Source organism: Rosistilla oblonga, assembly GCF_007751715.1.
Taxonomy (GTDB): Bacteria; Planctomycetota; Planctomycetia; order Pirellulales; family Pirellulaceae; genus Rosistilla; species Rosistilla oblonga.
In genome coordinates, this window is record NZ_CP036292.1 from 6747564 (window position 1) to 6862906 (window position 115343).

The following is a 115343-nucleotide window of genomic DNA, read 5'->3' on the forward strand; positions in this document are numbered from 1 at the left end:
TCAGCGAACTGTCCAGCGGATTCATCAGCGCGATCGACAGCGTCGTCAAGGTTGGTGATCCGATGAAGGTCTTGGTCATCGACATCGACGAGCACGACCGCGTCAAGCTGAGCCGTCGTCAAGCGATCGACGAACTGGGCATCGAAGACGAAATGGCTTCGGCAGTCGAAGAAGGCGGAGAAGACCGTGGCGGCAGCCGCGACGGTGGCGACGACGATCGCCCTCGCTCGCGTGGACGTCGCAGCGGCGGCGGTGGTGGCGGCGGACGCGGACGCGGCCCACGTCGCGACTAAGCTCTCCTCAAGCTTTCAATCCTGAAAGCTGAAGAGCCTAACAGCCAAAGAACCTAAAATTTGCAAACCGTCGCCTGGATTCAGGCGACGGTTTTTTCGTTGGATTCACCAACCGCATCGCACACCAACACGAAACACCGACTCCAACAGCACTCGGCACGGAACCAGGGGACCGGTCATCGCGACGGTCAAAAAGCCCCAAACCAACAACAACCTTCACTCTCGCGACAACAGCAACAACTCTGGTCGCAGACGAAACTCAACCATTGCGGACCCTCATCGCTGCGGTTTGTGCCGACACAAAACAACGCCAGCGACCAGCCTGCATTGCCAACCGAAACGTCCCATCTTCAACCAACCGTCGCCAACGGGCTCGCTCTGCAGACGGCCGCGAGCGCGACAGCTGTAGCCCCACCGAAATCGCCCCCTTATGATAGAGACATTCACGGCGACGCTTCGAGCCGAACCGTCGCATGCAAAAGACAAAAACCCTTCCTCTACTGAAACCACATCACTACACCCGAAAGGTATCAACCGATGGCAATCGTGCTGCATGAAGATTTCGACACCGGGCTACTGGAAGTTAAAGTCAGCGACAAACTGAGCAAAGAAGACTACGAGCATTTCGAACCGGCGGTCGAACGCCTGATCGAATCGTGCGGCAAAATCAAAATCCTGCTCGAGATGCACGACTTCCACGGCTGGGAGATGGGAGCCGTCTGGGAAGACATCAAGTTTGCGACCAAACACTGCCGCGACATCGAAAAGATCGCGATGGTCGGCGAAACCAAATGGGAAAAATGGATGTCGGCGATCTGCAAGCCGTTTACCATGTCGACGATCAAATATTTTGACGCCGGCCAGGACCAAGAAGCCCGCCAATGGCTGGCATAAGCGGCGCCAGCAACGCGAACTGAAAGCGATGCCGTCGTTCAACCTATCGATGACTGAAGCGACAACCAGCATCGATCGACGGCAAATAGAGAAAACCGCCAAGCAAAACTAGCTTGGCGGGGGAGGTTGGACCAAGCACAAACAGAGCCCTGCAGCGGCAGACTTCGCCCGCTAGGCAGGTGCACATACAACCAAACATCACTCACACAACCGACCCGAAACCAATCAGACCAAGCTGCGAGCCGCTAAACCGCCACGCACAGTGCTTCGACAACCCGAAAGCACACTTCAGCTATCCGGCAATTCGTCATAGGCGACACTAAAAACCTCCGGTGCGTAGTACGTCTTTGGCGACACTCCACTCAGCTCTTTAAGGATCCCAGCGTCTGCCAACCTTTCCATGTCCGATTTTGCTGTTGGATAGGAAATGCCCAGCAACTCCGGCACATCTGACACCCGGATAAAAGGAGACCTGAAAATTTCCTCCATGATTGTGTACAACCGAACATTCCCGCCGACCTTATTGAGCCGGCCGTTGAAGTCCTCACGGATCGCCAACAGTCGCTCACATCGCGTAATCGTAGCTTTCGCTTGAGCTACTGTCGCATGCAAGCAAAACTCAACCCAAGCCGACCACTTAGCCTGAGTACTGACCTGGAAAAGCCTGTCAATGTACTCGTCGCGATGCTGCTCAAAGAACTCGCTTAGATAGAGCCAAGGCTTCGTCATCGCACACTTCTGCTGCATCATGATCGCAAGCAGCAGGCGGCCAATTCGCCCATTCCCATCGTTAAAAGGGTGAATTGTTTCAAACTGATAATGCATCAGGAAGCAGTTCACCAAGGGATCGTAGCGAGAATCTTCTACATGAAAGTAGCTTTCCATTTCGTACAAGCACCCCATAACGCTCTCGGGTGGCGGTGGAACAAACCTCCTGGAGCCTCCTATGGCAACTTGACAGTTTCGAAAATTCCCTGGATTCTTGTCGCGACCACGCACACCACCAAGCAAGATTCGATGCATATCTCTCAGTAGACGCAGGCACAGCGGGCGACTGTCGTTCACTCCCAAATGCAGGGCACGGCGATAATTAAAAACTTCCCGGTGATCGTTCCTAGGATCCCGGTCAGACGTCGGCACCCGTGGCTCCAATTCAAACAACAGCAACTCCTGAGGCGTCGCGTACGTTCCCTCAAGCCGCGACGAGCGAATCGCCTCCCGATCTTCAAGCGGTCGCAAGAGAATGCCAGGGTTAGGGAGAACCCTGCCGATCCCCTCCAATATGCCAATCTGGCTCTTCGCTTCGGCAAGAAGCGGCCAAAGCCGCCCCGGAAACTCCCACCCCGGCGGGAGCGAGTCGGGCACAAATGCGATTTCGTTGCCTGCAATCGAAACGATCGCTCCGGGACTGACTTCCGAAAACAGCGATTTCTTCACGATTCACCAAGCTCAAATGGCCTCGATTAAAAAAAACACCCCTAAATTTTAATCGAGGCGAGGCGTATTAAAAAGCCAGCGGCAGCACGAACAAGCCCCTCCCTTGCCATCGCCGCAGTCGCGATGCTCCCAGACTGCCGCCCTCGATCGAAAGCAGGACGCGACTCCGAATGCGACCACCCCCTTCCGCTGTCTGCCTGGCGGCAAGCACCTCAGCTGACCACCGCGTCCGAACTACCGCCCCGCAACTGACAACCGAACAACTTCGGGCAAGCGACCGCAATCCTGCTCTGCTGACAGCAAGAGGCTCCAAAATCAAGCACGACAGGGCCAAAAGCGGCCAACCACAGCCCCCTCTCTCGGCTACAATGCCACACCCCCGCGGAAATACGAACAGGGAAAAGCGAGACACCCTAAATCGCGGCTGACTTGCACCATCGAAACAGCTCAGGCGAAATCGGCATGAAGTTGAGATTCAGGCGAAGCATCAAACCCCCCTTCGGTCGGTTCACGGTGACGAATCGCAACATCACCCAATCGTTCAGAACCCCCATCGGAACTTTCAGCAATCCACTATTCAGTAGTTCACGATCACGGAAAGGAACAGCAAACGGCGGATCGAGCCTGGGATGCCTCGGGGGCTTGGCAGTCTGCCTGTTTGCTGCGTGCTGTGGTTTCTGGGGACTCCTGGAGTTCATTTCGCCGGCGGCAACAAGCCGGACCAACAACGCTCCAGCCACAAGCATCGAAGTGGTTGATTCAGATGCGGCGAAGGAGGCAACCAGCACAGCACGGAACCTAACGCCAGCACCTGCCGAGTCGCCCGACGCAACTGATGCGTTGCAAACTCCTACCGCAACCAGCGCTCAAGAATCACCACCAAGCACCATCGCATCAACAGTTCCCGATAAGCCAAAACAGTCACGCCTACCACGACCTCGATTGCGAACCTGGACCACGAAGGGCGGCAGCAACACTGTCAACGCAACGCTTACAAACTTCAACGAAACTCATGTACAACTGCTGCGTGCGGACAACGGGACCCGCGTCGCAGTCCCGATAAACCTGCTGTGTCTAGCAGACCAGCAATACGTTGATGCCATCTCCGCTCCACCTCACAGTGAAAATGCCATCTTACATGTCGGGACCGTGCACAGGGTGAAGGACGGCGATACTGTAGATTTCCACTCAGTCAATGGAGAGCAATTTACTCTCAGACTAGAAGGAGTCGACGCTCCGGAATCGACCCAGCAATTCGGCCCTGAAGCAACTCGCTGGCTGACAAACCATGTTGACGGAAAGCTTTTGCGAGCCGAAGTCACAGGCCAAGACAGGTACGGCCGGGCGTTAGGAAACCTGTACATAAGCAAGGACTGGGTGAACGAATCTCTCGTCAGCGCCGGATACGCATGGCACTACGTCGAATACAACAAAGACATCAGGCTTGCCAACGCACAAAACGCTGCCAGGGGGCTTGCGAAAGGCCTGTGGCGGGACGCCAAGCGAGTCACCCCCTGGGACTACCGCAACGGGCAACGAATAGCGACCGCACTCCCAGCCAATGTTCCAAGCACGCGAGAAAATGAAGTAACAGTTTTCGTTACTGACACCGGAACAAAGTACCACCGCGCAGGCTGTCGCCACCTTCGCAAAAGCAAATACGCAATGCCATTGAGTCGCGCTCGATCTGCTTATGAACCATGTCGCGTCTGCCACTAAAAAGGCCAACCACAACGACAATCACCGCCAGGCCCCCCCTTGGCATGACGCCAGAACGCGGCCAGCGCTTTGTTGACGGCGGTTTCGTCTACCGTTAATGACTCGGGCTGGCGATCGCGACTGGGATACTCACCGACCAGCCGATCGCATTCGCGGCGGCTGACAGCGGTTCCATGGGGCCCCACACAATGATCGCGGCCACGGACGTTGACGATGGCTTGCCCGCTCGATTTATGCTTACGGTATTTGGGCAGCGATTTAGACAGTCGAGGCGTGTGCTTCGTCTCCTGATTCTCCCAAAACGGTATGTACCGTCTTGGGTCCTTAGGAAAACGTCGCACGGACAGAAGGTCCGGTATCGTTTTGAGTAACGATTCGACTGGTTTTTATGAAGTGGTCGGGGGCGGGATCGAACCGCCGACACATGGATTTTCAATCCATTGCTCTACCAACTGAGCTACCCGACCTTGTCGCAAAGGTGAGAAGGGATTTTGATTCCAACTGCACATTGTGTCAATCGGTCCCCCGGGGGCAAATGTTCTCGAAAGTCGAAGAAATAGACAGTTTTTCCGACAGGATGGTTTGGTGGGGCAAATTTATTGCTTCGCGGTGGGATGGATGTTCGCGTTGATTGATGCCATGTTTTATACTGCAACCTAGGAGATTCCCCGTTCTGTGGCTCACAAGATTCCGCAGCCGGCGAAATTCCAGACGTTTTCCAACTTATGAATGGGCCGATCGGCCCGTCGGCTCTATTTTTTTGCCCATAAACGGATCGGCCCCCGATTCTGGTCGGCTCGCGGCCCACCACCCCATGACTCTCGCGATCGATCGCCGTCGTCGCCTGTTCCGTCACCCAAATATCCCCAGTCATCATCCATGTCGGTCGCAGACCCTTCGTCTCATTCCAAGGAACACCCGCAGCGGTCGCTGAGGATTTCGCAGTTCGACCAGGTCAGTTCGATGCTGATGGCGCTGCTGGTCTTCGTCGGCTTCTTCGTCTTCTTCATGTTCATGATCTGGTTGCTGGATCGGTTGAACTTTAGGACCGGCGAAGTGGTTGTGGCGATCGTCGAAGAGGCGGCTGGCCGCGGCGAAAACGCCGAGGGATTCGAACGCGATTTCGAACCACCCGGAGAGGAAGAGGTCTCCGAGCTGACCGAACCCACGCTGACCGACACCCTGCAAGCGGTCACCGATGCTGTCAGTTCGGTCGCGGCGTCACTCGATTCGATGAACACCGACGCATCGGCTTCGACGACCGGATCGGGGCAGGGAGACAGTCGCCCGCCGGGTCCCGAGGGGGAGGGAGAAGACATTATCCCGCGATTTGAGCGGTGGAACCTGAAGTTCCAAGCGAAATCGATGGTGGCGTATGCCGAACAACTCGACTTCTACCAGATCGAACTCGGCGCGATCGGCGGCTCGACCGAGGGCGTCGACTACGCCTCGAACCTCGCCAAATCGCCTAAGAAGAAGCACAACCCCGACACCTCGACTGAAAAACGGCTCTACTTTCGCTTCACGCAAGCCGGCCCGCTGGAACGCTGGGACAAGTCGCTGCTAGGCAAAGCGGGAGTTGGCGTGGGAGCGGGGCGGCACGTGCTGAAGTTCATCCCGCCGAACCTCGAGAACATCCTGGCCCACACGGAATTGGAATACGCCAAGGAGAAGGGCTACCAGAGCGTGACGCAGATCGCCAAAACGATCTTCGAATCGCAACCCGGTGGCGATGGGCATCACTTTGTCGTGATCGAACAACGCTACCGGAAACCGAAGTGACGCACCTGCAACCGCTACCTGGCCGGCTATAATTTAAGGAATCGAATTCCCACGCCCCCACGTCGGCTTGCCACGAGTTCGTGGGTGAATATGCTCGTATGAATACGGGTTTCCCCGAGACCTCCAGCCTCCACTACTCTTCAACCTTGGAACGTCTCCATCGATTCGACGCAGCGGCATCGTTCGCTTGTTTGAATCAAAATCCCGTCGAATTTAGCAAACGCTCCAAAGAAATTTTCCTCGATTCGAGACCACGCCTCTATGTCTGCGATGCTGCTGGCCAAAGCCGACGTTTACACAATGATCGCCAACTCCATTTACTTCGCCTTGGCGGCCGTCGCCTTGTGGGGTATCTACTGCGTGGTGATCGTATGGACACGCGTGGCGGCAAAGCGTTTTAAGTCCGAAGACATACAAAACGATTACCTCGACGACATGGCGGAGCCGCTGGAAGCGGGCGACTTTGAAGCCGTGCTGGAGCTTGTCGAAGGGGACGCTCGAGCGATCCCGCAGATGGTCGAACTGGCCGTCGAAAATCGCGAACTCGGTTACCAAAAAGTCAAAGCGTTGGTGATCGAACGCTTCCAACGCGACGTGATCGCCGACCTCGAACACCGGCTCAGCTGGATCTCGACGGTGATCAAAAGCGCGCCGATGATCGGGCTGTTCGGAACGGTATTCGGCATGATGGGAGCGTTTAAAACGCTGGCGACCGCCGAATCGGTCGACCCCACGATGCTCGCCGCCGACATTAACGTCGCGCTGCGAACGACGGCTTGCGGGCTGGCGATCGCCGTTCCGTTGATCATCGCGACGGCCAGCGTGAACATCCGGATCAGCAAGATGGAAGATCTGGTCGGGGCGGGGCTGAATCGCTTTTTCGAAGCGTTCCGATCCGGGCTCTCGCGACCTCGCTAATCGCCTTCGGCTAGCAAACCTTTTCCATCCCGTCCCCGTTCGAGTAACCGACCATGTCCACAGCGGCCCCGATCGACGAAATCGACGACGACCCGCCGATCATGACCTCCACGCGGTCCGATGATGACGAGATGGACATCACGCCGATGATCGACATCACCTTCCTGCTGCTGATCTTCTTCGTCGTCTGTTCCAAGATGGATCCATCGCAGACAACCAACCTGCCGCTGGCCGATAATGGGCTCGCAGTTTCGGCAAAAGATTCGGCAGTGGTTAAAATGAAACGGGGAACCGGCGAGACGGCTGAATTGCAATCCAACGATGGCGTCACCTTCTCCAACGATCCCGAAGCACAACTCGAAGCGATCACCCGCTACATCACCCGCGAACGCGAATCGGGCAAGGCGAAGATCATGCTGATGTGCGAGAAGGATGTCCGGAGCGGCGAGGTGACGCGCGTGCAGAAAATGCTCGGCGACGCTTTCCCCGAAGTGGAACAAACGTATATCGCGGTCAAAGAGGAATAGGGATCTGATTTGATGAGCATGACCTGCCCGCGGTGCGGTGCCCAAACGCAAGGCGTCCGTTGCGAAAGCTGTGGTGCCGATCTGCCCACCGCCGACGCGATCCCCGTCGCTTCAGAGCCCTCGGCGGCTGAACCGATCGAAATCGAAGCGACCGACGACGGCAGCGATGCCGCGGAGGCCGAGACCGTCGAAGCCGCCGCCGCCGAACCGGCGGCGACAGAAGCTCACGCCTCGGTCGAGACCACCGCGACCGCTCACCATCACGGACACGCGATGGCCGAAGCTGTCAACGCGACAAACTTTGGCATCGAAGAAGAGGTTGCTCCCGACGATCTGCAGATGAAGGGCAAGATCCGCGACGATTCGGAACTGGATATGACGCCGATGGTCGACGTGACCTTCCTGCTGCTGATCTTCTTCATGGTCACCGCGTCGTTCAGTCTGCAAAAGTCGATCACGATGCCGCGAGAACAGAGCGAAGCGCCTAGCACCAACCAACAGGACGAACCCGAAGAGGAGATCGATCTGGTGACCGTCCAGATCGACGAATTTAATTCGTTCACCGTGTTGGCTGCCGACTGGGAGCGCGAGGTTCCCGGTAAACAAAATTTGATCCGGGCGTTGAAAGAAGCAAAACCCGAATCCGAAGCTCGATTGAAGATCGAGGTTCACGAAGACGCCGTGATCGAAGCGGTCGTCGATGCGATGGACGCTGGAGCGGAAGTCGGTTTTTCCGAGATCCAGAAATCTGAGGTAAAAGGATAGTTGATGTCACAGTCTGTGCTCGCACGCGAATTGATCGCCCTGATTGAACGCCGTGGTCTGTTGGACCAAGAGATCGTCGATGCTCTAAACCAACAGATGGAAGAGGGTGGCGCGCGGGTGACTCCCGAAGCGGTTGCAAAACTGCTGGTCGATAACGGACACCTGACCCGATACCAAGCGACCAAATTGATCGGCGAATTGCGATCCGAACAATATCAAGAGGAAACCGAAGCCGTCGAGGCGGTGGAAGTTGCCGAAGAGCCCGAATTGCTGCTCGACGATGAAACCGATGCGGCGATGGCGATCGAAGCCATCGAGGTCGAACCGGTCGAAGTCGAACCGATCCAGGCGGACATTGTCGACGCTCAGATCGTCGACGCCGAAACGGTGGAAGCCGAACCGATCTCGGGGGACGAAGCGACCGACAAACCGAAGCGTTCGGCCAGCGGCACCCGCCGCACGGCAAAACGCAAGTCGACCGAGCCTGAAAAAAGCGTCTGGGATTCGTTCAAAATCTACGGCGTCGCCGGCGCGATCCTGGCCTGCTTGCCGCTGGGTTGGTTCTTCTGGAACTACATCAACAAGGGCAACGCTGCCGAATACATGGAGCGAGCCAACGGGCTGTACGCTCAGGAAAATTACACCGGCGCGAAACAGACCTACCAGGATTTCCTCGACAACTTTGGCGAAGAGACCGAAGACTCTTCGAAAGCTCGCGTCCGGATCGCGATGTCGCAGCTGTACCAAACGCTGCAGAACACGACCGATCCCGAAAAGTTCCTAACAACAGCGACTACCCTGCTGCCAACGGTCATCAATGAAGAAGCGCTCGGCGAAAACCGAGCCGACTTGGCGGGGCTGTTGGTCGAGGTGGCGGAGAAGTTTGTCAAGCAAGCCGACAAGACAGTCGACGCCAACGAAAAAGAAAAGATCATCGGCCAGTTGGATCAACAGATGGAATTGATCGCCGAGCCGAGCTACGTTTCCAGCGAACTGCGCGAGAGCTTGGGCAAGCGTTTAGCGATCATCCAAGAGGATCGGCTGCGAGTCACCCGCGACATCAGCCGCGACCGCAAACTGGCTGATACCGTCGCCGCGATGAAGAAGGCGTTGGAGGCGAAGGACACCAAGACGGCTTACGCGGCGCGGAAACAGATCATCCGCGAATACCCACGTCTGCACGACGAATCGCAGATGACCGCGTTGATCGCCGAAGCCAGCAAGCTGCAACAGGAACTTGTCAAAACTGGCGTCGCCGAACTGAAGGTATCGACCGACGAACTGGAGACCAAGATCCGTAAATCGATCGTGCTGGCAAACCAGTCGGGACGGTCACTCAACGAACTGGGCGATCTCGTCTACTTCGTCCGCGTCGGCGGATCGGTACAAGCCCTCAAAGCCTCCAACGGCTCGCTGCTGTGGCGGCGTTTTGTCGGTTACCGCGACGAACATCCACCGACCGCTCTGGGCGAAACACCCGAGGACGGCGTGCTGCTGTCGGACGGTTCGCAATTGGAGGTCCAGCGATTGTCGGGAGCCGATGGCAAGCTGCAATGGCGAGCCGCGATCGGCGAGACCTTCACCCGTCCAATCGTCGCCGACGAAACGATCAACTTCAGCACGCATTCGGGCAAAGTCGTCTCGTTGGACGCCGAAACAGGCAAGACGCAGTGGGTCTCCCAGATCCCACAAGCCCTGGAAGTCAGCCCCGGAACCGAAAGCAGAAAGGGTCTGTCGGTCTCTTACGTTCCCGGCGATCACAGCAACCTGTATGTGTTGGATCACCGCAACGGCAACTGCATCGAATCTTATTACGTAGGGCACCAAGAGAAATCGATCCGGGTTCCGCCGACGTACCTGTTAAACCATGTGTTTGTCTTCGAAAACCGGTCGAGCGATTATTGCTTGATGCACGTGTTGCAAACTGACAAGCGAGGCCATGAACTCAAACAAGCCCAAACCAGTTTCCGCTTAACCGGCAACGTCTTGGTCGCGCCGCAGATCGAAGGCCGACGCTTGATCGTCGTCACCAACCTCGGCCAGATCTCGGTATTCGAAGTCGAACCAACCGCAGAGACGAACAAGGTCAGCAAGGTTGCCGAACAGGTTCCTTCGTACAGCGAACCGACGCTCACGCAGATGACGATCGATCGATCGCAGATGTGGGTCACCGGCAGCCAGATCATGCGTTTCGATCTGCAGATCAACACGGGCCGCGTGATTCCGGGCGAAGTGAAATATGCCGGCGATGTCTTCTCGGCTCAACCGAAACTGATCGGCAACGCACTGATTCACGCTCGCGTTGTCAGCGGCACCAAAGGGATCCGCGTGACCGCGGTTGAGCCCAAGACGATGGAGGTCTTCTGGCAAACCGACCTCGGTGTCCCCACGGCGTTTGTTGCTAAAAACGGATCGACGCTGCACGCCGCGACTTCGCAGGGAGCACTCTACGAGATCGACTCCGCCTCGATCGCTTCGGGAGCGACCAAGAAGCCGGTGGAGAATCCGGGCGGCCAGGGACACGGGATCCAATTTGTTTCGCCGATTTCGTTTGGCGAGAACACCAAGATCATGGTTAACCAAACCAAGCCCGACCAGATCGCTGTCTACGATCCGTCGCGCGAGAAACAAAAGCTGCGGCTGGTCAAACTGGCGCTCCCCGACGGCCGTCCCACCGCCGATCCACTGGTCGTCGGCAGAGGACTGTTGATGCCGCAGGACAGCGGCCGGATTGCGATGATGGACTGGCAGAGCGGTCGGATGCTTTCCAACCCGTTCCAACCATCGCTGAAGCCCGACGAAAAGGTGACCTGGACGACGATGGCCGCGCTGCCAAGCGATCCCGAACAGGTGATCTTTGGCGACAACCGCAAGAAGCTGTATCGCGTGCGAGCTGGCGACCAGATCCGCCAACTTTCCGACAACGATGTCGAACGGCCACTGTTGGGCCCGCTGACCATTGTCGGCGACCAGGTGCTGGCGATCGCATCGGGCCCATCGGCCGACATGCTGCTGACCTTTGATTCCAACAGTCTCAAAGCCGGCACCGAATTGCTGCTGGAAGGACGTGTCACTTGGGGCCCAAAAACGATCGATTCGGTCGCTTTGGTCGCCACCGATAACCAGAAACTAACAGCCTTCGATTCGACGGGCAAAGCTGTTTGGCAGGTCGATCTGCCCGCGGGCAAACCGGTTGGAGATCCGTTGCCGGCCGATGGGTCGCTGCTGCTTGCCGGCGAACAAGGCTGGGTCCTGCGGATCGATCCGAGCAACGGCCAACTGCAGGGAAAAACCGATATCGGGCAACCGCTTTCGGGCACGCCGCTTGTGTTTGGCAGCGTTATCGTCGTCCCGGGAGCCGAGGGAATCGTGTTCGCTATCGATCCTCCGGCCAACGTAAACTGAGCTGACCGTCGTGGCCAATCGGGCCGTGCAACGCTTCGCTAAAATCATGGACTTGAAATTTAATACGATGCCAATCCCAAGCCTGATAGACTCACGAAACCGCTTCGCCTCGGCGTGGGTTTTGTGTCTGTGCGTCGCGATGTGGTTTGGCAGCAGTCCCGTCGCGAAGGCTCAAAACGATGCGCAAGGTCCCGTTCCAACCGGAATGGAACTGTTGGATGTCGAACCGTTTGATATCGTTCGGTTCACCGAGAAAGCTGGCGGCGGCGCCGTCCGTACGATCCCCTTCAACTTCCCCAACCGCAAGTTGCCGATCAACCCCAAGGGGAAATTGATCATGAACCTTGTTGGGCTGGAGGGGACCAAATACGAAGCCGATTGGAAGGACATCGAAACGATCGAGCTTTGGGAAAAGCGGCTGCAAGCCGAAGTCCAAAAGATGATCGGCGAAAAACGCTTCGACGATGCCTATCCGCTGCTGGCGATCCTGTTGCGCGATTACCCGCAGATCGAAGGACTCGACCAACTGCGCACCGACTACATGTATCGCAACGCCGCCGATTCGCTCAAACGCGGCGAATATAAGCACACCCTGGCGATGCTCGAATCGCTCCGCCAACACAACCCGACGTTTAACACCGCGATCGTGCTGCGGGTGATCGGAGCGGTGACCGACAAACTGATCCAAGAACTTGTCGATGGCGGACAACTGGAATACGCCCAGAAGCTGCACGCGCGACTCGAGAGCGATTACCCCGACGGCGAGATCTCCTCGATTCCCAAGTGGGCCGACGTCTTCTTGAAGATGGCGACCGAAAAGCGTGAAGCCGCTCTGGCGGCTCGCAAGAAAGGCGACATGCGAGCGGCGCGAGCGTTGTCGCGGGAAAGCTATGCGATCTGGCCGCGGATCGAAGGGGGCAAGGAGTTGATCGCGCAGATCGACGCGGAATACCCGTTGGTGAACGTCGGCGTTTTGCAAACCGCAACCGTCTTCGACCCGACGCGGATCGACAACTGGTCGGCTCGCCGCGCGGGACGCTTGCTGTACCGAACGCTCTTCGAAATCAGCGGCGCTGGCCCCGAGGGAGGCGAATACGATTTCCTGTTTGGCGATCTCGAGATCAGCGACGACCGCAAGGAACTGTATTTCGACATCGACCTGAACGAACTGCCGCCGTCGTTGGCAACCGCCAATTCGTTTAACGTCTCCGAACTGTTGATGAATCGCGCTCGCCCCGACCACCCCGACTATTCGGCTCCCTGGGCGGCGTTGTTAGACCGCATCGAAATCCCCACGCTGACCAAGATCACCGCATATCTGAACCGTCCCCATGTCGTCCCGCACGCCTTGCTGCAGCGGAAGATCGAAGGGGGCGTCTTCGAAGGCAAACCGGGAGCCCCGACCGGTTCGTACCGCTTCGACCTTCAAAAAGATGGAATCACTCGCTACATCTACACCGGCACGGACTTGAAGGAACACCAACCGCGTGAGGTTGTCGAAATCGAACTCGCCGATTCGGGCGATGCCGTCTCCGGCCTGCTTCGTGGCGAACTCGATGTCGTCGACCAACTGTTCCCCGCCGACGCGGATCGGCTGCGACAGGATCCCCGCGTCAGCGTGAACAATTACCCGCTGCCATCGGTCCACATGTTGGTTCCCTGTTCCGATCACCACTTCCTAGCCGACCGCACCTTCCGCCGAGCGCTGCTGTATGGCATCGATCGCGAGACGATTCTCAGCGGGGAACTGCTGGCCAACAAATCGGTGCAGGGCTGCCAAGTTCTCTCGGGACCGTTCCCCGCCGGGATCGAACTAAACGACCCGTTGGCCTACGCCTACGACGAGACGATTTTGCCGCGTCCCTACGAACCGCGATTGGGCACGCTGTTGATCACGATGGCCCAACAGCAGGCTGCGGCGCTGGCAAAACGGAACAAAGAGGAGCCGCCGGAACTGAAGCCGATCCGAATCGGATATCCCGCCACCGACATCGCCAACGTCGCCTGCGAAGCGATCAAAACGCAGTTGTCACTGCTGAGCGGATTGGAAGTCGAAACGATCAAACTGCCACCAGGGCAAACCTGGCCCGAACCGGGCCAATGCGACCTCGTCTACGTGATGGCAAGCGTCTGGGAACCGGTCGCCGATGCCCGCCGCATCGTCGGCCCCGATGGGCTGGCCAAATCCGACAGCCAGTTGGTCGGGATGGGGTTGCGGATGTTGGAAATGTCGAAAAACTGGAAGGATGTCCGCGACGGCCTCCGCGAACTGCATCGCATCTCGCACCACGAACTCCCCGTCCTGCCGCTGTGGCAGCTCGTCGATTCGTATGCGTTTCGCAAAGACATCCGCGGCGTCGGCCGCAGCAACGTCACGCTGTATCAATCGCTGGATAATTGGCGACTCTCCTCGAGCACAAAATAACGCATGCGATCTTTCGTCAACGGTATCGTCCGAATCTCCTGCCTGCCTTGGCTGGCCCTGCTCGCCTGTGCAGCTCGCGGGGACAATCCGCTTCCCTGGGATTTCAAGCCCTACAATGTGGTCGTCTGGATCGTCGCCGACGACCGGACCGCGATCGACATCCCCGACTTGATTCACAGCCTCGACGAATCGTTTTATAAGTCGCCCGGTGCCGCCTGGAGCCCGGTGGTCGAAGAACCGCCAGCCGAGATCCGTTCGATCCTCTATCGCAACTACGAAACGCTGGAATACGACGATATCGCAGCCCGCGATTACGTCCTGGCGATGAAGCGGAACCACCTGTTTTCGTCGTCGGTCCGCTCGATCGCAACCGCCGCCGACAAGCTGGAATCGATCCCCGGCGATCCCGTCGCGATCGAGACGATGAGCCGAGCGTCTGCCGAAATCCCCAAAGCCAACTGGAACCGGTTCCTCGATTCGTTAACGTTCAAAACGCCCGAGCGTCTAGTGATCGCCGGGGCCGCGCAAGACGGATCCGATGTCGAAATCTATTTCGATCAAACCTTCATCGCTCGCTTGAAAAACGCTTTGGATGAAGGGGCCCCACGGCTCCGCAGCGCCGTCGAAAAGTACAAGGAATCGCTGCCAACCGCCTCGCCTACCGAAGCCCAACGGATCAACAAGATCATCGCCGAGAGCGAGGCTTGGGCGGCGATCAGCGACACGACGACGCTCACCGAAGACCAGCAACTGATCCTCAAGCTCAGCGAGACGCAAGAGCTGACAATCCCAACCGATATCATCCTGCAACCGATTCGCGCAGCGCTGGAACAACGGCAACCATGGGCTGAATTTGTTCAGCAATGGAAGATCGATGAAGACGACAACCTGCACATGCGGCTGCCCGGCACGCAGACGTTCCTGCCGTTGCCCAACCGCGTTTTCAAGGACTTCTACCTGAAGACAGCTCGGCCCGATGGGATCAAAACGCCCGACGGGGCCGTTGGCATCGACAAGCAGGACGAATTCATCAACCAACAGGTTCTGATCGACCAACTGCGCGAGATGATCGTCGAAGGAAACGGTTGGACCAAGTTTGGGACGCGTCTTTCCGCTCAACCCGAAGGCGTGCTGTATCTCGAATCGCAGTGGTCGGTCGGCGAGGAGGAAGAGGTCTACGAGGCGGCTCGCAAGGCCAAGAAGAAGATGGTCAACGACGACCTGATGGACGCGATGATCCTACCCCGCGGGATCGCGTTGAATTTGCAGCCGCAAGCAAAAATCATCGACCCGAAAATCCCCGGCGCCGTCGCGCCAAAGATCGAGAACCCCGACAAAGTCTTTATCGTTCGGATCGAAACCGCCGCATCCCCGATGTCGATCTCGGTCCGCGAACTCGATTGCCCGATGCGGTTCATGGGCCCGATCGTCACCGCGTCGGCGATCGACCAACGCACGCTGGCCGATGCGGTCGCTCGGGCGACGCTGAAGTCGTTCGCGCCGATCGTTCGACTCGATAACGTCGGCAAAAAGAACGCTTCGGGCCGCGTCCGCGCTGGCGGCCTGCTGATGATCGAAAACGCCGAAGGCGAACTGGTGCTAGACGAGTCGTCGCCCGCGGCGATCAAGCCGGGCGATCTGCTGCAACCGATGATTCGCCGAATCGATCGCTTCGGCAACCCGTCGCTGCTGGAGATCGTCGACTTCGCATATCTCAAGGCGGCCGAACTCGATAAGGCCAAGATCGAACTCGATGCCTACGCTGGCCGCGTCGGCACACTGCAGGGTCGATCCGATCGCAGGACGATGCGAACCGCGATGAAGATCCGTCCGTTTTTGGACGAAACCATCGTCCGCTTGCACGCTCAAGGTGAGCCGGACGTGCCGCTGATCGGATACGACATCTTCAGCAAAGAACTCGATTCACGCGAGATGGAGCTTGTCGGACGGACCGACTGGGACGGCCGGATCTGGATCAAAAAGACCGACCAACCGCTGATGCTGCTGTACGTCAAGAACGGCCGTTCAGTGCTGGCGAAACTGCCCGTGGTGCCCGGACAATCGGAGATGGAAGTTGCGGACATCCGCGGCGACGACACGCGTCTGCGAGCCGAGGCCTACCTGAAGGGTGTCGAGAATCAGATCGTCGACCTCGTCGCGATCCGGACCCTGTTGGCCGCACGAATCCGCATCAAGCTGGAGAAAGGGGACCTGGAATCGGCGCGGGAACTATTCCGAGCTCTCAAGGAACAACCAAGCTATACGCTGATCGCCGACGACATGGACTTTCAATCGACGGTCATCCAAACCGAGAGCAAGTCGCAGAACGCGGCGATCCGCCGGATGTTTGGCCGCACCCGCGAACTGCTGAAAGAACACATCTCCGACGCCCTGATCAACTCGCTGCAACGCGATCTGATCGCCGTCGAAAAGGGCGAACCGATGCCGAGTAAAGCAAACGCCGAAGCGGAAACCAATTAGCTCTCCGCGCCGCCGGCGACAACTTCTCGCGTCGCCGGATCAACCAGCGTCGCCGACCACCGCTTGCAGCCCACCGTCGATCAATTCGTAGCGTTGCTGCATCAGGTCGGCCAGGGCCATGCTGTGGGTCACGACGATCAACATCGCGTTTTCCTGCTTCTGCAGATCGACCAACAACCGCCCCACGGTCTCGGCGGTGTTGCGATCCAAGTTCCCCGTCGGTTCATCGGCTAGCACCAGCGTCGGTTCGCAGACCAGCGCCCGAGCAACCGCAACGCGTTCGCGCTCGCCGCCGGATAGCTCGCTCGGCAGATGCTCCAACCGTCCGCTTAGCCCCACGCGATCCAAGAGATCTTGGGCTCGCTGGACCCTCGCCGCCGACGGCTTGCCGTGAGCCAGCGACGGGACCAGCACGTTTTCGATCACCGACAACTGCGGCAGCAGATGATGCTCTTGAAAAATGAAGCCGATCCGTTGGCTGCGAAACAGCGCGATCGCTTCTTCATCCAACGCGTAGGGGTCGACATCGTCCAGCTTCACGCTGCCCGAAGTCGGCCGATCGAGCGAACCGAGGATGTGCAGCAGCGTACTTTTGCCCGAGCCGCTGGGACCGATGATCGCCGCGTTTTGCCCCGCTTCCAATTGCAGCGAAACATCCCGCAACACGACCAAGGGATCGGTCCGCGTTTCATATTGCTTACTGACCTGTTCGACAACCAACTTGCTCATGGATGACTTCTCGCGTCGCGTAGGGATTGCGTTTCGCTAGCGGCTGATTCGCGTCGCCCCAGCTCTGGCCGGCTGGCAAAATCGCAAACAGCCGATCAAGTCATCCTACCGAGAATCTGGGCCATTGCTAGACAGCTTGCTCGCCCGACCCGCTCGCTGCCGTGCAACGCCGACCGTTCGCAGCGAACCGCCGCATCACCGCGGGACGCTCAAACAACTGAAGTGATCCATCGACAGCGTCGCCAGAATCGCTTCGATCTGACTTTGCATGCTTGGATCCTGCTGCATCGCGGCCTTAAAATGCTCGGCCGCCAGCCGCGTCTTTTGATGCTCGCGATAACACTGGGCCAACAGAAAGTGATGCTCGCCAGTCGGTGCGATTTCGACAAGCTGCTGATACGCCTGCTCTTCCAGCAATCGCATCTGCAGTCGCCGGGCGGCAAATCCAACGCCTTTGTATCCGCTGATCAGTCCCGACCGCTTAGCCTGGCCATCGGGCTGCGACATCCAGAACTCCAGCGAACGCCGGTAAGCCGCCATGCTCTCTTCGGGCCGCTCCATCCGCTGGAAACAGAGCCCCTGATAATCGAGCGCCACCGGATGGAAGTTGGCTCCGCGGGTCAACGGCTCGATCCGCCGCAGCGCTTCGTCGTGGCGTTCCAATTGGACCAGCGTCGTGATCTGCTGGGCAATCTCGCCAAGCGACGTCGGCTCCGTCGCGGTTGCCAGTTGATCGATCAATTGAGTTCGCCGCTGTTGCAACTGCGGCAGCAGAGTGACAAGCGGAGTCCCGTCGATCGTTTGCGTTGGTGCCAGCTGACTCAATTGATCCGCTTGCCGCGCGGCCAACGCAATCCGCTGGTTCTGCAGCGATTCGGTCAACGCTTTCTGTAAGTCGGCGGCGACCGCGTGCGCGTAAACTGCGGGAACCAAGATCCACAGCCCCGCAAAGATCGTCCGGCGCGGCCACGCCGATAGGACGCGTTCGATATCTCCGTCGGGCGATAGTGGCTGCTCGCGGTCGCGACGGCCGCCAGCAAGATGAGCGACCAGATTCGCAAAACCAACCGAACCGCTGGCCACACACAAACCGATCGCTCCTCGAATCGCAACGAGACTCCACTCGCTGATCTCACCGCTGGGCAGGGTACTGGCGGCCCAAACCATCAGTGCGACGACGATCCCCCAGCCGCAGAACATCGCCGCGGCGCTGATCCCCAGCGAAGCAGAACGCCCGCGGCGCAGTAGTTCCAGCGCCAACGGAAGACTCAAAAACAGAGTGCACACCAAGACGTCGATTCGAGCAAAAACGAGGATCGCATCGCCGGCTGGCGTCCGCCATTGCAACAGCAGACCGACCGACGAGGCGACCGCGAGCAACGCGACCGCGTGGGGGAGTAACATTCTTGCGACAGGTTGAACCGGCGACATCATGCAGCCTCCACCGCCAGGTCCGCGCGGGATCGTTTGGGTGACTTCCAGATCAACCCGTCGAAACAATAGTGCCAAAAGGCAACGATCATGTTGACCAACAACCAGACCTCAAAGTAACCGCGTGACAACAGGTAATTGCCCACGCCGATCAGCACTACAAACGCGACCAAGAACAGCATCCACATCCCGGCCAGATAGGCGAACACGCCAGGCTGGGCATCGCCAGCACTCGCGGGTTTGCCGCGTGATTGCTGCACACTCCAAGTGACGATCGCCAGGTATTCCAGCGAATGGAATATCGCCGACGCCAAGGCGAGGCGGAGAACCAATTGACTGTCTTGCAGATGGCTGGCGTACAACATCGCGGTGAACAGCCCCATCATGCTGGCCAGATAGGCAAAGCTGGCGATGCCTGAAGCGGCTAGCGAACGCATCTGGAACAACTGTCGCAGCACGAAGTAGAGCGGGATGCCGGCGACGATCAGATCCAGCGGCGCGAAGGCATCCGATCCGGGAAAGGGTCCCTCGGTCCATCCCCAACCGGCCACACGAGCGATCACATACAACACGAATCCACGAAACAACGCCTTCTCGCCCCACGACGCTCCGTTATCGCGATGCTGCGGTTGTCGACGCTGATAGATGCGATAGATGCCGTGATGTTGAGACGAAAAGTGCCAGGCGTTCCAGATGTAATCGATCACGCCCAGACACAACAGCGTGCCGGTTCCGAATCGCAGACACAAGCAACCGGCAACGATCGCTAGCGCCAGGCCAATAAAGAGCCCTCGCCGGTCGGCGGTCTTCTTTTTGTCTAGCCCCACGAGAACCAACGTGATCCATCGATGCGGCGTGGTGATAAAGTAGATCTGCCAAAACGTGAGGCTCTGATGCGTCGTCGCGCCGCCGAAACCATCGATAAACAGGATCAACGGCCAGCAGATGTTGGCGATGAACAGCAGATCGATGAGCGGCGAGAACAGGAAACCGCTGGCCTGATCCCGCGCCGCGGGAACTGCTGCGACTCGCGATCGCACTGACATCGGGGAAAGTTCGGCGCTCAAGGCTTCACCTGCGGCGTGGAGTGTTTTGGTGCGAGAGCCTCGTGAATTCGGATCTCGTGATCATGGAACGCGATCCCCGCCGTCCATTCGGTGGCCGGCATATGACAATCGATGCAATCGCCTTGAGGACTGGCGGTGCACAATGAATCATGTCCCGATTGATGGCACTGTTGGCATTGCTGGATGTAGACGGTGCGGTCGTGCGAGACGGTGTCGTGAGGATCGTGACAGGTCGAACAGGTTAGCTTGTCGGGCGATTCGAGATAACAGCGACTGCGTTTTAAACCATACGGCTGAAAGCGAACCAGTTCGTGCGGCTGTGCCGTCGGCGAGACCGAACTCTCGTCGCGATGACACTGGGCACAGGCATCGATATAAGCTTCGGCAGATGCATACTGGACCAACGGTTTGGATTCTTCACCGCGTCCCTGATGCGCGAGCAGTGCGTGCTGCTTCCGCGGCCCGTGGCAGCGTTCGCAACCGACATTGGCGACATACAGATCGTTTTGGATCGGCAGCTGAGCCGGCGGGCCGACGGTCGTGTGACAACCAAGGCAGCTGCGAACATCACCGGCGTCCATCGGCCGACCGTAACACTGCAGCGATTTGGCTTCGTATTGATCGAACTTTTCATGTTCGGGTGTCAGCCCGATCCCGTCTCGATTGGCAAGGAACGACCAGCGCATCTCGACGCCGCGCTGAGCGTGTTGGTCGACGAAGATCGGCGTCTGCGCGTGCGTGCCCGAACCGAGCAGCCAGGTGACCGGCAGCGCTGGCAGCCCGGGATCGTCGACGTCGCGAACCATAAAGCGATTGCTGTGCGAAGTGAACTCAAACGTTTGCGGTCGCCGCGAGTCGGGGTAGGGCTGGCCTGCCAGCAGTTCGGATGCGAAGTCCGAATCGAGCATAGCGACTGCGGTCCGTGAGTGCCCCGAGCGCCGCTGCGCCGCTGCTTGCTTGGGATGACAACTGGCACACGCCGCATCGCCGGCGAAATGCTGGTCGATCATTCGCTTCCAGGCGGCCGCTTGCGGAGATTCCGGCGATGAACCGGGTGTCGACGCGGCCGCCGACGCGTCGGCGGACTCAACGGACGGAAGCGGTCTGATCGCATCGGCAACCAAAATGGCGACGACGCCAAACGCCAACAAGATTCCGATCGCCGCAGCGGCCGGAATCTTGGTCGTCGGACGAATTCGCGGCGAGGCGTTTTCACCCGCCGCTGCAACCATCCGCTTCTTTGGACTAACTTTTTCGCGTTTCAACGACTAGCCCAACGGTGCGTCTTTGATCTTCCAAGTGTCGCCATTTCGCTGCAATGTCCAGACCTGTTCGGTCTCGGTTGCATCGGAAGGCTTTTTGCTGCCACCATCTTTTCCGGTTGTGCTGTAGACACCGCCGAAAATTTTGACTGGCACGGTTGCGCTGTCACCGTCAACTGTCGCATCGCCGACAACTTGGAAGCCACGCGCTCCGTAGTCTTTGCGATTTTCGGGAGCAGCCCCGGCGACAAATGCTTTGGCAAAGCTTGCTTCATCGCCCGCGGCGTCGCCCAAGCCTTCGACTTGAGCATTCAGGTTTTGAGCATCGGTCACTTGGACCGGATCGGTTGAACCACAGCCGATCAGGACGGGAGCGACCAACAGAGCAACGATAAACAATTGGCTAACGTTTTTCATGGACCTAAAAGTGTTTAAGGGAGTTTGAGTTTTTTGGGGGGAGGATTCATTGGGCGACAACACACAACAGCGACGCGGGCGATCGTTGCCTCGCGACCGAGGTCGGCTGCTGGAATTCCAACAGCTCGCCCCGTGTGTCGTCATCGTTTCGTTGCGGATTATTCCGCGACGACTTCGCCGTTTTGGGCGGTATTCAACGGACGCCAGACGGCGACGTTGTCGATCGTTTCGGAGAAGAATCGGACCGAACCATCGGCCATCGCCGTGTTGACGCCTCCGGGATGGAAGCTTCTCGCGGCGGCATAGACGTTTTCGGTGTCGCGTTCTTCGATACATGCCAACAGCGGAAAGCGGTCGTCGGGAATCGCTTCATCGCACGCGGCGATCACGTCCCGTTCGCGCGAGTTGGGATTCAGGAAGGCACTAAAAATCGTGGCTCCCATCGCTGGCGACATCCAAACGCCGCGGATGTCGGTGCTGGAGGTTCCCGTCAGCCCGTCGCTGCCGATGATCTCGCTCAACGCCACGGTGTTGCTCAAGCCATCGATCAAGTCCTGGCTGCCCATTCCCTTGGAGTGCTGGTAGCGATCGGCTTTGGAAACAACGGGAGTGTTAAACTTTTCCTGTGTCGTGTAATAGGTTCCAAATGCACCGCGAGTGGCACTGCTCTCCCAAGAGAGCATGTTGCCCGATCCCCAACTGGCGGCATAGTTGCTCCCTTTGGCCAGAGCTTCGAGGCCGTAGCCGCCGTCGCTGAATTGCTTGGAGAGCGTCACAGCCGATGGGCATCGCGAAAACGCAGGCAACTGTTCACGTCCAAAATGGTTTGGATCCATCGATTCGCAGTGGTCGCATGGATTCTGAGTTCCGGTCGGCCGGGCGGCTTCACATTCTTCCACCAGCTCCCATAGACCGGGTTGTTCGACGTATGGCAGCAGCATCGCCAACCAGTGCCAGCCCATCTCGTTTTGGCCGTGTTGCCATCCGCCTGTTTTATAGCGATTGGCCGATTCGTCGTAGTTGACCCAACCTGGCGGCAGCGTGCCGTAGGTATCCATGTGGTTGTGCAACGCCAACCCCAGTTGCTTCATGTTGTTCTGGCACTGCATCCGCCGAGCCGCTTCGCGAGCCGCTTGGACGGCGGGCAGCAACAGCCCGACGAGGATGCCGATGATCGCGATCACGACCAGCAGTTCCACCAAGGTAAAACCAAGACGCTTGTGACTTCTGGAAGCCGAAGCTTTCTGTTGAAATCGATCCACAGTAAAGATGCTCCTGTTATGAGTTCGGATGAAAGGAAGTCGGCGCCCTAAGAAGGGTGGACAGCGCAGAAAAACGCAACAAACGTTGCGAGTGACTTCTTTCGACAGGAGCAGGCTAGAGGAAGATTGTGATGCTTACGTTGCGTTTATATTAAGAACGGGTTAACCGAAAACAGAGAGAGGCCAACAACCACGCAACGGAAGAATCGAGCGCATTCGCATCGACTTACACAAAGCTACCGGACGTTAACGCCGGTTGCACCGCAAGAAATTTCAAATAATTTTCCCGAGAGTCGACGCTGTCAGTCGCCAAAACCACCCCTTCGGAACGCACCAGCGCCCCCAAGGTTGCTTCTGTTGGAGAGTTTCCGGGAGCCTACGGACTAGGGACGCGCGGTGACGGTCAACGTCGTCTGATACTGCTTCCCCTCGCGCAGTAGCACCACAGCCACCTCTTGGCCGATAGGGGTCAGACCAACCTGATTGACTAGGTGATCATCGTCTTCGATTTCGACGCCGTTAAACATCTGGATCAGGTCGTCGCGTTGCAAGTGAGCTTCCGAGGCGGGGGAATTGGGCGTAACCTTCTTCACCAAAGCACCTCGCGGACGCCGAACGCCCAACCGACTGGCTGTCTCGGGGCCGAAGTCGGGATCCAGCGAAACCCCTAGATACGATCGCTGCAATTTGCCAACGGCGGCAAGCTGGCGAGCCACCAGCATGACCATGTTGATCGGGATCGCAAACCCGATCCCCTCGCTGCCGCCGCTGCTGCTGGCGATCGCTGTATTGAGCCCGATCACTTCGCCACGCAGATTCAACAGCGGGCCGCCGCTGTTTCCTGGGTTGATCGCCGCATCGGTTTGGAAAAAGTCCTGCAGCTCGATCCGCTCTTCCCCCAAAGTCAGGTCGCGACGCCCCTTGGCACTGATGATGCCAAAGGTGACCGAGTGGCTGAGGCCGAAGGGGCTGCCGATCGCCAGCACAAAGTCGCCGATATCGACAAGGTCGCTGTCGCCCAGTTGAGCGGCTTGCAGGTCTTCGCCGCGAATCTCCATGATCGCCACGTCGGTGCTCGGATCGCTGACGATCTTCAATGGATGCAGTTCGCGAGCATCGCTCAATCGAATCGTGACCTGCGACTCCTTCGCGCCAAAGACGACGTGCCGATTGGTGACGACATAATGGCGACCGTCGATGACCACGATCGCCCCCGAACCCGCCTCGTCGAACTCTTCGCTGCGGCCTCGCTTGGTTTCCGTCTTGCGAGCCTCGAGATGGACAACGCAGGGTTTTGCGTCGCGAGCCACATGTTTTACGACGCGGCTCATGCTCTGCAGGACCGCAATTTCAGCGGGGATATCGATCTCGGGGCGATCGTTCACCAAGCTGGCTGGCTTCAATTGCGCGAATGTCGACGACGTCAGGCCGCACGCGATTGCCAGGGCCATGATCGATCTCGAAAAGTTCATCATTCTGTTAGTCCCGAAACGCGGATACGCCGTTGGCCGAAAAAAGATCGCCTGCTGCACTGAACATCGGTATTGTGAGTGGGCCGACTTAGCCGCCGTCGGTTCAACGTGGCTGACACCTACCATCGACACAACACAAAAAAAGCGAAGCGTTTTCCGGACTGGAAACGCTTCGCTATCAATGATAATTCATGCCGCACAGGCAACTAAGCTAGCCGACGCCCCACCGGAGGCGATCACCTAAGCCACGCGAGCGTTTGACCTAGGAATCGCCGACGACCACAGCGCGTTAGACGCTATCGACTTCCGATCGGTCCCACGACCAACCACCACCAACGTCTGTTCCTTCGCTCTTCCGCTTACATTCGATGCATTCGGTGGCGTAGGGGACAATCTGCAACCGGGCGACGGGGATGACTTTGCCACAACCGTCGCAACTGCCATACGAACCGTCTCGCATCCGCAGCAGGGCATCATCGATCTGGCCCAGTTCGCGGCTCTCGACCTCAGCCAATTGACTGCTCAGTTCGTCGCGGGCTGTGTCAGAGGCGGCGTCGAGAACGTCGCCATGGCTTTGCTCCCGCAATTCGTTGAGTGAACTCAGGTCGCCCGCCAGAACTCGACGCAATGCATCCCGCCGTCGAACGAGCAATTGTCGCAACTTCAAGATAGCTTGTGTACGTGCCATATCTCTAACAGCCTCAATTCATTGATGGTTAATCTTGGATTGCCCACAGCCGTCTCGATTCCCAATGTCGATGACCGCAGTGCTGCTGCAGCTTTTGTCAGGCCTGCCCGACGGATCAGACAGCATTCGGCGGGCTTAGGTTCCTATATAAGGTCCGGTGAATTTCCCGCAGGCAATCTAAACTATAGTGCGCATTCCGAATTTGAAGCGGCGAGGAAACGAAATTCCTCGTTGTTCACGCCGCCTGGCAATTCGCAAGTCGTTCACTGGATGACACTTGCGATCGCGATCGGGCGACCATGAAGGTTCCCGATCGAGCGGTTTTTGCATAGGACAGTTTGAATTCCTTGCTATCACCTTCCCCACCATAGCGGTATCTAGCACCAGAACTCCCGATCGGTCCCCCAATCCCCTCGATTGTGGAAATGCTAGCTCGACTAATCGGAGTTTTTAGACCAAATGGAGCTTGAGAAATCCAAGGAAAGTCGGATCGATCTGGTTTGGAGGAATGTGCGAGCGTTATCGTTCCGATAGAAGAGATGACGGGATAATCCCCCATTGAAGGAATCAATCGGAAGGCAACGACGTGTCCGCACCAGCTAACACCCAAAAGCCAACACAAAATCAAGGCCCCGAGGGTCCTCGTACCGAGGACTATCTGGAGTTCCAGGTCGACCGCGTCGGACACCCCCGCCGTCGGCTGCGTCTGAGCGGTCAAAGCTATACGTTCGGCTCCGGGGAAGGGTGCTCGGTCCGCTTGGAGGACCCATCGCTGCGGAAAACCCACGCGATCTTGATCCGCCAACAGGACCGCTTGCTGATCCGCGGCTACGGGATCGCGATCCTTGTCAACGGGATCCGCGTCACCGAAGCCTGGCTCGAAGAACGCGATAACGTCCAACTGGGCGACTATACCCTGACCCTTCTCCAGGGGGTTCCAAAGTCGAACAACCCGTCGGCCCCGTCGCCGCAACCGACGACCGCGCCCGCGGAGAAGCTGCATTCGCCCTTTGCCGAAACCGCTCGCCACTTCATCAGCCCACAGCGCGAAGCGGCTGAATCCCGACCATTGTCGCGGAGCCACCGCAAGGACGATTCGACCGGATCGAGCCGCCTGTCGTTTGCCGACGGGATGCGAATGGTCTCCAAGCCCTCGGTCCAATTCGACGTCGAAGACTACTTCAGCCGCTCGACGCCGCTCGCCTCGCCGCGGCCTCAACCCGCCGCGGAACCGCGCGGGATCGATCCTCGCGAAGCCGCTCGGCTGCAGAAACTCGAGGAGATGCAACGGCAGTCGGCTCGGAATGCTGAAGCCGCAATCGCATCGAGCGCAGCCTCGACGCACGCCGTCGAAACCCTAGCCGACAAACTCGATTCGCTGTTCGAACAACTGGCCGACAATTCGGAGCGGCAGCGTTCCGATGCGCTGCAACAACAGCTCGAATCGGCCAACGAAAAACACGCCAAGCAATTGGAAGCGTTTGTTCAATTGACCGATCGCGTGAGCGTTTTGGAAACCGCGGTCGACCGAGCTAACCGCGAGGCTCGCCAACACCGCGAGAAACACGAACAAGCGCTGCAGCGAATCCATCAGCTGGAAGCGCAGTTGAGCGAAACGATCACCGCGCACAGCGAGCGGCAGGCCAGCTGGGAACAAGAAACCGAGGGTCTACGAAAGGCGATCGACGACCTGAACCGCCAGCTGTCGATCGCTCAAGAAGAACTCGCCCAACAACAGAAGACGGCGCTCTCATGGCGTAAGCAGTTGGACGATGCTCACACCAAGGCCGACAAAACCTCCGCTGAACATGCCGCCGCGATCGCAGCGCAGATCCAGCGACAAGAGGAACTGGCCGCCGAACACGCCCGCGCCGTCGACGAACTGTCGAAGCAACACGCACTGCAAAACGAAGCGTTGATCGCCGAACATCAACAGACGGTCGACGACCTCCGCAGCGAACAGGAACAACTGAAAGCGAACCTCGCCGAGGAGCTGGCTGAACGCGAAGCGGCGATGGCACGCGAACAGGCAGAACACCAACAGACGCTGGCGTTCCACGCTGAACAAAACGAAGCGGCTGCGGCGAAGATCGCCAACCTCGAAAACGAACTCGCCGATTCGGTAGCCAATCACAAGAACCATCAACTGGTTTGGGAAGCCGAAGCGAAAGAGCTCAACGCGGCGATCGAACAGATCAGCTGTCAGTTGGCGATCGCAGAAAACAAGTTCAACGACCAACGCGAACGCGCCGAACAACTGCAGGGAGAACTCGCCAGCGTCGAATCGGCTCAAGCTGATTCCGATGCCGACGCGACTCAGCGGACCGCCGAATTGCACCAAGAGCTGCAGGATGCGCAAGATCGCTTGGCAGCGTTGCGAGTCGAGCAGGCGGCGCGACAGAGTTCTTGGCAGCTGGAACGCGAGGAACTCGAATACAAGATCTCACACCAAGCTGCGGAACTTTCGCAGTTCACGGCGCTCCGTCCGGCGGTCAATCCGCAGGAAGAAGCAACCGTTGCCAATCGCTTGGCGGCGCGGCTGCAAGCCGAGGTCAATCGGCTGCACCAAGACCAGCCCAGCGAAGGCGTCGATCAAACGCAACAGCTGGCTCAATCGACGGAAACACAGCCCGAAACCGATCCCGCTCCGTTTGCGGCGACCGATGCCAGCGACGATCTCCAATCGGACGCCTCGGCAGCGGAAAACCTGCACGACGAACAACCAAGCTCCGACGCACCAGCGTTCCAGATCGGCGAAACCGACGTCGAGCCCGAGGGGCAGTTCGACGCAGGCGATGCCGATGAAGAGCCCAGCGCTCCGGCGGTCTTGTGGAGCAACGACGACCTCACGCCCGAGGATACTTACGACGACGCGTTCCCAATCCCGTCGCCCCAAGCGTTCACCGACACCACGACAAACACCGACACGCAACCGAGCGTCGACTGGGCAGACGACGCTCAATCGATGGCGCAAAGCGATGCCCAGTCGGAAGCCTGGAACGACGACTCCGACGAACCGGACATCTCCAGCACCTGCGTCATGCCACCGTCGCAGCAGCCCGGCGGCGAGGCGAGCCTTCCGCCCGCGAACGACGGAGCATTCGGACTCGTACCACCGGCGTCCGAATCGACCGACGACGTGTACAGCAATGAATACCGCGAAACCGACGGTTCGGATGCCGACGAAACGGTTTCCGAAAACTCGTTCGGCAGCTACGACGAAGCGGGTTGGGACGACGGAGCCAACGGCTTGGTCATCGATTCGTCAAGCGAAGACGAAGTCTCACCGTGGGGCGAGAACGACGACGAAGCGCTCAGCGGATTAGCGGCGGAGATGATCGGAGAGTTCAATCGCGACGATCCGCAAGCTGGGTCGTTCGCCGACCTTTCGGAATCGAGCACCTACGATCCGACATCGATGGATTTGGATGAATCGATGTCGATGGGCTTCTCATTCCCGATCGACGCGAAACACGCCGATGCGGAGGACTCCGACCAAGCAGAGCAGAGCGATCCGATCGCCCAAGCGTTCCCGAGCATCGCGGCCCCCAGCGACCTCGACGCCTCGGACGACCAGGACGACGAAGCCGCGTACACCCAGGTTATGCCCGAGGGTGGATTCGGCAGCATGGTGCCGCCAGAAGAACCCGCTAGCGACGACTACGACCACACGTCACAGTCGCACGACGAACCGGTCGATTCTCACCAGGTCGCCAGCGAACCGGAAGCGGAATACCACAATCCGCAAGAAGAGTCGCAGGAGGAGGAATCCTATTACGGCGCGTACGCCGACGAGGATTCGGACGACGGCGCTTCGGCGATCGTTTCCCCTGTGCCACAAGAACTGCCGCGCCGCGATGTCCCGCAGCACGAACCGGCACCAAGCGAAAGCGCACTCGTTTCGCCCGCCAGCGATCACCATGGCGACGACGCCGACGAGGATTCGATCGAAGCTTACATGAACCGCCTGCTGAAGCGGATGCATGGCGGAGCCGATGAACCCGAACCCGAAGCACCGCCGCAGCCACAACCCGCCGCGAGCCAACCGACTCAAGCCGTCGCCGCTACGCCTATCGAAGCGACGATGGTCGAAGAGGCTCCACAGGACGTGATGCACGAATCGGAATACGTACCTCGCAGTTCGGCTCCCGAACATTCGGGCAACCTGTCGGCGATGCGAGAACTGGCCAACAGTTCGGCGCGACAAGCGATCGCCAAAAGTGTTCGCAATCGGCAACGCAGCCAAGCGATGCTGAAGCTGTTCCTGTCGGGGGCGTTCATCATGGGCAGCGGCACATTCGCCGTCCTCGCTCAGCGTCAATTGATGCCCTACAGCTTGGCAGCCGGCGCGTGTGTGCTGCTGGCAGTCTACTGGGGACTCAGCGGCCTCAAACTGCTGAAGGGAAGCGGTCCAACTTCTGACCGAGAGCCTTCCCCTGTGCAGAGGCAGGCCGCACCGGCGGTTGTCGATGAACAACCGACCACTAGCGTCGACCAGTAACGCCGCCTGTTAATCCAGCGGCTATCTAACGAATCCCCGATGCGGCGGTCGCCGAACCGCTGCCGGTGGTCGGGATTGTTAATATCCCGTGTTATCTGCCTGTTTTTATCGTCCGTTCTCAAGAAGAACCGTTGACGAATCGGGATTCTGTCGATTAGGTTGCATCAAAGGAATTCAAGCTACGGCAACCTTAAATTAGAGCAGCTAATACTACAGCCCAGCTAATAACACGAGATAAACCTCCGTACATGCAGATCCGAGCACTCCGAGTTTTTTGCGACATCGCCAGCCAACGCAGTTTTTCGCGTGCGGCTGCGGCGCATGGCATGACTCAGAGTGCGGCCAGCCAGATCGTCCATCATCTGGAACAGGATCTGTCGGTCCAGTTGATCGATCGCTCCAAGCGTCCGCTGGTCTTAACCGCCGCCGGACAGCTCTATTTCGAGGGGCTGCAGCGGGTTTTGTTCGATCTCCACACGCTCGACCAGGAAGTTCGTTCGTTTGGCAAACGACTGGCTGGTCAGGTCGCGGTCGCTTCGATCTATTCGGTCGGGCTCAGCTATATGCCCTCGGCCAAGTCGGAATTCGCTGAACGGCACCCCGACGTCGACCTTCATATCGAATTTGTGATCCCCGAACGGGTCCACGAATCGGTGATGGAAGGGACCGCCGACCTGGGACTGATCTCGTATCCCAAGAGCACGCGGACGCTGAACTGCGTCACCTGGCAGCGCGAGCCGATGAAGTTGATCAGCGCTCCGGACCATCCTTTCGCCAATCGCCGCGAGGTCCGCCTGGCGGAACTCGACGGCCAATTGATGATGGGTTTCGATCCATCTTTGAAGGTCCAGCGCGAGATCGCCGCCTATCTAACACGAAACGGTATCCGGCCCAAATTTGATACCGGCTTCGATAATATCGATTCTTTAATCCGGGCCATTCAATTGAACAGCGGGATCGGGATTCTGCCCGAGCCCGCGATCCGACGCGAGGTCGCCAACGATTCACTCCGTGTGATTCAGTGCCCCGACCTCGAAATCACTCGCCCACTTGGCATCATCTGGCGTCGCGGAGCCCGACTCGGGCCGGCAGCGTTGGAATTTGGTGCTCTTCTGTTGGGTCGTCCTCTAAAACCGGACGAATCGAGTGCTGAACTTCGCCGCCGTGCCGACGCTGAATCGAAACAACCGGCCTCCTCGGCCGCGTCCTAGGCCAGCGCGGGAACCTCTCGGCTCCCGCTACCGCCTCTGCACGAAGGATCGCTGCAGATCGTTGCTCCACGGACGGCGGCACCGAACGTAACCGTTACACGTAAATATGAAAGTTAGCCCTATGAATACCGACTTCCACTTTCCGCCAAAGCAGGGACTCTACGACCCCGCACATGAGAAAGACAGTTGCGGTGTTGGCTTTGTGGCGCACATCAAAGGCCAACCCAGCCACCAGATCGTATTGGACGCCGACACGATCCTGAAGAACATGGATCACCGCGGCGCCTGCGGTTGCGAAACCAATACCGGCGACGGATCGGGAATCATGATGGGCTTGCCCCACCGCTTCCTGGCTCGCGTGGCCAAAGCTGAATTTGGCGCAACGCTTCCCGAACCGGGTCGCTTCGCCGCCGGTTTGGTCTTCCTGCCGCAAGACGACGCCGAACGAGCGCACTGCAAGCAGGAGATCGAAAAGCTGATCACCGAAGCGGGACAGACCCTCGTCGGTTGGCGCAACGTTCCTCAAAACACCGATGCCGCCGACGTTGGCCCCACCGCCCGCAAGAGCGAACCGAACATCGAACAGCTGTTTGTCGCTGCGGCCGACGGTATCGAAGGCGACGCGTTCGAACGCAAACTGTACAGCATCCGCAAGCGTGCCAGCCATCAACTGCGTGGCAGCCAGACATTGGCGCAAGCGAAGATGTTCTATATCTGCTCGCTCTCGACCAAGGTCATCATCTACAAGGGCATGCTGACACCGGCACAGTTGCTGCCGTATTATCCCGACCTCACCGATCCCGACTTTGAAACCCATCTGGCGATGGTTCACAGCCGGTTCTCGACAAACACCTTCCCTAGCTGGGATCGCGCCCAACCGCTGCGATTCATGAGCCACAACGGTGAGATCAACACGGTCCGCGGTAACAAGAACTGGATGGCGGCTCGCGAGGGAACCGCTCGCAGCGAAGCCTTCGGCGACGAACTGCAAAGTCTGTTCCCCGTCGTCGAACCCGAGTGCAGCGATTCGGGCACGTTCGACAACGTGTTAGAGTTCCTGTTGATGAACGGCCGCACGCTGCAAGAAGCTGTCATGATGATGGTTCCCGAAGCGTGGCAGAAGCACGACACGATGCCCGAAGAGAAGCGTGCCTTCTACGAATACTTCAGCGGCATGATGGAACCGTGGGACGGCCCCGCGTCGATCGCCTTCACCGACGGTCATTACATCGGTGCGGTTCTCGACCGCAACGGTCTGCGTCCTAGCCGCTATTACATCACGACCGATGATCGCGTGATCATGGCCAGTGAAGTCGGCGTTTTGCCAGTCGATCCGGCGATCGTCAAAGAGAAGGGACGCCTGCAACCTGGCAAGATGTTCCTTGTCGATTTCGAAGACGGCCGCGTGATCGCCGACGAGGAATTGAAGACCGAGTTCGCCAAGCGAGCTCCGTACGGCAAGTGGCTCAAAAACCAACGCATCCAGTTGTCGGACCTGCACCCCGAAGAAGAACCACACGGTTTCGACGCCGACACCTTGCTGCAGCGGATGCAAGCGTTTGGTTACACCATCGAAACGATGCAGTTCATGCTGCGTCCGCTGGTCACCGAACTCCGCGATCCCGTCGGATCGATGGGGAACGATTCCGCCTTGGCCTGTCTGAGCGACAAGCCGCGGATGATCTATGACTACTTCAAGCAGTTGTTTGCTCAGGTGACCAACCCCGCGATCGATTCGATCCGCGAAGAGATCATCATGTCGCTGGAGTGTTACATCGGCCCCGAGCAGAACCTGCTCGAAGCGACCGAAGAGCACTGCCATCGCCTGCTGATTCCGCACCCGATCCTGACCAATGAAGAATTGGCGGCTCTGAAGCACCTGGACCATCGCGGCTGGAAATCGCAAACGATCGACATCACCTTCGATCGCTCCGAGGGAACCGATGGCCTCCGCAACGCACTGCTGCGAATCGCTGCCGAAGCCGAAGCGGCTGTCGACGCCGGCTTCTCGATCGTCGTTCTTACCGACCGCGCGGTCAGCCACGACCGCGTTCCTGTCAGTTCGCTGTTGGCCGCCGGTGCGGTTCACCAACACTTGGTCCGCAAGGCCAAGCGAACCCAGATCGGCGTCGTCGTCGAATCGGGCGAAGCTCGCGAAGTCCATCACCACTGCCTGCTGATCGGCTACGGTGCCGACGCGATCAACCCTTACCTGGCCTTCGAATCGCTGTGGCAATCGCGTCGCGACGGCTTGCTCAGCAACAAGCTGGACGACGACGACAAGATCGTTGCTGCCTACCGCAAGGGCGTCGCCAAGGGAATGCTGAAGGTGATGGCCAAGATGGGCATCAGCACGCTGCAAAGTTACAAGGGTGCTCAGATCTTCGAAGCGATCGGCCTGAATCACGAGGTCATCGACCTCTGCTTCACCAACACGGCCAGCCGCATCGAAGGCGTCGATTTCAAACTGGTCGCCGAAGAGACGCTGCGTCGTCACCACCTGGGATACCCCGACGTCAAATCGGCTCAGCTGCCACAGCTGCCCAACGTCGGTGAATTCCACTGGCGTGCCGAAGGCGAAAAGCACGCTTGGGCTCCCGAATCGATCGCGTCGCTGCAAGCTGCCGCTCGGACCGGCAACAAGGACGCGTATTGGAAGTTCGCCAACTTCATCAACCACGACAACAAGACTCGCTGGACGCTGCGTGGCCTGCTCGACTTCAACGAGGGCGGTGCAGGTCCCGAGGTGCCGTTGGATGAAGTTCAGCCCGCGTCAGAGATCGTCAAGCGATTCTGCACCGGGGCGATGAGCTTTGGTTCGATCAGCGCCGAATCGCACGAGACGCTTGCCGTGGCGATGAATCGCTTGGGCGGTAAGAGCAACACCGGCGAAGGTGGCGAAGATCCGCTGCGGTTCCTGCCACTGGCCAACGGCGACAGCAAGCGTTCGGCGATCAAGCAGGTCGCCAGCGGACGCTTTGGCGTGACGATCGAATATCTTGCCAACGCGGATGAGATTCAGATCAAGATCAGCCAAGGTGCCAAGCCGGGCGAAGGTGGCGAACTGCCGGGTAAGAAGGTCGACCAGAACATCGCCCGGATTCGTTACAGCACGCCGGGTGTTGGTTTGATCAGCCCGCCGCCGCACCACGATATCTATTCGATCGAGGATCTGTCGCAACTGATCCACGACCTGAAGAACAGCAATCCCGCGGCGCGGATCAGCGTCAAGCTGGTCAGCGAAGTTGGTGTTGGCGTGGTCGCTTCGGGCGTGGCGAAAGCACACGCCGATCACATCCTGATCTCGGGCGATTCGGGCGGTACCGGTGCCTCGCCGCTGACCAGCATCAAGCATGCCGGTCTGCCATGGGAATTGGGCATTGCCGAAACCCATCAGGTTCTGGTTCTGAACAACCTCCGCAGCCGCGTGGTTCTGCAAACCGATGGTGGTCTGAAGACCGGCCGCGATGTCGTCATCGCCGCGTTGTTGGGAGCTGAAGAGTTCGGCTTCTCGACCGCGCCGCTGATCGCGTTGGGCTGCATCATGATGCGTAAATGTCACTTGAACACCTGCCCAGTCGGCATCGCGACGCAAGATCCCGATCTGCGAAAGAAGTTCGCTGGCAAGCCGGAACATGTGGTCAATTACCTGTTCATGGTCGCCGAGGACGCACGTCAATTGATGGCCAAACTCGGCTTCCGATCGATCGACGAAATGGTCGGCCGCAGCGACGTGTTGAAGACCGACGATGCGATCCGCCACTGGAAGTCCGACGGATTGGACCTGACTCCGATCCTACACCCAGCGACCAAGATGCACGCCGACGTCGAAACGCGTTGCACCATCGCTCAGGATCACGGACTCGAGCACGCCTTGGACAATACCGTCATCTTGCCTCAGGCGATGAAGACGCTGGAGACCAAGGAACCTGTCGTGATCGAATCGCCGATCGTGAACATCAACCGAACCGTCGGCACGATCCTCAGCCACGAGGTCGCCAAGCGGTACGGCCAAACGGGTCTTCCCGAAGACACGATCCACATCAAGTTGACCGGTTCGGCCGGACAGAGCTTGGGAGCGTGGCTGGCCAAGGGAATCACGATCGAACTCGATGGCGACGCCAACGATTTCGTCGGCAAGGGCCTCTCGGGCGGTCGGATCGTGATCTACCCACCGAAGGTCAGTTCGTTCACCGCCGAAGACAACATCCTGGTCGGCAACGTCTGCCTGTATGGTGCCACGATGGGCGAAGCCTTCTTCCGCGGTCGGGCTGCCGAACGCTTCTCGGTTCGCAACAGTGGTGCCAACACCGTCATCGAAGGTGTCGGCGATCACGGCTGTGAATACATGACCGGCGGTCGCGTGGTGATCCTCGGTGCCACCGGACGCAACTTTGCTGCCGGCATGTCGGGCGGTATCGCCTACATCTGGGACAAGGCGGGCGACTTCAGCCTGAACTGCAACCTGGGAACGGTAGAACTCGAGAAGATCGAAACCGAAGCGGAACAGGACGAGGTCAAGGAATTGATCGAGAAGCATGTTCGCTACACGGGCAGCACGGTCGGGCAGGAAGCCCTGGACGATTGGGACACCTTCGTGAAGCAGTGTGTCAAAGTTATGCCAACCGATTACAAGCGTGTCTTGCAAGAACTGGCCGAAGCAAACCAGACGGTCAACGTCTAGTCACAGCCAAGCAACACGTGGACGCAGCCTGGGCAGGCGATCTGCCCAGGCACGCACAACGGGGCCGACGACGCCTCACACAATTCGCCTTTTAAAATTGAGAGTATCACGATGGGTAAGCCAACTGGATTCAAAGAGTTTGACCGCAAAAAAGTGCCTTGGCGACTGCCAGTTGTCCGCATCAACGACTACCAGGAAATCTACACCGAACCCAAAGAAGAACTGCTCCGCGAGCAGGGTGCCCGGTGTATGGATTGCGGCGTGCCGTTCTGCCAATCGTCCAGCGGTTGCCCGATCGACAACCTGATCCCCGAGTGGAACGACCTGGTCTACAACGGTCGCTGGGAAGACGCGATCCAGCGTCTGCACAAGACGAACAACTTCCCTGAGTTCACCGGTCGGGTCTGCCCCGCGCCGTGCGAAGGGTCGTGCGTTTTGGGCATCACCAATCCGCCCGTGACCATCAAGAACATCGAGAACGCGATCGTCGACCGCGCTTGGCAGGAGGGCTGGATTAAGCCCGAACCGCCAAATGCGCGGACCGGCAAAAAGGTAGCGATTATCGGTTCGGGACCCGCCGGCCTCGCCGCCGCGGATCAATTGAACCGTGCCGGCCACCTGGTCACCGTCTTCGAACGCGCCAGCCGCATCGGCGGGTTGCTGATGTACGGCATTCCTAACATGAAGCTGGACAAGAACCAAGTCGCTCGCCGCGTCGAGAAGATGACCACCGAAGGCGTCACCTTCAAGACCAACGTCAACGTCGGCGTCGATATCGACCCGAAGGACCTGCAGAAAGATTTTGATGCAGTCCTGTTGTCGACCGGTGCGACCAAGCCGCGAGATCTGCCGATCCCCGGCCGCGACCTCAACGGTGTCCACTTCGCGATGGACTACCTGACCGGGAACACCAAGAAGGTTCTCGACAAAACCGACACGGCCGAGTTCATCAACTCCGAAGGGAAAGATGTGATCGTGATCGGTGGTGGCGATACCGGCACCGACTGTATCGGCACCTCGATCCGCCACGGCTGCAAGAGCATGGTCAACTTTGAGCTGCTGCCTCAGCCGCCCGAAGAACGTGCTGACGATAATCCTTGGCCCGAATGGCCGCGCGTCTTCCGCACCGATTACGGTCACGAAGAAGCGGCAGCTAAGTTCGGCAAGGACCCGCGGACGTATTGCATCCTGTCGAAGGAGTTCATCGACGACGGCCAGGGCAATCTGTCGGGCATTCGCACCGTGGGTGTCGAATGGACCAAGAAGCCCGATGGTGGCTGGGCGATGAGCGAGATCGAAGGCTCCGAAAAGGTTTGGCCCGCACAGCGCGTCTACCTGGCGATGGGCTTCCTGGGTCCAGAGCAGTACTTGGTCGAATCGATGGGCTTCGAAACCGATGCCCGATCGAACTACAAGGCCGAGCATGGCAAGTTCACGACCAGCATCGAAGGCGTCTTCGCTGCCGGTGACTGCCGTCGCGGACAGAGTCTTGTCGTCTGGGCGATCAACGAAGGCCGCGGAGCCGCTCGTGCGATCGACATCTACCTGCAAGGCAGCAGCGTTCTGCCAGCACCAGGCACGACGATGGGAACCGAACTGTCGGCGACTTAATCCGACAGGTTCCTCGGCAGTAAAGAATGGTCGCGGCGGCACAGGGCCTGCCGCGACCGACCGATCCACTTGTTGCAAGGATCTCGCCTTGCAACAAGTTTTCGATCGGTGGCCGCCCAGTGCGGACTAGTCTTTCTTAGGTCGCAGATTCTGCGGCATCTCGACTTCGATTTCAACAAGCTTGTTGATCTCGCCATCGGCTTGCTTGTGCAATTCGAACGCGTCGTAAAGCTCTCCGATCGCGGTGCGTGCTTCGAAACGAAGCTGATCGCCATCGATGTGGATCACTTGATACAGTTGCGTATCCTCGGCCAAACGCTTCATGAACGGCCAACGCGTATTGTCGTACATCTTCGGCCCGCTGACCGATACGACGTAGACAGTCCCGTGCTCGGGATCGACGTTTTGCACGCCGGTGGGAACGTTAACCGTGCCGACGCTGATCTCCTTGTCGCCCTCTTTCGCCGCCGCCTTGTCATCGACTCCAAAGGTCGAGAACTCCTTTTCTGAAACCTCGACTCCCGGAACGCTGAAGCCGGTCCGGCCGTAAGTGTGGTCGTGACCTTGCAGCACGAGGTCGACTTTGTATTTGTCCAGGATCGGTTTCCAAGCCGCTCGCAGCGAACGGTTGTCGCGTCCCTTACCGGTCGAAAAGATCGGGTGATGGAAGGTGCAAACGACCCACTCAGACTTGTTGTTGGCCAAAACGTCTTCGAGCCAAACCGCTTGTTCCTTTTGCATTTCGTTGCTATTCAGAGCGATCACGCGAAGGTTCTGATAGACGAGTGTGAAACAGCTTTCCTCGAGCCCCTTGGGACCGTTTTGAGGAAAGGTGAACGAAGGACGCCAATGCGATGTCAGCTGGCGACTTTTCCCATCGGCCGATTTGGATTGCTCGTGATTGCCGGGGACTGCGATGTTGGGAGTCATCGCGTTCAGCCACGCTCCGGCGCCAAACCACTCGCCCCACTCGGCGTCCGCTGTGGCGCGATTCACGAGATCGCCGGCGTGCAGCAGGAACGCCGCCTTGGGAGCGTCGCGATAGGCTTCGCGGATCACTCGCGACCACATCGAACGCAGATTGTTTTGCGCGTCGCCAAAATAGATGAACGAAAAGGGTTCGTGCTTGCTCGTTGGAGTGGAGAAGTGGAACCACTCGCTCCAGTTCACGCCGTCGCCAACGCGATAGGCGTAACGAGTGCCTGGGGTCAGGTCGCGAAAGCTGACGCTGTGAAAGTGAGCTGTATTCAGATCGGTCTTCAGCGCTTCGGAGACCGCTGCGATCTGCTCCGCTTTCGCCGGAAAACCGGGCCCCGCTTCGGCGACGGCGATTTCCGCCAGCCCGATGTTGACCGCGGTCGACGTTCGCCAAGTGACAGCTTGGGAGGTGTGTGGATCGCCATCCCAGGTCAAGACGATCCGATCGGGCATCGCCGTCGGTTCGTACATCTCGTCGGGCTTTACCGCGATCGGAGCGTGCGAATGACCGTGCTCTCCCTCGTGTGCGATCCCCAAGGTTTGCAGCGATAGGCTCGCGACGGTCCAAATCATTAACTTACGACAATTCATTCAGAAAGCGCCTTTTGTGTGTTCCATTGCAAAAACTTCGGTCGGCTGACATTATGCCTACCGGAGTCTCGTTCGCTGATGAAGAAACGATGAAGTTCCGATTTTAGCAAAGCGTTCGCGCAGAGCTTCCCCTGGGAACGCTTTGGGTGTGTCGTCGACTTGGGCGACATCGACCAGGAGTGGCAGATTCCTGACGGACTTGCCCCTGGCGTTAGATAATTGGATTTACGAGATGGCCTCGCCCAAGAAGTCGACTTCCACCATAAGAGGCGGAATCGTTTTCCAGAAAACCGCCGGGCATCCGCTGTCGATCTTGCTGGCGTTCGCAGTCGTTGACTTTAGATTTGACGACGTTTCTGACCCTCGCGGCAAGCCGGTTTGGGATCGCTCAGTTGCACCGGGCGGTTGAAAACGGAGGAATCGAGGTTGCAACCGGATGACGATTCACACGCCGCTGCCAGTGAATTGATCCCCGTCTTCAGACGCCAACTTTTTCTGCTTCCGATTTCGGCGACTTCGCGGCGTTGGGAATCGAGCCGACCTGCGCCGCCGCTGGCGATTGCTTTTCCCGCCGTTTGTGTTCCCGTTCGGCTCGCATCATGATCCGCGCGACGCCAAGTCCCAGCGGGGCCAGTAGTGTTCCTGCCGTCATCACGCCCGACATCAGCGCGCCGTTGACTCCTGGGATTCCGACATCACTGCCGGTCAGATACAGATTCTTGACCGATGTCTTCACAGGCCAGCGGTCGCGATACAGTCGATGTTGGTTGCAAACGCTGCCGTAGATCGTGCCGTGCCAATGGTCGGTGAAGGTCTTGACGGTGAGCGGTGTGGAGAGTTCTTGGTAGTCGATCAGGTCGCGAAAGCCGGGGAAAAACAGCTCCACATGATCCAGTAACGCCTCGGCCGTCGCGGCTTTCTTCTGTTCGTAGTCCTCGCCGCGACGCTTCCATTTTGTGTTGTCCCACCGCGCCCAGTGTCGGTCCTCGCTGAAGCTGATGATCTGCGCGGTGTGAGGTTCTTGGCCGGGATTGCGTAGCGAACCGAAGCCGAAGTAACATCCATCGACCTGCTCTGGATTGTTGGGATCGGCTTCCAAGTTGTGGTCGGTCCGCGCATACAACCAATAGTTGCCCGCGTCGAAGCCATGCTTCCGCGGATCCTCTTTCAGTCCCAAGTACAAGACGTTGACCGAAGGACCAGGCGTCATTCGCGCGATGCGTTTTCGTTCGCGGATGCCATGCCCTTGGGGGCACAGTTTCCCAAACGTGATCACGCCGCCGGCGTTGGAGATCACGATCGGTGCTCGGTAGGTCACTTCCTTCTCTTTATGGATCGCCACAACACCTGTCGCTTTCCCCTTTTCGATCACGATGTTGTTCACCGACCGATTGATCAAACAGGCTCCGCCGTGGGCTTCGATCACCTTTTTCGTATGCTCGGCCAGCACCGTTCCACCACCGGCGGGAAAGTAGCCGCCGTTGAGGAAGTCGCCGCTGACGATCCCATGAAAGGCGAAGCTACTGTCCGACGGCGGCGTCCCAAAATCGGGCCACTGGGCAGCGATCACCGCGCGGAGAAACGGATCCTTGAACTGCTTGGCCAGATATTCTCCCGTGTTCATCGTCGCCATCCGGCGCCGAAACATCGTCAACAGCGACGCCATCCAATCGGGCAGCGTCTTGCCGACATACCAACGGACCATCCAGTCGCGCATCTTTTGAATGTCGCGGAAGTATTGTTCCAACGCATCTTGTTCGTCGGGGAAACGTTTCACGAGCGCCGCGAGGATGTCGGGTTGGTTGTCGGGCAGATCAAACGTCTCTTCAGCAAAGACAAAGTGTTCGAAGGGATCGCCCAGCGAGTTCCATTGAATCCCGCCGCCGGTGACAAAGTCCATCACCTGGCGGGTCTGCGATCCATATTGCATCTCGCCGACGTAGTGGACTCCGGTATCCCATTCGTGATGTTTGCGGCGGAAACAATGCGTGAAGCCACCCAGCTTCGAGTGGCGTTCCAACACCAGCACGCGTTTGCCAGCCATCTGTGCCAACAGGCTGGCGGTCGCCAGTCCGCCCAACCCCGAACCGATGATGATGGCATCGTATCGATCTGTCTGTGCGTTTTTCATCGGGTTTCATCGACCTCGGAAGATAAGTTGTAGGGGCGCGAGATTGCCGGTGAGGCATCGCGCCGGATCGTATCGCCGCGTGGGCGACGCTGTTTTTGCCAGACCATCGTTTTGCCACGCCGCAGGCCAACGATTTCGCCACGGTTGGCCAGATGGTTCATGTAGCCAACCGCTTCGGGAAACAGCAGCGTTCGTTCTGCAAGGCTCAACGTCCGTCGATAGATCGCCGGCAAACAATCGATCGCCGTCCGAGGACGCTGCAGATGTTCCAGCACCCGGGACGCGACCGCCTCTTGGCTGGCGATCATCTGCCGAGATCGAATCGCGATTCCTGTGAACGGAGTATGGTGGCCGGGCAGACAGATCGATCGGTTGTCGATCTGTTCCCCGATCCGGCCGTAGGTCTCTCGCCAGGCGGCAATTGGATCCAGGTCGGGTTGGTCCGCCGAAACGTTCAGGTTCGTCGACATGCGAGGCAAGATCTGATCTCCGGTGATCACCAACCCATCGTTGGCACAGAGCGTCAGATGGTCGACCGCGTGCCCGTTGCCAACGATTGCTGTCCAGAGCCGCTTTCCAATCTGCAGTGTTTCCCCGTCGGCGATGACGCTGGTTGCTTCGGGCAGCACGGCCACCGCATCGGCGTACCGTCGCTTGGGACGACGGATGAAGGCAGCCAATTCCAAATCCTTCATGCCAGCGAGGACTGCAAAATCGATCTCTTTGGGCGTCCGCGACAGCGTCTTGTCGTGCAGCATGCGATGCGCCACGGCGAGGGTGCCTCGCGTCGCCACGATCTCGGCTCCGCGCTCGGCGAACCAGCCCGCCAGTCCGATGTGATCGGGATGGTGGTGTGTCACCACAACGCGGCGGACCGTGCCGTAGCTTGATTCCAAAACGCGAAGTGCGTCGGTCAAAGCCTGCAGCGTTTGCGGCGTATTGGTGCCGGTGTCGACCAACACGATGCCATCGCGATCTTGCAATGCATAGACATTGACATGCCCCGGTCCAGCAGCAACGGGCAGACGGATCCACCAGACGCCTTCGGCGACTTGCCGCGCGGTTCCCGCTTCGGGAGCGAGACCGTCGATCGCGCGAACTGCTTCCACCGTCGTGGGCGCAGCGTCGGCATGGTGCTGCGATTTGGCAGCTTCTTCGGATGTCGGCAGACGTTGGGTTCTTTGCATTGGGAAATCAAAATCAGGCGGATTGTCCGGCGACCGAAACGATCACTTTGCCACTGCGGCCCGGTTCTTCGGCGCGAGCCAGCGCGGCGGCGATCTCATCCATCGCGAAGGACGAATCGACTTCGAATTGCAGCGTCTTCCCCGCGATCATCTCGCTGATCGCGTCATAGAGTGCCGTTCGCTGTGGCAAGGTCATGCGATTCAAACGCTTGGAAAGCCAGAAGCCCTCCAGACGGATGCCGCGAAAGATCAACTGGTCGCCGCCGACGCAACACTCCTCGCCCGACAACATTCCATAATTGACGACAGTTCCTCCCTCGCTGAGACACGCGGCCAAGCGACTGGTGCTTGCACCGGCCACGGCATCGAGCCCCAGTCGCAAGGGTTGGTTCTTGATCGCTTCGCGGACGCGTTGTTCCAACTGGGGCCCGTCGACAACCGCGACATCGCCACCGAAACGTTTGACGTGGTCGATCGATTCGGGGCGTCGCACGACATTGATCGTCCGCAGACCTTGGACCCGTGCGATCTGCATGATGCAGCGACCGACGCTCGATAGCGGCGCGTTCTGAATCAACCAATCCTTGGACTTCAATTGACCATCGTGTTCCAACAACAGCAGCGCCGTCGCCGGATTCACTTTCATCAACGCAAACTGATGCAGATCCCCGTCGGCAGGCAATTTGTGCACCGCCGTGGCGGGGACCTTCCGCTGTTGAGCCCAGTTGTTGTTGGCGGTCACCATCACGCGGTCGCCGACTTGCAAATCTTTGACAGCTTCGCCGCACCGCGCCACGCGTCCGACAGCTTCCATCCCGATCGCGGCGGGCAATTTGGGGAGCGATCCGTAGCGGCCGGCCAACGTCGCCAGATCGGCAGGGTTGATCGGGAACGCTTCGATGTCGACAACCACCTCCCACGCCGACGGTTCGCCCACTGCAGCGACGGTCACGCATTTGGCGACTTGGCTTGGCGGGCCAAACTTTTCAAATCGAATCTGTTTCATGCCGGACACTAGAACACCCCCTTCGACTTCGGTGCGACTCGCAAATTGTCGACGATGCACTGGATCGTGTAATCGAGTTGTTCGTGCGTGTGAAACGTGTTGATGAAAAATCGCAGGCGTGATTTGTCGCGAGGGACGATCGGATGCAGCATCGGGTAGGCGCAGATCCCTTGTCCAAACAACGCCATCGAAAGCCATAACGCCAGTTCAGAATCGCGACACATCAACGGAACCACCGCCGAATCGTGGCTGTTGTAAGTGTCTAGCCCCGCTGCTTTGGCCCGCTGGATAAAGTGACGGGCGTTGTCGACAAGCCGCCGCGCCCGCTCGGGTTCGGCCCGCATGATCCGCAGCGATTCCAGCCCCGCCGCGGTGTTGGCGGGGGTCGGCGCGGCGCCGTATAACAACACGCCAGGAGCGAAATATTTGAGCATCGCGATCAGCGGATTGGGACCTGCGATGTAGCCTCCGCACGTTCCAAACGATTTACTCAGCGAACCAAAGTAGATGTCGACGTCGTGCGGATCGAAGTCGAAGTAATCGGTGACGCCCAAACCGTTGGGGCCGATGATTCCAAAGGAATGCGCTTCGTCGACCATCAACAACGCCTTGTACCTTCGCTTGATATCGATCAACCGAGGCAGGTCGGGGATGTCGCCATCCATGCTGTAGACCCCTTCGACCAGGATCAACACGCGTTCAAATTTACCGCGGTTCGCAGCTAGCAGAGCCTCCAACGCTTCGTAGTCGTTGTGTGGGAAACCGATTCGTCGCGCGGCGGTCATCTTGCATCCGGCCAGCGCCGAATTGTGGATCAGTTCGTCGTAGACGATTAAGTCTTTGTTGCGACACAGATAACCGATGGCAAACGTGTTGGTGCTGTATCCGCCGACCGACAGCACGGCATCTTCGGTCCCCAAGACTTCGCAGATCTCTTTTTCAAACGCACGGTGCAAGTCTATCTCGCCGGTGATCGAACGCCCCGAACCGGTGCTGGTTCCAAAGGTGTCGACCGCTCGTTTGGCCGCCTCTTTGACGCGGGCGTCACCGGCCAGCCCGAGGTAGTTGTAGGTCGAATAGTTGATCATCTCGCGACCTTCGAGATTCACTGTCGCATCGGAAACCGACAGCCGCTTGAGGAACTGGGTGCGTGGATATTTCTCTTTATCCAGGTACCACTCCATCGTGGTGAATTCTTTGTATTCGGGAAACTTGTCGAATTGGTAGAACGCCGGCGACGCTTTCACTTCGCCGCGTGGTTTGGACGTTTTCTTCGTGGCGTTATTCTCTTCCGAATCGGAACCCTCCCGCCGGATCTGCATCTTCAATCGCTCGAGGCTCGATTTAACGCTCATGTTGTTTGGACTCTCGTTGCTGCATCGTCATGTGGTTGTCTGGTGTCGCGGTGGAAACGGGCACTGCAATTTTGAAACGCTGGTTTACACAGGGGCGGCCGCCGTGGGATCTGGCGACGCTGCCGGTCGACTGTCCGACTTGCTTGGCAGCGAGGTTGCCGTTCCAAGGGAGGCGAGCGAGCCGACGGCCAGCGATCGGATCGTGGCTTCGCCGACCAATTCGAGCACCGATACCTTTAATCCCAGCTGGCTATCGAACATTTGTTGGATCTCGGTCGCCATCAACGAATCGACTCCCAATTCGCTGACCGGCCGATCCACGGCGATCGCTTCGGGATCCGACTTGAGGACGACGCCAACGATCTCGCGAATCAGGCCGGCAACCAGATCGATCTGGTCGGCGTCGCTGAGCCCCGCGAGTTCTTCGATCAATTGATCGCGCAAGGCGTTGTCTTGCGGTGCCGAATCGGCTTCGATCAACGCGGCAAAGCGAGGCGACTTGCCCCCCAAGGTTTCGAACCGCGCCCAATCGGCCCAGGAGGTGATCAAGACCATGCCGAACTGCGTCACGTCGCGAGCGAGCCCCTGCCGCAGCAAGCCCAACGCCTCGGCCGATGGCAGCCCACGCAGACCGACATACCGCAGGAACAGCTCCAGTTTTTCATCTCGAGCGACGACGCCGACATCCGAGATCGCTCCCCAGCAGACGCTTGTCGCCGGCAGTCCGATCGCCTTGCGATGATGAGCCAAACCGTTCAGGAAACCGTTGGCCGCACAATAGGCAGCTTGCCGGCTGTTGCCGACTTGATTGGCCAGCGAGGAATAGAGGACAAAGTGATCGAGGTCGAGATCCTCGGTAGCGCGGTGCAGGTTCCACGCCCCCAGGGCCTTGCTGCGCAGCACGCTTTGCAGGGCGGGAAGATTGATGTCGGCTATCGCTTGATCCATGATCACCGCCGCCGAATGGAAGACTCCCTTCAACGGAGGCATCTGGTTTTGGATCGTGCCTAACAGCGACTGAACCTGGCCAAAGTCGGACGTATCGCACGCCGCATCCTGAACCGTTGCGCCGAGGCTTTCGAGTTCCTGAACGAACGCCTTTTTGTCGTCATCGTCGGCGCCGGCGCGGCCGGTCAGAACGAGATGCCGGGCGCCTTGTTCGATCAACCAGCGAGCGGTCTTGCGGCCGAAGCCCCCAAATCCGCCAGTGATCAGATAGGTTGCGTCGGTCCGCAAACGCAGATCGTCGCGTTGCACAATCGGCAGATCTTGGCCGCGGGTGTCGTAGGAGATCACGACTTGCGTTTTGGTTTCACGCAGCGGCAGAACTTGCCAAGCGACATCGGCCACCGAAACTTCTAACGCCGAACACTCGGGCGATTCGATTTCCAGCAGCTCGCCGACAACGTGCTCCAACGCCGCGCGAAGCCGTCCCGGTTTGGCTGCCAAGACGGCCAGATCGGTTCGGGCAATCGAGGCGATCGTCGTCGGCAAGGAGAACGCTTGAGGTATGTCGTCGGTATCGATCACCGCCCCTCCTGCGGCGATCACACGCAGATCGAACGATGTCAGCCAAGACTGCATCCCCGCGACCAGCACCGCAAAACCACGCCCTCCCGTCTCCTGCTGCACCGCGTTATGAAGGCTCTCCGGACAAGCGGGGACGATGTTGTAATTCGACGGCAGATTTTGCTCGGCGACCGCTGCATCTTGTGTCACCACCGAGACGCGAACGCCGCGGGCGGCGAGCAATTCAGCAACAGCCAGCGACATCGGGCTTGTATCGACGAGCGCCGCGTCGCCCGATTCGAGATCGATCCCATGCAGAGCACATTGGGCTTGAACGAGGATCCCAAGGTTGGCAACCAACTGGGGTGCATGGTCCGTCGATGGAATTTCGACCAGATGAAAGTGATCGCGGCGACCGGATAGCTGGCTGGCGAGATCGGCGGGCGCAAACCCGCAGACCTGCATCCCCGCACATAAATCGTCGACCTCGCTTCCCGCTTCGAGAATCGTCCCGACGATTTCGATCAGCGGTTGTTCGATGTGATCCGCCGATTGATCCAAAACCAAATTTAGTGGCAGCAGCGATTTTTCCACGCGAACCCGCACGTCGCGGGGACCGATCGCCGGTTGGGGAGCGGCCAGAATTCGGACGGTTCCGACCTGTTCGGTATCGGGGCGCAACGGTCGGATCTGAATCGGATGCTGATCGCCGGGGATTCGATATTCGATTCGATCATCATCGAGGCAAGGCGATTCCAGCAACTCGCTGGTCCAACGGGCCAGATTGCGAATCGCAACTTCGTCTTCCACGGCATCGCACAACAATTCCAACGCGACGGCGTCACAGGTCGCGTGATCGGTCGATGCCGGTAGATCGACCGACGTGAACTGGAAGCCTTCGAGTTCATTGGCGGCGACGCGAACGAATCCGTTCACAGCCGTCTGACGCGGTTCGACTCGGCCATCCTCTTCATCGACAGCAAACGCCGATTGAGTGACAACATAGGCTCGCGGCCGCCCCGCCGGTTCGATCTCCAGCATCGCCTGTGTCAGCGTAACGAGCGCTGCGATCGATTGTTCGCCCGTCGGATCCTGCTGGGCAACCATCACATCGAGGCTGTTGAAGAAGACGACGCCATCGAGTTCGCCACAGCGGTTCAGGACCTGCCGTGCATCGTCGACCGAATCGGGACGGATACAAAACAGGCCGCCGTCGTCGACAAAGGCGTCGCCAAATTCGACTCTTCCCGAAATCATCGCGCCATAGTTTTCGATCTGCATCGAAACCTGTTGGGCCACATCGTTGGAAGCTCCCACCACCAACCAATGCCCCAGTCGCCGTGGCTCGTCGAGCGTGTCGGCGATTCTCCATTGGTAGTCGAGGATCTGTCGCTTGACGACGTCGCCGAACTGGTCGGTCCGTTGAGGCCGGTTGGCGGCGGTCGCTACCAGCGAACGGACCACGCCGACAACCTGCCCCTGGTCGTCGCAAAGAGTCAGGTCGCAAGTGATCTGCCGATCGGTTTGGCTCGTCATTTTGCCGAGGCACCAAATCGTGTCGGGCAGCGAATCGACATACAGGCAGAGTTCACCGATCTGTGTCGGTAGATAGGTTGTCTCCGAATGGACTAACAGCGACATCAACGTTTGGAAACAACCATCCAACAGCGTCGGGTGCATTTTGTATTTGGCAGGATGTTCGCGTAGCGTGTCGTCGATTTCGATCCGCGCCAGCACCCGACGATCGGTTCGATCGATGCGGAGCTCTTTGACCGCTTGGAAATAGGGGCCATACATCAATCCGACCTGCCGCAGTTCCCTGTAAAACGAATCGACATCCGCAGGCTTGTCTAACTTCGCAAGCAGGTCGGGCAGATCGAGCGCCTTCGTTTCGGAAGCGGGAAGCGGAGCGATCGACGCGGTGACATGGACCTGCCCCGTGCCGAGGCGTCCATTTTCCAAGCTGCGGATCTGGGCGGATTGTCGGGACGCGTCGTAGGTGGTTGTGAAATCGAGTCCACGGTCGGGAGCGATGATCATCGGCGCCGCGATCTGCAAATCGCGAATCGCCAACTTCGCCGCGTCGGGGAACTGGATCGCCGCCAGTTCCAGCAGCGATTCGATGTAGGCAGCCGCTGGCAACACGGGGATGCCGGCGACGATGTGATCTCTCAAGTAGGCAACGGCTTCGTGGTCGAAGTCGTTCCGCCAAACGGGAGCCGAGAGCGCTTCTTGGGTTCCCAAAATGGGATGGATGATCGGGTTTATGCGGTCCTGCGCGGCGCGGTCGTTTTCCAACCACAATCGCTCGCGTTGCCAGGCGTAATTGGGCAACGAAACCAGTTTTCCGGTGCGATACAGGCGGGACCATTCGTATTCGCATCCGGCAGCAAAAACGCCCGCGATGGCGCGGTGAACGCTTTGGATTTCGGGCTGCTTGCGATGCAACGTGTGCACCAACCGACATTCCTTCCCCGCGGCGTGGATGCAATCACGGAGCGCCGACGACAGCACGGGGTGCGGACCGACTTCAAAAAAAGTGTTGTATCCGTCGTCCAAAATCGAATCGACCGCATCGGCAAATTCGACGGGCTGGCGGATGTTCAGCGGCCAATACGACGCGTCGAACGAAGCCTCGGTCACCAAGCGACCGGTGACTGTCGAATAGAGCGGGATCTTGGCAGCGCTTGTCTGCAAACCGGACAGCCGGCGTTCCAACGCTGCCATCAATGGATCCATCAACGGGCTGTGGTAGGGAACTTCAACGGTCAACATTTTGTTGAAGATGTCGGCCGCCGTAAATTGACGCGACAGTTCGGTCAGCGTGTCGGTGTCCCCCGCCAACGTCACGGTGTTGGTTCCATTAACAGCTGCCAGTGAAACGAGATCGCCAATTCCAGCGATTCGCTGCAACGCTTCCTGTTTGCCAAGCCCGACCGCCAGCATCGAACCGGTTCCGGCCGTCGTCGCTTGCAATTGGCTGCGATGAAAACTGACGGTCAAGACATCTTCGAGACTAAGCACGCCCGCGGCATAGGCCGAACCGAGTTCACCAACCGAATGGCCGACACAGGCGGCGGGCGTGACGCCAGCGTCTTCCAACATTTCCAACAGCCCGATTTGGATCAACAGGTTCGCTGGTTGAGCATATTGGGTTCGCGAGATCCGCGAACTCGATTCGCCCTTGAGCATTTCGGTCAGGATCGAAAAGCCCGCGATCTCTTGGAAGAGCATGTCGGCTTGCTCGACCGCTTGCCGGTAGAAGTCCGATTTGCGATAGAGCTGCTGCCCCATCCCCCACCACTGCGGCCCCATCCCTGTAAAGACAAAGACACACTCGCGACGTCCTTGGAAGGGCTGCGAATCGACGACGACATGCGGTGAGTCCTGACCTTCGGCGAGCGAGCGAAGCCCTTGCCGCAATTCGTTGCGATCGCTGCCGATCACAACGGCCCGCTGGGCAAGATGCGCCCGTCGCCGAGCGGCGGTGTACAACACATCGTGCAATTCTCCCTCATTTGCCAAACAGGATTCGAGGTTCCCTGCGTTAGCTCTTAAGGCTTCCGTGCTACGCGCACTGACCGGCAACATCAGCGGCAGTTCGTGTGGATTGAGACTCGCATTTCCCGAAAGCAAAGCGCCCCCATCGAGCGGCTTTCCATTACCATTGCCGTTGCAATGGGCCGATCCGTTGCCCTGCGGATGCCCGTTTGCGTGCGACTTTCCATTGCAATGATGTTTTGCAAAATTTGGCTGGGCGTGGTGAGCCGGTGCCGATTGCAAGATCACGTGCGCGTTGGAACCGCCGTAGCCAAACGAATTCACAGCGACGCAGATTGGTTCGTCGCCGCGGCCCAATGGAATCAGATCGTCCGCCAGACGGAGCCCCAGTTTTTCGAACTCGATCGCTTCGTTGGGCGTTTGTAAATTGGCTAGCGGAGCGGCTTGGCGATAGAGCGTCGTCAGCACGCCTTTGATCACGCCGGCGATCCCCGCGCAAGCTTCCATATGTCCGGTGTTGCTTTTGATCGAACCGATCACGACGCGGTCTTCGCCATGGCGGCCTTGACCATAGATTTCGCCGATCGCCTGGCATTCGGTAGGATCGCCGATCGCGGTCCCGGTGCCGTGGCATTCGACATATTTGATCTGCAGTGGATGGATCTGGTAACGCTGGCAAACCGACTGGATCAACGCGCGTTGGGCAGCGCCGCTGGGCATCGAGATCCCCGCCGTGCAGCCGTCTTGATTGGTTCCCGATCCGATCACTGTCGAGAGGATTTCGTCTCCATCGCGGAGCGCGTGTTCCAACGGCTTCAGCAGCACAACGCCCGCTCCTTCCCCACGTCCATAGCCATCGCCGCGAGCGTCGAACGATTTCGATTCTCCATCGCGCGACAAGAAGTGCCCCTTGCACATCCCCATCGGATATTCGGGACGCATCATCACATTCACACCCCCGACGATCGCCATCTGCGCCGTTCCACGCCAGAGATCTTGGCAGGCATAGTGGAACGCGACCAATGACGACGAGCAGGCGGTGTCGATCGATAGACTCGGGCCGCGGAGATCGTAGGTGTGCGAGATGCGGTTGGAGAGCATCGTCATCATCATCCCGGCGGCGCTGTGCTGGTTGATCTGCGAACGATTTCGCGACGATATCTGCGTGATCATGTGGTCCAACATGAAACCGCCGACGTAGACACCGATCGATTTGCCCGCTTGGTCGGGCAGCGGAATCCCCGCGTTTTCGAACGCTTCCCAAACGATCTCCAACATCAGGCGTTGCTGCGGGTCCATGTTCTCCGCTTCGCGCGGCGAGATCCCAAAAAACGAAGCGTCAAAGGTCGTTGGATCTTGATGGAGAAATCCACCACGACGGATGTACGCCTTCCCTTTGGAGACTGGATTGGACGAATAATATCGATCGACATCCCAACGGTCCGCCGGGATCGTATCGATTGCGTTGAATCTCGTTTTCAGGGCTTCCCAGAGTTGCGTGATACTATCGAGTCCCTTCGGAAATCGGCAGGCCATCCCTACGACTGCAAGCGGTTGATCGGTCATTGGAAGTTCCTCTCGAGTGAATCACCTGCTGGTTTGCCGGTACGCGAACCTGCACACTGCAACACCGGCCGGCAGCTCATGTTGCTTCAATGGACGGGCTGATCTCAGGCTGCTCTTGAGCCGCTGCGATCAAGACATAAACTGCGGGGACAAAAAACAATGCGATCAGGGTCGCACCACCGACACCGCCAGCGATCGTGATCGCCAACGGCGGCCAGAAACCGCCCCCCGCCAAAAACAGGGGAGTAAAGCCAGCGATGGTGGTTAGCGTGGTTGCGGTCACATGCCGCGTCGATCGCATCACGACATCGACCAACGCGTCGAGGTCGCCGGTTCGCGCCGTGGGCTCTCGACGGATCGCTGCCAGGACGACGATCGAATCGTTGATCGCAACGCCGACCAAACCCATCGTGCCGACGATCGCCATGAACCCAAAGGGATATCCGGAAATCCAGACGGCAAGATGGCTGATGCCAAACGAGAGACCGGCGACAACAAAGATCAACGCCGCCAACCGAAACGACCCGAAGGTCAACACCATCGCTGCGACCATCATCACGACGATCACCACGACGCTGGCCATCAGGTTGTCGACGGCGGTATTGCGAGTCTTCTCTTCACCCCCGAACGAAATGCTGTACCCCACGGGCAATGGAATGTTGGCCGTTGCGATCCTGCGTTTGAAATCGTCGATGACTGTCGAAGGCAGCATGCCCGCGGGGATGAAGCCTTGGATCTCGTTCATGCGCTGGCCATCGAGTCGCGGGATCTCGGCACTGTCGGCTTCTAAGCCAATCGTGGCGATCGCGGAGATCGGAATCGACGACCCGCTGCGGCCCGGTTGGGAAGCCAGCAGATTGATCGACGCGATCTCGGACATGCTGGAACGGCGCTTATTCCCCGCGCGGACGCGGACCGGCAACTGCTCGGTCGTTTCGACGACCGCCCCCCCGGTGCTCCCTTCGAGCGTGGTCTGCAATTGATTGGCAATCGCTTCGTGGCTGAGCCCCGCGATTCGCGCTTCGGCTTCGTCGATCGAAAACGCCACCTTGGGAACCGCTTCGTCCAACTGCACACGGCTGTGAATCACGCCCGGCGTCGAGACCAGCAGGTCGCGGAACTCGGTTCCCAAGCGACGCAGTTGATCGAGATCGGGGCCCAGGACGCGGACCTCGACCGGCGCATCGAAGCCGGCCCCCTGTTCCAACTGGCGGACCAAGACGCGAGCAAATGGGCAGCGATTGTCGACCAACGCTTGCAAGTCGTGGATGATCTCGGGAGTGGCAACGTCCGTGCGAAGCTTGACGATCGCTTGTCCATACGAAGGCAGGTTCCGTCGGCTGCGAACGACGTTGTAGTAGAACGTGGGAGCGGATTCGCCCAAGAACCAATGGACTGCGTCGACCGCCGGATGCGCGGTCAGCGTCTCGGTCAAACGACGCGCGGTGTCGCGCGTGTTGTGGATCGAAGCATGGGCGTTCAATTCCAGATCGATGTAGACCTGATCGCGATCGGCCGGCGGGAAAAATTGGATCGGCAAGCTTCCGACCATCAAAAATCCCAGAATCGGAGCGACCAAGCCCAACGCGATTCCTAGCGCTGGCACGGCAAGCGACATCTGTAACAGCGAGCGATAGGCAGCAGCCAATGGTTTGATCGTCAGCCCGCGATCGAACCATGCAAACCAATGCGACCTGTCTGGCCGAACTCGTCCCATCGCTGCCAGCGCGGGAATGATCGTCACCGCCAACAGGAAGGAACTGGCGATCGCGAGGATCACGCTGACACCAATCGCTCCCACAAATTCGCCATCGGGGCCGCGCATGATGGCGATCGGGGCAAACGACAGCGCGGTCGTCAGCGTCGAACCAAACAACGGCACCAACAGATGTTTGACTGCGGCGGCGACGGCATCGGCTGGAGCGGAGCCCGCGCGAATCCGATGACTGGTTTCGTCGACCACGACGATCGCATTGTCGATCAACAGGCCGAGCGAGATGATCAACCCGGTGATCGAAATCTGGTGGATCGGAATCTCCAAAAGACGCATTCCAGCCAGAACCATCATCGACGACAGCGGGAGCGAAAAGGAGACGACCAGCGCGTTCCTCAAGCCCATCATCAAAAAGGTGATCAAAAAGACGGCCAGACAACCCAACAACAGATTCTGGCCGAGACCTGCCAAGCGTTTGTCGACGTAGTCGTTCTGGTCGAACAGTTTGTCGATGCCGATTCCTGGCGGAAGAGAGGATTCAAATTCAGCCAATCGCCCGGTGACATCGCGATTCCAGGGACCGATCTGATACTCGGAACGAACGCGAATCCCCAGCACCACCGCATCCAAACGGTCGATCACCGCCACGTTTGTCAGCGGACGGACGACATCGCGTTGGATCTCCGCGACATCGCCCAATTGCACGACCGGTCCGTCGTCGGAGGTCCGGATCGGCATCCCGGCGATTCGACGTTCGGAATCGAGTTCGTTGTCGATCCCCATCAATAGATCGCTGCTGGCGCCGCGCAACTGGCCGGCTGAAACCTTGGCGTCGCTGCGGGCCAATTGGTCGGCGATATCGCTGGCCGTCAACTTCAACGCCGCCAACTCTTCCGGTTTAACCGTCACCAAGAACTCTTCGTCGGGAGCTCCATACAGATCGACCGACTCGGTTCCGGCGATGCGTTCGAGTTGTTCCTTCAGTTGTTTGGCCAGTCTACGCAACAGCGAATAATTCGGATCTCCGCCGCGTTGCCAAGTGATCCCAACGAGCATCGCGTTCGCCTTGATCTTGACCTTTTCGAAGACAGGGTCGAGCGTTCCGGCGGGTAATTCGTGGGCCACCGCGTCGATCTTGTCGCGGACCCGCGACCAAACCTCATCGACAGCGTAGACGTTGGCGTTGAGTTCGATACCGATTGTCGAAACCCCGGCGCGGCTGGACGACGTGATTTCTTTGACCTCATCGATCTCGCGAATCGCTTGTTCGACGCGTTCGGTCACCAACGCTTCGACACGGGTCGCGTTGAAGCCTGGCACGACGGTGTTCACGATCGCAAAGCGTGGCGTCAGTTCAGGATCCTCGGCCCGCGGCAGGACGCTGTACGATGAGAGCCCGGCGACAAAGATCAGCCCCACCGCCAGACACAGCAGTCGTCGATTCCGGTAGAAGAGGTTGGAGAGCATGGATTATCGAGGTTGGCGTTTAGCTGGCGGTTGGGGCGAGCGAAGCAATCGGGCGATCCGAGCGTGGCGTGGGGACGAGGTCCAATGGTTCGGGAGGTTTTTCGGCGGGCGACATCACATCCTGCGACGCGGGTTCGGTCGCGGGGGCAGTCGCGGATTCGTCGACTTCGTCGGTCGGTTCGGGAACGCGGATCGCTTGCTTGGTCGTCAGCCGATGCGTTCCGCTGGAGACGATCCAGTCGCCGGTTTCGAGCGTCCCGCGGACCAGCGCCCGTTCGCCTTGCGTTTCGATCAGATCGACATCGCGTCGCTCCGTCGTGGTCGTTTCATCGCCATCGCCGACGACTGCGAGAACCGACCACAGTCCCTGGCCGCCGCGCGAGATCGCGGCCAACGGGATCCAAAAACCATCGACCGGAATCTCTTGAGTGAACGCCAACCGAGCGACTTCGCCCGGAACAATCTGCTGCGGCGAGACGTCGTCGAGCGTCAAGACGATGGTTTGGGTGAGCGTTTGATGATCCAGGTCCGCGATCCGCGATCGGACCGTCGCATCGAACGATTGCTTGCGAACGATCACCGGCAATGTTTCGCCCGTTTGGATCGATGCGGCGATCGCTGTCGGAACACCGACCCAAACTTCCAGCGATGCGTCTTCGATGATCCGGAAGATCGTCGACCCCGGCTGGGCGATCGATCCCTCGTCGACCGATCGCTCGGTGACAAACGCATCGTACGGAGCGACTATCTGGCTCTTTTCGATTTCGATATCAACATCTTGAATCGACGCGTCGAACTGGGCCACGATCGCCTTCTGAGCGTCCAACCGTTCCTGACGCGTACCAGCTGTCAATTCATCGAGTACCTTCTGAGCCGATTGCAATCGAGCTTCCACCGCCGTCAATGAAAAGGCCGCCTGCTCGGCTTCTTCGCGCGACGAAGCGCTGGCTAGCAACAACCGCTGCCGCCGCTTGGCCATTTGGTCGGCGGCGTCGACCTGGGCGGCAAGGTCTTGAACTGTCGCACGCTGAGCCGCGATCGATTCCTTGCGCGGCCCGGCTTCCAGTTCGGCAAGGACCGCCAGCGCTTCGCGGTGCTGCGCCTCGAGCCCCAGCCGTTTGACCTTTAGTCGACGATCGCCGATCCGCGCCAAAGGCTGCCCCTTTTCGACCCGATCTCCCAGATCCGCGGAGACTTCAACGACCTCTCCCTGGCGTTCAAAACTCAGCTCGCTCTGACGCGCCGGTTTGATGATTCCGGTGAACGTTCGCTCGCGAGCGTAGCTCTCCACGCGTTGAACCTGCATCGTTTCGACCGGCAACGTCGACGCGCTTCCACCCGCTGTGTGCGGTCGCGAGCTCTCGCCCGGGCTTCGGTCGGGCGCCGGATGATCGGAATGCTGCATCGACGACGCGGCGAGCCCGACGCCGATCGCCACGGCGACCAACAACATCGTCGCCAAGGCAACCTGGATTCCTCCCCCGCGACGACGTCCAGCGGTCGTAAGCGGCGCTCGATAGGGTGCCTCTTGTACGTTCATGGATCTTGGTAACGATGGATTCCGGACAGCTCTTGAGAGGGGAATGCGTGCCTACAGCGTGGCAACGGCCCCACCGATCGAAAACGAGGTTGTTGGCGGGGCGGTGACGCTTGCCCAGCATTCACACAGGACCCAGCTTAACTAGGCCTCTAGGGTTTAGCATCTGGAATAACAGCCAAAAGAAAGCAAATCCGGAAAAAACTCAGTTTAGGTAGGCATCGAAGATTGCGGAGACTGCAGAAACACAGCAAGAGGGGGCGGCTGAGTCGAGATTGAGACGGGTGCGGATCATGCCAACTTTAACCAGGGCTGCGTGCCGAGATAAGCTATACAAAGGTCGGGACCGGACCGACCGGACCTACGCCACTGCCGGCAGCCTGCCCGCGATCTCCAGAATCCACCGCCCCATGCTGTCGAACGAACCGAAACGCCCGATCGCTGCCGCTGCCTGCCCGTTGGGCGGGCGGATCCGCGCGGTCGGTCTGGCGGCTTGGTCGATCGCTTGGCTGCTCTCGCTGGGAGGCTGCGGCTACCTGGCTCAATGGAAAACCAACGGGCACATGGTCGGCCCCGATCATGTCGCTCCCACTGCCGCGGTCGCCGAGCATTGGATCGATTTCAACAATCCCAAGCTGATCAGTTCGCAAAATGGTGTCGACGATGAGAACTGGTGGAGGATGTTCCGCGATCCGGAGATCGAGCAGATCGTTTCGGCCGCCAACAGCAACTATCTGCCATTGCGGATCGCGATGCTGCGAATCCAAGAGGCCCGATTGCAGCGGGCGATTGCGGTGGGCAATCTTCTGCCGCAATCGCAGGAGTTTTTCGCGGAGTTCCAGCGGATTCAAAACAGTGACAACGGGAACCAGATCGGAATCGCCGATCTCGGCAATACGTTCGACCTCTATCAATTTGGCTTCAACGCCAACTGGGAACTGGATGTTTGGGGGCGTTTGCGGCGTCAGATCGAATCCGAAGGAGCCAAGGTGCAGGGGACGATCGAAGACCGCCGCGACGTGAAGTTGTCGTTGGTCTCCGACGCGATTGCGGCTTACATCGAGATCCGCACCAACCAAGATCGCCTCGTTTTCGCTCATGCCAATATCGAAGCTCAGCAGAAAACATTGGAGCTGGCCGAATCGCGATTCAAGAACGGTTCGGTCTCCAAGCTGGATGTCACGCAGGCGCGGGCCAATCTTGAAGCGACACGGGCCGCGATCCCCGAACTGGAACGGAGTCTACGCGTTGCGAACAACCAACTGTGTGTTCTGCTGGGTCTTTCCCCACGCGATCTGATCGCGCAGATGGGGTGGGCCGGCGTCCCGACGACTCCCGATGCGATCATGGTCGGAATGCCAGTCGATCTGCTGCGTCGGCGTCCCGACATTCGCAGCGCCGAGCGGGCGATCGCGGCGCAAAGTGCGCAGATCGGCGTCGCCGCAGCCGATCTGTTTCCCACGTTTTCGCTGCGTGGGACCATCAATTGGCAATCATTCAATTTTCCCGACCTGTTCGAATCGGCATCGAACGCCGGAGCGATCATCCCCGGCGTTCGTTGGAACCTGTTGAACTATGGACGGCTGATGAACAACGTCCAGATCCAGGAGACGCGGTTGGAGCGGACGATCGTCGAATACCGCCAAACCGTTTTGCGAGCGGGAAGCGAGGTCGAGGATGCGATGATCCGATTCGTCAAAGCACGCGAGCAGATCGCGAGTCGCGAGCGAGCGGTTGCGGCGACCGCTGAATCGATCGAAATCGCCACGCTGCAATACGAAGAGGGGACGGTTGAATTCGATCGTGTCAACGAATTGCGTAAAGACCTCGTTCGCCAGCAAGATCTGCTGGCCCTGGCTCGTGGCGAAGCGGCACTTGGGATCGTCGCGATCTACCGAACGCTCGGCGGCGGTTGGGGCTCGGCGGATCAAGCGATCGGCAACTGCGCTCCCGCGCCAACCATCCAAGCAGAGCCGGCGCCGCCCATCCGTTCCATCCCTTCGCAGGAATCCAAACCGCCGCTCACCGCCAACCGCTCGCCGCAGGTGATCGTACGCACGATCGGCATCCTAACGCCTCTCCCCAGCAGCCCTTATCAGCCGCTCGAGGCGATCCAACCGAGCTCTCTTGGCGCGGCAAAATCGCGGCGACAGGCTGAAAGCTCCACGTCTCCGGGGAGCCATCGGTAAACGGTGTCCCCGTCATCGGCGACCGCCCCAGATGCGGGGACCGACGGGAAGGGCAGTGAGGGTTGCAGGGCAGAGGCTTGGTTTGGCTTGCAAAAAACGGGGCTTCAGAAAAATTTTGGTTACTGGTTGACAGTCTTTCGTGTCGAACGCATCATAGATCCGGCAAGTATTGAGACTGAGTTTCAATATCGCCGGCCTGAAAAATTCGTCAACGAAGCCAGCCACCTTTCTTTCGGCAGCCCGCCACGTTCGACGACTCCGCTGGAAATGTTTTCCAGATGCGAGTTCCGTCAATCTCTCTGAACGTGGAGAACCAAACATGTCCTCAAAGGACCTCCGTAGCCGCGCTGGCTTTACGCTTGTTGAGTTGTTAGTTGTGATCGCCATCATCGGCATCCTGGTCGGGCTTCTGCTGCCCGCAGTCCAGTCGGCTCGCGAAGCGGCCCGGCGGATGTCGTGCAGCAACCAGCTGAAACAGGTCACCCTGGCAACTCACAATTTTCACGACACCTTCCTCGAACTCCCCTATGCGACGCGTGATCGATTGGAGGGAGACGATGGCAGCACCTGGGCGACCGGGCACATCCAAATTCTGCCGTTTTTGGAGAGCGACGCGATCGCAAGCCGCTGGGATCCCGAAGAACCTCGCAACAGCACAGTCGATACCGATGGGGATGGATGGACCAACGACATGCTGAAGAAAGAGATCATCCCAACGTATATGTGCCCTTCGATGGTCATGCCCAGCGCACCGCTGACCGGCGAGCGTGCTCCGATGAGCTACTTGTATTGCGCGGGTACGGCGGATGCCAGCATGTTGCACTATGCCGCTTACTACGCTCTTCCCGAACCAACCTACGACGGAGCGATCGTTCCCGTGATGACATATCTTGCGTCGGGATCAACGCCTACGCCAAGCCACCGCAATCCTACAAAGTTCCGCGACATGCTCGATGGAACGTCGAACACCTTTTTGATGGGTGAAACCGACTTCATGCCCAAAGGCGTGCCATCGACGTCGTATGGAGGCGTTTGGGCCTACGGTTACGCTGGCTACTCATGGGGCACAACGTACCATCCGTTCAACCGACACGACTGGACGTCGACGGTTTACGGTGCCTTCCGCAGCCAGCATCCCGGCGGCGGACAATTCTCGCTAGTCGATGGATCGGTGCGGTTTCTTTCGGAATCGGTGGACAACGATGTCTACCAAGCTATTTCCACGCGAGCTGGCGGTGAAGTCGCCACGCTTCCGTAGTGAATCTCTTTCCGAATCCGTCAATCAGCAAAGAATGATCCCCATGAAGACCAACTGGCTGAAGGTGCTGGCCACCTGTGTCGTTCTCGCAGTCTTGCCTGGGTGCGGCGAGGAACAGCCTCCCGCCGCACCTGCGGGACCACCTCTTCCGTTATCGGTTGAGGAGTGGAAGCAGTTGCCGATCGAGGTCAAATACGACGAAGCGACCTTCGATCGACTGCGAGACAAAGACGCCAAGCTACAGAATGATCGGAACTGGCACCGCTTTATGAAAGAAGTTGTTGTGCCCGAACGCAAGCTGGATATCCCAGGGATTCCAGGAGCGTAGGCGCTCGCGAGGAGAATCAATCGTTCCCCTCTCGCCCGCTGCCCGATGCCGTTTCGTCCGGGAATTTGTCCTAACCAAACCATTATCAAGTCCAACATGATGAACCGAATCTACTTTCTGCACCTGATCGCTGCGACAACCCTTGTTGCAGCGTCTGTCGGACGCGCCGAAGAGAGCCAAACGGCGACCGCCAAACCGGCAGTGACCGCAACCGACAAAACCGCTCGCGATGCCATGCAAGCCGCTCACGACGCGCGGTTGGCCTGGATCGACTTTCCCGGCTTCACCGCCGACGTCCGCGTGCAAACCGATGGCGTCGCGCACTCCGGATCGATCCTCGTCACCGACGACTTCGATTACGAACTGTCGATCTCCGACGACGCGATCCAACCCTGGGTGAATTCCAAGCTGCGTTCGGTGATCGGGCATCGCCGCCCTGGTAGCGCGGCGACCGAAGTGAAACTTGCCGAAAGCGGAGCTTCGGCAGATTTTGGACTCTTCGTCGCCCGGCTCGATGGCAGCGGCACGTTCCGTATCCAGGACGGTTTGATCCGCGAGGTGCACCGCAAAAACGATTCGCGTTGGTTTGAGATCACCAATGTCGAGTTCTTCGACGCGGGCGAGGGCAAGGTCTTGCCCGAGACGTCATCGGTGACTTACCGCGATCCCAAGACGGGAGACATCACGAAAAACGTCGTCAATCGATTCACCTGGACCTCGGTCGGCGACTTCCTGTTGCCCGAGGGCTGCCTGACGATCGAAACATCGGCCGACGGCGGTCGTCAAACTCGCCAGCTGCAATTCACCAACCACAAGCTTTCGCAAAACGCTCCACCGCAAAAAACGAAGCTTCTGTCGAGCTCAAAACTGCACCGCCCGCTCCCCGAATCGCTCACCAGTTTTGGTGCCGCCGTGGTGGGAGAGTATCTGTACGTCTTCAGCGGTCACAGCGGCGACGCGCACGGCTTCGGAAAAGATCTGTTGGTCGAACATTTTCGCCGGATCAAATTCGATGATCCTGCGGCGCAGTGGGAAGAACTTGCGATGCACCAATCGGCTCAAAGCACCGCTTTGGTGACCGACGGAAAATACATCTACCGTGTAGGCGGTCTCTCCTTTTTGACAGGGGAAACGGAATCCGAAGCGATCTTCAACTCGACCGACCACTTCGCTCGCTATGACATCGAAGCGGATAAGTGGACCGATCTGGCAAAGCTGCCCGAACCGCGTTCCTCGCTGGATGCGGCGGTCGTCGATCGCAAGGTCTATGCCGTTGGCGGATGGAATCTGCAAGGAAAAGACGGTTCGCGCGATGCCCCTTGGAATGAAACGGTCAGCGTCTTCGATCTCGATCAACCCGACGCGGGTTGGAAAACGATCGATGGCCCCGGTTACAAGCTGCGTGCCGCATCGGTCGCCGAGCACGACGGCAAGCTGTACGTCTTGGGAGGCATCAGCCCCGGCGGGTTCCTTCGCAAAACGTCGGTCTACGATCCGTCGACAAGCACGTGGTCGGAGGGCCCTGAAATGGTTGGCGACAGCCCGATGACAGGATTTGCCACGAGCACCTTTGCCGTCGGCGGGCACCTCTACTCCACCGGCGCTTCGGGCGTGGTCTACCGCTTGAAGAGCGACGGACAAGCGTGGGAGAACGCCGATCGATTGCTGTATCCTCGGATGTTCCTGCGTTTGTTGCCCGTGGGCGAAGATCGCTTGATCGCGTTAGGCGGAACGGGAGCGTCCGGCGCCGGGCGACTGTCCGTCGTCGAATCGCTGCGAGTCGATCCCAACAAGCAACCAGGCGAGAAATTGGTCTCCTGGACTGTTCCTTATGCGGGCAAGGCAAAACACAGCCAAGCATTGGTGCTCGACGGAACGACTCTCTACGCGATGGGAGGCAACGCCAGTCGCAAGCCGCACGATTTCAGTCGAGAGGCCTTTGTCGCCGAAGCCTTTGCGTTTGACATCGCCAACCAATCGGTGACGGCATTGCCCGAGATGCCCTTCGCCGTGCAAAGCGGTGCCGGCGTGGTCAACCGCCAGACCAGCGAACACAAGACGATCGTCGTCGCTGGCGGGATGAACTTTGGCGAAAAGGAATTCCATTCGATCGACTCGGTTCTGCAGTTTGATCCCGAGGCGAAAAAGTGGTCGGTTGCCGAAACCAAACTGCCCGTGCCGCGAGCGATGGCCGATGCGGTCGCTCACGACGACGCCCTCTGGTTGTTTGGCGGCAGCGATGCCGGTGGCGACCAAGGGCTTGCCCGAAGCGTGTTGCATTGGTGGGGCGACCAGTCGGCGATCGCGGCATTGCCGGAGGTTGAGTTGCCACACCCTCGCCGTTCGTTTGGCGGTGCCAAGATCGGCAACGAATATTTCCTGATCGGTGGCCTGGGCGATGGAACGGGGATCGAATCGACCGTCGACGTCTTCGATATGCAGCAGCGAACGTGGCGAACCGCCCCATCCCCTTCGACCTCGCGCGTCTTCCCGAGCGTCTGCGTCGACGGAAAGAAGATCTATCTGTTTGGTGGCTTTAGCAACGACGAAGGTCACTTCGCTCCATGCTCGAAGCTGGAGGTTTACGACAGCGAAACCGACTCCTGGAGCACGCTGGCCGAATCGTTGGAGGGTGTCGATGCATCGATGAACCTGTTCAACATGAGCGGCCGATTGTTGTTCTTCGGGATCGACCGCAACAACGACGAATTGGCTCAGTTCCATCTCTACGACCCCAACCCCGCCGCGGTCCCTGAAAAATTTGCGGCGATGGGGTTTGGCGGTCGTCGCGGCGGCAACGAGGCATCGAAAAATGCCAAGATGCTGATGCGAAAAGATGTCGACAAAGACGGCAAGCTGAGCCGCGAAGAGCTTGGCAAACGGATGGCTGACTTTGCTGCCGCAGCGGATACCGACGGCGATCAATTGATCAGCTTCACCGAAGCGAAAGCGAAGATGGAAGCCGACGCAGCGGCTGAAAAAGAGGCTGCGGCGGAGTCGGCTCCGAAGACGGAGAAGAAGAACGACAAGGAGCCTAAACGGGCGAAGGGAAAGAAGTCGAAAGCGGCCACTGGTTCTGGCGAAGCGGCCCAAGCCAAAGCCGACGCGTTGCAACGCGACGCCGACGCGGCTCAGCGAAAAGCGGACCAAGCCCAACGCGACGCCGATAAGCTGCGACGTTCCGCGTCCTAGAAGCAGTTACCGATCGTTGCCTCGCACCACGACATCGCCAGCCGACGCGCTGGCGATCGGTGCGGCAACGTTATCGTTTCCACGCCGACAGTCTCTCCGTCGGTCGGCGAAAGTCTTTGCCCCACTTTCCTCCCAAGCAATTGCACCGACTCATGTTTCGCATCCCACTGACCCTCATCGCGGCGATCTTCCTTTCCGCCTCCCTCTCGGCGGACGAACATCGCTTCCAGCACGAAAACGTTTTGGGGACTTTGCTCACCCTCGACGTCCACGTCGCGTCGCCACAGTTGGCGCGTACGATCGAATCCGAATCATTGACCGAGATCGGCCGCTTGGACGCGATCTTCAGCAGCTATCGCGACGATAGCGAACTGAGCCGATGGCTGAAGCAGCCCGTTGGCGTCGATGCGGCTCTATCGGTCGAGTTGATCGCGGTGCTGCAACGGGCCGAACGCATCCGGCGGGAGAGCCACGGCGCGTTTGATATCCGCGCCGCCGCGATCGCTGAACTCTGGAAAAGCGAAGCGAACGCTGTTCGTAGTCCATCGGATGCGTTAAGGAATCAGATGGTTCAGTCGCTTGCCGAGCCAGCTGTTTCGTTCAGCAACGAACGTGTCCGCCGCCTGACCGACCACCGGATCAATCTAGATTCGCTGGCAAAGGGCTATATCCTCGATCGCGTTTGCGAAGTCGTTTCAAAGCACCTGTCGCCGGGGGATCGATTTTCGATCAACGTCGGCGGCGACCTGCGCACGATCGGCGCCGGAGCGACAAAAATCGTGATCACCGATCCGCGGCGGCCTAGCGAAAACGCAAAGCCACTTGTTGAGTTCACCGCCCACGGCGAGGTCGCGGTGGCGACCAGCGGTACCTATCGGCGATCGCTGCAAATCAGCGAACGCAAGGTCCCACATCTGTTTGATCCTCGATCCGCGCTGCCCGTCGGACATGCGATCAGCGCCAGCGTGATCGCTGCCGACGCGATCACTGCGGATGCTTTGGCCACCACGATCTCGGTCTTCCCCACGCATGAAGCGCTCCAGTGGATCGACGGGAAACCGGGCTGCGAATGTTTGATCGTCGATGGGGAAGGGAAGGTCCACCGTTCGGCAAACTGGCCCACGGCCGATCCTTCACCCGCTTCGCGATTGATCGCTGCCGCCGACGCCAAGCAGGCTGGGATCCATGTTTGGTTCAAGCTCGAACGTCCTTCGGGCAGCAGCTATCGACGTCCCTATTTGGCTGTCTGGCTGGAAGACTCCGATGGTTTCCCCGTCAAAACCGCGGTCCTGTGGTTGCAGACCGAACAACCGGGGCCGCGTTGGCATCGCGACCTGACGCGTTGGTATCGCAACGACCGGATGCGAAAGATCATCGAAAAGACCGACCTGATCGAAGCGATCTCCGGCGCGACGCGTGGGCCGGGAGAATACGAAGCTCATTTCGATGGGACCGACAACTCGGGAGAGCCTCTGCCAACAGGACGCTACACTTTGTGCCTGGAAGCGGCCCGAGAGAACGGGACATACAAGATCATCCGCCAACGCATCGACTGGGGAACCGACACTGTCGAAAAGACGCAATTGAAGGGAAACATCGAGATCCCTCAGGCGGCTTATCAGATCGTTCCCGCTGTTCAATAACTTGCGACTCAAGAACTTCAACACGCGTCGCTTGAGGGCCTCCCAACGAGCGACGCAGGTCCAAACCCCGCCGCTCCACATATGCCTCCTGATCCAAAGCCAAGCCGTTGGCTGTATCGCAAATCGGCCGCCGCCTTCCGCTGGCTGCACATCTATCTTTCGATGTTGAGTTTTGCGTCGCTGATGTTTTTTGCACTGACCGGGATCACGCTAAATCATCCGACTTGGCTCGGCGGCAGCGTTCAAAACGTAATCGATCAATCGGGGCAGTTGCCGACGCAATTGTTGGCCGGCGAGGTCGATGAGCTGGAGATCGCCGAGACGCTGCGGGCCGAACATCGTCTGAAAGGACGGGTCAAAGAATTTGAGACCGACGACTACGAATGTATGCTCGTCTTCAAATCTCCCGGCTATGCGGCGGATGTTTTTATCGATCGCGAAACCGGCAACTACTCGCTGACCGTCACCTCCAGCAACGCCGTGGCGATCATGAACGATCTCCACAAGGGGCGCGACAGTGGCCCGGCTTGGAGCCTGTTGATCGACGGGTCGGCAATCCTGATGGCGATCATGTCGCTGTCCGGGTTTGGGCTGCTCTTCTATCTCAAAAAACGCCGCGCCGCCGGAGTCCTCACCGCCCTGGCGGGAACCATCGCCGTGTTGGCGGTCTGGATCCTCGGCGTCGCCTGAGTATTCATAACAATGGAATTGGGGAAGCTGCCCTGTGTCGGCCATCGGCCTGTGTGGAATGCACGCCCAGCGTTTGAACGGTCTTGAAGCCGCGGTAGTGGCGGTCGCGTAAAGCCTGCGGCGCCAGCCGCAGGTGCCGTAGACGTCGCTTGAAACGCAAGCCCCGGTCAGGGGCGACAGGATTCGAATCTGTCGCCCCTGACCGGGGCTTTGTTCTTGTTTGTGGGACGCTGTCCTGCGGCTGGCGCCGCAGGCTTTATGCGACCGCCGCAGCCGCGGCTTTGGGAATTGGGTGCCGCGTGCGAATGTTGGTTTGAATGCCCGGACGCGCGGGGCGATGCCCACGCGGTTAAACGAGAGAGGGGCCGCGAGATTTTTTAACCGCGAGCACAGCGGGCCGCGCGCGAATGCTGGTTCGAGTACCCGGACGCGCGGGGCGATGCCCACGCGGTTAAACGAGAGAGGGCGGCCTGATTCGGCTACGCTTTCAGTTCGCTGAGGACGCGGCGGACGATGGCGTCGATGCTTTCGGGAGTCGCGGAGGCGGAGGTTACGGCGCCGTTGGTGTATGACGTCATCATGCCTCGGACTTTGGCTTCGGTCTGCGCACTCTTGTCGTATTGTGCGGCGGTCATCGGTTGACGACTGCGGCCCATGTCCCAGCCGCGAGTTCGCAGGCCGGCGCGAAAGCCTTCGGGGAATTCGCCCGTTCCGATCATCGTATCGAACAGCGGCGTCAATTCGTTTTGCAAGCGAACCGCTTCGCTCAAGTCGCCCGCTTTGCAAGCCTTGTAGACCGCGGCGGTCAATTCGGGGACGACACCGCTGGTCGCGTTGGTGCCACCATCGGCTCCCATCAACAGCATCGCTGACAACGAAGCATCCCAGCCCGTCAAGAAACTGAACTCCGGTCGCTGCGGGCGAATCGCGGCGATCATCCGCATCATGTGGGGCAGGTCGCCCGAGCTGTCTTTGATGCCGACCACGCGAGGGCACTCTTCGGCCAGACGGCGGACCGTTGCCAGATCGATCTCCGACGCAAACAGAGGAATGTTGTAGAGCGTGACGTTGACCGAAACGGCGTCGGCGATCTCACGGAAATAACTGTAAACGCCTTCGTCGCTCAACTTGAAATAATAAGGAGCGACGATTGCAACCGCTTGGGCACCCATTTCGCCATACGCGTCGCAGGCCTCGATCGTTTCGCGGACGTTCGCTTCGGCGGCACCAACCAAAACGGGAACGCGACCGGCGGCCTGATCGATCACGATTCGAGCGATCTCGCGGCGTTCGGCTGCGGTAAAGCGAACGAACTCCCCCGTACTTCCGTTGGGATACAACCCATCGACGCCATGAGCGATCAACCAATCGACGTAGCCTCGCAACGTTTGTTCATCGACGTTGCCGCGAGGGTCCAGCGGGACGATGTTTGGGGTCAGGATGCCGGTGATGCGATTGGATTGGGCCATCGATTCGCTAAGGGAAGGAGGGAGAGTATGGTCAGCGGGCAAGGAACAATGTAGCCTGAGCCAGCCCGATAGGTCGAGTATCGTCGCGATCGATCCAGATCGCGACAGGTTACCTACAATAGTAGTTTGAACCTATTGAGTTGGTACTGCCGAAGTTTCCGAGAAACGCAACAAAAATGACTTCCCGTCGCCGTAAACCGAAAACCCAGGGCGACCCACATCCACTTCCCCCTCCAGCGGTCGAGCCCGCCGAGCCTTCTTGGCTCCGTCTGGTCTACCAGATTGCGATTCCCGCCCTTCTGGGAGTTTGGCTTTGCGTGTGGGTCACACAGATACTCTATGACGGCGGTCAAACCGATCGCTCTCACCCCCGCTGGCATCTGCTGTTCAGCTTGTTTTTCCTGCCAGATGAGATCTTCGCCGCCTGGACCGATGGCGTGGTCAGCTGGCGCGGCCCAGTCGATCGATTGCGGGTTTTGATGATTGTGACTGCTGTGACCTTGCCCAGTTGGCTGCTGGGAGGGCAATTGCTGCGGGTCAGCGGGATCGCTCGCCGAATGCGAGGGATCGAAGTCGCGATCCTTGGCCTGGCGATCGGGCTGTCGCTTCAAGCGACTGCAACACTGATGTTGGGACTCGCAGGCTGGGTCAGCCATCGCGCGGCGATGCCGCTGCTGGGGGGAATCCAGATTGCGATCGCGCTGGCATTGGGGGCCCACCGGTCGATCGGTCGCGATCAAATTTGCGACACCTGCAAACAGCTGGCCCGCCCCGCGGGAGAGCATCCGTTGGCGGTGGGGTTAACGCTGATCGGGATCGCGTTGGTCGCGATCCGCTGTCTGTTGCCGAGCAATGAATTCGACGTCTTGGAATACCACCAGGGGGCTCCGAAGCAGTGGTTTCAGGAGGGGCGGATCGGATTTTCCGAGCAAAACATTTACGCCAACATGCCGATGGCGGCGGAGATGCAGACGCTTTCGGCGATGTCCTGGGCCGGGGCTTTGGGAATCGAAGACGCTTGGTGGTGGGGCGGATTGGCGGGCAAATCGACGATGTTCCTGTACTGGATCCTGGCGATCGGCGCGATCGGTTGCTTGGCCCGACGCTGGGTCGGCGGCCAAGCGGCATGCTGGCTGGTGGCGGTCGCCTGCAGCGGTTTGGCGTTTGCTGAAGTCACCGTCTTGGGGCTGATCGAACCGGCGGTCGCCTGCTACTTCGCAGCCGCGTTGCTGGCTCTGGCCGCGCTACGCCACCAGTTGGCAACGCAGCCGGCGGCGATGTTTTGGGTCGGCTTTTTGGCTGGCAGCGCGCTGGCCTGCAAATACCCGGCGCTACTGTTCGTCTGCTTGCCCGTCGGCTTGCTGGCCGCGTGGCAGATCTTCCGCCAGCGATCGACAGTTCCGATCGACTTTCGCGTTCTGGGGATGTTTGTCTTAGGATGCGCCATCACCGCCGGTCCGTGGTTGGCGAAGAATATGGTGCTTGCGCATAACCCCGTCTATCCGTTGGCGGCTGGTTTGCTGGGCGGTTACCAGTTCTCCGAAGCCAAGATCGCTCAGTGGCAAGCGGCTCACGCGGTTCCGACACGCTCGCTGTCGGCGCTGGCCGATTCGCTGTTCAGTATCGCCTGGTCCTGGAAATCGCAAGGAGCGATCCTGATCCCGCTGGCGCTGATCGGTCTGCTGCGGATCAAGCGATCCCCGGCGGTGCGGATTGCCGTGGCGATCGCGATCTTTGTGTTTGCTGTCTGGTGGTTGCTGACTCACCATCTGGAAAGGTTCTTATTGCCGGCGATCCCGCTGGCGATGCTGTTGGCCGGTTTTGGAATCCGGACGATGTTCCAGCAATTGGGTCGCCCGTTGGCCAGCATTTGCCTGACCGTGGGGATACTGTGCAATCTGGTCTTGATGGCTGTCTCGCCGACGATGGGAGACCCGCGACTGCTGGTCGACACGAGTGCGATTCGCCGCGAGGGGATCGAACCGACCGATTCGATTCGCGTTCCCGAACACGTCCTGTGGGCGAACCGCAATCTGCAGTCGACCGATGGGGTGCTGCTGCTGGTCGGCGACGCGGCGATCTTTAATTATGAAGTCCCGCTGCGCTACAGCACCTGTTTCAACGTTTCGGATCTTTCGGAGATCGCCTGCCTGCCCGACGAGCAGTGGCGAGGGGAGTTTGAACAACGGGGGATTCGCCACGTATTAGTTCATTGGGGCGAGATCGACAGGTATCGCGGCGAGGGGAATTACGGCTTCGATCCGTCGATCACGCCGGAGCTGATTCGAGCGATGGTCGACCAAGGGGTACTCAAACCACTCGACACGGGACTCGATCCGCAGCGGGTCGAAGTCCTTGCCGTCGGTCCATAATACGTTGGGCGATCCAATGTACAATGGAGGTGACGCCATGCCGACCGTTCTGAGAAGTGGGCCTTACCGGTTTTACTTCTACAGCCACGAGCCGAATGAGCCGTCGCATGTGCACGTGGATCGAGATGAGGATTCTGCGAAGTATTGGCTGCAACCCGTTAGTCTGGCTCGCAATCTTGGATTCCGCGGACACGAGCTTCGTGAAATTGAACGGATCATTGGCGACAATCAACAAGAACTCCTGGAGGCCTGGAATGGCCGGTTCGGAAATTAAGCCTGGCGAACGCGTTAAAGATGTCCATTTCGGCGATGACGCGTTCAGCGTCGATCTATTGGACGGTCGCACGATCACGGTGCCCTATGCCTGGTACCCGCGTTTGCTTCATGCCTCCCCAGAGCATCGCGCGAACTGGAGGCCTTGTGGCGGTGGTTTTGGGATCCATTGGCCTGACCTCGACGAGGATCTGAGCACTGAAGGACTATTGCGAGGTGCGCCTGCGCCACGCGAGGCGGAGCAAGCAGGCGGTCGTTCAAATTAACAGGGACGCAAATGTCGCTATGCTGACCTCGTCCTCTTTTCGCAACGCAGACTCGCTTCACAAACGATCGCTGTTTCACGTCGCTCGCTTCTTTGGTGGCGACGGCCATGCACTTCCTGAGTGCCCCGAGAAGGTGAGACCTTCCGCCGATTGAATCTCTAACAACTTCACACGTTAAAAACGTAAAAACCTTTTCACGACCGCTGTCGGTTCTGCGATGCGAAGTCCCAGTCAAATTTTCGATTTCACGCCCAGCGGTTTGCGGTTGGGGCGTTGGCGTGGGACGACCTACGCGATCGGTTGGAGCTATCTGGGGCTGGGAGCTGTGTTGTTTGTCGCCGCGTGGTGGCTGAAGGTCTGGCCGGGGAACCAGGATCTGCCCTGGTTGGCTCTTGTCGTCTGGTTGGCGATCGGATTTGTCGGCGGATTGCAAGAGAGTGCTCACGCGGTGACGGCGTGGCTGTTGGGAGGCAAGTCGCGGTTGATGATGATCGCGGGGCACGGCGGTGCCGGTCAGTACCGAATCTTTGGCGGGCCAAGGCAAGCGATCGTCGCGGCAGCCGGCCCGGCAAGCAGCTGTCTGCTGGCGCTGCTTGTCGCGGGGATCTTGATGTTTCGTGGCGAGGCGTCGTTGTGGCAGATGCTCGATCCGCTGCGACCTCCCGAATTGGTCGGCCGTCTGAACCTCGTGTCGATCGGAAAAGTTGTTGCCTGGATCGCGATAACGCTCTCGGTTGTCCAGATGTTGCCGCTGTGGCGATGCGACGGCCGGACATTATTAGACGGATTGGTGGCGACGTTCCGGCCGCACTACACGCCGTCGGCGAGAGCTCATGCCGCGGCAGTTGTGATCGGCTGGATCGCGTTTGCGATGGTCGGTTTGTCGCTTGGAGTGGCGATGTTCGAAGATCGCCAGGGGGTGCCGCGATGGCCCGTGCTGGCAGCGGTTGGGCTGGTGCTGTGGATGTCGGGGCAAAAAGTCGATCCGCGGATCCGAGTGATCGATGCGAAGCACCAGCCGATCGGATGGTTAGGGGCTCGGCGGATTCGGCAAGCGCACCACCGCGAGATTCGGGAAGCTTCGGACATCGCTCAGCTCGATGCGATCTTGGACCGGATGACGCAGCACGGTGCCGATTCGTTGAGCCATGCCGATCGCGCGGTGCTGAAGCGGGCGAGTCTTGCCTTGAAAAGGCACTCGAACAAATCCTAGCGAAGCCGGGAGGGTCGAAAAACGAGCGTTCAGCTAGTTTTTCGGGGAGGGCTTGAGCGCTGGTGCGAGCACGACGAATTTAGCTGTGCGACGCCCCTCCCCGAACTTTGCTTCGCTCGTTCGACCCTCCCCTGCAAACTTCGTTTGGGGGCGGGTGAAGTCTGTTGTTCGCGGCGGCGAAACTTCACCCGCCTGGCGAAGCCGGGAGGGTCGAGAAACGAGCATTCAGCTAGTTTTTCGGGGAGGGCTTGAACGCTGGATCGAGCGGGACGGATTTAGCTGTGCGACGCCACTCCCCGAACTTTGCTTCGCTCGTTCGACCCTCCCCTTCAAACTTCGTTTGGGGGAGGGTGAAGGCTGTTGTGATTGGCACCAAAATTCACCCGCCCGGCGAAGCTGGGACGGTCGGAAAACGAGCGTTTAGCAAGTTTTTCGGGGAGGGATTCGCCGCTGGGGCGAGGACGACAAATTTACCTGGAACGCCCCTCCCCGAACCTCGCTTCGCTCGTTCGACCCTCCCCTTCAAACTTCGTTTGAGGGAGGGTGAAGGCTGTTGAACGTGGCACCAAAATTCACCCGCCGGGCGAAGCCGGGAGGGTCGGAAAACGAGCGTTTAGCAAGTTTTTCGGGGAGGGCTTGAGCGCTGGATCGAGTACTGCGAATTTGCAGCGGACGCCCCTCCCCGAACTTTGCTTCGCTCGTTCGACCCTCCCCTTCAAACTTCGTTTGGGGGAGGGTGTAGGGTGTTGTAAGGGGCGGCGAATGTGCGCCCACCCGTCGAACTAACGGACGGTCGGGAAGCGATTGCCAAGCTGGTTTTTCGGGGAGGTCCGAATGCAAGGATCGGGCGGATTGGAATCGGCTTGCATCGCTTCATTGGGTGGTTTCAGCTTTGCGAGACTTTCCCGGGCGTGGTGGCTGGCATAGGATGAAGCGACCGATTCCCCCCATGCTTTTCGAATTATCCCTATTGAGCTTGATGAACGACTCCACATCCAAATCCTCTTCCAGCCGCAAGTCGCCGACAAAGCTGACCGCTGGCGGTGGAGCGATCGGCATCCTGATCGTTCTGTATGCGTTGCTGCAGCCGATCCTCAGCAAGCAACTTGGAATCGACCTGCCGAAGTTTCCGGTCAAAGTCGGAGCCGATGCGCCGATGGTCGCCGGGCCCGACAAACCGACCGAGCCATCGACTGAAGACTCCAAGTCGGCAGCTCCGAAGATCGTGGTCCAGTCACCGAGCGGCGACCGGCCGGTAGATAAAGATTCGGCGGCGACAAACACTGCGTCGAAGCGGGACCGGCAAGATTCGGCGACTCCCAAAACCGGCAGCGGTCCGCTGTCGCAGTTCAATCGCAGCAGCAAGAGCGACGATGCCAAACTGTCGCCGACGAAATCGGCACCTGACAAAACGTCGAGTGCAAAATCGGATCCCTCTCTAAAGTACGGGATCTTAAAATCGATCGGCCGGGATTCCTACATGTCCCCCGCCGGTTTGCGTTACACGCCGGGGAGCCAAGAAGGGCATCGGTTAAAGCACCTGGAGCGGCACACCGCCGATCAACCGAGCCGGCCGGGGAAGCACGGTGTCTTTGATGGCGGGATGGAAAAGACGCTGTTGGTGCTGGATCAGGCTTATGAAAAAGGGACCAAGGGAGGTCATGGAACAACCAAGACCCAGGACGACGGCCGCACGATCTACACCGTCGACATGGGGAAGCGGGTCGGATACATCGGCGGCCGCGATGGCAATCGGATGCGGAAACCGATGGCTCGCCGCGTGCGGATCGTGTTGGATGGCGATCGCGTGATCACAGCTTACCCGTTGTAGCGACACCGCCGACGCGGCCGGATATTGTCCCCATCGATCCTGTTGTTCCCAACGTCCAAGCCGGACGAACCACCGCGGCGCAAGCCTGCCGATTTAACTCACCACACAAAATCCCAACGCCCCCCGCACGCTTTGCGGCGACGTTTCCTGGAGACTGCATTGATGACGCCCCACTATTCGATCGATTATTGTCCGCGATGCGGTGCGGGACTGCTGGGCATTCGAATCTGCGGCCTGGGAACCGACGAGCCTCACGGTTTAGTGGTCTGCGACGAATGCGAATCGATCTGGTTGGAACCGGATGTCACGACGCCGCATCAATATCCCGATGCATCCGACGCGCGATGCCCCAAGTGCAGCGATCCTCTTTGGGGACCACAGAGCCGCTGGGCGACGCGGGAAGACCTGGTGCAACTCGGTTGGCAGGATCGGGTCGATCCCGAATTAAACGGCGAACCGGACGATCACATCGCCTAGCGATCGGTCGGCGTTTCATCGCAATACCGTTCAACGAAGGAGCCTCGGACCATCGTAAAGAATCAGCGGCGGGATGTAGTGGACGAGGTTACGAGCTGCTGATTACCCACAAGTCGCCGCAAAAACAGCTCGTTTTGGCACGGTATTTGCGCTTGTAGTATTTCATTTTGCACAATGAAATCTTAAGGTGAAAGCATGCAACCGACCAGTATCGCATACGAATTTCAAGATATTCAACTTGGAGACAAACGTCTCAACGATCGAGCCGAAGCGTTGCTCGCCTCGCTGGCGGCCAACCCTTCGGCCAGTATCAACGAAGCTTGCAGTGGCTGGGACGAAACCAAAGCCGCCTACCGTCTATTCGATAACCCCAACGTCGATCCCGAAGCCATTCTCGGGGCTCACGCTGAAAAGACACTCCAACGAATCAAAGCCCAAGACACCGTTTGTATCGCACAAGATACCACCGAACTGGACTACACCGCGCATCCGCCCGAAGGCGTCCGTAATCTCGATCGCTTAGGCCGCCGTGGACTTTACGATCATTCCCACATCGCCTTCACTCCAGAGAAACTTTGTCTCGGGGTGGTCGGTGTTAAGTTCTACGATCGCGACAAAGAAACGCTCGGCACCAGCAAGAAGCGAGAAGGCCAACCCCTACACACCGGCGAAGGGCAACGATGGCTCGATGGTTATCGCAAGGCCTGCGAGATCGCCGGGAAATGTCCTGAAACTCAGATCGTTTCGCTGGCCGATCGCGAAGGAGACATCTACGACATTTTCGTCGAAGCCGATCAGCATGAAACACCGGCTCAGTTCGTCATTCGCTCGCAGCGAAAACGCTCGTTGCCGGAGAAAGACCCCGATGGCGGGCCTGCGGCTTATAGGAAAATGCGTGCCGAAATCGCATCCGCCCAGCCGGTCGCTTACCGCGAAGTCCAGCTTCCCCAAACGCCCAAGCGAACCAAAGGATCAGGAAACAAACAACACCCCGGCCGTGAAGCACGCACTGCGAAGTTAGAAATTCGAGCGAAACGGATGACTCTTCGTGCGCCACACAACAAGCAGTCTTCGATGCCGCCGGTCGAGATCAGTGTCGTTTGGGTGAGCGAGATCGATGGCCCAGGCGACGGAACCGAAGTCGACTGGCTGTTACTGAGTTCTCTGCCGGTCGACACGATTGCCCAGACGCTGCGGATTGTGGATTTGTATGTGGCTCGTTGGCCAATCGAAGTATTCTTTCGAGTTTTCAAAACTGGCTGCCGGGTCGAAGAGATCCAACTCGAAGCGAGAGACCGACTGATCCGCGCGTTGATGTTTTACAAAGTGATCGCATGGCGGATCATGTTTGTGACCTTCTTAGGCCGCGAGTGTCCAGAGCTTCCCTGTGATGTCGTCTTCAGCGAAGCGGAATGGAAGTCGGTCTGGAAAGTGGTGGAAAAGACGGCTCCTCCAAAGCAAGCTCCTGAGCTGTCACAATTCATCCCAGTCCTTGCGACCCTTGGCGGCTACAATCACCGCGAAGGCGACGGTCCGCCGGGAGCCGAAGTGATCTGGCGAGGCACGCGGCGAATGCTCGACTTCGCCCTCTGCTGGCAAGCCTTCGGACCAGACCAATGACTTGTGGGTAATCGACAGGAGGTTACGAGTCCCAGCGATTTGGTCTGATTCAAAAGGACTCGTAACCTCGTCCACTACACTTCGTTGAACGGTATTACGTTTCATCGAATGGAAGTTCATCGGTTTGTCGCGACGCCATACCCTGTTTGAAGTGCCGCCGACAGACCGACAGATAGCGTTCGTTGCCGCCGATCTGAACTTGGTCTCCCTGTTGGATCGGCGATCCATGCTGGTCGATCCGCAAGACCATCGTCGCTTTGCGGCCGCAGTGGCAGATCGTTTTGACTTCGGTCAGCACATCGGCCCACGCCAACAACTGCATGCTGCCGTCGAACAGATTGCCTTGGAAATCGGTCCGCAGCCCGTAACACATCACCGGCACGCCCAACTGGTCGGCGACGTCGCTCAACTGTCGCACTTGTTTTGCTGTCAAAAACTGAGCTTCGTCGACAAAGACGCAGTGCAGCGGAGCGGCTTCCACTTGTGTCTGGACACAGTGGCGGAGGTTTTCGACTTGATCAAAAACGATCGCATCGGCTTCCAGCCCAATCCGTGAACTCACCTTCCCGGTGCCGAATCGCGTGTCGAGCTCGGGTGTTAAAATCAGCGTGTTCATACCCCGTTCGCGATAGTTGTAGCTGGATTGCAACAATATGGTTGACTTGCCAGCGTTCATGGCGGAGTAGTAGAAATAGAGTTTTGCCACGGTTTCCGATGCAAAGGATTGTCGGTGGTGCGTCTTTCCCTGCCGTAACCCAAAGCATACGATGGGCAGGGAATCCGCCCGATCGCCGGCGGGCCTCACGAATTAAATGCGGAACAAAGCTTACACGGAACCATGAATCGAAACCAGATTCTACTGTTGATCGTTATTGGACAAGGATTGGTGATTGCGCTGTTGTTTGCCATTCGCTTTAAACGCGAATCGGCGGATCCCGAGGATTCGATAGCCGTTGTCGAGGTGGCTGAACAGATGCAGCAGGCGCCCAGCAACGCCCGAGAATCGACGCTCGCCGAGGCGCTGACGATCGCTCGCGCCGGGTTAGCCGAGATGCGTGCGAATATGACCGATTACCGCGGCCGCGTGGTCAAGCGCGAGCGGATCAAGGGGCAACTGGCCAACGAATACGAAATGGAGATCAAAGTCCAGTGCCGCCGCTTAGTAGAGGAAGAGGTGGTGGCACCGATGCGAGTTTATTTGAAGTTCCTGCAGCCGCAGAGCGTTGCGGGGCGGGAGGTGATTTGGGCGGAAGACCAGAACGACGGGCGTTTGATCGCGCACGAACCGGGACTGCTAAACGTCGCTCAAGCGTCGCTGGACCCGCATGGCGAGCGGGCGATGGAGGGCAACCTGTACCCGATCACCGAGATCGGATTAGTCAACCTCGTCGTACAGCTGATCGCTCGCGGCGAAAACGATCTCGAGGAATCGCAGGTCCGCGTGACGCTTGCCGAAGGTCAGACGATTGGCGACCGGGAGTGCCAGCAGATCCGCATCGAATTGATCCAACCCCACGACGAATTGAATTTCCAATACGCCGAAATCTTCATCGATAGCGAGCGTCAGATACCGCTCCGTTATGCCGCTTACGGTTGGCCCGAGGATGCGGCGACGGGCGATCATGACGGACCGCCGGAACTGCTCGAAGAATACACCTATTACGACATCCAGACCAACGTCGGCCTGACCGACGCCGACTTCGACCCCAACAATGAAGCCTACGATTTCCCCGCCTTTCGGATTAATCTGTAGCCGGCGCCGGCGAGGCTTTGCCGATGGGGCCTATCAATCATCGTCTGCCGAGTGAACATGCAGCATTTGAATCGCACCCCCGACAATCCGCCATCGACGGAAAGCCCCGCGATGAGCCGCCAGCAGATCAATACGGCGCTGCCGATCGCTCTGTTGATCCTGGCGTTAATCGCTGGCGTGGTGATCCAAGGCAGAGTCGACGATGCGACGAAGACGGTGGTCGGCAAGCAGTTGACGACGATCCGCAACTCCAGCGTCTCGGCGGTCCGATTGTGGTTTGGGGTGCAAGAATCGTCTTGCCAACGGATCGCGGACCTGGTTCGAGCCCCGGCGATCGCATTCGAACGCCGCTCCTCTGCGCGTGCGTTATCGCCGCGGATGCTCGAGAGCGACGCTCAGTACCAAGAACTGCGAGACCTGCTGGCCGACAACATCGATCCCCAACGCTACATCGGATGGACACTGCAATCGGCGGCGGGCGTGGTGTTGGCCGCGTGGGATGATTCGCTGGTCGGGCGCAGCGGATTCCCGCTGCCCCCCGATGCGATGAATCGTGCCATCGGCGGGCAAGCGACCGTCAGCGTTCCCTTCCGTTCTCCCGTCCCGATCGAAACGCCGCAACAAAAATTCAAAGCGGGCGATGCGGTGATGGCAGCGATCGCGCCGATCATCGACGACAGCGGACGTTGCGGCGCGGTGTTGGCGCTGCTGATCTCCCCAGCAAAAGACTTCACCGCCGTCTTCGACGCTTCGCAAGTCGGCGACAGCGGCGAGACGTTTGCGTTTAATCGCGAGGGGATCATGATCTCGCGGTGTCGCTTCGAAGACGAGTTAAGGACTCTGGGACTGCTGCATCCAGCCCCTTCGACTTCGGCGGTCCTGAGCATTCAATTGCGAGACCCCGAGGTCGATCTACGGTCGGGAAAACGGACCCTCAAACCGCTGGACCAACAACCGTTCACACGGATGGCGTTGGACGCGACTCGCGGTGGAACCGGCGTCGACACCGCCGGCTACAACGATTGTCGCGGGACGCGAGTGATCGGCGCCTGGAATTGGCTGCCCGAGTACGGAATGGGCGTCGCCACCGAGATTGCGATGGAAGAGGCGTACCGGCCGCTGAACGTATTGCGTTGGTCGAACCTGGGCCTACTGTCGCTGCTGATGCTGACCGCCGCCACTGTTGCCGTCAACGCGATCCGATCCCGCCGCGCCGAAAGCCAAGCCAGCAAAGAACATCGGCTGGCCCGCAAACTGGGACAATACCGACTGGAAGAAGTGCTTGGTGCCGGCGGGATGGGATCGGTCTATAAGGCGCAGCATGCGATGTTGATGCGTCCGGTGGCGATCAAAGTGCTGGACACCAAGGGGAGCGACCCGCAGCGACTGCATCGCTTCAAGCGCGAAGTCGAACTGACCAGCCAATTGCAGAATCCACACACGATCGCGGTCTTCGATTACGGGCAAACGCAAAACGGCGATTTCTATTATGTGATGGAATATCTCGACGGCGTCGACTTGAGCGAACTGGTGCGGCAGTATGGCGAACTGCCAGCATCGCGAGCGATCGCGATCCTGTTGCAGATCTGCGGATCGTTGATCGAAGCCCACGGCAAAGGTTTGATCCACCGCGACATCAAGCCGGGGAACATCATGTTGACCGAGTGTGGTGGGATCTACGACTTCGCCAAACTGCTGGACTTTGGTTTGGTGAAAGAGTCGAGTCCCAACAGCGCCAACGTGACGCACGAGGGATCGCTGACCGGGACGCCGATGTACATGTCGCCCGAAGCGATCCGCAACGCGAAAAGCGTCGACCCCCGCAGCGACATCTATTCGATCGGCGCGGTCGGCTATTTCCTGGTCACCGGCAAACCGCTGTTCGATGCCGCCGGAACGCTCGACGCGATCCTGAACCAAGTGCAGGAGGAACCACTGCTGCCGAGCGAGCGAGCGGGAAAACCGATCGACGCCAAGTTCGAAGCGGTGATCATGCAGTGCCTTTCCAAGAATCCAAACGATCGCCCCGATTCGGTTGACGACCTCGTCGACCTGTTGGAAGCCTGTCCCGACCAAGGGGATTGGAATCAAAACGTCGCCCAACAGTGGTGGCGCGACGTGTTCACCGGAAGCCAACGCCGATCGACAATCCTGAGCGGGAAGGATACGATCATTCCGACCCACGGCGACAACGAAGGTCTGCTCGACGCGCGGCTGACCGGGCCGGCGCAAGAGCAACCGGCATCGCGGTGATCTGGAATCTGTCTCCCTCTCGCCCGCCCACAAAGCAGCCCGATCCCAATGACGTCTCGCATCGAATGGCCGCCGATCCGCGAACTGCTCGAGGACGCTCAGCAGCATGCGGCGATCGAATCGTATTTCCCCGACACGGGACGGATCAGTTTTGTCGATGCCCTACAGCAATGGGCTCCCGATCGGTTGACCGAGATCCGCGCCGCCGGCCGCCGCCTGGAGGTCGCCGCACAGCTTGCCGATTTCCCGATCATCGCGATCGCTGGAATGCTCAACAGCGGCAAAACCAGCTTGGTCAGCACCTTCTTGAGCGACGCCGGTCGGCAACGATCGCTGCGCGGTGAATCAAACGATGCCGGTACGCACCGGTTTGTCCTCTGGCTGCCGCAAAGCTGGCGAGCCGATGCGGAGGTCTGGGGCCTGTTGATGTCGCGTCTGGGCGAAGCCCTTGGCCAGCCGCCGCAGATGTTGTCCGACGATCCGGCGGCCGCGCACGAACAATACAACAACGCCGAGGGACAAGCCGATGCGCTGGCGATCCCGTTGGTCGCGACCGATCCAGGATTGGATAAGGCCTGCGTCGGATTGTTGGATTGCCCCGACATCGTGACCAGCGAAGCGTTTGGCCGCGGTGCGTTGGAGGTTCGCAAGACGCTGCTGTGCCGCGCCGCAACGCTCTGTTCCGCCTTTGTGATGGTCACCGACTTCGCTTCGCTGCGAGCCAACACTGTCGGCGAACTGCTGGATGTCGCGGCGACCAGCATGTCGGGAGTCAGCCGTTATCTGGCGATCAACATGATCCGCCCCAAGTACCGGCCGCACGAGGTCTTTGAAGATCTGCAGCCTCTGGTCAGTGGGCACGGGATCACCGCCAGCTATCTCGCATACGACTTTGAGATCCCCGCCAGCGAAACCTTTGTGCCTGAGGTTGCCGACCGAGGAACCGAAGACGATCCGATGCCGGTCTTCTTCGAAGCCTCCGCGATCGAGCCCGATTTGGTGAAGCAGATCGATGCGTCGCAGCTGCTCTCGTCGCTGCCGACGCGGCTGAATCGATCGGCGTTGTTCGACGGGTTCCGACGATCGCAAGCGACTTCATTGGCGGAACGCGTTTGGTCCGATGGCGTCGATTTCCTTCGCGACCAAACGGCAACGCAAGCCACTTACGCGCGGCGGGCTCGGCAAGCGATCTGCGATGCATCGCTGGAGTTTTTCGCGCGGCGCGACTTTTCCAGCGGAGCGATCATCGAATTGCGGCTGCATCAATCGGCGCGGATCATCCACCAATTGACCGATGCGTTTTCGCAAGCCGCACCGTGGTATGCGCGGCTGGGCATGAAGATGAACGGCTTCGTATCCAAGCTGACCCGTTCGGCCAGCGAATTGATGCAGAGCTTCAATCTGACCGGAGCGGCTCAGAAGAAGGCGGAACAGATTCGCGACGATTTCCGCAAAGGAGCCAAGGGATCGGTCCTCTCGGGGGAACGGCTGTGCGAGAGCTATCGCCGACACGACCTCACCGGCCAGATGCGGACCGAGATCCCCGACTCGCAACTGCTCGAGATCTGCAATCACGCGGTGGAGCGGTTCGATGCGGAAGATCAAACCGCATTGGACCCGCAACAATTGCGACGGACCGCCGAAGCGATGTGGCAAGAGATGTCGATGGTCAAGAAACTGCAGCACGGACTGACGCCGGTCGCCGCTCTGTTCGCTGCGTTTGCCGCGGTAGTGATGGTTCCGGTCGATGGCGGCGGGACGCTGGTCCTGATGCACGCGTCGATCGCAGAGCTGTTGCTTGCCACAGGATTCGCCGGACTGGTGACCGCGTGGAACAGCCACGGGGCGCTGAAGGCGATGGAATTGCAAGCCGCTCAGCAACAGCTGGCCGACTTCATCGCCGTGCAATGCGATTCGTTAGGCGTACCGCGCGGGATCGACGATCAAATCGAACCGCTACAAATCCAGATCGGCCCCCGCGAACACGTCCTTCCCACGGCCAAGGTTGCACTGCGGCGATCGGACAGCACCAGCATCCGAATCTGGAAGCTGCGGCAGTCGTTCCTCGATTCGCTGCACCAAAACCTTCCGCGAGACTGAGCCGACAGGCGTTCATCGCAGTTGCCCAGGCCTGCACTTCGCTCGCGGGGCTCGCTCCGCTTGACCTGGGCTATGCAAAGGATCGGAGCTTCGCTCCTCGGGAAAGGTACAAGCCGCTGAGGCGGCGATCGCGTAAAGCCTGCGGCGCGAGCCGCAGGATCGGACAAGCCGCAATCATTAAAAAGCCCCGGCAGGGGGCGACAGGTGCGCTGAATCTGTCGCCGCCTGCCGGGGCTTATGTCGAGACTGTGCCCAACATTTCCTACGGCTGGCGCCGTAGGCTTTATGCGGCCGCCGCATCCGCGGCTACGGTGGTGGTTTGAGCGTGGCGGACGCGTTACCCAGGCCGGCACTTCGCTCGCGGAGCTCGCTCCGCTTGACCTGGGCTATGCAACGGATCGGAGCTTCGCCCCTCGGGCCAAGGTACAAGCCGCTGAGGCGGCGATCGCGTAAAGCCTGCGGCGCGAGCCGCAGGGTCGGACAAGCCGCAAGCAATAAAAAGCCCCGGCAGGGGGCGGCAGGTGCGCTGAATCTGTCGCCGCCTACCGGGGCTCATGTCGAGATTATTCCTAACACTTCCTACGGCTTGCGCCGTAGGCTTTATGCGGCCGCCGCTTCCGCGGCTACGGTGGTGGTTTGAGCGTGGCGGACGCGTTACCCAGGCCTGCACTTCGCTCGCGGGGCTCGCTTCGTTTGGCCTGGGCTATGCAAAGGATCGGAGCTTCGCCCCTCAGGCATGAAGGTTCCAAGCCGCGGAAGCGGCGATCGCATAAAGCCTGCGGCGCGAGCCGCAGGATCGGACAAGCCGCAATCAACACAAAGCCCCGACTGGGGCGGCAGATGTGCTGAATCTGTCGCCGCCTACCGGGGCTTGTATCGAGATTGTGCCTAACATTTCCTACGGCTAGCGCCGTAGGCTTTATGCGGCCGCCGCTGCCGCGGCTACGGTGGTGGTTTGAGCGTGGCGGACGCGTTACCCAGGCCTGCACTTCGCTCGCAAGGCTCGCTTCGTTTGGCCTGGGCTATGCAAAGGATCGGAGCTTCGCCCCTCAGGCTAGCGCAAGCCGCGGAGGCGGCGATCGCATAAAGCCTGCGGCGTGAGCCGCAGGATCGGACAAGCCGCAATCATTAAAAAGCCCCGGCAGGGGCGACAGGTGCGCTGAATCTGTCCCCGCCTGCCGGGGCTCATGCCGAGATTGTGCCCAACATTTCCTGCGACTGGCGCCGTAGGCTTTATGCGGCCGCCGCATCCGCGGCTACGGTGGTGGTTTGAGCGTGGCGGACGCGTTACCCAGGCCTGCACTTCGCTCGCGGAGCTCGCTCCGCTTGGCCTGGGCTATGCAAAGGATCGGAGCTTCGCCCCTCAGGCAAGCGCAAGCCGCGGAGGCGGCGGCTACGGAGGTGGTTTGAACGTGGCGGACACGTTACCCAGGCCTGCACTTCGCTCGCAAGGCTCGCTTCGCTTGACCTGGGCTATGCAAAGGATCGGAGCTTCGCCCCTCAGGCTAGCGCAAGCCGCGGAGGCGGCGATCGCATAAAGCCTGCGGCGCGAGCCGCAGGATCACTTCCCGACAGGGCCGATGCGGGGGCAAGTAGCGTGAGAAGTGACCAGACCCTCTGGAAAAGCATGTGTTGATGGGGCGTGACGCCATCAGTGCAGTCGGGCGTTGCAAATGGGGGATGGGTCAGCGAGAATCAGAGCATGAAACCTATTCTCAGCTGGGCCAACTACTGAGATTCATAAGTTCTGCGACAGGAGCCCACACGTGAACACGGATGAATTCGAACAAGCCAAATCGTTCATCTACCGCGACATCGAACGCGAGATCGCGTTGGCCCGACTATCAAATGACACTGATGCCGTGCGAACACTTGCAGCGCACAACGTCGCACCGGGCGGTGCCAACCTCCTTTCAGCACTCGGCTTGCTCTGCTACACCGAATTCGCAGGAAAACTCGAACACCGTCACAAATACGCTTCCCACAATTTCAACAATTTTTTCGACAAACTCGGTAGAGCATATTCCGACTTCCGGAAGAACGGTCACAACGTTTACGACATCTTTCGTTGCGGACTCGCGCACGAATACTACGTCAAAAAGTCATGTGTCATCGCAATGTTCGGTTCGGCCGATCAGGCTGGTGTTGGCCTTCAGGCGGATGGCCGTTACTACTTCATCGTCGATCGTTATTTCCGCGATTTTCAACTTGCATTCGATGCCCTCGAAAAACGACTTTTCCCGTAACCGCAAATGCCGCAGAACCATCGCATGCACGGGAGCGGCGGTCACAAGCGGATTTTGAAATCAACGTCCCCCCCCGCCGCCCCGTGATGCGGGACGTTACCCCCGCTAGATAAATGACAGTCAATGGACGACGAAATCTCAGAATTCGATCGGCTTAACGAAGCCTTGGCACCCAAGCCACTTCCTTGGCAAGACTTTGAGTCCGAAGTTGCTGCCTATCTCGATGACGAGATCAAGTCACTTGGTATCGATCCTGCAACATCACGAGTAATGCGGAAGCCGAAGTACTTTTCCAAGATACGTGAGTCAGAGATCGAATTTGATGCAAGTGTCGAGGTTTGGCCGGTTGCTAACGCTGACAAGCCAACGGTGATTTGGCTCTGGGAATGCAAGGACTATCCTTCACGAAACGTTGACGTGTCCGAGATCGAAGAGTTTCACGACAAGATGCGACAAGTCGGTGCTCACAAGGGAACCGTTGCGACTCGAAAGGGCTTTGCGAAGGGCGCGGTGACCGCTGCGAATTCCTACGGCATCGCACTGATCACACTAAACAAGCGCCAGGTCTCTTACTTGGCGTTTTCTCGCGACGCAGGAGTCCTTTATGAAACGGAAATTCGGATCGCCGCATGTATTCACGAAACCGGGCGTGAAGAATTTGACCTTGCCTTTGATACCTTTCTCTATCGTGAACTGGAAACGCAGATCTGATCAGTGAAACGATGCCAACTCCAGTTTTGGCGTAACCATGTGATGCACGCGGAGTCGGGCTTGCGTGCTTTCTGGAATGGACAACCAAATCACCCGCGCCCCGGTGATCGCCACCGTTATTCGTGCTACACTTAACGTTCGCTTGATACGGAGACACAAATGCAACTTCCATTGGAAACGATGACCACCGCACAGAAGCTGGATGCTATGGAGCAACTCTGGGCTTCGCTTCGTTCCTCGGCAGACTATTCGCCCCCCGGCTGGCACGGCGAAATCCTTGCTGAGCGGAAACGCCGAGTCGAGAATGGCGAAACAACCTTTCCATCGCTTGACGACGTGGTTTCGCGAATCAAACAAGGCCGCAAGTGAATGTCCAGCTTTCGGGCGAAGCTGAACGCGACTTGCTGAATGGCGTCGCGTTCTAGGATGGCGTCGACCGGCACGCTGGTGACCATTTCCTTGAATCACTCACCACGGATCTTCGCTCCCTGTCGTTTCTCGGGGGTGTCCATGCGATGCGCCATGGTTACCACTGCATGTCGGCGAGTCGTTTTCCGTTCGCAATCTACTATGCAGTCGATTCGGGCTCCATTTTCGTCATCGCAATCCTTGACGAGCGCCGCGACCCTGGGTGGATTGCGAATCGATTACAACTCGGATGACCATCGCATGCAAAGGATCGGAGCTTCGCTCCTCGGGCAACGCACAAGCCGCGGGAGCGGCGATCGCATAAAGCCTGCGGCGCGAGCCGCAGGATCGGACAAGCCGCAATCATTAAAAGGCCCCGGCAAGGGCGGCAGATGCGCTGAATCTGTCGCCGCCTACCGGGGCTTATATCGAGATTGTTCCTAACACTTCCTACGGCTGGCGCCGCAGGATCGGACAAGCCGCAATCATTAAAAAGCCCCGACTGGGGCGGCAGGTGCGCTGAATCTGTCGCCGCCTGCCGGGGCTCATGTCGAGATTGTTTCTAACACTTCCTACGGCTGGCGCCGTAGGCTATATGCGGCCGCCGCATCCGCGGCTACGGTGGTGGTTTTAGCGTGGCGGACGCGTTACCCAGGCCTGCACTTCGCTCGCGGGGCTCGCTACGTTTGACCTGGGCTATGCAAAGGATCGGAGCTTCGCTCCTCGGGCAAGGTACAAGCCGCGGGAGCGGCGATCGCATACAGCCTGCGGCGCGAGCCGCAGGATCGGGCAAGCCGCAACCATTAAAAGGCCCCGGCAAGGGCGGCAGATGCGCTGAATCTGTCGCCGCCTACCGGGGCTTACATCGAGATTGTTCCTAACACTTTCTACGGCTGGCGCCGTAGGCTTTATGCGGCCGCCGCTGCCGCGGCTACGGTGGTGGTTTGAGCGTGTTGCGGACGCGTTACCCAGGCCTGCACTTCGCTCGCGAGGCTCGCTTCGCTTGACCTGGGCTATGCAAAGGATCGGAGCTTTGCACCTCGGGCAAGGTTACGAACTGCTGGAGCGGCCGACGGACGGCGTTTGCATGCGCTACGGGGTGAGCCAGAGGGCTTCTTTCAGGGCATGACAGGTGGGTAGAAACCACCAGGTGCGTTTCTTTTCGGTTTCGCAGGGCTGCGGACAACAAGCGACATCGCCCGCCGGTACACACTTGTACCACGACGGATAGGCCGGGAAACAAGCGCGAGGGTAGGGACGAGGAGTGTAGTCATCGCAGCAGCAATTGGGCGGAAAGCAGTTGCCCGAGCATGCGTCGTCGTTGGTCCGGCAATCGCACGCTGTCCCTGCAAGTGAATCACAAGGCAGTGCGTGAGAACCGGCCGGCGCGTGCGGCGGCTGTTGAGCAACGGCCAAGTTTCCGACGCCCCACGCGGTCAGAAAACCGAGCAGACAAACCAAAGCTTTTGTCATCGAATCTGTTTCCTATTCTGTCGTTATAAGCTCGGGAGCTTCTACCACAACGGAAGTCGCCGGCACTGTTTCAATCATCCCCACGGTCGCAATCGCAGGGTCGGACAATCGCAACTGCCAACCGCCGCCGAGCGATCGATAGACAGTGATCAACGCCAGGGCGACATCTCCCTGAGCCTGAGCTAACAAGTTCTGTTGCTGAACCAAAAACTGTTCCGCGACAAAGACCGAGGTGAAATCGATGACACCTGCGTTAAATTGATCGGTAGCCAACTTCACGGCGCGTTTGGCTGCCGTGACACTTGCCTCGAGTCGCTCGGCGGTCACCTTCGAGTTGACGTAATCGATGATGCCATTCTCCACCTCCCTCGCCGCTACCAGAACTTTCTGTTGGTAGACAGCCACCAATTCTTGCGTCTTGAATTCCTGCAGCCGGACGTTGTTCACGATCCGTCCGTAGTTCAGCACGTTCCAACTGAAGCCCGGCGTAATCTGGCCGATACCACTGCGCGGACCAAACAGGAGATCGAGATCCTTGGCTTGGTAACCGATGTCGCCGCTGATGAAAAACTGAGGATAGAAATCGGCTTCCGCGACACCGATCTGCGCATTCTGAGCCGCGATGTATCGCTCGGCTGCGCGAAGGTCAGGCCGGCGGCGAATCAGATCGGCCGGGATGCCGACGAGCACTTCGGGGGGCGATTCGGGGATAGGAGCCGTGCCGAGCATCTCTGCCAGATCGGTTGGCGGCATGCCGAGCAACAGACAAAGCTGGTTTTGCGAAACGCGAATCCCCGTTTCGATCGTCGGTTGCGTCGCTCGCAATTGTTCCAACAGCGAGTTGGCCTGGACCGTGCCTAGTTCGTTGGTCTGCCCCGACTTCCATCGCTCGGTGGCAATCTTGAGCGTCGATTCTTGCAGCGTGATGTTCTGCTGCACATACAAAAGTTGTTGCTGCAGGATTCGGTAGGTTACGTAGGTCGACGCGACGTCGCCGATCAGCGTCACCATCACGTTGTCGTAATCATCGACCGAGGCATCGACGACGTCATCGGTCGATTCAACGATGCGACGGATCTTGCCCCAGAAATCAATTTCCCACGACGCGCCAAACGTGGCACTCCACGTACTGAAGTGGCTCACCGGCGATGGCACGGCAACATTCTTACTCAACTGAGAACGAGTGAACGATCCGTCGATCGACTGGCTCTGTGGAAACAGGCTGCCAACGGCGATCCCTTTTTGGGCGCGGGCCTCGAGCACACGCGTTGCGGCAACTCGCAGGTTAACGTTCTGTTGGTACGCGGTAACGATCAATCCATCGAGAACAGGATCTTCGAAAACCGTCCACCAATCGCTGTAGTTCACCGAGCTGGTGTTAACGCCTTCGTGGTCGCTGTCGATCCACTGGTTTGCCAACGGGACCGGCGGGCGACGGTAGTCCGGCCCTACTTTGAAACCGTTGTCGACAAATTCTCGCAGCGGCGTCGAACAACCGCTCAAGAGCGTCAAACCGATAGCACAAACAACCACCAAAGACTGGGGCAGCGACCGGCGATCCAGCATCATCCTGAAACAGGAGCGTGACGTTAAAGCGTTCATCGCGAATCCATTGCGCACCAACACGGTCAGCTCCGCATCGTGCAAAGCACGCGACGGGTCATCCCAGTTATACAGGTCTGCCCCGTTTTACGGTTCCACCTTCGATGGTCGTATCGGTTGCTTGTCTTGGTCTGGTTGAGACCGATACTCAAGAACTACGCAACGCACCAGCGGCTGATGAGCTAGGAAAAGTTTGCCGCCGCAGAACCCGCTTAACCGCGCAGGCCAAGCCCAGTTTTGAGAACCTTGCGTTAACTTGGCATGATGTACAGAAGCCACTTCTGCATGCGGATGGCGACCTTGGAGATGATGTGAACCGGCTTGCCATGATCGGTATAAATGGCCACCGTCCCACCAGCACCAAGCGGCAGACTGGGGATCGTTTGGTCCTGATCCAACAGGATTTTCACAGCCAAGAAGCCATGAGAGCCAACCTGGGAAGCAAGCGGAACAGATTTGCTGGGGTCAAACTGGCCTTCGCCCGTCGCCGGAATCACTTGGTCCACCTTGCCTTTAAACAGTCGGCCGGGGAAGGGATTCAGAACCAATTCCACATCATCCCCGCTCTCGACGTTCATCAACCAGTTTTGTGGATACGAAGCGACGATAAACGTTTGTTCGGTGTTGATGAACGTTCCGGCAGCCGCCAACGGCACCGGGACCAACATCGTCCCCTCCTGCACCGTCCAGTTCACAACATAACCATCCGCAGGGGCCAACATTTTGCATTGCCCCAAATTGAACTGGGCGTCGCTGACCTGCGCCTCGGCGGCTTGAACCTTGCTTGCGGCGATCTTCACGCCGAGCATCGCCTGACTTTCCGAAGCGTCCGCCTGCTGTTGGACGGCTTGAGCGGCGACCAGTCCGGCTGCCGCTTGCTGCTCGGCCGCTTGGGATTGACTGAGTCCTGCTTCCGCTTGCAGCAGTGCCGCTTGAGCCTCGTTGACTCCGGTTTCCGCAGCTTGCAAGGCTGCGTCCGCTGCTTGACGACTCTGCACCGACTGAGTCACGCGGAGCGCGCTGATCGCTCCGGCGTCGGTCTTCTGCAGGTTCACGGCGATCTGTTCTTCGGTCTTCGCCAAATCGTCAGCCGCCTTGGCTTTGGTGACGCCCGCTTCCGCGCTGGCGATGCCCGCTTTGGCTCGTTTGATACTCGCCAACGCGTTGGAAACTACAGCCTTCGATTGACCGACGGCCGCGGTGGCTTGCTGCACGCCAGCCGCCGCGCTTGCCACACTCGCCTTGGCGACGTCCACTCCCGCCTCGGCTTGTTTGAGTCCCTCGCGGGCTGCCTGCAGCTGCGCCGTGGCTTGGTCGAGCGCGTTCTGATAAGGCGTCGGATTAATCTCCAACAGCAAGTCGCCCTTCTTCATCGGCACGTTGGCTTGGGCATGCACCTTCGCAACTTGCCCCTTCACATAAGGGACCAACTGGACAACGTATTGCGTCGTGACGACGCGCGGACTCACCGGAGCGGACAAAGTCCAGGCGACCGCTGGCCCACCGATCACAAAAATCCCCGCCACCAAAATCAAGGCGATTGGATAGGGATTCGGTTTGACCAACTTCATCTTGAAAAGCAGGACCACTACCGCCACGTAGATCGTCAACATAAAAGCAATCACGGCGTCATATCCTACTTGGCGTTGAGTTTATTGAGAGCAGCTTGCAAGGAATCGACCTGCGTCTGCATTTTTGCGAGCTGAGCTTGCCCGTCGCCGCTGGCGGACGATTGCGATTCCCGATCGGAATTCGCTCCGTTAGCTGCTGCGGAAAACGGTTTCAGATACGCCCAGATCATGGCGAACGGCCAGAGAATGCCGAGCGTAGCAACGCCCAGCCAACTGGCGACATTGATCGCCGCGGCCTGAGGATGATTGCGTTGCTTGGCGATCTGGCCCGGCAACTGGCCCAGGGTGACCACAACGATCACAACCGCCGCTAGCAGCACGCCAAATACAGCAAAGGCAAATATGTCGAAGACGTCGATTGTTCCGCTCCTAACGATGGAAGAATAGCTTCGCGTGCTCGGCCGATCCGTGTTTTCCGATGGCTCCCACGTCGAGCCTGATAATCTAACCAACGAACAAGTTTATAGCGAGCAGAAGCTTCCAACGCATTCGTCGCGATCGCTACGTCCCCACCCAGCGACAGGCCTCTGGCGGGTTGTAGCGATTCGAGTTGCGAGGTGCGCCGGCGCAAACGAGGGGCACGAGACCAAGTTTACCTGAGCGTACACCTGGTGTTGGGGAGCCCAAGCTTATCGGTGTTCGTATGTTGAAGCACCAACATTGGAAATGACCAGCCCGGAGTCGCCAATGCTGCCGATGGGGGCGCATTCGCGTCGCTACGTCTTGAGAGGGCGACGTGCCGCAAATGTGAGGCGCGTTAATTTTATCCCCAAATAGTGGAACAATGGCATTCCGTACCCTAAATTGCGATTGGCTTCGAATCCGATGTCGGAATGCCAACGTTGAAACAACGAGGACAACATCATGAATCACAGATTTCTGACCTTCATCGTGGTTGCGATGCTGGGTGCTATCCACTCAACCGCAGGCTTTGCCCAGCAGCCAGCGATCGCTCCGACGGGTCAGAAATCGGCAGCGCCGCCGACTCCCTCGGAGGCCGCGATTCGCGCCGAATCCGAAGCGTTTGTGGCCGCCTTCAACAAGGCAGACGCCAAAGCGATCGCGGCGTTTTGGACCGAGGAGGGTGAGTATATCGATGCCAGCGGCCGGCAGATGGTTGGACGCGAAGCGATCGAGCAAGACTACTCCGAGTTCTTTGCCGCGAACCCCAATGTGAAAATCCAAATCGCCATCGACTCGTTGCGGTTTCTTAGCGACAGCATCGCAATCGAAGATGGACGTGCAATTGTTGATCCGCTTCCCCAGGGGGCTCCCGGTGTCAGCAAATACACAGCGGTTCACACCAAGGTCGATGGAAAGTGGTTGATGGCGTCGGTGCGAGAAACGTGGATCGAGACGCCGATCACTCGCCAAAGCATGGCTGACTTCGAATGGCTGATTGGTGCCTGGGTCGCTGAAGAGCATGGAAACCAGTCTGAATCGGTCTACAGCTGGGTGGCCGACAAAAGCTTCGTCCAACGCACCTACACGACCACGCATGTCGATGGCACAAAGACCTCGGGAGTGCAATTGATCGGCTGGAATCCGGTTCAAGGACGTGTGCAGTCATGGAGTTTTAGTCCCGATGGCGGCCATGCTTCGGGGCTCTGGTCACCAAATGAACGCGGATGGACAGCCGAGATGATCGGAATGACCGGCGATGGAACACCGACGACGTCGCTCATCCGAATCGCACGGCTCGACGACAACGCATGCGTCTGGCAATCGGTTCAACGTACGCTCGGCGGAGTCGCCATCCCCGACACCGACGAGGTGGTCATCAAACGCCAAACGCCACCGGCCGCAAGCCAACCGACCGAACGCTAAATATCCCGTAGATGCTGAATACACTTTCGCCTATCAAAGAGATCCCCATGTACCAACAGCCGCTCCTTACCCTGCTGACGATAAGTTTGATGTTCTCATTGCCACTGGCTGATTGCTGGGGGCGCGGCCGAGGCGGCGGTGGCTTTGGCGGAGGGCATGGCGGCGGCTTCGGAGGTGGCGGTGGCGGCTTTGGCGGCGGTGGACATGGAGGTGCGGGTTTCGGTGGCGGCGGCTTCGGCGGAGGTGCTGGCTTTGGCGGCGGACATGCTGGAGGTGGACTCGGTGGCAGTGGACTCGGTGGCAGTGGACTCGGCGGCAGTGGACTCGGCGGCAGTGGACTCGGCGGCAGTGGACTCGGCGGCAGTGGACTCGGCGGCAGTGGACTGGGACGCGGCGGGCTAGGTGCTGATGGACTCGGCGGCAGTGGACTGGGTCGCGGCGGACTAGGTGGAAGCGGGCTTGGCGGCGGTGGTCTAGGGGCTGACGGGCTTGGCGGATCAGGATTAGGTCGCGGTGCGAGTGGCTTGGGTGGCCGCGGTGCTGGAGGGCAAGACGCTGGGAGCAATCGATTCTCCGCGCCAACTCGAAACCAACTCAGTGGATTTCTTGGCCTTCCATCCGACGACGGTCTACACAGCCTAAGCGGAAAGCCTGGTGACAACTTTGACGTTAAGCACGGTACGGCGGAAGGGCCGCGGGGAGGCAATGCAGCAGGTGTCGCGGTAACGGGCCCGCAAGGCAATACGGCAGGCCGCGCCGTAGGTGTGGGGCCCGATGGAGGCGTCGCCACAGCGGGTGGAGTGCGCGGTGCTGACGGTGGAGCGGCGGCGCGGGGCGCTGCAGTTGGACCCAATGGAGGAGTTGCGGCGGGCAGCGCGGCGCGAGGCCCCGACGGCGGTGCCGCAGCGCGAGGCGCTGCGGTTGGACCCAATGGAGGAGTTGCAGCGGGCAGTGCGGCGCGTGGTCCCGACGGCGGTGCGGCAGCGCGGGGCGCTGCGGTTGGACCCAACGGAAGAGTTGCAGCAGGCAGTGCGGTGCGAGGTCCCAACGGCGGTGCGGCAGCGCGGGGAGTCGTCGCCGGCCCAGCCGGTGCGGCAGCAGGATTTGCACGCGTAACCCCATCGAATCGCTACACGACAGCGGTCGGAGTTCGCACCAATTACAACCACTGGGACATCTACGGCGGACGATGGTATACCGATCATCCCGGAGCCTGGTTCGCGGCTGGATGGGCTACCGGCGCCGCTTGGCGAGCAGCCTCCTGGGCATCCGTCGGCGCATGGATGGATTACTATCCAACGACACCGGTGTATTACGACTACGGCAACAACATCACCTACGAAAACAACAATGTGTATGTTGATGGCCAGGACGCTGGAACGACCGAGCAGTATTACGCGCAGGCAACCGAGTTGGCGAAGTCGGGTGCCACAGCCAAGGCTCCGTCCGACGGCGACTGGTTGCCACTGGGAGTGTTCGCGCTGACCAAGAACCGTCAAACAAACGCGATCGTTACGATCCAACTGGCGGTGAATAAGCAAGGTGTGATTCGCGGGAACTACACCGACACCAAGACCGGTAAAACGATGGTGATCCAAGGTGCCGTTGACAAGAAAACTCAACAAGTTGCATTTACAGTTGGCGACAATCAATCGAACTTAATTGAGACCGGACTTTACAACTTGACGAAAGACGAAGCTCCCGCTTTGGTTCACATTGGGGATGGAAAAACGGAGCAGTATCTTCTCGTTCGGCTCAAGAACAAAGATCAGGATTCGGCAGACTCAGATAGTTCGCCAACATCCTAGTCTTCGCGCGGCAGCGGCTTGCGAGACCAAGGCAAATCCATTTTTCCAAAGTGCGATGTGCCCGGCAAAGCGATATCCGCTGGCCCACGACCGGCAGACTTTTTGAAAAGCGAGCAAAAAGCGGGGACAGTCCATATTCCTAGGTAGAGTGCTCCCCGCACCCGCCCAATAACACACAGTTCAGGGATGCCCCTTACGCCCCCAGGCCCTGAGTTATCACGGTTAGGAATGGCCTGCTTTCGCAAGTTTGTGGTATACTTCGGGCATGATAAAACTCTCGCGTGAATTGACCGAGCAGGCACTCCTGCATCCCAATGGCGTGCAATGTCAGGGTGACGGCGTTGACAAGACTTTCGTCATCATTGACGCAGAAGTCATGCTGCAGATGCGCGAAGCCATTTCACGCAACGACCACGCGGAAATCCAGGCCGGTATCAACGACATGGAAGCTGGTCGAATGCAGCCGGCCGAAGAAGCTCACCGTCACGGGCGGGAAGATTTGATTTCCCGCTTCAAGCAGTGAGTTTTTGGCTGAACGTCACGAATCAAGCTCGCGACGACATCACTCGCAACGCCAGTTGGTGGGCTGAAAACCATTCACTCGACGAAGCCTTGACGTGGTACGACTCCGTCTACGACCAGTTGAACGAATTGCTGGCGTTTCCGGAAAGCCACGGTCTGGCTGCCGAGAACGATGCATTTCCGTATGAGCTACGCGAAAAATTGGTCGGCGGGAAAAAGCGAACGTACCGGGCCATTTTCACAATCGAGGGTGCCGAGATTCGCGTTCTCACAATTCGACGTGCCGCGCAACGTGCGATCACTCCGGACGACGCTTGATTCATTCTCGTTCCAATTCCGCACGGATCCGAAACGCGTCGCATGAAGGGGGACTTCCACGGCTATTACCTGCGATTCCTTCGGAGGCATTTTGCGTCCCGGTCGATGGCGTGACGTGGACTGGGTCGGCGGGATAGAGACCATGCGTTATCATGCCCACTGACTGACCCGCGAGGTGGGGCCGCTCGATCGCTCTTTCCTCCGGCGTCCTGAGCCTCGGGCTTCAAATTAGAATAGCTTCATGAACGAAACCAACGAAATCGCACCGACCTCTGGACGTCCCGACCGCTTTGTCGCAGGAGTTCGTCGGGCGGCGTCGCGCGTGCTGGGGACCAGCCCAGTCGGCGAGCGGGTGCTCGAACTGTGCGATCGCTTCGAAGCTCAACGGGCTGCCATTCTGCAAACCCGAGCCCCCGATGCGATCATCGTCGGCGTGGTCGGTCCAACCGGGCAGGGGAAGACTTGGTTGGTCCGTCAGTTCATCGAAGATGCCAGCTTGCGACAGGCGTTGCCAAGTGGAGATCGAACCCGTGAAGCGACAGTCCGCATCGCCTGGGTCGGTCCCTATCCGCCGGCTGATATCAACGACCGCTACGAACGGTACCTGCACTGCGAAGCGGAGAAGATGTTTCCGCTGGGGGTCGAATATTTGATCCTCGACACGCCGGGAGCGACCGATCAAGATCCGCATGTCGTCGAGATCTCCAAGCAGACGCTGTCGCTGGCATCGGTGCAGATCCTTGTCGTCCGCCGCGATCAATTGCGGTCGCAGGTGGTCCACGATCTGGTCAACGCCAGCGAGGGGACTTTGGTGCTGCCGGTGATCAACATCGTCCGCCAACACGACGACAAACTCTCCAGCGACATCGACGCCTACTGCGCCGCGATCCACGCCGCCGCTCCGTCCTCGGAAATCCTGCCGCCGGTGATCGTACATGATTTCGATGTGGTCGACGACGAAGCAACGATCGCGCGCACGACGCGAGAAGCGATCGGGCACGCACTGCGGCCTCGGCTGGTCGAAGCGGGCGGGGCGGAACGGCGGCAACGAGCGCGACTGGCCGCCGCCGATCGCCGCTTCCGGCAATCGCTGCACGAGATGATCAGCGACGAGCTTCCCTACCTGGTCCGAGCTGTCGATCATCTGCACGAAGCCGCCGACCGACTGCCTGTCGATGTCGCGAACAGTCTCGTCGGCAGTGGCGGATCGCTGCGAGCGGGGATCCGTTCGCGGTTGCGACTGGCACTGCTGACCGATACCGCCGCGATCTGGTTTCCTTACAAGACGCTGATCGGACTGTTGAACCTCACCCACGGTGCCTGGGACCGATTGGTACTGAGCCTGTCGGGCAGCCTGCCCAGTTTGATCAGTTCGGCCTGGACGACGGCGACAAATGTCGGACAGATGCAATCGATGGAGGCGGAGATGCGGGGAGGCGTTCGCGAACGCTCGGCCGCTCTGGTTCGCGATCGCTTGGGCCCGTTGATCCGTTCGTTCCAGCAGGAACTTGGGCCGTTGAACGCCCAGGCGCCGCAAGCGATGGGGAACGAATCGCATCACGCTCACCTTCGCGGCATCGACCAACTGCAACATTCCTCGCAACAGATCTTGGAAGAAGAGATCGACCGCGGGGCGATCGGCGGCGCGACGGCTCAGCTGTTGGGGCTCGCCGGCACACTGATCTTTTGGGTACTGTTTGCCGGCCCCGTCGTGGGGCTGTACTCGAAATATTTCCGCGCTTCGTCCGCCGTGGCGACTGACCTACAAGACCACCTGGATCAATTCCCCGCACCCGAGTGGGCGATGCTGTTGACCAGTGTGCTGTTGTCGGTGATGCCGACGGCGGTCTATGCGATGTTGGTGATCACGATGACGCAGAGCAATCGGCGGGTGCAGAAGTGTGCCAGCAAGATTCAAGAGCGGCATTCGCAAGAGATCATCCGCTTGCAACGCGAAGGGGTGCTGCGGCTGGAATTGGACGATCCGATCCTGGCCGACGCGGAATTTTTGGTCCGCGCGGGGAAGCAGCGGGACACGGCGTAAACCAGCAAATGCCTGCGGAATGATCGACGAGTGTGCGGGTCGGCGCGCTCGCGTTGCCGCAACGTCGCCGCACTTCGGTTACCGCAAGCATCCCGGCCGGTCGAATCCCACCCCCGGTGCGACGTTTCATTCGGCGGATGCTATGATTACGGTAACCTTGGTCTTGTTTGCCAAGGCCCGCCTACCAAAGTGCTCGGAATCGCTCGACTCGATTCCGCGATCCGCACCGATCTGATTCGACAAACCTCCATGCAACACCTTTCCCAGATCACCGTCACCTGTTTTGTCGGCAGCTATATCGTAGCGCTGCTGCTGGAGATCACGCGCGGGATGTTCCGACTGCCGGGACGGATGGCTGGCGTGATCGGTTTCACAGCGGCGGGACTGTACACGCACGTCGCCTATCTGACGATGAGCGCCCGCCAGCAGATGGATGGTGCCCAGATGGGGCTGTTGGCCAGCTGGTACGACTGGACGCTGCTGCTGGCTCTTGGCGTGGCGATCTGTTACGCGATCCTGCTGCTGCGTCGTCCCGATTCAACGCTTGGATACTTCCTGCTGCCGCTGGTTCTCAGCCTGATCGGATTAGCTGGCGTGCTCCGCAACTCAGCTCCCTTTTCACGCGACGAAGCGACAGGTTTCTGGTTGAACATGCACGCCGGTTCGATGCTGTTGGTGACCGTCGCGGTCCTGCTGGGCTTCGTCGCCGGCGTCGTCTATCTGGTCCATTCGTATCGTTTGAAGCACAAGCGGTTGTCGTCGGCGGGGATGCGATTGCCGAGCCTGGAGTGGTTGCAAACGGTCAACCGCGTCTGCCTGCTGACCAGCACCTGCTTGATGGCGGTCGGATTGTTTGCCGGGATCGCGATGCATTTAAATCGCAGCGGCGAAATCGTCTGGACCAATCGCGGGATCGCGCTCTCGTGCGTGCTGTTCGCTTGGTTGGTGATCGCGACCCTCTTCGAAGCGCTCTACAAACCGGCTCGCCGCGGTCGCAAGATCGCCTACCTCACGCTGGCCAGTTTCGGATTCCTGGTGCTGGCGATGGCGGGATTGTTTACGTCCAACCATGGCGCGAGCGGAGAGCCGCCGGCCGGCAAGACGGAGGCGACCGCAGAAGCTACGCTGCCGGGCGTCAGTCCCGAGAAGGGAGGCGCGGTATGAAATTGCAAATGATCGGCTGCAGCCACCATCAAGCAAACGTCGAATTCCGCGAGCAGTTATCGTTCACCGGCGACCAGGCGCAAATCGCGTTGGATGCGTTTCGCGACAGGTTCCCCAAGACCGAAGCGGTGCTGTTGAGCACCTGCAATCGGGTTGAATTCTACACAGCGACCGATGACGACAGCGGAGTCGAACAGGCTCAATTCATCGACTTCCTGGCCGACCAACGCGGATTGGCTCAGGACCAATTGATGGAGCATTTGATCTGTCGCAACGGCAACGAAGCGATCGAGCACCTGTTCACCGTCGCCGCCAGCCTCGACAGCATGGTCGTCGGCGAACCCCAGATCTTGGCTCAGGTGAAGCAGGCCTATGAACTGGCCTGCACGCAGGGATCAGCAGGGCCGTTGACGCACTCGATCTTCCAGACCGCCAGCCGCGTCGCGAAGCGAGTCGCCAGCGAGACGGCGATCCACAAGAAGCGAGTCAGCATTCCCAGCGTGGCGGTCGGCGAGATCGCTGTCGAATTTTTCGAGCGGATGGACGACAAGCGAATCGTCCTGATCGGCGCTGGGGAAATGGGGCGAGAAACGCTGCAGTATCTGCGCGACAAGGGAGCTCGCGACGTGCGGTTGATCAATCGCCATCGCCAGCGAGCCGACGAAGCCGCCGCCGAACTGGGCGCTCGCAGCGCCGCTTGGGAAGATATGCACGAACTGTTGGCCGACGCCGACCTGGTCGTCAGCACGACCGCGGCGACCGAACCGATCATGGACGTGCAGCGTTTTGGCGCGATCCATCAAGCTCGCTACGGCCGGATGCTGTTGATCCTCGACCTCGCCGTTCCTCGCGACTTCGATCCCAAGATCGGTGAACTCTCGGGCGTCTACCTCTATTCGGTCGACGACCTGCAAGCCGCCTGCCATCGAAACCAGCGGGAACGCGAAAAGGAATGGCCCAAAGCGAAGCGGATCATCGAAGACGAGACGCGCGATTTTGTCACGGCGCTACACCACCGTGCGACCGGTCCGGTGATCAAACGATTGCGTGAACAAACCGAACAAGTCAAACAGGATGAGTTGGCAAGATTGATCGGGCGGCTAGAATCTGCCGGTGCCAGCGATGAGATTCGACGCGAAGTCACTCAAGCGTTCGATCGACTGGTCAACAAGATGTTGCATCCACCGATGGCTTCACTGAAAGACGACGTTGCCAGCGGCGGCAACCACGGCCTGTTGGATGCGTTGCGGAAACTGTTTCAATTAAACGATGAATAACCCCACCGCGATGCCTCGAAAACGCCGCCATCGCAGGAATCCCAACTGGCCATTAATCAGCGTCGTCGGCGGCCTGGCAGTCGCTGCTGTGTTGTACGTGATCGCAGCGGTCAGCCTGCACGGCCATCATCACCACAATACCAGCGACCTGGTCGTTCCGCGGTTGTTGGATCTGTTTGTCGTCGCTTGGTTCTTCTGGTTCGGTTCGTCGATCGGCAGTTTTTTAAACGTTGTCGCTTGGCGGATGCCACGCGGCCGTTCGATCAATGGATTTTCAGCCTGCCCGTTTTGCGCGGTCCCTATCCGGGCGTACGACAACGTCCCCGTCTTCGGATGGTTGAACCTTCGCGGCCGCTGTCGCGCGTGCCGGTTGCCGATCGCCGCTCGGTATCCGATCGTCGAAGCGTTGGTTGGAGTCTCGATCATGCTGGTCGGCCTGTTGGGGCTGTACAGCGGCGGCGAGAACCTTCCCTTCGCAGGTGCTCGCGGCGACGCTCACGGACCGTTGCGGATGCCACACATCACCGCAGAGATCATTGCGATCAACGTCTACCAGATCGCGATCTTAACGGGAGCCTGGGCCTTCGCGTTGGTCCGCGTCGACGGGTTTCGCTTGCCAGCAAGATTGGTGCAGTTCTTTCTAGCGCTGTCGATCGTGCCGATGCTCGCCTGGCCGCAACTGCAACAAGTTCCCTGGCAATTGCGCACGCAGCCGGGCGGCGACTACGACAGCCATCTTGTCGCGCTGTTCTACATCGTCACCGCCGTCGCCGCCGCCTGTGTGCTGGCGCGGATGATGGCTCGTTACGTCTGCCCGACCGCCGATCCCAAGCTCGATCCGTTGGGCAAGGATACGGCGCGGTTGATCGACCTGATCTTGATGCTAACGCTGCCGGGAATCGTACTCGGTTGGCACGCCTTGATCGCTGTCTGCGCCGTTTCGATCGTCGCAGCGATCCTGCTCCGCAACATCTTCCCATCGCGCGGCGGATACGAGTGGTTGATGGCAGTCATCCCCGCCGCGATGGCACTCCATCTTGCCTTCTGGCGGCCGCTGGCCCAGTTGGCGATGTGGCCCGCCCCGAATCATTCGCCAGCAGTCATCCTGGGCTGGTTGACCGCGGTGCTGCTGCTGGCCGCCGGACTACAAACCGCCGCACCGGAACCGATCGCCGCAGCGATCCCCACCGATTCCGATGGCGACAACACTGCCGATTCCGAAATGGATCCGGAACCGACCGACAACCAAAGGACTTCTGAATGAGCGCTCTGCCAAACGAGATCGCCCGCACCGCCGACGGGCTGCGAATCACATGGTCGGACGAATTGGTCACGCAATATAGCGCTCGACAATTGCGCGACGCCTGTCCCTGCGCCACCTGCCGCGAGAAGCGTCGCGACGCCGAACCAGCGGACGACGAGATCGACGACGCGGCGGAAACGTCGCCCAAGCCAAAACCAAAACCGATGACGCTGCCCGTGCTATCGCCGCAGGAGACTCGCCCGATCGCAGTCCTCGGAATGCGTCCGGTCGGCAACTACGCCTACAACATCGCGTTCAGCGACGGCCACGATTCGGGGCTGTTCACTTTCGACTTCTTACGCAAGCTGAAGAGTTCGGCGCAAGCCTGACCGCTGCGGTGCCGAGCAAGCGGCGACTCGAGACGCCCCGGCGAATTGGATCAGCGGATGACTCGCGACAGCAGGACGCCGCTGTAGACGACGACGGCAAAGACGATCGCCGTGCCAGCGATCAACAGGCGGCGGGCTTTGGTCAAATCGCGGACCGCGATCTGTTGGACCAAGATCACGACAAACGCGACCGAGCCCATCTTCAACGCGATCATGCCATCAAATCCCCACCGCTGCAAAAAGTAGTTGGCGATTGGATTTGTCTCGATCCCACCAAACTTCAGCAGCCCATATGTCATGAAAACATCGAGAAGATTTGCTAGCAGGAAATAGCTGATTTCACTTTGCAGGGGGAGCTCGCGGAAGAATGTTTGCCAGAGCAAGTGCTTGGGCATCTCCGGCGACGCCGCGGCAGGAGGCAGCTCCTGGATCGATCGTGGCGCGGCAGAACCCGGCGCCCGGCGGGCGTCCTTCGCTGGCGAATCGCGGAACGCCTGCGGTTGCGACTTGGCAGCGGCTGATGGCGCGGGAACGGTCGCCGCGGCAGCGCGACGCCGCAGGATTTGGTACGCCTGTTGGACCTGTTGAAAGTCCCAGGGATCGCTCCCCGGATCGGCTTGATAGCGGCTCTCTTTCTTTCGGTAGACAGCTTCGATCTGCGCGGCCGAAGCGGCTTCATCGACTCCCAAAACTCGGCAGGCCTGTTTGATAGCATCCACGCTTGCGGCCTCCTTTGAAACGACACCTATACGGAACAACACTACTCTATATGAAAACTAATTATAGTTTTTGCATTCGGATTCGACACGCGTCTACAATACGTTATCCTATGCCTCCGAGAGCTACAGGATGCTCGGGCGCAAACCACTCTTTCAGCGGTTAAACCCTACCTCTTCGGCGACTATCGCTGGTTACGGTTTGGCACTATGAATAACGATCGCTGATTAATGGAAACTAGGTAATAGGCTGCAACAGCCAATTGAATGCCTAGTTTTCCGGTGCACCTAGGTTGAACTTTCGACCACCATTTTAAGTAACAGTTTCCGTCGAGACGACTTTATAAAGTCGACACGCCCAAAAACGTTAAGTACGTTTCGATGGACATCAAACGCAATGAGGACATTCCGTTGTCAGACAATAATCCCCAATCGAACAGTCGCGTGTTGCGCGGCACGTTAAACATGTTGATCATGCGTGTCGTCAGAGACTCACCAACGCATGGCTATGGCATCATGAAACAGATCGAAGCCGAATCGGGCGACGTGCTGAAGCTGGAAGAGGGTTCGCTCTATCCCGCTCTGCATCGACTCGAGAAGGAAGGCCTGTTGACCAGCGAATGGCGTCAGAGCGAATCGAACCGCCGCGCCAAGTTCTACCATCTGACCCAGACCGGCAGCACGGCGTTGATCGCAGAGATCGCCAACTGGGACGTTGTCTCGGCAGCTGTCAATCGCGTCGTCCAAGCGTAGACGCGACTCGGGGGGCGCAAAAAAGCGTCACACAATAAGCGCAGGCCCCGTGCTGCGCTTATCGCATGACGCGTCGCTCGATCTGGCAAGCTGCTGACGCTTGCAGATTCGCGAGACCTTATTGGTCCGCGTAGACCATCGTGCTTTCTTCTTTGGTCACTGGCACTCGCGATTGCTCGCTGGTCAGGATCGCCTTCAGCACGTGTGTTCCCGTGGCAACACCCTTCACCGTGATGTGGAAGGTATGTTCGTCCTGTGCCGTCATCCGAGGCAGCGGAGCGAACGTGACGATTCCTCGTCCGTCGACCTGAGCCTGTTGATCGGATCGCACATATTCCATTCCCGGTGGAATCGCCAACTTCAATTGAACGTTGTTGTCTTCGCGTGATCCCGAGTTGGTGATCCGGATTGCGTAGGTCGTCAACGAACCGGTTTCGATCGGATCGTGATCGTCGTTTACGCTAAACGTGATCTCAGCCAACGTTTCGACGGTGATCGGTTTTTCGTTGCGAGCCTGGATTCCCAGATCAGCTTGTGCTTCCAAGCGGACCATCTGTTCGCCCGGTTCGATCGGCAGCAGCACCAATGGCACCTCGCCGATTTCGCCGACTGGCAGTTCCGCTAGACTCCAGAAGACCGCGTGTCGGGTAGCATCGTATTGCCCCTTGTATTCGGTGCTGACGAAGGAGAGCCCGCGATCCAAATAAGCGACGACGTCGACGTTGGTTGCCGAAGCGGTTCCGCTGTTGGCGATCCGCAGTTGATAAGTCGCTTGGCGTTCCAAGAACCGGCGAGTCGGACCGTCCATCTGAATCGCCAACTCGGGCGAGATGACTTCGATCGGCAGTTCGTTTTTCGCGACGACTTGGTCTTCGGAAATCAATTGGATGAAGTTGTTTGCGACACCCGGCTTGGCGGCTTTTAAGATCAACCGTTGGCGTCGCACCTGACCGGGCTGGATATCGCCCAACAAGTTATCCAACTGCTTCCCCTTGGGATGTTCCAATCCATCGGGAACGTCTTCCTGCAACACGACGCCATATGCGGTGCCGGTTCCGGGATTGGAGACTTCGATCTCGATCTCGACCTGTTGGCCGACAAGTACTTGTTCGGATGCGCGTTGCACGATCTTCAGTTCTGGACGGGTGCTGAGCGTTCGCACGCTGGCGGCCGCTTCGAAGCTCAATCGCGCCACGCTGCCGAGTTCGCCTTCGGCAACCGGCATCATTTGCAACGTGATCGTCCGTTCGCCGGCGGGTTCCAAGTCGCCAAATTCCCAGGTCATCAGCTTGCCCTGGATTTGCGGTTCGGGCGAAGCTTCGATCAGCTCCATCCCCTCGGGAATCGCATCGGTGACAACGACGTTTAACGCGTCGGAGACGCCGGTATTGCGAACCTGAATCGCCAGCGTCGCTTGCTTGCCGACGTTGATCTCTTCGGGAGCGCGTTTGTGGATCGTTACGCTAGGTGCCTGAGCTCCTTCCAACAGCCGGCTGCCCGGTTGAGCCAGGACGCTGCCTGGATCGACAGCTCGCTGCGACGGTTGCGAACTGCGAGCGGCTGGAGCGGCGGTGAAGGGAGCGGGAGTGGTTCGTGCAGTCGGAGCTGGCGTGGCGATCGCTTCGCGTGGAATCGCGGGAGCGGCGGCGGGTTGTGGTGCCATCGATCCGCTGGGATCGGCTGACATCGGCGCCGTGGCTGGAGCTGTCGATTGGCTCGGCGCGTTGAAGCCTGCGGAGGTCATCGAGGGAGCTGCAGCGGGAGCCGCGGCAGCCGCTTCGGTGCGGAAGGCGTTGGGCGAATCGACCAACGGGCCGCGTTGGATTCCCACGCCGCTCTGAGTCATGATCGATGAATCGGCAGCACTTGGCGCGGGAGCCGGGGCTGGTGCGGCTTCGGGCTGCGCCGCAGGAGCAGCTTGGCCTACACCTTCAAATGCCGAATCGGGCATCTGAATTGTTTGCGGCTGCGATGCGGCGGAGCTGTTGGTTTGTGGTGCGGCAGCGGGAGCTTCCAGATCGGCACTTGGAGCTGCAAAAGCTGACATCGCAGCTGGCGCCGCGGCGACTCCGGTTCCGATCTGCGGATCATCCGATTCACCGGCGTCGGTTGGCAGCGTCGCGGGCAGGTCGAAGCTGGGCGAATCCGGAGCGTCGGCGTTTGCTGGAGCGGGAGCGCTGAAACCTGGCGACGCAGGGGCGTCGAACTTTGGCGTTTCGCTGCTGTCCTGAATCACCGGCATCGAGAAACTTGGTGGCGCGGTGACAGCACCGCCATCCACCGGCTCCTGATGCGACGCCAACTGGATCGCCGGCGGCGCAGAGACGCTCGATTCGATCGGTGCCACGCCGCTGTCGCTGCCACGCACGATCTGCGTGTCCGGCGGCGCAGGCCACGAACTTCCCTCGAACCCATCGCCGTCGATTGGACGAGGCGGAGCCAATTGTTTTTTGAGATCGACAAACTCAAGAGAGCTAGTCGAGGAATAATCTTTTTGAGCCTGCGTGATCGCCATAACAGCTAGACCAACCACGCCGACCAACATGCCCAAACGGGTACCGAGCCGTTTCATTGTTCTCGAATCCTTTCACAAACAATGCGCCGATGTTGCGACTGAACCCCCTACCTATCAAATCCGGGCTGCTATCGATAGACCGATTGGCGAAGTTATCGCCAAGAGAGCGGAAGACGCGGCCAGCGTGCTAGCATTCGCGGTTCGCAGAAGTCCCCGCGGCGAGGTGAAAGGAGCTCGCGCGGGGATCGAGAAGGATTGTCGTCGGCGGTGCAGCTAGCGATTTGTCGGATCGCCAGCTGGCATACTCTGCCGCGCTGCGGCCGCTTCTTTATTAAGAAGCTTGTTCCAGCAGACGGACCAGAGTCCGAACCATCACGCCGGTTCCGCCGGCGTCGCGCCATTCTTTCGGAGAATCAGCAAACGCGGGTCCGGCGATGTCGATGTGCACCCAAGGGATGTCGCCAACAAAGGTCTCCAGGAATTTGGCGGCGGTGATAGAACCACCCCAACGCCCCTCGCCGATGTTTTTGATGTCGGCGACTTTGCTTTTGATCTGCTCGCCGTAGAAATCCCACATCGGCAGTTCCCAAACCTTCTCGTCCTCCAGTTCGGCAGCCTGCTTCACCTGGTCGCACCAAGGCGAATCGTTGGTCATCACCCCCGCCACGTCGATTCCCAACGCGACGAGACAAGCGCCGGTGAGAGTCGCCAGGTCGACGATGTTGCTTGGCTCCTGCTGCACCGCAACGTCCAGCGTATCGGCGAGCACCACGCGTCCCTCGGCATCGGTATTCAGGATCTCGACAGTCGTGCCGTTGCGAGTCTTGATCACGTCGCCCAACTTGTAGCTGCTGCCCGAAATCATATTTTCAGCCAACCCGACCAGGCCAACGACATTCTTCGCCAGCTTCAACTGCGAGATCGCAGCCATCGTTCCCAGGACAGTCGCCGCGCCCGCCATATCGCACTTCATATCTTTCATGCCGTCGCTCGGCTTGATCGATAGTCCACCGCTGTCGAACGTCACGCCCTTGCCCACGATTGCGATCGGGGCTTCATCGGCGGGGCCTCCGTTGTAGCGGAAGATCGCCAATCGCGGTTCGCGTTCGGAACCAGCCGATACGGCCAGGATCGCGTTGCAGTTTTCAGCTTCCAGTTTTTCTTTGTCCCAGGCTTCGACTTCGAATCCACACTGGCGGCCCAACCGCTGGGCTTCGGCAACAAAGCTCTCGGGATAGATTTTGTTTGGCGGTTCGTTGACCAAGCGTTTGGTGATGCAGATCCCTTCGCCAACCGCGGTTCCCGCTTGCACGATCGTTTCGCTGACACCAAACCAAGAGACGCGTCGCGGTTCGACCAAACCGATCTCGGCGCGATACAGATCCTGCCCGGGGATACCAGCAGCAGCGCCGGCGACGGCGGCTCGCGCCAGACTCTCATCCCAGCCTTCGGCAAATCCGATCAGCACATGTTGGCGTTTGCGATCGGCCAACAACCGCATCGCCGACGCGGCGGCGCGATACGCCTGCCCACAATTTCGGCTCGCCGGATCTCCGGTGCCGACGACAACGATCGATTCGAGCGGACCGGCATCGGGTGCGGCGAACAGCTTCACACCGATCGGAGCTCCCGGCCGCGATTCGCGAGCAACCACGCGGCCCAACCAACCGGAGAGGCGTTGATCCAGCAGTTGTCCCGCTTGATCGAGGTTCCCCTCGTCGTCGATTCCCACCACGATCGCATCGCAATCTTCCAACATTTCTTTAGCGGCAGCCATTTTCATCGTTATCTCCTCGTCGGTCATCTCGTCAATGAATTTGATTCATTAAGGGTAGCGATAGCGCTACCGCGGTGCGAAGGGTGGCGAGCAAAATCTAGGGTTGTTAAGTCCGAGGGAACCGGACGCTCGCATGCCGGCTGATAGTTCAAATGGAAACAACGATTTGCCCCGGGCAAAATCGAACCGAACGACAACAGCGTGAGAATCCGCGACCAATCCACCGGCTCCCTAGCGGCTTCTCACGCTGTCGTCTCGATCGGCCGATCGGCTGCGGTTCGATTCGATTCGAACTCACAGCCAAAGAACGTCCCACCGGCTCCACCTTCAAACGGCGATTATTGTCCCAATGACGATGCCAAGAAGCCGCGTTTGCTGAACAAACGCTCTTCGCCAAAGTTGAAGTTGACGCCCTGATCGCTAGGGCTGAAGTTGATCGATGCAAAGACATCGTCTTGAACGCTGGTTGGCAATGAAGGATTCGCCTCTTCCTCACCATCGTCGAAAGCACCCGGCTGCGTCTCGGCCAAGCGATACGTTCCCGCCGCCAGATTGTCGAACAAGTAGTCGCCGTTGCTGTCGGTCGTCTCGGTTCGATCGATGTCGTTGCCCATCAGATCGGTACCGGTCAGCGTGATCAGCACTCCTTCGATTCCAGTTTCGCCTGCGTCTCGCTGACCATTCCGGTTGGCGTCGAAGTAGACCGATCCACCCAAGGTGCCATCCATCGGATCGACAGTCGTCGTATCCGAAGCGGTATTGTTGGCGGTGTTGGTTTCGGTTTGCGTCGCCGAGACCGTGGCCGTATTGACGATCACTCCCGTCGTTCCGGTGGTAACAGTCGCCAGCACGGTGATCGTCGCCGATGCTCCCGCGGCCAGCGTGCCGATCGTTCCCGAGACGTTGTTCCCGGTATTGGTAACCGTTCCGACGGTGCTGGTGACCGAGGTCACGGTAACACCCGCGGGGAACGGATCCGAAAGCGTCACGCCCGTTGCCGTCGACGGCCCGGCGTTGGTGACAACGATCGTGTAGGTCAGCGTGCCACCCACGCCAACGGTTGTCGCCGAATCGGTCTTGGTGATCGACAGATCGATCTCGGGAGACAAGACAGTTGTTTCGGTGTCGGAGTTGTTGGTCGGATCGAGTTCGGTGCCGCTGGTTGTCGAAACCGAAGCGGTGTTGCTGAGCGTTCCGCTGGCGGCTGGATCGACGTTGACGGTGATGGTGAACGGCACCGAAGCTCCCGAAGCGAGCGACGGGATCGTGGCGGTGATCACCGATCCGTTGGCTGTCAGACCGTTCGAACCGCTGGCAAACGTAACGCCTGCTGGCAGAGTATCGGTCAGAGCGATCGAGGTCGCATCCGAGGGACCATCGTTGAAAACGGTGATCGTGTAGGTCAGGGTGCCGCCGGGAGTCGCCGGATCAGCCGAATCGCTTTTCTCAACACGCAGATCGAATTGCCGATCGACAGCGGTTGGTTCGCTGGCGGTGTTGTTCGCCGGCTCCGAATCGTTTTCGTTGGATGTCACGGTGGCCGTGTTGGTGAACGCCGCGGTGACCGACGAAGCGACGTCGACGGTCAACGTGATCGTCGCGGATTCTCCCGAAGCGAGATTGCCGAGGTTCGCCGTCACGATGCCGCCCGAGTTCGAAACCGAACCCTGCGTGGTCGTGTTGCTGACCAAGGTCAATCCGGTCGGCAAGGTATCGTTCAAGATCACGCCCGACGCATCCGAGGGCCCGTTGTTGGTGACGACCAACGTGTAGGTCATCTGATTTCCAGGAACCACCGGATCGACGCTATCTTGTTTTGTCACGGCCAGATCGACCGTGCGGCCGATCACCGTCTGTTCGGTCGCGGTATTGTTAGCGGTGTTCGTTTCGGTACCGTCGGACGTGACGGTGGCGGTATTGGTGATCGTGCCAGCCGCCGACGAAGCGACGTCGGTCGAAAGGGTGATCGTCGCCGAAGCACCACTTGCCAGCGAGCCCAACAGGCCCGTGATCGCGTTGCCAACGTTGCTGACGCTCCCCTGCGAAGCGGTCGCCGAGGACAAGGTCAATCCCGCCGGAAGCGTATCGTTGACGACGACGTTGGTCGCCAGCGAAGGTCCGTTGTTGGTGACGGTGATCACGTATTCCAACGTTCCACCGGCGGAGACGGCAGCCGCTTGATCGACTTTGGCGATCACCAGATCGACTTGCGTGTTGACGTCGGTCGGCGCTGTCGCAGTGTTGTTCGAAGGATCGTCGTCGGGCTGATCTCCCGAAACCGTAGCGGTATTGGTGATCTGCGTCGTCACGTCGGGATCGACGATCACGGCGATCACGATCGTCGCGTTGCCGCCGTTGGCGATGTCGCCCAGATCGACGGTCACGATGTTTCCATTGGTGCTCGAAGTGCCTTGGCTGGTCGTGATCGAATCGATCTGCACGTTGGCTGGCAGCGTATCGACAACGGTCACTCCAGTGGCATCAGCCGCACCGCTGTTGAGAACTGTCAGGGTGTAGGTCAGCGTATCGCCAGCGACAACCGGATCGGGCGAATCAGCTTTGGTGATCGACAGATCGGCGGAGGTGAAAAAGCCAAAGTCGACGGTCAGGTTGGTGTCCGGATCGGTATCGCCATCGTCGGTCGGTTCGGCGTTTAACGCCAACGCAACCGCCGTCGTGACAGCTCCCTGGCCAGCTAGCAGCACACCGTTGTCGTCGTTGTCGACGTCGTTGTTCGGATCGGGATTGCCGGGGCTGGACGAAAATCCAGCCAGCGTGTTCCCCGCCGAAAAATTGCTTTCGTCGACCTGAACGATGTAGCTGCCCGGAATCACGTTGGTGAACGTGTAGTTTCCGTTCACATCGGTCGACGTCGTGGCGACCTGTTGATCGGTTCCCGGCGTGAAATCACCGCTGCCATCGGTGTCGGCGTAGAGCGTTAGGTCGACATTGGCCAGTCCGACGTCGGTTCCGCTGTCGAAGCTGCTGTTGCCATTGAGATCGTTGAAGACCAGGTTGCCGAGCGTCAGCGGTTCGAACATCGCAAAGTTGGCGGTCTGGTTGGTCTGCCCCAACGTGCCGATCACTGCGACCTCGCTGTCGAACGCTGCCGAACCGGTGATCGAGACCCGAATCGCTCCCACGCTACTGAAGTCGGCACCGTTGCCGGTGGGAACAAAGTCGCTCAATCGCAGCAACAGTTCGTCCGACGCAGCTCCCAGCGGCGTCTGCGGCACGGTCGTCGAGATCGTCGAAAAATTAGCTGCATCGTCGAAGACGGTGACCGTAATCGGAACGCCCGAAACGTCCGCACCCAACATCATCTGCAAAAATTCAGCTCGGCCACTGTCGTCCAAGTTCGCGCCACCTAGGCCCGTCATATCGATGGCGCTGGAACCGTCGACACCGTCGTAAACGATCTCAAAACCGCCCAACGCGTTGCTCGGCGAGCTGTATAGAATCGTCCCCGCAACCGGATCGGTATCGAGGTTCACACGCAGACCCGCGGTGTAGGTCAGCAACAGATCGCGTTCCCCGCCCAGGATCGATGGGTCGGAAAAGAAGCTCTCGTCGGTTGGGGTCGCCGAAGTTGCCTCCAACGACTGCGAACCGGCCAAGAAGTTGTCGACCAACGTTCCCGAGGTGGCTCCCGAAGCATCCGCCGGTGTGATCGTGACTTGAACCGTGTTTTCACCACTGCGTTCGATGAATCCCGTGGGCAGAACGCGTTCGACGAAATAGGTTCCCGCGGTCAGGCGGTCAAAGGCATAATCGCCCGACGCGTCGGTAGTTTGGGTATCGATGAAGATATCGTCGCCGGCAGTTCCGCCGCCGGAAGAGCTGAGCACGCCGTCGCCACCATCGCGATACAGGTGCAGCGTCACCGCGGCGGTTGGCGGCAGATCGTCGCCGGTCAGCCCGTCGCCGGTCTGGTCGTTGTAGACCGTTCCAATCACGCCACCAAAATCGCTCGCCAAGGGGAGACGCGACTCCAACGCTTCGGCTCGCAATACGCGACGACGACGTTTGACTTGCTGTTTGCGGTTTCGATTCCAGAACATATCTATCGCCTTGTGATTCGTTTCTTGACTCTGGCGGCAATCTCGCCGCGACCGTCTATACGTTGCTGCGGCCAGCCGCAAAGCGTTTCAAACTAGAACCGGTACTCTGCACCGACGCTCCATCCCTGAACCCAATAGTCGGTCTCGTTGAACTGGAAGCCAGGACGATCCGAGGCCGCGGCACCTGCGATCGCAGGAGGGAACTGGCTGGGATTGAGATCCAAGTCGACTTGGTCGCCCGGACGCACCACGTTGTTCCAGTAGATGAATGTGTAGCCAAGGGTGAATCTTAGGTTGCGTGTCCAGTTATAACCAGCCGTGATACCGACCTCGGGAACGATTGCGAAGCGGTCGCGTTCGTAGTGCCCGCCGTTCGATGCCCCAGCCAAAATGCCGCTATCAAATGACTGCACCGTATCGGTGGTGATCACAGTGCTGCCGGCGATGTCCACGGTTTGGCGGTTCGAACCGATAGCCAACTTGCCGGTCAGGTCGAGCGACCAAGGACCGCGTTGACGCTGATACAAGACACCAAAGTTGAAGCCGTTGAAATGGGTGCGTGTATTAAATTGATCGCTGATGTCGAAGCTGCCCGATCCATCGGCGGCGTCCAGGTTTTCAGTGATCTGAAGCGTTTCGTCCAATTGCAAGCGACGCCAGCCGACAAGGCCTTCGATGCGGCTGCTGTAAGCTCGTGGCAGACAACATCCGGCCAGTTCGGCACAACCGGTGCTGCAACACCACAACCGTCGCAAGTGAACCGCAGTTCCTTCCAACGAACTTGTCACGTTAACGCCAACGGTTCCGTTGACAACACCTGGGAATGAGACCAGTTCGGAATCGTTCCCGTTGATTTCCATATTAAAGAAGGGGCGAGCCAGGATCGGCGAACCATTCCCCGAAGCGCTGAACGAGTCGCGTTCGGTATCGAGACCGAAGTGCTCCGCTTCGATTCCCCATCGGTGGCAAGCATCCAACCAGAACCCCAATCGGAATCGCATCCCGTTCAGGCTGTCGGTGACGTAGTCGTCGTTGCCGCCAAAGAGTGTCTGTGTCGTGCCGCGTTCCAATACGCCCGCGTCGGCGGTCGTGGCACTGGTGGTAACCAAAGGAGGCAAGCGCATTCCCTTCTGCCACCACATCAGATACTCCGCCGAGAACCATCCGTCCGATGGCACGCCGACGCAGAACAATGGGTTCCAGACGCGGCCGCGGCGGCATGAATTGCAACCGTTGCTGCATCCGTCGCAGCCCTGATCGCCAGCGGTGCCGTAGTAGGCACCCTCGCGGTAGCGATCGTCGTAGTCGTAGAAGTCACCCTCTTCGACGATCACCTCGCCATCGGCGAAGGGGACCATTTCCGAAGAGATCACTTCGGGCTCGGGGCTAGGCAATTCCTCCAGCGAATCTTCGACCGGCTGACGAATGGGTTGCCAGCGAGCGCGGGCAATCCTCTCTGCCGAAGAAGAAACTCTTTCGCGAGGCTCGTCTGCAAACGATTGAGTTGCTGTCAAACAAGCAAATGTCGCGACGATGATAATGCGTTTTTTAAACACAGCGTGACCGGTGGATTCAGGGTTTACGAGGCAGCCAGACCTAACGCTCCCGAAGGAATCGAGCCGGCGTCGCGAGCAAGCTCGTGACGCCGTGCGTTCCAACAAGAACGGTCCAGTTGCGATGCGAGCCCCCCGGCTTCCGCTACCGCTTTCTTGAGAACATTTACTGTCCCCATTCACCTATCGGCCAAGCATCCGATCAAACTTTGCCGCAAATTCAATTTAATCCGAAAATTCCTCCCAGCCCGCCCAGCCACAGCTTCAGCCCATAACTTAGACAGTGTTTTTATTGAGGCATCAGCCGGCTCGCGCTACCGCGCGGTTTCCTCGGACAACAACGCCGGCCGGCAATATTTGCGAAAGCACAAACACTTAACAGTCCGGCCAGCGGGCCGATCAATGCATGCATTCCGGGCGATAGCATCCGGCATGGGGGATCGATCGAGCAGAGGGCTCGAGATCGCCGCGAGTGAACCCCGCGTACTTATATAAAGAAGCACGCCCAGATGGATTCGAACCATCGACCTACGGATTAGAAGTCCGTTGCTCTATCCAGCTGAGCTATGGGCGCCGATTGAGGCAGGAAAACAGTACGCTAACCGCGATTTCCGGCCGCTGCAAGCGGTTACCGCCAGCAATGCAAAATCGCTCCGCCGGCGAGCGGTGGCAACCGAATGCGAAATTTACGCATATCGCCGCGGTGACCGATAGGCGATAATTTGTACAGGTATTCGGGATAAGTCAGGCACTTGTTTGGTCCTCCCCGCTGCTTGCCCCGCAGCGGATGAACCGACGCTTGGCATCTATCCCGAATCCACCTGTCGACGCCGCACATAGGAATTGCCCCTCCTGTGTGCGGCTTTATTTTTTCCCCCGCTGCATCGAACTAAGACTTCCGCCGATTTCATGCCTGACGGATTGACGTTCTACCTCTTTTCCAACTTCGACCACCGCGTTCGCACAGTCGTTCGAACCGCCGCCGATCGCTTAGCAGACGCGGTCGTGCGAGAACTCTCCCACCAAGCACTCCTCTCGCCGCAGCCCCCGACCGAAGCTGGCTGTATCCTGATCGATCTCGATCAAACCGCCGGGCTCGACGCGGTTCGCGAGTTCATCGTCGCCAACGGACAGCAGAGTAAGATCATCCTTATCTCGGAGCGCGCCGACCTAAAGCTAGCCCGCCAGGCGTTCCCGCTGGGCGTATTTGATTGCTTGGCCAAACCGGTCGATCCCGAACAATTGCTCGACTCGATCGCCCGCGCGACAGAAGCGATCCGCTGCGATCGGAAAACGTGGCGGGTCAGTCGCAGCGATGCCGCTGCCGTCGAAGCGCTCACGCCGCGGGAACTCGAGTACTTTTCGAAGCTGCTCGAGGGCTGGTCGATCAAAACGCTATCGACTCATTTTCAAGTCTCGATTCAAACCGCAGCCAAACATCGCTCGCGGGTGCTAGCAAAACTGAAGGCAGAGAACGAGGTCGAACTGGTCCACCGCTTTGGCACCACACGTCTGACCTTCCCACGCGATCCGGGCGACAGCAACTAACGCGCTCGCCACGATCCAGCGGTTGCCCAGTGCGTCCCGGGCATTTCAAATCGCTCGAAAAGCAATCCGCCTCGTATCAGGCAGCTGCTTGAGCCGGCGAACTCGACGTGCCATCGATCAATTCGCTAGCGTCGACCGAATAGAGAGCACCGGTCTCGGCATCGGTAGCGATCACGACCGTTTCAGCATGTACGATGCGGGGCAGAAAATTGAGGATCGATGGATCGCTCAGCCCTTCGTGGTCCTGGTCCAAGATCACCAGGTCGACGGCACCGATCGTGTGAGCAACACGCGGCAATCCGGTCGCCAGCGTTCCAGGGACCGGCATCGGCTTGATCCCCACGCCGGTCATCTTGGCGTGAAACTGCTTCAGCGAAAGCCCACCGCCAGCCTCGAACTGATCGATCGCGGCATACCGCGTCGGCACGCTATCGTGATGCTGCAGCCACTGCAACAAGCGATCGCATCGGGTTCCATCGCCAAGACCTGTCTCAAGCACCGATTGAATCTTGCGATTCGCTGTCGCTCGAAATAGGACCCGATCCTCGGCTGGCTTGGACAATCGAGTTGTCTGAAACACATACCACCAGTCTGCCAGTCCCATCGCGCTGAGTCCTTCCAATCACGACAAAATCGGTTCATCCATAACACTACACACAGAAATTATGTCGGGTTGATTTCGGTCGCAAATCAAGCAGATCTTGCTTGAATCGGCAACCTTTACCTATTTCCAACGCTTTCCGGTGCCAGAGCAACGCTGCCCGCAGAAATCTTCGCTGCGGGACAGCCTCGCCACACGCTATGGCTGGGCGTGTTGTTAGGTCCCGAATGGGTCGCTGCCGCCAAACGGATCGCTCATGTCGCCGTCGCCAGCGGGAGCTGCATCGCCACCGAATGGGTCCCCTCCGCCAAACGGATCGGCTGCGGGGGCGGGAGCCGGTGCGGCTGGAGCGGGAGCTGCAGGTGCTGGAGCGCCAAATGGATCGGCGTCGGCTGCGGGAGCCGCTGGTTCGGCACCTCCGCCAAACGGATCAGCCCCAGGTGCTGGTGCCGCTGGCTCGGCGGGATCGTCGTTAAACGGATTGTTTTTTGCATCCGGAACCGGCTCGCCCGGGGCGGCAGCTTTGTCGTCAAACGGATTGTTCGTGTCGCCACCAGCCGCGGGGGCTGCAGGTGCCGCAGGAGCGGGAGCTGCCGGGGCCGCGGGAGCGGCTGGCTTGTTGCCTCGCAAAACCTCGCCTTCAGCTGCCTTCAGGTCGTTGTAGCGAGCTTGGTTCTTGGCCGATTGGTTGGCGCGATATTCCAAGCGAGCCAACTGGCGAATGTTCTCCATCTCCATCCGCACAGGACCTTGCACGCGTTGCAACGCGCGGCCGATACCCGCTCCGTATTCGCCTTCGATCTCAAGCTGAGCACCCAACTGCCAATCCGCTTCGGCTTCCAACTGGCGTCCAGTCGCCGCGTTGACGACGCCGCGGAAGTAATGGGCACGCGGATCGCGGGATCCGTTGTCGATCGCCATCGAGAGATAACGGTGGGCGTCGATCAGATCGCCACAGTAGTAGGCATGTACACCGCGACCGTATAGCTCAGCGAGAACGGGGCTTTGAGCTTGGCTGGGCGATTGGAAACCGAAAGATCCGGCAACCACGAGAATCATCAAAAACAGGGACCGAGCCATGGTGAAACACCTTTCCGACCGTGGGATTCGACTGAGAAGTAACAAACGTTGGGAATCCGCGACGCGGCCTGATGCCTCGCCAACGGAAAAATTTCGCACCGGAGATCGGTTGCTTTTTTGCTTGGAGATTAGCAAGAGCATAATCACAACGATTTGCCATACTACTCGCAAATTGCCCCATTCACAACAAATTTAATCGTGCCTACAGCGTGCATACCGGGCCTAATCCTCCCAATCGCACCCCCAATCAAGCTGCAACTTTCAGCGATTTTGCCGCCGTCTGCTTCAGGAACTCGACAGCTCGCATCAGCTGTGGATCCTGCTCGATCGCGTGGCGATCCGCTGGCGGTTCTTTCCCAGTGTCGGCCGCCGATGCAGCCTCATCGGGCGACTCTGCCGTGTCGGCCGCGTCGGGAGTGTCGGCTTTTGCCTCCGCCGGTTTCTCCGCCTCTTCCTCCGTCGCAGTCTTCACGACGGGAACCTCAGTCCCACCTGGCATGATCGGGTAGGCGGCGCTTTGCAGTCGCTTCATCGCGGCCATCCGTTGGTCGTCGGACATCTTGACCTCGAAACCGTCGCTGGGACGAACGCCCCAAGCGTCTTCGTCAGTCGAACCCTCCAGGCGATGGATGTTCTCGCCGTTGGGGCGGTAGTAGCGGGCGGTGGTCAGTTTCAACGCGCTGCGTCCCGATTCCAGCGGCAGCACGTTTTGAACGGTCCCCTTGCCGAACGTCCGCTCGCCGATGACCGTTGCTCGGCGGTGATCCTTCAAGCTCGCAGCGACGATCTCGCTGGCGCTGGCCGAATCACCATCGATCATGATCACAAGCGGTTTGTCGTCGTCGACAAGCACTCCCGAGGTCGCCGAGAACTCCGCCTCCAGCTTGCCGCCGCGGCCGCGGGTCGTCACGATCACTTCGTCTTCGAGAAACATGTCGGCGATATCGACAGCCGCCGACAGCAGCCCGCCTTGATTCTGCCGCAGGTCGATGATCAACGAATCAAAATCGTTGTCCAATTGTTCCAGTGCCGCGGTGACCTCTTCGACGGTCTGTTCGGCGAACGTCGTCACGCGGATGTAGGCGATCCGCGGCTCTTCACGCAGCCGGAACACCCAGTTGTTTTCGGAATCGCGGTAATCTCCCAGCACCGATTCCAGCGGGATCCAAGCGCGCTGCACTTCGACTTCCAAAGTTTGATCGCCTCGCTGGACCAGGATTGAAACGACAGTCCCCTCGGGGCCGCGCAACAAATCGCTGACCTTTCCGATTTCGAGCCCTTCGGTTGTCGTCCCATCGACTTCCATGATCCGGTCTCCCGGTCGCAGCCCCGCCTTAAACGCGGGCGTTGCAAATAGAGGCGTCACGACGCGCACGCGGTCCTCTTTGTCGGGCTGTTCGACGATGATCCCGATCCCGGCAAACCGCTGCTGCAGCGCGTCTTGGAAATGGCCGTACGAACTGGGATCGATGAACTGCGAATAGGGATCCAACTGGCTCACCACACCCTGCATCGCTCCATCGACCAAAGCGCGGTGGTCGACCGGATCGACATAATAGCGATCGATCATCGAGATCGCGTCTCCGACCGGGCCGGCGTGTTTCATTCGATCGGCCTTCAAATAAC

The 115343-nt window shown here is 59.1% G+C and carries 74 protein-coding genes and 2 tRNA genes (2 of these 76 cut by a window edge); 44 read left to right on the forward strand and 32 right to left on the reverse strand.

Annotation, left to right across the window (positions count from 1 at the left end):
- On the forward strand, nt 1-293 hold the end of the coding sequence (locus CA51_RS23835) for a polyribonucleotide nucleotidyltransferase (RefSeq protein ID WP_145123631.1). Its footprint begins 1948 nt before the window's first position; 293 of the gene's 2241 nt are visible here — the last part of the coding sequence; the start codon falls outside the window, past its left edge; it ends in the stop codon at nt 291-293.
- A gap of 537 nt (nt 294-830) precedes the next feature.
- Nucleotides 831-1187, forward strand: coding sequence for a SpoIIAA family protein (locus tag CA51_RS23840; protein ID WP_145123632.1), 357 nt, complete (start codon nt 831-833; stop codon nt 1185-1187).
- A gap of 288 nt (nt 1188-1475) precedes the next feature.
- On the opposite strand, the gene CA51_RS23845 is transcribed toward CA51_RS23840, so the two are convergent.
- Nucleotides 1476-2624, reverse strand: a complete 1149-nt coding sequence (locus CA51_RS23845) for a Fic family protein (RefSeq protein WP_197451431.1) — start codon at nt 2622-2624, stop codon at nt 1476-1478.
- Nucleotides 2625-3137: 513 nt separating this feature from the next.
- Between CA51_RS23845 and CA51_RS23850 the strand changes: the two genes are divergently transcribed.
- Nucleotides 3138-4343 (forward strand): thermonuclease family protein, encoded by a 1206-nt coding sequence (locus tag CA51_RS23850; protein ID WP_197451432.1) that lies wholly within the window; start codon nt 3138-3140, stop codon nt 4341-4343.
- 394 nt (nt 4344-4737) lie between these two features.
- Here CA51_RS23850 and CA51_RS23855 read toward each other — a convergent pair.
- Nucleotides 4738-4810 (reverse strand) — tRNA-Phe (locus CA51_RS23855).
- A gap of 412 nt (nt 4811-5222) precedes the next feature.
- On the opposite strand from CA51_RS23855, the gene CA51_RS23860 reads away from it, so the two are divergent.
- The 7 genes from CA51_RS23860 (at nt 5223) to CA51_RS23890 (ending at nt 16646) form a co-directional block, all read left to right on the forward strand.
- The gene (locus CA51_RS23860; RefSeq protein WP_145123635.1) at nt 5223-6125 is read left to right on the forward strand and encodes a hypothetical protein; all 903 of its coding nucleotides are present in this window, start codon (nt 5223-5225) and stop codon (nt 6123-6125) included.
- 261 nt (nt 6126-6386) lie between these two features.
- The gene (locus tag CA51_RS23865) at nt 6387-7043 is read left to right on the forward strand and encodes a MotA/TolQ/ExbB proton channel family protein (protein ID WP_231745868.1); all 657 of its coding nucleotides are present in this window, start codon (nt 6387-6389) and stop codon (nt 7041-7043) included.
- A gap of 53 nt (nt 7044-7096) precedes the next feature.
- Complete coding sequence (locus CA51_RS23870; RefSeq protein WP_145123636.1) at nt 7097-7570, forward strand: ExbD/TolR family protein; 474 nt, start codon at nt 7097-7099, stop codon at nt 7568-7570.
- A 12-nt stretch (nt 7571-7582) separates the two neighbouring features.
- Nucleotides 7583-8335, forward strand: a complete 753-nt coding sequence (locus tag CA51_RS23875) for a biopolymer transporter ExbD (RefSeq protein ID WP_145123637.1) — start codon at nt 7583-7585, stop codon at nt 8333-8335.
- A gap of 3 nt (nt 8336-8338) precedes the next feature.
- Nucleotides 8339-11740, forward strand: a complete 3402-nt coding sequence (locus CA51_RS23880; RefSeq protein WP_145123638.1) for an outer membrane protein assembly factor BamB family protein — start codon at nt 8339-8341, stop codon at nt 11738-11740.
- Nucleotides 11741-11807: 67 nt separating this feature from the next.
- On the forward strand, nt 11808-14165 hold the full coding sequence (locus CA51_RS23885) for an ABC transporter substrate-binding protein (RefSeq protein ID WP_231745869.1): 2358 nt from the start codon (nt 11808-11810) through the stop codon (nt 14163-14165).
- Between the two features lie 3 nt (nt 14166-14168).
- Nucleotides 14169-16646, forward strand: a complete 2478-nt coding sequence (locus CA51_RS23890) for a hypothetical protein (RefSeq protein ID WP_145123639.1) — start codon at nt 14169-14171, stop codon at nt 16644-16646.
- A gap of 39 nt (nt 16647-16685) precedes the next feature.
- On the opposite strand, the gene CA51_RS23895 is transcribed toward CA51_RS23890, so the two are convergent.
- The 8 genes from CA51_RS23895 to CA51_RS23930 all read right to left on the reverse strand — a co-directional run bounded on the left by CA51_RS23895 (nt 16686) and on the right by CA51_RS23930 (nt 24974).
- On the reverse strand, nt 16686-17375 hold the full coding sequence (locus tag CA51_RS23895) for an ABC transporter ATP-binding protein (protein WP_145123640.1): 690 nt from the start codon (nt 17373-17375) through the stop codon (nt 16686-16688).
- Between the two features lie 195 nt (nt 17376-17570).
- Entirely contained in the window at nt 17571-18779 is a 1209-nt protein-coding gene (locus CA51_RS23900; protein WP_145123641.1) for a tetratricopeptide repeat protein, read from the reverse strand.
- A 26-nt stretch (nt 18780-18805) separates the two neighbouring features.
- Entirely contained in the window at nt 18806-19852 is a 1047-nt protein-coding gene (locus CA51_RS23905) for a hypothetical protein (protein WP_145123642.1), read from the reverse strand.
- A gap of 17 nt (nt 19853-19869) precedes the next feature.
- Complete coding sequence (locus tag CA51_RS23910; RefSeq protein ID WP_231745870.1) at nt 19870-21138, reverse strand: multiheme c-type cytochrome; 1269 nt, start codon at nt 21136-21138, stop codon at nt 19870-19872.
- A gap of 3 nt (nt 21139-21141) precedes the next feature.
- Nucleotides 21142-21552: a hypothetical protein gene (locus tag CA51_RS23915; protein ID WP_145123643.1), complete on the reverse strand. Its 411-nt coding sequence runs from the start codon at nt 21550-21552 to the stop codon at nt 21142-21144.
- Nucleotides 21553-21710: 158 nt separating this feature from the next.
- Nucleotides 21711-22814 carry a DUF1559 family PulG-like putative transporter gene (locus CA51_RS23920; RefSeq protein WP_145123644.1) on the reverse strand — a complete coding sequence of 368 codons (1104 nt, stop codon included), beginning with the start codon at nt 22812-22814 and terminating at the stop codon, nt 21711-21713.
- 383 nt (nt 22815-23197) lie between these two features.
- A complete protein-coding gene (locus CA51_RS23925; RefSeq protein WP_231745871.1) occupies nt 23198-24265 on the reverse strand; it encodes a S1C family serine protease in 1068 nt (355 codons plus the stop codon).
- Nucleotides 24266-24575: 310 nt separating this feature from the next.
- Entirely contained in the window at nt 24576-24974 is a 399-nt protein-coding gene (locus tag CA51_RS23930; protein WP_145123646.1) for a TraR/DksA family transcriptional regulator, read from the reverse strand.
- Between the two features lie 586 nt (nt 24975-25560).
- Here CA51_RS23930 and CA51_RS23935 point away from each other — a divergent pair.
- From CA51_RS23935 to CA51_RS23950, 4 genes are all read left to right on the forward strand, one after another.
- A complete protein-coding gene (locus CA51_RS23935; RefSeq protein WP_145123647.1) occupies nt 25561-29475 on the forward strand; it encodes an FHA domain-containing protein in 3915 nt (1304 codons plus the stop codon).
- Between the two features lie 248 nt (nt 29476-29723).
- Complete coding sequence (locus CA51_RS23940) at nt 29724-30686, forward strand: LysR family transcriptional regulator (protein ID WP_145123648.1); 963 nt, start codon at nt 29724-29726, stop codon at nt 30684-30686.
- Between the two features lie 121 nt (nt 30687-30807).
- On the forward strand, nt 30808-35370 hold the full coding sequence (gene gltB, locus CA51_RS23945; RefSeq protein ID WP_145123649.1) for a glutamate synthase large subunit: 4563 nt from the start codon (nt 30808-30810) through the stop codon (nt 35368-35370).
- 111 nt (nt 35371-35481) lie between these two features.
- Nucleotides 35482-36981, forward strand: coding sequence for a glutamate synthase subunit beta (locus CA51_RS23950; protein ID WP_145123650.1), 1500 nt, complete (start codon nt 35482-35484; stop codon nt 36979-36981).
- Nucleotides 36982-37107: 126 nt separating this feature from the next.
- On the opposite strand, the gene CA51_RS23955 is transcribed toward CA51_RS23950, so the two are convergent.
- The 8 genes from CA51_RS23955 to CA51_RS23990 form a co-directional block, all read right to left on the reverse strand.
- Nucleotides 37108-38550, reverse strand: a complete 1443-nt coding sequence (locus CA51_RS23955) for a purple acid phosphatase family protein (RefSeq protein WP_145123651.1) — start codon at nt 38548-38550, stop codon at nt 37108-37110.
- Between the two features lie 478 nt (nt 38551-39028).
- Nucleotides 39029-40681: a phytoene desaturase family protein gene (locus tag CA51_RS23960; protein ID WP_145123652.1), complete on the reverse strand. Its 1653-nt coding sequence runs from the start codon at nt 40679-40681 to the stop codon at nt 39029-39031.
- A complete protein-coding gene (locus CA51_RS23965) occupies nt 40678-41868 on the reverse strand; it encodes an MBL fold metallo-hydrolase (RefSeq protein ID WP_145123653.1) in 1191 nt (396 codons plus the stop codon). Before CA51_RS23965 ends, CA51_RS23960 begins: the two co-directional genes overlap by 4 nt.
- 13 nt (nt 41869-41881) lie before the next feature.
- Nucleotides 41882-42874, reverse strand: a complete 993-nt coding sequence (locus CA51_RS23970) for an MDR family NADPH-dependent oxidoreductase (protein ID WP_145123654.1) — start codon at nt 42872-42874, stop codon at nt 41882-41884.
- A gap of 8 nt (nt 42875-42882) precedes the next feature.
- Nucleotides 42883-44229, reverse strand: a complete 1347-nt coding sequence (locus CA51_RS23975) for an aminotransferase class I/II-fold pyridoxal phosphate-dependent enzyme (RefSeq protein ID WP_145123655.1) — start codon at nt 44227-44229, stop codon at nt 42883-42885.
- An 84-nt stretch (nt 44230-44313) separates the two neighbouring features.
- Complete coding sequence (locus CA51_RS23980) at nt 44314-50805, reverse strand: type I polyketide synthase (RefSeq protein ID WP_145123656.1); 6492 nt, start codon at nt 50803-50805, stop codon at nt 44314-44316.
- A 76-nt stretch (nt 50806-50881) separates the two neighbouring features.
- The gene (locus CA51_RS23985; RefSeq protein ID WP_145123657.1) at nt 50882-53986 is read right to left on the reverse strand and encodes an efflux RND transporter permease subunit; all 3105 of its coding nucleotides are present in this window, start codon (nt 53984-53986) and stop codon (nt 50882-50884) included.
- 19 nt (nt 53987-54005) lie between these two features.
- Entirely contained in the window at nt 54006-55526 is a 1521-nt protein-coding gene (locus CA51_RS23990) for an efflux RND transporter periplasmic adaptor subunit (protein WP_145123658.1), read from the reverse strand.
- 407 nt (nt 55527-55933) lie between these two features.
- Between CA51_RS23990 and CA51_RS23995 the strand changes: the two genes are divergently transcribed.
- The 6 genes from CA51_RS23995 (at nt 55934) to CA51_RS24020 (ending at nt 64823) form a co-directional block, all read left to right on the forward strand.
- Nucleotides 55934-57712 (forward strand): efflux transporter outer membrane subunit, encoded by a 1779-nt coding sequence (locus tag CA51_RS23995; protein ID WP_197451433.1) that lies wholly within the window; start codon nt 55934-55936, stop codon nt 57710-57712.
- Nucleotides 57713-58031: 319 nt separating this feature from the next.
- Nucleotides 58032-58970, forward strand: a complete 939-nt coding sequence (locus CA51_RS24000) for a DUF1559 domain-containing protein (protein ID WP_145123660.1) — start codon at nt 58032-58034, stop codon at nt 58968-58970.
- 43 nt (nt 58971-59013) lie between these two features.
- A complete protein-coding gene (locus CA51_RS24005) occupies nt 59014-59298 on the forward strand; it encodes a hypothetical protein (protein ID WP_145123661.1) in 285 nt (94 codons plus the stop codon).
- Between the two features lie 99 nt (nt 59299-59397).
- The gene (locus CA51_RS24010) at nt 59398-62490 is read left to right on the forward strand and encodes a DUF3386 family protein (RefSeq protein WP_231745872.1); all 3093 of its coding nucleotides are present in this window, start codon (nt 59398-59400) and stop codon (nt 62488-62490) included.
- Nucleotides 62491-62642: 152 nt separating this feature from the next.
- Complete coding sequence (locus tag CA51_RS24015) at nt 62643-64133, forward strand: DUF2271 domain-containing protein (RefSeq protein WP_145123663.1); 1491 nt, start codon at nt 62643-62645, stop codon at nt 64131-64133.
- An 81-nt stretch (nt 64134-64214) separates the two neighbouring features.
- Nucleotides 64215-64823 (forward strand): PepSY-associated TM helix domain-containing protein, encoded by a 609-nt coding sequence (locus CA51_RS24020; protein WP_145123664.1) that lies wholly within the window; start codon nt 64215-64217, stop codon nt 64821-64823.
- A gap of 479 nt (nt 64824-65302) precedes the next feature.
- On the opposite strand, the gene CA51_RS24025 is transcribed toward CA51_RS24020, so the two are convergent.
- Nucleotides 65303-66292, reverse strand: a complete 990-nt coding sequence (locus CA51_RS24025) for a dihydrodipicolinate synthase family protein (RefSeq protein ID WP_145123665.1) — start codon at nt 66290-66292, stop codon at nt 65303-65305.
- 317 nt (nt 66293-66609) lie between these two features.
- Between CA51_RS24025 and CA51_RS24030 the strand changes: the two genes are divergently transcribed.
- The 7 genes from CA51_RS24030 (at nt 66610) to CA51_RS24060 (ending at nt 74344) form a co-directional block, all read left to right on the forward strand.
- Complete coding sequence (locus CA51_RS24030; RefSeq protein ID WP_197451435.1) at nt 66610-68664, forward strand: hypothetical protein; 2055 nt, start codon at nt 66610-66612, stop codon at nt 68662-68664.
- A gap of 37 nt (nt 68665-68701) precedes the next feature.
- Nucleotides 68702-68938 carry a DUF4160 domain-containing protein gene (locus CA51_RS24035; RefSeq protein ID WP_145123667.1) on the forward strand — a complete coding sequence of 79 codons (237 nt, stop codon included), beginning with the start codon at nt 68702-68704 and terminating at the stop codon, nt 68936-68938.
- On the forward strand, nt 68919-69203 hold the full coding sequence (locus tag CA51_RS24040) for a DUF2442 domain-containing protein (RefSeq protein WP_145123668.1): 285 nt from the start codon (nt 68919-68921) through the stop codon (nt 69201-69203). Before CA51_RS24035 ends, CA51_RS24040 begins: the two co-directional genes overlap by 20 nt.
- A gap of 217 nt (nt 69204-69420) precedes the next feature.
- Nucleotides 69421-70416, forward strand: a complete 996-nt coding sequence (locus tag CA51_RS24045) for a hypothetical protein (protein WP_145123669.1) — start codon at nt 69421-69423, stop codon at nt 70414-70416.
- Nucleotides 70417-71395: 979 nt separating this feature from the next.
- On the forward strand, nt 71396-72247 hold the full coding sequence (locus CA51_RS24050; RefSeq protein ID WP_231745873.1) for a hypothetical protein: 852 nt from the start codon (nt 71396-71398) through the stop codon (nt 72245-72247).
- Between the two features lie 162 nt (nt 72248-72409).
- Nucleotides 72410-72724 (forward strand): hypothetical protein, encoded by a 315-nt coding sequence (locus CA51_RS24055; protein WP_145123670.1) that lies wholly within the window; start codon nt 72410-72412, stop codon nt 72722-72724.
- Nucleotides 72725-72919: 195 nt separating this feature from the next.
- Nucleotides 72920-74344 (forward strand): IS4 family transposase, encoded by a 1425-nt coding sequence (locus tag CA51_RS24060; protein WP_145117411.1) that lies wholly within the window; start codon nt 72920-72922, stop codon nt 74342-74344.
- 94 nt (nt 74345-74438) lie between these two features.
- Here the strand turns inward: CA51_RS24060 and CA51_RS24065 are convergent, their stop codons facing one another.
- Nucleotides 74439-75050, reverse strand: a complete 612-nt coding sequence (locus tag CA51_RS24065; RefSeq protein ID WP_145123671.1) for a thymidine kinase — start codon at nt 75048-75050, stop codon at nt 74439-74441.
- 132 nt (nt 75051-75182) lie between these two features.
- On the opposite strand from CA51_RS24065, the gene CA51_RS24070 reads away from it, so the two are divergent.
- The 6 genes from CA51_RS24070 (at nt 75183) to CA51_RS26580 (ending at nt 83776) form a co-directional block, all read left to right on the forward strand.
- Entirely contained in the window at nt 75183-76097 is a 915-nt protein-coding gene (locus CA51_RS24070) for a DUF1571 domain-containing protein (protein WP_145123672.1), read from the forward strand.
- 57 nt (nt 76098-76154) lie between these two features.
- Entirely contained in the window at nt 76155-78350 is a 2196-nt protein-coding gene (locus CA51_RS24075) for a serine/threonine protein kinase (protein WP_145123673.1), read from the forward strand.
- A gap of 48 nt (nt 78351-78398) precedes the next feature.
- Complete coding sequence (locus tag CA51_RS24080) at nt 78399-80450, forward strand: hypothetical protein (RefSeq protein ID WP_145123674.1); 2052 nt, start codon at nt 78399-78401, stop codon at nt 80448-80450.
- 1766 nt (nt 80451-82216) lie between these two features.
- Nucleotides 82217-82696, forward strand: a complete 480-nt coding sequence (locus tag CA51_RS24085) for a hypothetical protein (RefSeq protein WP_145123675.1) — start codon at nt 82217-82219, stop codon at nt 82694-82696.
- 123 nt (nt 82697-82819) lie between these two features.
- A complete protein-coding gene (locus CA51_RS24090; RefSeq protein ID WP_145123676.1) occupies nt 82820-83407 on the forward strand; it encodes a restriction endonuclease in 588 nt (195 codons plus the stop codon).
- 180 nt (nt 83408-83587) lie between these two features.
- Nucleotides 83588-83776, forward strand: a complete 189-nt coding sequence (locus tag CA51_RS26580) for an addiction module protein (protein WP_420821487.1) — start codon at nt 83588-83590, stop codon at nt 83774-83776.
- A gap of 1524 nt (nt 83777-85300) precedes the next feature.
- Here CA51_RS26580 and CA51_RS24100 read toward each other — a convergent pair.
- The 3 genes from CA51_RS24100 to CA51_RS24110 form a co-directional block, all read right to left on the reverse strand.
- The gene (locus CA51_RS24100; protein ID WP_145123678.1) at nt 85301-86890 is read right to left on the reverse strand and encodes an efflux transporter outer membrane subunit; all 1590 of its coding nucleotides are present in this window, start codon (nt 86888-86890) and stop codon (nt 85301-85303) included.
- Between the two features lie 251 nt (nt 86891-87141).
- Nucleotides 87142-88515, reverse strand: a complete 1374-nt coding sequence (locus CA51_RS24105) for an HlyD family secretion protein (protein ID WP_145123679.1) — start codon at nt 88513-88515, stop codon at nt 87142-87144.
- 11 nt (nt 88516-88526) lie between these two features.
- On the reverse strand, nt 88527-88973 hold the full coding sequence (locus tag CA51_RS24110) for a DUF3302 domain-containing protein (protein ID WP_261343042.1): 447 nt from the start codon (nt 88971-88973) through the stop codon (nt 88527-88529).
- A gap of 412 nt (nt 88974-89385) precedes the next feature.
- Here CA51_RS24110 and CA51_RS24115 point away from each other — a divergent pair, with 412 nt between their 5' ends.
- The 9 genes from CA51_RS24115 (at nt 89386) to CA51_RS24155 (ending at nt 99113) form a co-directional block, all read left to right on the forward strand.
- A complete protein-coding gene (locus CA51_RS24115; protein ID WP_145123680.1) occupies nt 89386-90348 on the forward strand; it encodes a YybH family protein in 963 nt (320 codons plus the stop codon).
- Nucleotides 90349-90437: 89 nt separating this feature from the next.
- Complete coding sequence (locus tag CA51_RS24120; protein ID WP_231746242.1) at nt 90438-92156, forward strand: protocadherin; 1719 nt, start codon at nt 90438-90440, stop codon at nt 92154-92156.
- 265 nt (nt 92157-92421) lie between these two features.
- The gene (locus CA51_RS24125; RefSeq protein ID WP_145123681.1) at nt 92422-92679 is read left to right on the forward strand and encodes a hypothetical protein; all 258 of its coding nucleotides are present in this window, start codon (nt 92422-92424) and stop codon (nt 92677-92679) included.
- Nucleotides 92676-92996, forward strand: coding sequence for a type II toxin-antitoxin system RelE/ParE family toxin (locus CA51_RS24130; RefSeq protein ID WP_145123682.1), 321 nt, complete (start codon nt 92676-92678; stop codon nt 92994-92996). The genes CA51_RS24125 and CA51_RS24130 overlap by 4 nt, the downstream gene beginning before the upstream one ends.
- A gap of 241 nt (nt 92997-93237) precedes the next feature.
- On the forward strand, nt 93238-95040 hold the full coding sequence (locus CA51_RS24135) for a hypothetical protein (protein WP_145123683.1): 1803 nt from the start codon (nt 93238-93240) through the stop codon (nt 95038-95040).
- Nucleotides 95041-95289: 249 nt separating this feature from the next.
- Complete coding sequence (ccsA, locus tag CA51_RS24140; RefSeq protein WP_145123684.1) at nt 95290-96204, forward strand: cytochrome c biogenesis protein CcsA; 915 nt, start codon at nt 95290-95292, stop codon at nt 96202-96204.
- Nucleotides 96201-97481, forward strand: coding sequence for a glutamyl-tRNA reductase (gene hemA, locus CA51_RS24145; protein ID WP_145123685.1), 1281 nt, complete (start codon nt 96201-96203; stop codon nt 97479-97481). The genes ccsA and hemA overlap by 4 nt, the downstream gene beginning before the upstream one ends.
- Nucleotides 97474-98745, forward strand: a complete 1272-nt coding sequence (locus tag CA51_RS26435; protein WP_276528598.1) for a prepilin peptidase — start codon at nt 97474-97476, stop codon at nt 98743-98745. Before hemA ends, CA51_RS26435 begins: the two co-directional genes overlap by 8 nt.
- Entirely contained in the window at nt 98742-99113 is a 372-nt protein-coding gene (locus CA51_RS24155; RefSeq protein ID WP_145123686.1) for a DUF971 domain-containing protein, read from the forward strand. The genes CA51_RS26435 and CA51_RS24155 overlap by 4 nt, the downstream gene beginning before the upstream one ends.
- Nucleotides 99114-99163: 50 nt before the next feature.
- Here the strand turns inward: CA51_RS24155 and CA51_RS24160 are convergent, their stop codons facing one another.
- Complete coding sequence (locus CA51_RS24160; RefSeq protein ID WP_145123687.1) at nt 99164-99832, reverse strand: DUF5658 family protein; 669 nt, start codon at nt 99830-99832, stop codon at nt 99164-99166.
- Between the two features lie 408 nt (nt 99833-100240).
- On the opposite strand from CA51_RS24160, the gene CA51_RS24165 reads away from it, so the two are divergent.
- Nucleotides 100241-100582: a PadR family transcriptional regulator gene (locus CA51_RS24165; protein WP_197451436.1), complete on the forward strand. Its 342-nt coding sequence runs from the start codon at nt 100241-100243 to the stop codon at nt 100580-100582.
- Nucleotides 100583-100700: 118 nt separating this feature from the next.
- On the opposite strand, the gene CA51_RS24170 is transcribed toward CA51_RS24165, so the two are convergent.
- From CA51_RS24170 to CA51_RS24190, 5 genes are all read right to left on the reverse strand, one after another.
- Nucleotides 100701-103154, reverse strand: a complete 2454-nt coding sequence (locus CA51_RS24170) for a COG1361 family protein (RefSeq protein ID WP_145123689.1) — start codon at nt 103152-103154, stop codon at nt 100701-100703.
- A gap of 274 nt (nt 103155-103428) precedes the next feature.
- The gene (locus CA51_RS24175) at nt 103429-104880 is read right to left on the reverse strand and encodes a leucyl aminopeptidase (RefSeq protein ID WP_145123690.1); all 1452 of its coding nucleotides are present in this window, start codon (nt 104878-104880) and stop codon (nt 103429-103431) included.
- Between the two features lie 332 nt (nt 104881-105212).
- Complete coding sequence (locus CA51_RS24180) at nt 105213-108935, reverse strand: COG1361 S-layer family protein (protein WP_145123691.1); 3723 nt, start codon at nt 108933-108935, stop codon at nt 105213-105215.
- A gap of 92 nt (nt 108936-109027) precedes the next feature.
- A complete protein-coding gene (locus CA51_RS24185) occupies nt 109028-110308 on the reverse strand; it encodes a BBP7 family outer membrane beta-barrel protein (RefSeq protein WP_145123692.1) in 1281 nt (426 codons plus the stop codon).
- Between the two features lie 680 nt (nt 110309-110988).
- Nucleotides 110989-111062: transfer RNA gene (locus tag CA51_RS24190), tRNA-Arg, on the reverse strand.
- A 335-nt stretch (nt 111063-111397) separates the two neighbouring features.
- Between CA51_RS24190 and CA51_RS24195 the strand changes: the two genes are divergently transcribed.
- Nucleotides 111398-112036 carry a response regulator transcription factor gene (locus tag CA51_RS24195; RefSeq protein ID WP_145123693.1) on the forward strand — a complete coding sequence of 213 codons (639 nt, stop codon included), beginning with the start codon at nt 111398-111400 and terminating at the stop codon, nt 112034-112036.
- 76 nt (nt 112037-112112) lie between these two features.
- Here the strand turns inward: CA51_RS24195 and CA51_RS24200 are convergent, their stop codons facing one another.
- From CA51_RS24200 to CA51_RS24210, 3 genes are all read right to left on the reverse strand, one after another.
- Nucleotides 112113-112640: a hypothetical protein gene (locus CA51_RS24200; protein ID WP_145123694.1), complete on the reverse strand. Its 528-nt coding sequence runs from the start codon at nt 112638-112640 to the stop codon at nt 112113-112115.
- A gap of 213 nt (nt 112641-112853) precedes the next feature.
- The gene (locus tag CA51_RS24205) at nt 112854-113717 is read right to left on the reverse strand and encodes a hypothetical protein (protein WP_197451438.1); all 864 of its coding nucleotides are present in this window, start codon (nt 113715-113717) and stop codon (nt 112854-112856) included.
- A 247-nt stretch (nt 113718-113964) separates the two neighbouring features.
- Nucleotides 113965-115343, reverse strand: partial view of a S41 family peptidase gene (locus CA51_RS24210; RefSeq protein WP_145123695.1) — the 3' portion only. It continues 55 nt past the right edge of the window; only the last 1379 of its 1434 coding nucleotides appear in the window; its start codon lies off the right edge, out of view; the stop codon is at nt 113965-113967.

Coding starts and splice junctions, on each gene's coding strand:
- CA51_RS23840 (WP_145123632.1), top strand. CDS start 831: ATGGCAATCGTGCTGCATGAAGATTTCGACACCGGGCTACTGGAAGTT.
- CA51_RS23860 (WP_145123635.1), top strand. CDS start 5,223: ATGTCGGTCGCAGACCCTTCGTCTCATTCCAAGGAACACCCGCAGCGG.
- CA51_RS23865 (WP_231745868.1), top strand. CDS start 6,387: ATGTCTGCGATGCTGCTGGCCAAAGCCGACGTTTACACAATGATCGCC.
- CA51_RS23870 (WP_145123636.1), top strand. CDS start 7,097: ATGTCCACAGCGGCCCCGATCGACGAAATCGACGACGACCCGCCGATC.
- CA51_RS23875 (WP_145123637.1), top strand. CDS start 7,583: ATGAGCATGACCTGCCCGCGGTGCGGTGCCCAAACGCAAGGCGTCCGT.
- CA51_RS23880 (WP_145123638.1), top strand. CDS start 8,339: ATGTCACAGTCTGTGCTCGCACGCGAATTGATCGCCCTGATTGAACGC.
- CA51_RS23885 (WP_231745869.1), top strand. CDS start 11,808: ATGCCAATCCCAAGCCTGATAGACTCACGAAACCGCTTCGCCTCGGCG.
- CA51_RS23890 (WP_145123639.1), top strand. CDS start 14,169: ATGCGATCTTTCGTCAACGGTATCGTCCGAATCTCCTGCCTGCCTTGG.
- CA51_RS23895 (WP_145123640.1), bottom strand. CDS start 17,375: ATGAGCAAGTTGGTTGTCGAACAGGTCAGTAAGCAATATGAAACGCGG.
- CA51_RS23900 (WP_145123641.1), bottom strand. CDS start 18,779: ATGTTACTCCCCCACGCGGTCGCGTTGCTCGCGGTCGCCTCGTCGGTC.
- CA51_RS23905 (WP_145123642.1), bottom strand. CDS start 19,852: ATGTCAGTGCGATCGCGAGTCGCAGCAGTTCCCGCGGCGCGGGATCAG.
- CA51_RS23915 (WP_145123643.1), bottom strand. CDS start 21,552: ATGAAAAACGTTAGCCAATTGTTTATCGTTGCTCTGTTGGTCGCTCCC.
- CA51_RS23925 (WP_231745871.1), bottom strand. CDS start 24,265: ATGGCCCTGGCAATCGCGTGCGGCCTGACGTCGTCGACATTCGCGCAA.
- CA51_RS23930 (WP_145123646.1), bottom strand. CDS start 24,974: ATGGCACGTACACAAGCTATCTTGAAGTTGCGACAATTGCTCGTTCGA.
- CA51_RS23940 (WP_145123648.1), top strand. CDS start 29,724: ATGCAGATCCGAGCACTCCGAGTTTTTTGCGACATCGCCAGCCAACGC.
- gltB (WP_145123649.1), top strand. CDS start 30,808: ATGAATACCGACTTCCACTTTCCGCCAAAGCAGGGACTCTACGACCCC.
- CA51_RS23950 (WP_145123650.1), top strand. CDS start 35,482: ATGGGTAAGCCAACTGGATTCAAAGAGTTTGACCGCAAAAAAGTGCCT.
- CA51_RS23955 (WP_145123651.1), bottom strand. CDS start 38,550: ATGAATTGTCGTAAGTTAATGATTTGGACCGTCGCGAGCCTATCGCTG.
- CA51_RS23960 (WP_145123652.1), bottom strand. CDS start 40,681: ATGAAAAACGCACAGACAGATCGATACGATGCCATCATCATCGGTTCG.
- CA51_RS23965 (WP_145123653.1), bottom strand. CDS start 41,868: ATGCAAAGAACCCAACGTCTGCCGACATCCGAAGAAGCTGCCAAATCG.
- CA51_RS23970 (WP_145123654.1), bottom strand. CDS start 42,874: ATGAAACAGATTCGATTTGAAAAGTTTGGCCCGCCAAGCCAAGTCGCC.
- CA51_RS23975 (WP_145123655.1), bottom strand. CDS start 44,229: ATGAGCGTTAAATCGAGCCTCGAGCGATTGAAGATGCAGATCCGGCGG.
- CA51_RS23980 (WP_145123656.1), bottom strand. CDS start 50,805: ATGACCGATCAACCGCTTGCAGTCGTAGGGATGGCCTGCCGATTTCCG.
- CA51_RS23985 (WP_145123657.1), bottom strand. CDS start 53,986: ATGCTCTCCAACCTCTTCTACCGGAATCGACGACTGCTGTGTCTGGCG.
- CA51_RS23990 (WP_145123658.1), bottom strand. CDS start 55,526: ATGAACGTACAAGAGGCACCCTATCGAGCGCCGCTTACGACCGCTGGA.
- CA51_RS23995 (WP_197451433.1), top strand. CDS start 55,934: ATGCTGTCGAACGAACCGAAACGCCCGATCGCTGCCGCTGCCTGCCCG.
- CA51_RS24000 (WP_145123660.1), top strand. CDS start 58,032: ATGTCCTCAAAGGACCTCCGTAGCCGCGCTGGCTTTACGCTTGTTGAG.
- CA51_RS24005 (WP_145123661.1), top strand. CDS start 59,014: ATGAAGACCAACTGGCTGAAGGTGCTGGCCACCTGTGTCGTTCTCGCA.
- CA51_RS24010 (WP_231745872.1), top strand. CDS start 59,398: ATGAACCGAATCTACTTTCTGCACCTGATCGCTGCGACAACCCTTGTT.
- CA51_RS24015 (WP_145123663.1), top strand. CDS start 62,643: ATGTTTCGCATCCCACTGACCCTCATCGCGGCGATCTTCCTTTCCGCC.
- CA51_RS24020 (WP_145123664.1), top strand. CDS start 64,215: ATGCCTCCTGATCCAAAGCCAAGCCGTTGGCTGTATCGCAAATCGGCC.
- CA51_RS24025 (WP_145123665.1), bottom strand. CDS start 66,292: ATGGCCCAATCCAATCGCATCACCGGCATCCTGACCCCAAACATCGTC.
- CA51_RS24035 (WP_145123667.1), top strand. CDS start 68,702: ATGCCGACCGTTCTGAGAAGTGGGCCTTACCGGTTTTACTTCTACAGC.
- CA51_RS24040 (WP_145123668.1), top strand. CDS start 68,919: ATGGCCGGTTCGGAAATTAAGCCTGGCGAACGCGTTAAAGATGTCCAT.
- CA51_RS24045 (WP_145123669.1), top strand. CDS start 69,421: ATGCGAAGTCCCAGTCAAATTTTCGATTTCACGCCCAGCGGTTTGCGG.
- CA51_RS24050 (WP_231745873.1), top strand. CDS start 71,396: ATGAACGACTCCACATCCAAATCCTCTTCCAGCCGCAAGTCGCCGACA.
- CA51_RS24055 (WP_145123670.1), top strand. CDS start 72,410: ATGACGCCCCACTATTCGATCGATTATTGTCCGCGATGCGGTGCGGGA.
- CA51_RS24060 (WP_145117411.1), top strand. CDS start 72,920: ATGCAACCGACCAGTATCGCATACGAATTTCAAGATATTCAACTTGGA.
- CA51_RS24070 (WP_145123672.1), top strand. CDS start 75,183: ATGAATCGAAACCAGATTCTACTGTTGATCGTTATTGGACAAGGATTG.
- CA51_RS24075 (WP_145123673.1), top strand. CDS start 76,155: ATGCAGCATTTGAATCGCACCCCCGACAATCCGCCATCGACGGAAAGC.
- CA51_RS24080 (WP_145123674.1), top strand. CDS start 78,399: ATGACGTCTCGCATCGAATGGCCGCCGATCCGCGAACTGCTCGAGGAC.
- CA51_RS24090 (WP_145123676.1), top strand. CDS start 82,820: ATGGACGACGAAATCTCAGAATTCGATCGGCTTAACGAAGCCTTGGCA.
- CA51_RS26580 (WP_420821487.1), top strand. CDS start 83,588: ATGACCACCGCACAGAAGCTGGATGCTATGGAGCAACTCTGGGCTTCG.
- CA51_RS24100 (WP_145123678.1), bottom strand. CDS start 86,890: ATGAACGCTTTAACGTCACGCTCCTGTTTCAGGATGATGCTGGATCGC.
- CA51_RS24115 (WP_145123680.1), top strand. CDS start 89,386: ATGAATCACAGATTTCTGACCTTCATCGTGGTTGCGATGCTGGGTGCT.
- CA51_RS24120 (WP_231746242.1), top strand. CDS start 90,438: ATGTTCTCATTGCCACTGGCTGATTGCTGGGGGCGCGGCCGAGGCGGC.
- CA51_RS24125 (WP_145123681.1), top strand. CDS start 92,422: ATGATAAAACTCTCGCGTGAATTGACCGAGCAGGCACTCCTGCATCCC.
- CA51_RS24135 (WP_145123683.1), top strand. CDS start 93,238: ATGAACGAAACCAACGAAATCGCACCGACCTCTGGACGTCCCGACCGC.
- ccsA (WP_145123684.1), top strand. CDS start 95,290: ATGCAACACCTTTCCCAGATCACCGTCACCTGTTTTGTCGGCAGCTAT.
- hemA (WP_145123685.1), top strand. CDS start 96,201: ATGAAATTGCAAATGATCGGCTGCAGCCACCATCAAGCAAACGTCGAA.
- CA51_RS26435 (WP_276528598.1), top strand. CDS start 97,474: ATGAATAACCCCACCGCGATGCCTCGAAAACGCCGCCATCGCAGGAAT.
- CA51_RS24155 (WP_145123686.1), top strand. CDS start 98,742: ATGAGCGCTCTGCCAAACGAGATCGCCCGCACCGCCGACGGGCTGCGA.
- CA51_RS24170 (WP_145123689.1), bottom strand. CDS start 103,154: ATGAAACGGCTCGGTACCCGTTTGGGCATGTTGGTCGGCGTGGTTGGT.
- CA51_RS24175 (WP_145123690.1), bottom strand. CDS start 104,880: ATGAAAATGGCTGCCGCTAAAGAAATGTTGGAAGATTGCGATGCGATC.
- CA51_RS24180 (WP_145123691.1), bottom strand. CDS start 108,935: ATGTTCTGGAATCGAAACCGCAAACAGCAAGTCAAACGTCGTCGTCGC.
- CA51_RS24195 (WP_145123693.1), top strand. CDS start 111,398: ATGCCTGACGGATTGACGTTCTACCTCTTTTCCAACTTCGACCACCGC.
- CA51_RS24200 (WP_145123694.1), bottom strand. CDS start 112,640: ATGGGACTGGCAGACTGGTGGTATGTGTTTCAGACAACTCGATTGTCC.
- CA51_RS24205 (WP_197451438.1), bottom strand. CDS start 113,717: ATGGCTCGGTCCCTGTTTTTGATGATTCTCGTGGTTGCCGGATCTTTC.